At 62.8% G+C, this 113,591-nt stretch carries 106 protein-coding genes (2 of these 106 only partly in view); 39 read left to right on the top strand and 67 right to left on the bottom strand.

Translation table 11 applies throughout. From position 1 onward, the window contains the following. The 6 genes from ACH6CX_RS07755 to ACH6CX_RS07730 form a co-directional block, all read left to right on the top strand. Positions 1 to 75 carry the 3' end of a TetR/AcrR family transcriptional regulator gene (locus ACH6CX_RS07755; RefSeq protein ID WP_232940228.1) on the top strand. It extends 516 nt beyond the left edge of the window, so the window shows 75 of its 591 coding nt (coding positions 517-591); the start codon falls outside the window, past its left edge; its stop codon occupies positions 73 to 75. A gap of 112 nt (positions 76 to 187) precedes the next feature. After that, a complete protein-coding gene (locus tag ACH6CX_RS07750; protein ID WP_232940230.1) occupies positions 188 to 1,432 on the top strand; it encodes a sterol desaturase family protein in 1,245 nt (414 codons plus the stop codon). Positions 1,433 to 1,733: 301 nt separating this feature from the next. Continuing rightward, positions 1,734 to 2,354, top strand: a complete 621-nt coding sequence (gmk, locus tag ACH6CX_RS07745) for a guanylate kinase (RefSeq protein ID WP_237062157.1) — start codon at positions 1,734 to 1,736, stop codon at positions 2,352 to 2,354. Between the two features lie 167 nt (positions 2,355 to 2,521). After that, on the top strand, positions 2,522 to 2,788 hold the full coding sequence (rpoZ, locus tag ACH6CX_RS07740) for a DNA-directed RNA polymerase subunit omega (RefSeq protein WP_232940233.1): 267 nt from the start codon (positions 2,522 to 2,524) through the stop codon (positions 2,786 to 2,788). A 40-nt stretch (positions 2,789 to 2,828) separates the two neighbouring features. Then, positions 2,829 to 4,949 (top strand): bifunctional GTP diphosphokinase/guanosine-3',5'-bis pyrophosphate 3'-pyrophosphohydrolase, encoded by a 2,121-nt coding sequence (spoT, locus tag ACH6CX_RS07735; protein WP_232940234.1) that lies wholly within the window; start codon positions 2,829 to 2,831, stop codon positions 4,947 to 4,949. Between the two features lie 142 nt (positions 4,950 to 5,091). Further along, a complete protein-coding gene (locus tag ACH6CX_RS07730) occupies positions 5,092 to 5,475 on the top strand; it encodes a RidA family protein (protein WP_232940235.1) in 384 nt (127 codons plus the stop codon). A 54-nt stretch (positions 5,476 to 5,529) separates the two neighbouring features. Here the strand turns inward: ACH6CX_RS07730 and ACH6CX_RS07725 are convergent, their stop codons facing one another. Together ACH6CX_RS07725 and ACH6CX_RS07720 are read right to left on the bottom strand one after the other, a co-directional pair. After that, entirely contained in the window at positions 5,530 to 6,408 is an 879-nt protein-coding gene (locus ACH6CX_RS07725) for an NAD-dependent epimerase/dehydratase family protein (RefSeq protein WP_237062172.1), read from the bottom strand. A gap of 226 nt (positions 6,409 to 6,634) precedes the next feature. Beyond that, complete coding sequence (locus ACH6CX_RS07720; RefSeq protein WP_232940237.1) at positions 6,635 to 6,895, bottom strand: GlsB/YeaQ/YmgE family stress response membrane protein; 261 nt, start codon at positions 6,893 to 6,895, stop codon at positions 6,635 to 6,637. A 188-nt stretch (positions 6,896 to 7,083) separates the two neighbouring features. On the opposite strand from ACH6CX_RS07720, the gene ACH6CX_RS07715 reads away from it, so the two are divergent. The 4 genes from ACH6CX_RS07715 to ACH6CX_RS07700 all read left to right on the top strand — a co-directional run bounded on the left by ACH6CX_RS07715 (position 7,084) and on the right by ACH6CX_RS07700 (position 12,083). Continuing rightward, positions 7,084 to 8,010, top strand: a complete 927-nt coding sequence (locus ACH6CX_RS07715) for a hydrogen peroxide-inducible genes activator (RefSeq protein WP_232940238.1) — start codon at positions 7,084 to 7,086, stop codon at positions 8,008 to 8,010. Then, the gene (gene recG, locus ACH6CX_RS07710) at positions 8,003 to 10,087 is read left to right on the top strand and encodes an ATP-dependent DNA helicase RecG (RefSeq protein WP_232940239.1); all 2,085 of its coding nucleotides are present in this window, start codon (positions 8,003 to 8,005) and stop codon (positions 10,085 to 10,087) included. The genes ACH6CX_RS07715 and recG overlap by 8 nt, the downstream gene beginning before the upstream one ends. A 223-nt stretch (positions 10,088 to 10,310) precedes the next feature. Beyond that, positions 10,311 to 11,045: a hypothetical protein gene (locus tag ACH6CX_RS07705; protein WP_232940240.1), complete on the top strand. Its 735-nt coding sequence runs from the start codon at positions 10,311 to 10,313 to the stop codon at positions 11,043 to 11,045. Between the two features lie 351 nt (positions 11,046 to 11,396). Beyond that, positions 11,397 to 12,083, top strand: coding sequence for a hypothetical protein (locus ACH6CX_RS07700; RefSeq protein ID WP_232940241.1), 687 nt, complete (start codon positions 11,397 to 11,399; stop codon positions 12,081 to 12,083). An 87-nt stretch (positions 12,084 to 12,170) separates the two neighbouring features. Here the strand turns inward: ACH6CX_RS07700 and ACH6CX_RS07695 are convergent, their stop codons facing one another. Next, entirely contained in the window at positions 12,171 to 13,475 is a 1,305-nt protein-coding gene (locus tag ACH6CX_RS07695; RefSeq protein WP_237062176.1) for a dicarboxylate/amino acid:cation symporter, read from the bottom strand. A gap of 231 nt (positions 13,476 to 13,706) precedes the next feature. Here ACH6CX_RS07695 and ACH6CX_RS07690 point away from each other — a divergent pair, with 231 nt between their 5' ends. From ACH6CX_RS07690 to phoR, 4 genes are all read left to right on the top strand, one after another. Next, positions 13,707 to 14,306, top strand: a complete 600-nt coding sequence (locus ACH6CX_RS07690; protein ID WP_237062201.1) for a chorismate lyase — start codon at positions 13,707 to 13,709, stop codon at positions 14,304 to 14,306. After that, positions 14,303 to 15,184 carry a 4-hydroxybenzoate octaprenyltransferase gene (ubiA, locus tag ACH6CX_RS07685; RefSeq protein WP_232940244.1) on the top strand — a complete coding sequence of 294 codons (882 nt, stop codon included), beginning with the start codon at positions 14,303 to 14,305 and terminating at the stop codon, positions 15,182 to 15,184. Before ACH6CX_RS07690 ends, ubiA begins: the two co-directional genes overlap by 4 nt. Positions 15,185 to 15,274: 90 nt before the next feature. After that, entirely contained in the window at positions 15,275 to 15,979 is a 705-nt protein-coding gene (gene phoB, locus ACH6CX_RS07680; protein ID WP_232940245.1) for a phosphate regulon transcriptional regulator PhoB, read from the top strand. Between the two features lie 140 nt (positions 15,980 to 16,119). Continuing rightward, positions 16,120 to 17,421: a phosphate regulon sensor histidine kinase PhoR gene (phoR, locus tag ACH6CX_RS07675; RefSeq protein ID WP_232940246.1), complete on the top strand. Its 1,302-nt coding sequence runs from the start codon at positions 16,120 to 16,122 to the stop codon at positions 17,419 to 17,421. 21 nt (positions 17,422 to 17,442) lie between these two features. Here the strand turns inward: phoR and ACH6CX_RS07670 are convergent, their stop codons facing one another. From ACH6CX_RS07670 to ACH6CX_RS07655, 4 genes are all read right to left on the bottom strand, one after another. Continuing rightward, positions 17,443 to 17,805: a hypothetical protein gene (locus ACH6CX_RS07670; RefSeq protein WP_232940248.1), complete on the bottom strand. Its 363-nt coding sequence runs from the start codon at positions 17,803 to 17,805 to the stop codon at positions 17,443 to 17,445. 14 nt (positions 17,806 to 17,819) lie between these two features. Then, positions 17,820 to 18,464: a DUF938 domain-containing protein gene (locus ACH6CX_RS07665; protein WP_396675252.1), complete on the bottom strand. Its 645-nt coding sequence runs from the start codon at positions 18,462 to 18,464 to the stop codon at positions 17,820 to 17,822. Further along, entirely contained in the window at positions 18,461 to 19,237 is a 777-nt protein-coding gene (yaaA, locus tag ACH6CX_RS07660; protein WP_237062203.1) for a peroxide stress protein YaaA, read from the bottom strand. Before yaaA ends, ACH6CX_RS07665 begins: the two co-directional genes overlap by 4 nt. A 63-nt stretch (positions 19,238 to 19,300) precedes the next feature. After that, positions 19,301 to 19,780: a DUF4265 domain-containing protein gene (locus ACH6CX_RS07655; RefSeq protein ID WP_232940253.1), complete on the bottom strand. Its 480-nt coding sequence runs from the start codon at positions 19,778 to 19,780 to the stop codon at positions 19,301 to 19,303. A gap of 66 nt (positions 19,781 to 19,846) precedes the next feature. On the opposite strand from ACH6CX_RS07655, the gene ACH6CX_RS07650 reads away from it, so the two are divergent. Then, positions 19,847 to 21,121 (top strand): M48 family metalloprotease, encoded by a 1,275-nt coding sequence (locus tag ACH6CX_RS07650; protein ID WP_232940254.1) that lies wholly within the window; start codon positions 19,847 to 19,849, stop codon positions 21,119 to 21,121. Positions 21,122 to 21,223: 102 nt separating this feature from the next. Here the strand turns inward: ACH6CX_RS07650 and ACH6CX_RS07645 are convergent, their stop codons facing one another. The 6 genes from ACH6CX_RS07645 to ACH6CX_RS07620 all read right to left on the bottom strand — a co-directional run bounded on the left by ACH6CX_RS07645 (position 21,224) and on the right by ACH6CX_RS07620 (position 27,223). Then, positions 21,224 to 21,538 carry an antibiotic biosynthesis monooxygenase gene (locus ACH6CX_RS07645; RefSeq protein WP_232940255.1) on the bottom strand — a complete coding sequence of 105 codons (315 nt, stop codon included), beginning with the start codon at positions 21,536 to 21,538 and terminating at the stop codon, positions 21,224 to 21,226. Between the two features lie 143 nt (positions 21,539 to 21,681). Then, complete coding sequence (gene phoU / locus ACH6CX_RS07640) at positions 21,682 to 22,383, bottom strand: phosphate signaling complex protein PhoU (RefSeq protein ID WP_232940256.1); 702 nt, start codon at positions 22,381 to 22,383, stop codon at positions 21,682 to 21,684. A 41-nt stretch (positions 22,384 to 22,424) separates the two neighbouring features. Further along, a complete protein-coding gene (gene pstB, locus ACH6CX_RS07635; RefSeq protein ID WP_255701180.1) occupies positions 22,425 to 23,165 on the bottom strand; it encodes a phosphate ABC transporter ATP-binding protein PstB in 741 nt (246 codons plus the stop codon). 160 nt (positions 23,166 to 23,325) lie between these two features. Next, positions 23,326 to 24,612: a phosphate ABC transporter permease PstA gene (gene pstA, locus ACH6CX_RS07630; RefSeq protein WP_232940258.1), complete on the bottom strand. Its 1,287-nt coding sequence runs from the start codon at positions 24,610 to 24,612 to the stop codon at positions 23,326 to 23,328. After that, the gene (gene pstC, locus ACH6CX_RS07625; protein ID WP_237062218.1) at positions 24,605 to 25,984 is read right to left on the bottom strand and encodes a phosphate ABC transporter permease subunit PstC; all 1,380 of its coding nucleotides are present in this window, start codon (positions 25,982 to 25,984) and stop codon (positions 24,605 to 24,607) included. Before pstC ends, pstA begins: the two co-directional genes overlap by 8 nt. 171 nt (positions 25,985 to 26,155) lie before the next feature. Further along, complete coding sequence (locus ACH6CX_RS07620; RefSeq protein WP_232940260.1) at positions 26,156 to 27,223, bottom strand: PstS family phosphate ABC transporter substrate-binding protein; 1,068 nt, start codon at positions 27,221 to 27,223, stop codon at positions 26,156 to 26,158. Positions 27,224 to 27,458: 235 nt separating this feature from the next. On the opposite strand from ACH6CX_RS07620, the gene ACH6CX_RS07615 reads away from it, so the two are divergent. Together ACH6CX_RS07615 and ACH6CX_RS07610 are read left to right on the top strand one after the other, a co-directional pair. Beyond that, complete coding sequence (locus ACH6CX_RS07615) at positions 27,459 to 28,034, top strand: TRAP transporter small permease subunit (protein ID WP_237062220.1); 576 nt, start codon at positions 27,459 to 27,461, stop codon at positions 28,032 to 28,034. Next, the gene (locus ACH6CX_RS07610) at positions 28,031 to 29,398 is read left to right on the top strand and encodes a TRAP transporter large permease subunit (RefSeq protein ID WP_396675251.1); all 1,368 of its coding nucleotides are present in this window, start codon (positions 28,031 to 28,033) and stop codon (positions 29,396 to 29,398) included. The genes ACH6CX_RS07615 and ACH6CX_RS07610 overlap by 4 nt, the downstream gene beginning before the upstream one ends. A gap of 27 nt (positions 29,399 to 29,425) precedes the next feature. Here the strand turns inward: ACH6CX_RS07610 and ACH6CX_RS07605 are convergent, their stop codons facing one another. The 4 genes from ACH6CX_RS07605 to ACH6CX_RS07590 all read right to left on the bottom strand — a co-directional run bounded on the left by ACH6CX_RS07605 (position 29,426) and on the right by ACH6CX_RS07590 (position 35,909). Next, positions 29,426 to 32,566: an efflux RND transporter permease subunit gene (locus ACH6CX_RS07605; RefSeq protein ID WP_232940265.1), complete on the bottom strand. Its 3,141-nt coding sequence runs from the start codon at positions 32,564 to 32,566 to the stop codon at positions 29,426 to 29,428. Further along, the gene (locus tag ACH6CX_RS07600) at positions 32,563 to 34,110 is read right to left on the bottom strand and encodes an efflux RND transporter periplasmic adaptor subunit (RefSeq protein WP_232940267.1); all 1,548 of its coding nucleotides are present in this window, start codon (positions 34,108 to 34,110) and stop codon (positions 32,563 to 32,565) included. Before ACH6CX_RS07600 ends, ACH6CX_RS07605 begins: the two co-directional genes overlap by 4 nt. A 74-nt stretch (positions 34,111 to 34,184) precedes the next feature. Further along, the gene (locus ACH6CX_RS07595) at positions 34,185 to 35,492 is read right to left on the bottom strand and encodes a TolC family protein (RefSeq protein ID WP_232940269.1); all 1,308 of its coding nucleotides are present in this window, start codon (positions 35,490 to 35,492) and stop codon (positions 34,185 to 34,187) included. Between the two features lie 57 nt (positions 35,493 to 35,549). Beyond that, positions 35,550 to 35,909: a hypothetical protein gene (locus ACH6CX_RS07590; protein ID WP_232940270.1), complete on the bottom strand. Its 360-nt coding sequence runs from the start codon at positions 35,907 to 35,909 to the stop codon at positions 35,550 to 35,552. Positions 35,910 to 36,096: 187 nt separating this feature from the next. On the opposite strand from ACH6CX_RS07590, the gene ACH6CX_RS07585 reads away from it, so the two are divergent. Beyond that, complete coding sequence (locus tag ACH6CX_RS07585; protein ID WP_091513887.1) at positions 36,097 to 36,489, top strand: acyl-CoA thioesterase; 393 nt, start codon at positions 36,097 to 36,099, stop codon at positions 36,487 to 36,489. 22 nt (positions 36,490 to 36,511) lie between these two features. On the opposite strand, the gene ACH6CX_RS07580 is transcribed toward ACH6CX_RS07585, so the two are convergent. Next, positions 36,512 to 37,108, bottom strand: coding sequence for a hypothetical protein (locus ACH6CX_RS07580; protein WP_232940271.1), 597 nt, complete (start codon positions 37,106 to 37,108; stop codon positions 36,512 to 36,514). 233 nt (positions 37,109 to 37,341) lie between these two features. On the opposite strand from ACH6CX_RS07580, the gene groES reads away from it, so the two are divergent. Beyond that, positions 37,342 to 37,656 (top strand): co-chaperone GroES, encoded by a 315-nt coding sequence (gene groES, locus ACH6CX_RS07575; protein ID WP_232940272.1) that lies wholly within the window; start codon positions 37,342 to 37,344, stop codon positions 37,654 to 37,656. Further along, on the top strand, positions 37,653 to 39,281 hold the full coding sequence (groL, locus tag ACH6CX_RS07570; protein WP_237062226.1) for a chaperonin GroEL: 1,629 nt from the start codon (positions 37,653 to 37,655) through the stop codon (positions 39,279 to 39,281). Before groES ends, groL begins: the two co-directional genes overlap by 4 nt. A gap of 44 nt (positions 39,282 to 39,325) precedes the next feature. Here groL and ACH6CX_RS07565 read toward each other — a convergent pair whose 3' ends face one another. Further along, complete coding sequence (locus ACH6CX_RS07565; protein ID WP_232940274.1) at positions 39,326 to 40,459, bottom strand: TRAP transporter substrate-binding protein; 1,134 nt, start codon at positions 40,457 to 40,459, stop codon at positions 39,326 to 39,328. A 122-nt stretch (positions 40,460 to 40,581) separates the two neighbouring features. Beyond that, a complete protein-coding gene (uvrD, locus tag ACH6CX_RS07560; RefSeq protein ID WP_237062228.1) occupies positions 40,582 to 42,795 on the bottom strand; it encodes a DNA helicase II in 2,214 nt (737 codons plus the stop codon). Between the two features lie 177 nt (positions 42,796 to 42,972). On the opposite strand from uvrD, the gene hexR reads away from it, so the two are divergent. Together hexR and ACH6CX_RS07550 are read left to right on the top strand one after the other, a co-directional pair. Then, positions 42,973 to 43,827 carry a transcriptional regulator HexR gene (gene hexR / locus ACH6CX_RS07555; protein WP_232940276.1) on the top strand — a complete coding sequence of 285 codons (855 nt, stop codon included), beginning with the start codon at positions 42,973 to 42,975 and terminating at the stop codon, positions 43,825 to 43,827. Between the two features lie 138 nt (positions 43,828 to 43,965). Continuing rightward, positions 43,966 to 45,225, top strand: coding sequence for a multidrug effflux MFS transporter (locus ACH6CX_RS07550; RefSeq protein ID WP_232940277.1), 1,260 nt, complete (start codon positions 43,966 to 43,968; stop codon positions 45,223 to 45,225). A gap of 14 nt (positions 45,226 to 45,239) precedes the next feature. Here ACH6CX_RS07550 and gstA read toward each other — a convergent pair whose 3' ends face one another. Together gstA and ACH6CX_RS07540 are read right to left on the bottom strand one after the other, a co-directional pair. Continuing rightward, entirely contained in the window at positions 45,240 to 45,845 is a 606-nt protein-coding gene (gene gstA, locus ACH6CX_RS07545; protein WP_232940278.1) for a glutathione transferase GstA, read from the bottom strand. Positions 45,846 to 45,907: 62 nt separating this feature from the next. Next, positions 45,908 to 46,327: a secondary thiamine-phosphate synthase enzyme YjbQ gene (locus ACH6CX_RS07540; RefSeq protein WP_237062237.1), complete on the bottom strand. Its 420-nt coding sequence runs from the start codon at positions 46,325 to 46,327 to the stop codon at positions 45,908 to 45,910. Between the two features lie 87 nt (positions 46,328 to 46,414). Here ACH6CX_RS07540 and ACH6CX_RS07535 point away from each other — a divergent pair, with 87 nt between their 5' ends. Then, complete coding sequence (locus ACH6CX_RS07535) at positions 46,415 to 46,969, top strand: hypothetical protein (protein WP_237062239.1); 555 nt, start codon at positions 46,415 to 46,417, stop codon at positions 46,967 to 46,969. A 26-nt stretch (positions 46,970 to 46,995) separates the two neighbouring features. On the opposite strand, the gene ACH6CX_RS07530 is transcribed toward ACH6CX_RS07535, so the two are convergent. The 3 genes from ACH6CX_RS07530 to ACH6CX_RS07520 all read right to left on the bottom strand — a co-directional run bounded on the left by ACH6CX_RS07530 (position 46,996) and on the right by ACH6CX_RS07520 (position 49,500). Continuing rightward, entirely contained in the window at positions 46,996 to 47,967 is a 972-nt protein-coding gene (locus tag ACH6CX_RS07530) for a glutathione S-transferase family protein (RefSeq protein WP_232940284.1), read from the bottom strand. 114 nt (positions 47,968 to 48,081) lie between these two features. Next, positions 48,082 to 48,483 carry a DoxX family protein gene (locus ACH6CX_RS07525; RefSeq protein ID WP_232940286.1) on the bottom strand — a complete coding sequence of 134 codons (402 nt, stop codon included), beginning with the start codon at positions 48,481 to 48,483 and terminating at the stop codon, positions 48,082 to 48,084. 129 nt (positions 48,484 to 48,612) lie between these two features. After that, positions 48,613 to 49,500, bottom strand: a complete 888-nt coding sequence (locus ACH6CX_RS07520) for a LysR family transcriptional regulator (RefSeq protein WP_232940288.1) — start codon at positions 49,498 to 49,500, stop codon at positions 48,613 to 48,615. 218 nt (positions 49,501 to 49,718) lie between these two features. Here ACH6CX_RS07520 and ACH6CX_RS07515 point away from each other — a divergent pair, with 218 nt between their 5' ends. From ACH6CX_RS07515 to ACH6CX_RS07505, 3 genes are read left to right on the top strand one after another with little or no spacing between them, the layout of a single operon-like run. After that, a complete protein-coding gene (locus tag ACH6CX_RS07515) occupies positions 49,719 to 50,597 on the top strand; it encodes a pirin family protein (protein ID WP_232940289.1) in 879 nt (292 codons plus the stop codon). Positions 50,598 to 50,644: 47 nt separating this feature from the next. Further along, the gene (locus ACH6CX_RS07510; protein WP_232940290.1) at positions 50,645 to 51,988 is read left to right on the top strand and encodes a sodium:proton antiporter; all 1,344 of its coding nucleotides are present in this window, start codon (positions 50,645 to 50,647) and stop codon (positions 51,986 to 51,988) included. A gap of 36 nt (positions 51,989 to 52,024) precedes the next feature. Continuing rightward, positions 52,025 to 53,890 (top strand): monovalent cation:proton antiporter-2 (CPA2) family protein, encoded by a 1,866-nt coding sequence (locus tag ACH6CX_RS07505; protein ID WP_232940291.1) that lies wholly within the window; start codon positions 52,025 to 52,027, stop codon positions 53,888 to 53,890. 384 nt (positions 53,891 to 54,274) lie between these two features. Here the strand turns inward: ACH6CX_RS07505 and ACH6CX_RS07500 are convergent, their stop codons facing one another. From ACH6CX_RS07500 to glmU, 7 genes are all read right to left on the bottom strand, one after another. Beyond that, on the bottom strand, positions 54,275 to 55,897 hold the full coding sequence (locus tag ACH6CX_RS07500; protein WP_396675250.1) for a Na+/H+ antiporter: 1,623 nt from the start codon (positions 55,895 to 55,897) through the stop codon (positions 54,275 to 54,277). A gap of 248 nt (positions 55,898 to 56,145) precedes the next feature. Then, on the bottom strand, positions 56,146 to 57,975 hold the full coding sequence (gene glmS / locus ACH6CX_RS07495) for a glutamine--fructose-6-phosphate transaminase (isomerizing) (RefSeq protein WP_237062250.1): 1,830 nt from the start codon (positions 57,973 to 57,975) through the stop codon (positions 56,146 to 56,148). 71 nt (positions 57,976 to 58,046) lie between these two features. Then, positions 58,047 to 58,817: a DeoR/GlpR family DNA-binding transcription regulator gene (locus ACH6CX_RS07490; RefSeq protein ID WP_237062252.1), complete on the bottom strand. Its 771-nt coding sequence runs from the start codon at positions 58,815 to 58,817 to the stop codon at positions 58,047 to 58,049. 108 nt (positions 58,818 to 58,925) lie between these two features. Continuing rightward, positions 58,926 to 60,107 carry a dihydrolipoamide acetyltransferase family protein gene (locus ACH6CX_RS07485; RefSeq protein ID WP_237062254.1) on the bottom strand — a complete coding sequence of 394 codons (1,182 nt, stop codon included), beginning with the start codon at positions 60,105 to 60,107 and terminating at the stop codon, positions 58,926 to 58,928. Next, on the bottom strand, positions 60,104 to 61,087 hold the full coding sequence (locus ACH6CX_RS07480; RefSeq protein WP_237062256.1) for an alpha-ketoacid dehydrogenase subunit beta: 984 nt from the start codon (positions 61,085 to 61,087) through the stop codon (positions 60,104 to 60,106). The genes ACH6CX_RS07485 and ACH6CX_RS07480 overlap by 4 nt, the downstream gene beginning before the upstream one ends. Further along, positions 61,087 to 62,196, bottom strand: coding sequence for a pyruvate dehydrogenase (acetyl-transferring) E1 component subunit alpha (pdhA, locus tag ACH6CX_RS07475; protein ID WP_232940300.1), 1,110 nt, complete (start codon positions 62,194 to 62,196; stop codon positions 61,087 to 61,089). The genes ACH6CX_RS07480 and pdhA overlap by 1 nt, the downstream gene beginning before the upstream one ends. A 119-nt stretch (positions 62,197 to 62,315) precedes the next feature. Continuing rightward, positions 62,316 to 63,677 carry a bifunctional UDP-N-acetylglucosamine diphosphorylase/glucosamine-1-phosphate N-acetyltransferase GlmU gene (glmU, locus tag ACH6CX_RS07470; RefSeq protein WP_232940302.1) on the bottom strand — a complete coding sequence of 454 codons (1,362 nt, stop codon included), beginning with the start codon at positions 63,675 to 63,677 and terminating at the stop codon, positions 62,316 to 62,318. A gap of 136 nt (positions 63,678 to 63,813) precedes the next feature. On the opposite strand from glmU, the gene ACH6CX_RS07465 reads away from it, so the two are divergent. After that, positions 63,814 to 64,704: a cation diffusion facilitator family transporter gene (locus ACH6CX_RS07465; protein WP_334078369.1), complete on the top strand. Its 891-nt coding sequence runs from the start codon at positions 63,814 to 63,816 to the stop codon at positions 64,702 to 64,704. Here the strand turns inward: ACH6CX_RS07465 and ACH6CX_RS07460 are convergent. After that, entirely contained in the window at positions 64,695 to 65,543 is an 849-nt protein-coding gene (locus tag ACH6CX_RS07460; protein ID WP_232940306.1) for a formate/nitrite transporter family protein, read from the bottom strand. The genes ACH6CX_RS07465 and ACH6CX_RS07460 overlap by 10 nt on opposite strands. 473 nt (positions 65,544 to 66,016) lie before the next feature. Between ACH6CX_RS07460 and ACH6CX_RS07455 the strand changes: the two genes are divergently transcribed. Beyond that, entirely contained in the window at positions 66,017 to 67,321 is a 1,305-nt protein-coding gene (locus tag ACH6CX_RS07455; protein WP_334078368.1) for a glycosyltransferase family 4 protein, read from the top strand. 10 nt (positions 67,322 to 67,331) lie between these two features. On the opposite strand, the gene ACH6CX_RS07450 is transcribed toward ACH6CX_RS07455, so the two are convergent. Both ACH6CX_RS07450 and ACH6CX_RS07445 read right to left on the bottom strand, forming a co-directional pair. Continuing rightward, positions 67,332 to 67,961, bottom strand: a complete 630-nt coding sequence (locus tag ACH6CX_RS07450; protein WP_237062269.1) for a glutathione S-transferase family protein — start codon at positions 67,959 to 67,961, stop codon at positions 67,332 to 67,334. A 149-nt stretch (positions 67,962 to 68,110) separates the two neighbouring features. Then, a complete protein-coding gene (locus ACH6CX_RS07445) occupies positions 68,111 to 69,163 on the bottom strand; it encodes a hypothetical protein (protein ID WP_396675249.1) in 1,053 nt (350 codons plus the stop codon). Positions 69,164 to 69,445: 282 nt separating this feature from the next. On the opposite strand from ACH6CX_RS07445, the gene ACH6CX_RS07440 reads away from it, so the two are divergent. Beyond that, positions 69,446 to 69,583 (top strand): hypothetical protein, encoded by a 138-nt coding sequence (locus ACH6CX_RS07440; RefSeq protein ID WP_237062280.1) that lies wholly within the window; start codon positions 69,446 to 69,448, stop codon positions 69,581 to 69,583. Positions 69,584 to 69,670: 87 nt separating this feature from the next. Here the strand turns inward: ACH6CX_RS07440 and rssA are convergent, their stop codons facing one another. From rssA to rpmH, 19 genes are all read right to left on the bottom strand, one after another. Further along, positions 69,671 to 70,666: a patatin-like phospholipase RssA gene (rssA, locus tag ACH6CX_RS07435; protein ID WP_237062282.1), complete on the bottom strand. Its 996-nt coding sequence runs from the start codon at positions 70,664 to 70,666 to the stop codon at positions 69,671 to 69,673. A gap of 186 nt (positions 70,667 to 70,852) precedes the next feature. Further along, the gene (locus ACH6CX_RS07430) at positions 70,853 to 71,272 is read right to left on the bottom strand and encodes a F0F1 ATP synthase subunit epsilon (protein WP_232940318.1); all 420 of its coding nucleotides are present in this window, start codon (positions 71,270 to 71,272) and stop codon (positions 70,853 to 70,855) included. An 82-nt stretch (positions 71,273 to 71,354) separates the two neighbouring features. Beyond that, on the bottom strand, positions 71,355 to 72,767 hold the full coding sequence (gene atpD / locus ACH6CX_RS07425; RefSeq protein WP_232940320.1) for a F0F1 ATP synthase subunit beta: 1,413 nt from the start codon (positions 72,765 to 72,767) through the stop codon (positions 71,355 to 71,357). A 34-nt stretch (positions 72,768 to 72,801) separates the two neighbouring features. Next, positions 72,802 to 73,662: a F0F1 ATP synthase subunit gamma gene (gene atpG, locus ACH6CX_RS07420; protein WP_232940322.1), complete on the bottom strand. Its 861-nt coding sequence runs from the start codon at positions 73,660 to 73,662 to the stop codon at positions 72,802 to 72,804. Positions 73,663 to 73,746: 84 nt separating this feature from the next. Continuing rightward, positions 73,747 to 75,291: a F0F1 ATP synthase subunit alpha gene (atpA, locus tag ACH6CX_RS07415; protein WP_232940324.1), complete on the bottom strand. Its 1,545-nt coding sequence runs from the start codon at positions 75,289 to 75,291 to the stop codon at positions 73,747 to 73,749. Between the two features lie 52 nt (positions 75,292 to 75,343). Then, on the bottom strand, positions 75,344 to 75,880 hold the full coding sequence (locus tag ACH6CX_RS07410; protein WP_232940326.1) for a F0F1 ATP synthase subunit delta: 537 nt from the start codon (positions 75,878 to 75,880) through the stop codon (positions 75,344 to 75,346). Positions 75,881 to 75,892: 12 nt separating this feature from the next. Next, complete coding sequence (locus tag ACH6CX_RS07405) at positions 75,893 to 76,363, bottom strand: F0F1 ATP synthase subunit B (RefSeq protein ID WP_232940328.1); 471 nt, start codon at positions 76,361 to 76,363, stop codon at positions 75,893 to 75,895. Positions 76,364 to 76,432: 69 nt separating this feature from the next. Next, positions 76,433 to 76,681, bottom strand: a complete 249-nt coding sequence (atpE, locus tag ACH6CX_RS07400) for a F0F1 ATP synthase subunit C (RefSeq protein ID WP_067084854.1) — start codon at positions 76,679 to 76,681, stop codon at positions 76,433 to 76,435. Positions 76,682 to 76,752: 71 nt separating this feature from the next. Then, positions 76,753 to 77,679 (bottom strand): F0F1 ATP synthase subunit A, encoded by a 927-nt coding sequence (atpB, locus tag ACH6CX_RS07395; RefSeq protein WP_232940330.1) that lies wholly within the window; start codon positions 77,677 to 77,679, stop codon positions 76,753 to 76,755. A 43-nt stretch (positions 77,680 to 77,722) separates the two neighbouring features. Continuing rightward, positions 77,723 to 78,085, bottom strand: a complete 363-nt coding sequence (locus ACH6CX_RS07390; protein ID WP_232940332.1) for an ATP synthase subunit I — start codon at positions 78,083 to 78,085, stop codon at positions 77,723 to 77,725. 214 nt (positions 78,086 to 78,299) lie between these two features. Next, positions 78,300 to 79,199: a ParB/RepB/Spo0J family partition protein gene (locus tag ACH6CX_RS07385; protein WP_232940334.1), complete on the bottom strand. Its 900-nt coding sequence runs from the start codon at positions 79,197 to 79,199 to the stop codon at positions 78,300 to 78,302. A gap of 18 nt (positions 79,200 to 79,217) precedes the next feature. Next, the gene (locus tag ACH6CX_RS07380; protein WP_232940336.1) at positions 79,218 to 80,018 is read right to left on the bottom strand and encodes a ParA family protein; all 801 of its coding nucleotides are present in this window, start codon (positions 80,016 to 80,018) and stop codon (positions 79,218 to 79,220) included. Between the two features lie 169 nt (positions 80,019 to 80,187). Further along, positions 80,188 to 80,820, bottom strand: a complete 633-nt coding sequence (rsmG, locus tag ACH6CX_RS07375; RefSeq protein ID WP_232940338.1) for a 16S rRNA (guanine(527)-N(7))-methyltransferase RsmG — start codon at positions 80,818 to 80,820, stop codon at positions 80,188 to 80,190. 86 nt (positions 80,821 to 80,906) lie between these two features. Continuing rightward, positions 80,907 to 82,796: a tRNA uridine-5-carboxymethylaminomethyl(34) synthesis enzyme MnmG gene (gene mnmG, locus ACH6CX_RS07370; RefSeq protein WP_334078366.1), complete on the bottom strand. Its 1,890-nt coding sequence runs from the start codon at positions 82,794 to 82,796 to the stop codon at positions 80,907 to 80,909. A 757-nt stretch (positions 82,797 to 83,553) separates the two neighbouring features. After that, a complete protein-coding gene (mnmE, locus tag ACH6CX_RS07365; RefSeq protein ID WP_237062291.1) occupies positions 83,554 to 84,936 on the bottom strand; it encodes a tRNA uridine-5-carboxymethylaminomethyl(34) synthesis GTPase MnmE in 1,383 nt (460 codons plus the stop codon). A gap of 97 nt (positions 84,937 to 85,033) precedes the next feature. After that, entirely contained in the window at positions 85,034 to 86,686 is a 1,653-nt protein-coding gene (yidC, locus tag ACH6CX_RS07360; protein ID WP_237062300.1) for a membrane protein insertase YidC, read from the bottom strand. A gap of 31 nt (positions 86,687 to 86,717) precedes the next feature. Further along, positions 86,718 to 86,951 (bottom strand): membrane protein insertion efficiency factor YidD, encoded by a 234-nt coding sequence (yidD, locus tag ACH6CX_RS07355; protein WP_232940343.1) that lies wholly within the window; start codon positions 86,949 to 86,951, stop codon positions 86,718 to 86,720. Continuing rightward, positions 86,948 to 87,337 (bottom strand): ribonuclease P protein component, encoded by a 390-nt coding sequence (rnpA, locus tag ACH6CX_RS07350; protein WP_232940344.1) that lies wholly within the window; start codon positions 87,335 to 87,337, stop codon positions 86,948 to 86,950. Before rnpA ends, yidD begins: the two co-directional genes overlap by 4 nt. Before the next feature lie 35 nt (positions 87,338 to 87,372). Next, a complete protein-coding gene (rpmH, locus tag ACH6CX_RS07345) occupies positions 87,373 to 87,507 on the bottom strand; it encodes a 50S ribosomal protein L34 (RefSeq protein ID WP_091514029.1) in 135 nt (44 codons plus the stop codon). Positions 87,508 to 88,012: 505 nt separating this feature from the next. Here rpmH and dnaA point away from each other — a divergent pair. The 4 genes from dnaA to gyrB all read left to right on the top strand — a co-directional run bounded on the left by dnaA (position 88,013) and on the right by gyrB (position 94,396). Further along, positions 88,013 to 89,575, top strand: coding sequence for a chromosomal replication initiator protein DnaA (dnaA, locus tag ACH6CX_RS07340; protein ID WP_237062311.1), 1,563 nt, complete (start codon positions 88,013 to 88,015; stop codon positions 89,573 to 89,575). Between the two features lie 33 nt (positions 89,576 to 89,608). Beyond that, entirely contained in the window at positions 89,609 to 90,715 is a 1,107-nt protein-coding gene (dnaN, locus tag ACH6CX_RS07335; protein WP_237062314.1) for a DNA polymerase III subunit beta, read from the top strand. A gap of 134 nt (positions 90,716 to 90,849) precedes the next feature. Beyond that, complete coding sequence (gene recF, locus ACH6CX_RS07330) at positions 90,850 to 91,962, top strand: DNA replication/repair protein RecF (RefSeq protein ID WP_237062315.1); 1,113 nt, start codon at positions 90,850 to 90,852, stop codon at positions 91,960 to 91,962. A gap of 13 nt (positions 91,963 to 91,975) precedes the next feature. After that, positions 91,976 to 94,396 carry a DNA topoisomerase (ATP-hydrolyzing) subunit B gene (gyrB, locus tag ACH6CX_RS07325; RefSeq protein WP_232940348.1) on the top strand — a complete coding sequence of 807 codons (2,421 nt, stop codon included), beginning with the start codon at positions 91,976 to 91,978 and terminating at the stop codon, positions 94,394 to 94,396. Positions 94,397 to 94,526: 130 nt separating this feature from the next. On the opposite strand, the gene ACH6CX_RS07320 is transcribed toward gyrB, so the two are convergent. The 4 genes from ACH6CX_RS07320 to ACH6CX_RS07305 all read right to left on the bottom strand — a co-directional run bounded on the left by ACH6CX_RS07320 (position 94,527) and on the right by ACH6CX_RS07305 (position 97,058). Next, the gene (locus ACH6CX_RS07320; RefSeq protein WP_232940349.1) at positions 94,527 to 95,204 is read right to left on the bottom strand and encodes a hypothetical protein; all 678 of its coding nucleotides are present in this window, start codon (positions 95,202 to 95,204) and stop codon (positions 94,527 to 94,529) included. Beyond that, the gene (locus tag ACH6CX_RS07315) at positions 95,201 to 95,473 is read right to left on the bottom strand and encodes a hypothetical protein (protein ID WP_237062317.1); all 273 of its coding nucleotides are present in this window, start codon (positions 95,471 to 95,473) and stop codon (positions 95,201 to 95,203) included. The genes ACH6CX_RS07320 and ACH6CX_RS07315 overlap by 4 nt, the downstream gene beginning before the upstream one ends. Before the next feature lie 312 nt (positions 95,474 to 95,785). After that, positions 95,786 to 96,469 (bottom strand): phosphoadenosine phosphosulfate reductase family protein, encoded by a 684-nt coding sequence (locus ACH6CX_RS07310; RefSeq protein ID WP_237062319.1) that lies wholly within the window; start codon positions 96,467 to 96,469, stop codon positions 95,786 to 95,788. A gap of 139 nt (positions 96,470 to 96,608) precedes the next feature. Then, positions 96,609 to 97,058 (bottom strand): GNAT family N-acetyltransferase, encoded by a 450-nt coding sequence (locus ACH6CX_RS07305; protein WP_232940353.1) that lies wholly within the window; start codon positions 97,056 to 97,058, stop codon positions 96,609 to 96,611. Positions 97,059 to 97,255: 197 nt separating this feature from the next. Between ACH6CX_RS07305 and ACH6CX_RS07300 the strand changes: the two genes are divergently transcribed. Further along, entirely contained in the window at positions 97,256 to 99,424 is a 2,169-nt protein-coding gene (locus ACH6CX_RS07300) for a TonB-dependent receptor domain-containing protein (RefSeq protein ID WP_237062321.1), read from the top strand. A 173-nt stretch (positions 99,425 to 99,597) separates the two neighbouring features. Continuing rightward, the gene (locus ACH6CX_RS07295) at positions 99,598 to 99,942 is read left to right on the top strand and encodes a hypothetical protein (RefSeq protein ID WP_237062322.1); all 345 of its coding nucleotides are present in this window, start codon (positions 99,598 to 99,600) and stop codon (positions 99,940 to 99,942) included. Positions 99,943 to 100,110: 168 nt separating this feature from the next. On the opposite strand, the gene gmhB is transcribed toward ACH6CX_RS07295, so the two are convergent. From gmhB to glyQ, 3 genes are all read right to left on the bottom strand, one after another. Next, entirely contained in the window at positions 100,111 to 100,659 is a 549-nt protein-coding gene (gene gmhB, locus ACH6CX_RS07290) for a D-glycero-beta-D-manno-heptose 1,7-bisphosphate 7-phosphatase (RefSeq protein ID WP_232940356.1), read from the bottom strand. Between the two features lie 83 nt (positions 100,660 to 100,742). Then, a complete protein-coding gene (gene glyS / locus ACH6CX_RS07285; RefSeq protein ID WP_232940357.1) occupies positions 100,743 to 102,824 on the bottom strand; it encodes a glycine--tRNA ligase subunit beta in 2,082 nt (693 codons plus the stop codon). Continuing rightward, positions 102,824 to 103,792 carry a glycine--tRNA ligase subunit alpha gene (gene glyQ, locus ACH6CX_RS07280; protein ID WP_232940358.1) on the bottom strand — a complete coding sequence of 323 codons (969 nt, stop codon included), beginning with the start codon at positions 103,790 to 103,792 and terminating at the stop codon, positions 102,824 to 102,826. The genes glyS and glyQ overlap by 1 nt, the downstream gene beginning before the upstream one ends. A 225-nt stretch (positions 103,793 to 104,017) precedes the next feature. Here glyQ and ACH6CX_RS07275 point away from each other — a divergent pair, with 225 nt between their 5' ends. Next, positions 104,018 to 104,902, top strand: coding sequence for a lysophospholipid acyltransferase family protein (locus ACH6CX_RS07275; RefSeq protein WP_232940359.1), 885 nt, complete (start codon positions 104,018 to 104,020; stop codon positions 104,900 to 104,902). A gap of 71 nt (positions 104,903 to 104,973) precedes the next feature. Next, positions 104,974 to 105,435 carry a hypothetical protein gene (locus ACH6CX_RS07270; RefSeq protein WP_232940360.1) on the top strand — a complete coding sequence of 154 codons (462 nt, stop codon included), beginning with the start codon at positions 104,974 to 104,976 and terminating at the stop codon, positions 105,433 to 105,435. On the opposite strand, the gene ACH6CX_RS07265 is transcribed toward ACH6CX_RS07270, so the two are convergent. Continuing rightward, complete coding sequence (locus ACH6CX_RS07265; protein WP_237062324.1) at positions 105,421 to 106,656, bottom strand: NupC/NupG family nucleoside CNT transporter; 1,236 nt, start codon at positions 106,654 to 106,656, stop codon at positions 105,421 to 105,423. The genes ACH6CX_RS07270 and ACH6CX_RS07265 overlap by 15 nt on opposite strands. 43 nt (positions 106,657 to 106,699) lie before the next feature. On the opposite strand from ACH6CX_RS07265, the gene ACH6CX_RS07260 reads away from it, so the two are divergent. Beyond that, entirely contained in the window at positions 106,700 to 107,311 is a 612-nt protein-coding gene (locus ACH6CX_RS07260) for a CDP-alcohol phosphatidyltransferase family protein (protein WP_232940362.1), read from the top strand. A gap of 84 nt (positions 107,312 to 107,395) precedes the next feature. On the opposite strand, the gene ACH6CX_RS07255 is transcribed toward ACH6CX_RS07260, so the two are convergent. The 5 genes from ACH6CX_RS07255 to def form a co-directional block, all read right to left on the bottom strand. Beyond that, positions 107,396 to 108,847, bottom strand: a complete 1,452-nt coding sequence (locus ACH6CX_RS07255) for a TrkH family potassium uptake protein (RefSeq protein WP_232940363.1) — start codon at positions 108,845 to 108,847, stop codon at positions 107,396 to 107,398. A gap of 117 nt (positions 108,848 to 108,964) precedes the next feature. Continuing rightward, the gene (gene trkA / locus ACH6CX_RS07250; protein WP_232940364.1) at positions 108,965 to 110,350 is read right to left on the bottom strand and encodes a Trk system potassium transporter TrkA; all 1,386 of its coding nucleotides are present in this window, start codon (positions 110,348 to 110,350) and stop codon (positions 108,965 to 108,967) included. 75 nt (positions 110,351 to 110,425) lie between these two features. Further along, the gene (rsmB, locus tag ACH6CX_RS07245) at positions 110,426 to 111,736 is read right to left on the bottom strand and encodes a 16S rRNA (cytosine(967)-C(5))-methyltransferase RsmB (protein WP_232940365.1); all 1,311 of its coding nucleotides are present in this window, start codon (positions 111,734 to 111,736) and stop codon (positions 110,426 to 110,428) included. After that, positions 111,726 to 112,700: a methionyl-tRNA formyltransferase gene (fmt, locus tag ACH6CX_RS07240; protein ID WP_237062326.1), complete on the bottom strand. Its 975-nt coding sequence runs from the start codon at positions 112,698 to 112,700 to the stop codon at positions 111,726 to 111,728. The genes rsmB and fmt overlap by 11 nt, the downstream gene beginning before the upstream one ends. A gap of 126 nt (positions 112,701 to 112,826) precedes the next feature. Next, positions 112,827 to 113,333, bottom strand: a complete 507-nt coding sequence (def, locus tag ACH6CX_RS07235; RefSeq protein WP_232940367.1) for a peptide deformylase — start codon at positions 113,331 to 113,333, stop codon at positions 112,827 to 112,829. A gap of 184 nt (positions 113,334 to 113,517) precedes the next feature. Between def and ACH6CX_RS07230 the strand changes: the two genes are divergently transcribed. Beyond that, on the top strand, positions 113,518 to 113,591 hold the start of the coding sequence (locus ACH6CX_RS07230) for a LysM peptidoglycan-binding domain-containing protein (protein ID WP_232940368.1). Its footprint extends 988 nt past the window's final position; 74 of the gene's 1,062 nt are visible here — the first part of the coding sequence; it begins with the start codon at positions 113,518 to 113,520; the stop codon falls past the right edge of the window.

Here is a 113,591-nt window from a genome sequence, read left to right as displayed (position 1 = left end):
CGCGCCACCGGCAACCGGGCAGCTGTCAATGAAATCGTCGGGCACCTGTTCGACACTCCGGAGATCAGTCAATAAGCCAGCGCGAGCTAACGGATTCCGAAATCCGCCTCCCGTAGCCGTTTGCGGCCCCCGGCGACTGTGGCAAAGTCGTGGGTCCGATACGGGATAAGAACTACAAGAGGTCGCCGTGAGTCTCGTCACCCTAGCCATTCCCTTTTTCCTGCTCGCCGTGCTGGTGGAGCTGGCCTTCGACCGCTGGAAAGGCTGGGGCCTGTACCGGCTCAATGACGCCATTGGCAGCCTGGGCGCGGGGGTGCTGAGCCGCCTCTCGGGCCTGGTGCGGGCTGGCCTGTTGCTGGTCATCTATATCCCCCTGCACGAGATGCTGCAGCCCTGGTACCAGCTGGCGGGGTTCAACTGGTCGATGGACAATCCCTGGCACCTGTTCCTGGCGGTAGTGGCATACGATTTCTGTTACTACTGGAAGCACCGGTTCGGCCACGAGATCAATATTTTCTGGGCGGATCACCTGGTGCACCACCAGAGCGAGGACTACAACCTCACCACCGCCCTGCGCCAGCCCTGCGGTGGCCTGCCCATCGGCTGGATCTTCTACATGCCGCTGCTACTGATCGGGTTGCCAGCGGAGATGCTGGTGACTGCCGGTGCCATCGACCTGATCTACCAGTTCTGGGTCCACACGCAGAAATTCCCCAAGGTACGCTGGATGGAGTGGATCCTGGTTACGCCGTCCAACCACCGGGTGCACCATGCGCAGAACCGGGTCTACGTCGACCGGAATTACGGCGGTGTGTTTATCTTCTGGGACCGCCTCTTCGGCACCTACCAGGAGGAGCTGGAAGACGAGCCGTGCATTTACGGCGTGCGCAAGCCGCTGAACAGTTTTGACCCGCTGGCGGCCAACCTGCAGCACTACAAGCGCATGGCCCTGGACGCCTGGCATACCCGCAGTTGGTGGGACAAGCTGACACTCTGGTTCCGTCGCACCGGCTACCGCCCGGCGGATGCCGAAGCGGCGATGCCCGTGCCCTCGTCTGACCTGGAGCAGTTCCAGCGCTTTGACCCCCGTATCGACCCCGGGCGGCGTATCTATGCCCTGGTCCAGCACCTGGCCTACTCGGCTGCCACCCTGCTGCTACTCTGGCAGGCTGCCGACATGAGCTACGCCGAGCTGTTGACCGCCGTACTGCTGGTGGCTGCCGGCCTGGTAGTCAATGGACGGATCCTCGATGGCCACCCCCGGAGCCACTACTGGGAGATCTCGCGACTGGCGTTACTGTTACTGGCGGCCCCCCTTGCGGGGCCGGCCGCCGGCCCCTGGGTGTTCGGCTATGCGCTGGCGAGCCTGGTGGCCTGGTGGTGGTTGGCTTTTGCCGGCAAAGAGGATACAGTCGCCCACGTTAGCGATTAGCAACAGGAAGCTGACGCCTACCACAGGGGGTTTGAGGTGGTTGGCAGGTTTCCGCTGGGCGATCCCGGCCGGGCTCAGCGACGCAGGTACCACGAAGTTTGTCAGTATGGTTTTCCGGCGCCGCTGAAAAATCCCAACACTTCCCCCCCCAACCCGGCCGGGGTGCAGCCTGGTTCACGTGCTCCTTCGAGTACCGTTCCGGCACCTATCCCGTCTCTCCCCAGGCCGGCCACAGTAAGGCCCTGCTGCCCGGGTCATTCGGTTATAATCTCCGCGCATTTGCCCCGAGACAGGAACAGTTGTGCAAGCAGGAACCCTATTTACCGTATCCGCACCTTCCGGCGCCGGTAAGACCAGCCTGGTGAAGGCCCTGGTCGACGGCGACCCCCAGGTGACCGTGTCCGTATCCCATACCACACGCCCCATGCGACCGGGCGAGCAGAATGGGGTCAACTACCACTTCGTCGGGCGCGAGACGTTCCTGGAAATGCTGGATCGCGATGCCTTCCTGGAGCACGCGCAGGTGTTCGATAACTTTTACGGCACGTCGCAGGAATGGGTACAGGAGACCCTCGACAGCGGCCGCGACGTCATCCTGGAAATCGACTGGCAGGGGGCCGCCCAGGTCCGCCGGCTGCTGCCGGAAACAGTCGGCATCTTTATCCTGCCGCCTTCCCAGCAAGCACTGCGCGAGCGCCTGACCGGGCGCGGCCAGGATGACGAAAGCGTGATCGAGCGGCGAATGTCGCAGGCCATCGATGAGATGTCCCACTACGTCGAGGCCGATTACCTGGTGATCAATGATGACTTCCAGCAAGCACTGGAAGAGCTGCGGGCGGTGGTGACTTCCCAGCGCCAGCGCCTCGGCCGCCAGCAGGAGCGCCATGGCGACCTGCTGCAGGCGCTGCTCAATCGCAACTGACGCCACCGACAACACGTCACTGCTCGATTTACGTACACTGTACAGTACGGTAAACTCCCCGGTCCCGCGGATACCGGCGCCCGGCAAGGCAGCAGGAAACCGCGAGCCCTGTACCGAATTCGCTCCCGGCCGCTGGGCCGGCAGCACTGCAATGGAATACTAGATCTATGGCACGTATTACCGTTGAAGACTGCCTCGAGCACGTCGACAACCGCTTCGAACTCGTCATCGTGGGCAGCAAGCGCGCCCGCCAGATTGCCACCGGTGGCCGCGATCCGCTGGTGGAGGAAGAGAACGACAAGCCCACCGTGATCGCCCTGCGTGAAATCGAGGAAGGGCTGGTGGACGCCAGCATCCTTGACGAGCCGGAAGAGGAAGAGGCCCCGGTGGCACGGGCGCCGGCGCCCGCGTACCTGCCGGAACAGGACCTGTAAGCGATCCTCAGATCTGTAGCAACGGGAGGCGAGCGCGGCTTTGCATACCATCGATAGTCTGGCCCATCGCCTCTCTTCTTACCTGCCCCCCGACCAGATCCAGATTGTCCGCCGCGCCTACTTTTACGCGGAGCAGGCCCACGAGGGCCAGCAGCGCCGTTCCGGCGAGCCCTATGTCACCCATCCGCTGGCGGTAGCGACCATCCTGGCCGGCATGCACATGGATCACGAGAGCCTGGCCGCGGCCATGCTGCACGACGTGATCGAGGATACCGGCATTCCCAAGGCGGCACTGCAGGAGCAGTTCGGTGACGAGGTGGCCGACCTGGTGGACGGGGTCTCCAAGCTGACCCAGTTCGAGACCGACAGCCCGGCGGAAAAACAGGCGGAGAACTTCCAGAAAATGGCCCTGGCCATGGCACGGGATATCCGCGTGATCCTGGTAAAGCTGGCTGACCGGCTGCACAACATGCGCACCCTTGGCGCGCTCAAGCCGCAGAAGCGGGTACGAATCGCCCGCGAGACCCTCGAGATCTATGCCCCCATCGCCCACCGCCTGGGCATGAACGATGTGCGTATCGAGTTTGAGGACCGCGCCTTCTTTGCCATCTACCCGCTGCGGGCCAGCCGGCTGCGCGCGGCACTGGTGGCGGCACGCGGCAACCGCAAGGAACTGCTGGAGAAGATCCAGAATGCCATCGAGGTGCGCCTGCAGCGGGAGAATATCGACGCGCTGGTAATCGGACGCGAGAAGCACCTGTTCAGCATCTACCAGAAGATGCGCGCGAAGAAGAAGTCGTTCAAGGAAATCATGGATGTCTACGCCTTCCGTATCATTGTCGACAGCGTGGACACCAGCTACCGGGTGCTCGGGGTTATCCACAACCTCTACAAGCCGGTGATCAGCGAATTCAAGGACTATATCGCCATCCCCAAATCGAATGGCTACCAGTCCCTGCACACGGTTCTGCTGGGCATGCACGGCGTGCCGATCGAAGTACAGATCCGCACCAAGGAAATGGACGAGATGGCCAACAGCGGTATCGCCGCGCACTGGCTGTACAAGGCCTCCGGCGACGAGGTGATCAATACCGGCGGCACCAGCCAGGTGCGCGCGCGGCGCTGGGTACAGGGACTGCTGGAAATGCAGCAGCGTGCCGGTGACTCGCTGGAATTTATCGAGAACGTGAAGATCGACCTGTTCCCGGACGAGGTCTACGTGTTCACCCCCAAGGGCGAGATCATCGACCTGCCAGCGGGCGCCACCGCAGTGGATTTTGCCTACTCGGTGCATACCGATGTCGGCAATTCCTGTGTGGCAGTACGCATCAACCAGCGGCTGGCACCGCTGTCGCAACCGCTGGAAAGCGGGCAGAAGGTGGAAATCCTCACCCGCAAGAATGCCCAGCCGAACCCCAACTGGCTCAACTTCGTGGTTACCGCCAAGGCGCGCAGTGCCATCCGCCACTATCTCAAGCACCAGCGCCACCACGACTCCATCGCCCTGGGCCGGCGACTGCTGGAAAAGGCCCTGCTCAAGTTCAACACCAGCCTCGACCAGCTGGGCGAAGAACAGCTCCAGCGCGGCCTGAAGGAAGCCAAGTGCGCGACCCTCGACAAGCTGCTGGAGGAAATCGGGCTGGGCAACAAGGTCGCCTTTTCGGCGGCCAAGCTACTGGTACCGGCCGGCAGCGCCGAGACCGAGGCCAGCAATATCTCCTCGCCGCTGAACATCGACGCCCAGGAGGGCATGCTGATCAGCTTTGCGCGCTGTTGCCGACCGATCCCGGGCGACACCATCATCGGCCATATCAGTTCCGGCAAGGGCGTGGTGGTGCACCGCGATACCTGCCGCAACACCAATGACTTCCGCGATCACCCGGAAAACATCATGCTGGTGAACTGGTCACCGGATGTGAAGGGTGAGTTCCTGGCCGACGTGCGGGTGGAAGTGGAATCGGAGCGGGGCATCATCGCGCGCCTGGCCACGCGTATCACGGAAGAGGGCGCCAGTATCGAGCAGATCCATGTGGACGAGAAAGACGCCCATAACAGTGTCATCGCGATGACCCTGGAGGTCGGCAACCGGGTCCACCTGGCGCGCGTCATGCGGCGCCTGCGCAACCTGCCCTCGGTGATCCGCATCGCGCGCCCGGGATGATTTTGGGATAAGTGGCGGATTTTTCACCGTCCGACGCAAAACTTCTGCTTTATCCGGGGGCCAATGGCCGACGCCCTCCCCAAAACCCACCAGTCGCGCTATATTGCCCCGCTTCGTTTTTCAGCAAACACTGGAGTTACCCATGCCTAATCGCGCGGTAATAAAAACCGATAAGGCACCGGCCGCTATTGGCAGTTATTCCCAGGCCGTCAAGGTGGACAACACGGTCTACATCTCGGGCCAGATCCCGCTGGACCCGGAAACCATGGAAATCGTACCGGGCGGCTTTGAGGCCCAGGCACGGCAGGTGTTCGCCAACCTGAGCGCGGTCTGCGAGGCAGCCAATGGTTCGCTGGGACATATCGTCAAGCTGAATCTCTACCTGACCGACCTGAGTGACTTTGCCACCGTAAACGCCGTCATGGCCGACTGCTTTGACGAGCCCTTCCCGGCGCGGGCGGCCGTTGGGGTTAAGGAATTGCCCAAAGGCGCGCTGTTTGAGGCGGAAGCGGTAATGGTGATCTGAGCCGATCGCCAGGGGATCCGGCGCGGCGGCATCACCGCCCGCGCGCGCCGGGCTTCAGTCTATGTCCAGCAGGGCGCTGTAGCCCTTCCGGTAATCCGGGTACTTCAGTTCATACCCGCTTTCCAGCATGCGCCGGTTACTGAGCTTCTTCGAGCGGCGCTGGCTGGTCTGCACTTCCTCGCGCAAATGCGCTCCCGTATAGCCCATCACCCTTGCCAGCCAGTGCTGCAGCTCATGCATCGGTACCGGATGCGAGTCCGCACCGATGTAGAGGCGCTCGGGAGTCCATCCCTGGCGCTGCTTCTCCATCAGGTGAATCAGGAAACCGATACAATCGTCCACGTGGATACGATTACTGAACTGCGGCGGGTGCGGCGGTGCACACCGGCCGGCGCGCACCTGGGAGAGCAGCCGATCGCGCCCGGGACCGTATATACCGGCGAAACGCACCACGCAGGTATCCGGGACCGCCTTGCGGATGATTTCCTCCGCTGCCAGCAGCATGTCGCCCTGGAACCCTGTGGGTATCGGGGGCGTACGCTCGTCGATCCACTCGTCACCGCCCTGGCCATAGACCCGGGTGGACGATACCCAGATCAGCAGGCGCGGCGGGTTTGGCAGATTGCCAAGGGCCTCGGCCATGGCGGTCGCGGTATCGACGTAAGCCCGCTGGTAGCCCCCGGTGGTGTATTCATCGGGTGTGAAAGTGGCCATTACCACATCGGCGCCACCGGCCAACAACCGTTCGATGTCTTCCGGCTTGGTGGCATCACCGCGCCGCCAGCGCACCGCGTCGGCCCGGCGCTTGCGCGCCAGGGCCACCAACGGATTGCGGCGGACGCCGTACACCTCGTAGGCATTGCGATCGAGCTGCAGCGCCAGGCGGGCACCCAGGTCACCGCAGCCAAAAATCCAGAGCTTTTGTTTGTTCATCAGCAACTCCGCAGGCAACCGGCCATCCTGCCGTCACCATGCGGTACCCCCCAAGAAATACAGTCCGAGCCATTGTTATGCAGCGGAACCCGCGGCCCGATAAGTGTGTCACTGTTTACACCGGGGTTCCTCGACCTCCAGCACAGTTCGGGCGCCGCGTACGACACAAGCCGGGGCACTACCGGGGGCAGGCCCGCCTGCGTTGCCCCCGGGGCGCCACGGCGGGTCAGCCGCCGCGGGTCTTCAGCTTGCGATAGATAAACAGGAAAATCAGTGCACCGATGGTGGCCGTCACAATATCGCCCAGGCCAAACCCGCTAACCGGACCGCCGATGCCCACCAGCGAACCAAGCCAGCCGCCGATAAACGCACCGATGATCCCGATGACCATAGTGACGATCCAGCCGCCCGGGTCGGGGCCGGGCATAATCCACTTGGCCAGCGCGCCGGCGATCAGGCCAAGAATAATCCACGAAAAAATACCCATGGTGGCTCTCCACTCAGTGTGTCCTTACACGTATAGCAAATTTGCGCGCCTTTTTCCTCTTAAAGGGGTTTTTTATAGCAATTTTTTCTAAGAGATCAAAAAAGTATCCTCGGTCACGCCAGGGGCTGGCAGAGGGCGGTTTTATATGAATAATCCCTATTAAAGCAGACCAACTGATTGCCTTAACCATGACACTGAATGAACTCCGCTATATCGTGACCCTGGCCCAGGAGCAGCATTTCGGCCGTGCCGCCGAGCGTTGCTTTGTCAGCCAGCCGACCCTGTCCATCGCGGTGAAAAAACTGGAGACCGAGCTGGGCGTCTCGCTGTTCGAGCGCTCCAAGACACGGGTGCAGGCCACGCCACTTGGAGAGCGTATCGTGGCACAGGCGCAGCTGGTACTCGAGCAGGCAGCGGCCATCCGCGATATCGCCAGCGCCGGTAAGGACCAGCTGTCGAGCCCACTCTCGGTGGGCGCCATTTTCACCATAGGGCCCTACCTGTTCCCGCATTTCATCCCACAGCTGCAGCAGCTGGCACCGGACATGCCCCTGATCGTGGAGGAGGGCTATACCGCCACCCTGCGCCAGCGCCTGCGCAAGGGCGAACTGGATGCCATCATCATCGCGTTGCCATTCAATGAACCGGATGTGGTGACCCAGCCCCTCTACGATGAGCCCTTCGTGGTGCTGATGCCGTCGGATCACCCGCTGGCAGAGCAGGAGCAGATCTCCGCCAACCAGCTGTCCCAGGACAACGTCCTGCTGCTGGGGGAAGGACACTGCTTCCGCGACCAGGTGCTGGAAGCCTGTCCGCAGCTGCAGCAGAGTATTGAGAAAGAGTCGGGCAACGGCCGTATCCGCACTGCGGCGGACGGCAGCTCCCTGGAAACCCTGCGCCACATGGTGGCGTCCGGCCTGGGTATCACGGTGCTGCCGATGTCGGCGGTGACCGCCTCGCAGTACGCCAGCGGCCTGCTCACCACACGCCCGTTCGAGGCCCCGGCACCGCAGCGCACCGTGGCCCTGGCCTGGCGCGCCAGCTTCCCGCGCCATCGCGCGATCGATATACTGCGCGACGCCATCAACCAGTGCCAGCTATCCACCAGTGACTAACCCAGCCGACCAGCCCGTCACGACTTTGCGGGGCGTGGGCGACAAGTTCGCCCAGGTGCTGGCCCGCCTGCATATCTCCTCGGTCCAGGACCTGCTGTTCCACCTGCCGCACCGCTACCAGGACCGCACCCGGGTAACGCCGATTGCGGCATTGATGCCCGGCGTGGATGCGGTGATCGAGGGCGAGGTGCGCGCCGCCGATATCGTCTTCGGCCGCCGGCGCAGCCTCGTGGTGCGACTGCAGGACGGCAGCGGCACCATGTCGCTGCGTTTTTTTCACTTCAGTGCAGCGCAGAAACAGCGCTTCAGCCCCGGCGTGCGCCTGCGTTGTTTCGGCGAGGCGCGCCGCGGCAGTGCCGGCATTGAGCTCTATCACCCTGAAACCGAAATCATTGGCGACTCCACCCCGGACCGGCCCGACACCCTCACCCCCGTATACCCGCTGACCGAGGGCGTCACCCAGGCGCGCCTGCGCGGCCTGGTGCAGCAGGCGCTCGAGCGCCTGGAGCAGTCCGGTGTTACCGAGCTGCTGCCACCGGCGATCCTGCCCCGGGAGATGCGCTACCCGCTCGCCGACGCGTTGCGCTTCCTGCACACCCCCCCGGCAGGCGCCGATCTGGAACAACTGTTGCAAGGGATGCACCCAGCGCAGCAACGCCTGGCCCTGGAGGAATTGCTGGCCCATCACCTGAGCCTGCTGGAACTGCGACGCAAGGGAAACATCGATGCGGCACAGCCGCTGCCGGCGGACAGTGCCCTGGAGCGGGACTTCCTCGCCCGCCTGCCGTTTCGCCTGACTGGCGCACAGGAGCGTGTCTGCGGGGAAATTGCCGCAGACCTGGCACGGCCCACGCCGATGATGCGGCTGCTGCAGGGGGATGTGGGTGCCGGCAAGACACTGGTGGCCGCCCTCGCAGCCCTGAAGGCGATCGGCAACGGGGCGCAGGTGGCGGTGATGGCACCCACCGAGATTCTCGCCGAGCAGCACCGGCGCAACTTCAGCGCCTGGCTGGAGCCGCTCGGCGTCGCGGTTGCCTGCCTGACCGGCAGCCTCAAGGCCGGCGAACGCCGGTTGCAGGCTGCGGCCATTGCGTCCGGTGAAGCGCGCGTGGTGGTGGGTACCCACGCGCTATTCCAGGCGGATGTGGAGTTCCACAACCTGGCGCTGGTGATTATTGATGAACAACACCGGTTCGGGGTGCGCCAGCGGCTGGAATTAAGGCAGAAGGGGAGTGTTGCCGGGGGCGGCAAGCCAGTGCACCCGCACCAGCTGATCATGACCGCCACACCGATTCCACGCACACTGGCGATGTCGGTGTTTGCCGACCTCGACTGCTCGGTAATCGACGAGCTGCCGCCGGGCCGGCAGCCCATCAATACCGTGGCGATCTCGGGCGAGCGGCGCGATGAAGTGATGGAGCGCGTACACAAGGCCGTCGCTGAGGGCCGCCAGGCCTACTGGGTCTGCACACTGATCGAGGAATCAGAGAGCCTGCAGGCCCAGGCTGCGGAGTCAACAGCATCGGAGCTGGCGGAAGCGCTCGACGGTGTCCGCATTGCGCTGGTGCACGGGCGCCTCAAGGCCGCACAGAAAGAGCACGTGATGAACGCGTTCAAGGCCGGGGAGGTGGACCTGCTGGTGGCCACGACGGTAATTGAGGTTGGTGTGGATGTGCCCAACGCCAGCCTGATGATTATCGAGAACCCGGAGCGGCTGGGCCTGGCGCAGTTACACCAGCTGCGCGGGCGCGTGGGCCGAGGCTCGGTGGCCAGCCACTGCGTACTGCTATACGGCAGCCCCCTGTCGAAAAATGGCCGGGCCCGCCTGCAGGCACTGCGCCAGCACAGTGATGGTTTTGCCATCGCCGAGGAGGACCTGCGGCTGCGCGGCCCAGGGGAAATCCTGGGCACGCGCCAGACTGGTGAAATCGGCCACCGTATCGCCGACTTGCAACGGGATGCCCCGCTGCTGCCACTGGTGCAGAAAATTGCCGCCTCTGCCGAGTTGCCCGAGGCGGCGCGCCGCATGCTGGTACAGCGCTGGCTGCAAACCAAGCCACGCTTTGCCGAGGCCTGAGCATCGGGCCCAAGGCGCGTTACAATGGCGCCACACAAATGAATTGCAGGGTTTTGCCCGCGTCGCCGCCCGGTTGTCCTTACCAGGGAAGTCCGGGCGGGGCGGGGCCGGTTATCAACCAACGCTCTATCCCGGGACCGCACACGAGCCCTCTGCCTCACCCGATCCGAGGATCGACAGAACGAAAACAGCATCAAGAGCACTCTGGGAGAGTCCCATGCAAATGAGTCGCATAAGTCGCATTCAAAGTCCCATCAACAGGAGCCCCGTAAAGGCCAGCCCAATCAGTACCTGCAAATCACTACTGCTGTCCGCACTGCTTGCCTGCCTCGCAGTACCGGCACAGGCCCAGTGGTTTGGCGGTGGCGAAGACACACCCAACCCGAGCCTGCTGCTCCGGCCCAGTGAAATCTCGCTGGATGGCCCAACCCCGATGGATGGCCAGAGCCTGCAACTATTGCTTTCACTGCCCAACGGCCTCGGCAAACTGAAACAGGACGCCGTGGAACGGTTCAGTGCCCACCTGCAAACTGAGCTCCAGGGCAGGATCTCCGAACTGCTCGCAGACGAAGACATTCCCGTGGTAGGGCAGAACGGTGACCTGGTCCTGGACAGCTCGGTAGATGTCGCCATCCGGCAGAAAATTCGCGACGTGATGAGGTCCAGCCGCCACGACACGGAGAAAGGCTCTCTCAGGGTCTATGGCAAATTCCGCTACACGCTGAAGAACCGGCAGGGACGCCTGTTGGACGAGCAGCTGATTGATCTTGGGCAACTGGAAGTGGAACGCCGCTACATCACGCGTACCCCCAAAGATGGCGGTGCCGTCGAGGACAGCACCGGTCCGGCAGTGGAGCGGGCCCTCACCGACCTGGCCGATGAAATCGTCGAACAACTGGAGGACCGATTCGAGTCCGACAGGCTGCAGCAGCTGGCTTTGAAGAGCCAGTCTCGCTGATACAGCACTACAATCTGACCCCTCCGGCGCGGCGCGCAACCCAGCGTGCCGCGCTTTATTTTTTCCCGGACCTACCTATCCGACTGGCGCGTAACATGCCAGGGAAATTCCCCGTCTCCCGAGATAACACACTCTCTTTCACTTAGTGACTAATTTTAGAAATTTAGTCCCACAAATCACTCCAGTTGCGGACTGGCGTACTATAAAAATTTCTGTTATCTATTCCCCACATAACAACGGCGAATACAGCAGTCTCTCCCGGTAATCGCCCCTGTGGTTGCACTGCGTTGCGACCCATAAGAACGACGGTACACCGTCGCACAAATAAAAATAAATATGTCGGAGACAACAGTGATGATATTCCCCGCCCGCCGGTTTGCCATGACCGGCCTGCTGCTCGTGCTGTCTGTACCCACTTGGGCCCAGGGCAACTTCCTGGGTTTCAAGGATGATGCGGTCAATCCGCGGGTGCGGGTCGCACCGGCCGAGATTGCGCTGGATATTCCCATGCCGGTCAGCGGCGCAGGCCTTGCCGAACTCTTGGAAAAAGCCAATGCCGGCCTCAGCCTGACCGCCATCAAGGACGAAGCACTGCGTACCTACCACACCCATGTACACAATGAACTGTCGCGCCAACTGACCGAACGATTCACTGACAGCGAGGTGCCGCTGGTGGAGCGGGCAGCACACCTCACGCTGAAAAACACCCTGGACGTAAAGGTCATCAAGCGTTTCAGCGACCTGCGCACCGGCAGTGAATACAAGCTTGAGCGTGGCAAGGTGGAACTGGAGGGCGTCTATCGCTACCAGTGGCTCACCTCTGAAGGGCGCGTCATCCGCGCGGGGGAAATCGACATCGCCGGCCTGCGCATCAGCGAGTCCTACAAAACGAAAACGCCGCTCGGTGGCGGCGGCAACGGCGAGGATACCACCGAGGAATCAATCAAGCGGGCGCTCGCCGAAATGGTGGATGAGATGCTCGATGAGAGCGAAGACGACTTCGAGGCGGAGCAACTGCGCACGCTGGCCTCACTCTGAACCCCGGGCCAGCAACTTCTGTAAAGAGGGGGCGCCGGCAACAACTGGCTACCGGGCACCCCACTTCAGGCAAGATCCCGTATCCCGCTAGGTAGCCACGGCTTCCCGGTTGTTATCCGACACACTGTTGTAGTTACCATCGTAAAACACCTCCCGTGAGAGGGCGCCCTCGCTGTTGGCAACCACCGTGCTGACCACCGAATCACCGGTGATGTTAACCGCCGTGCGCACCATATCCAGCAGCCGGTCAACACCCATCACAATGGCGATGCCCTCCAGCGGCAGGCCCACCTGCTGCAGTACCATGGCCAGCATGATCAGGCCCACGCCGGGCACGCCCGCTGTGCCGATTGAGGCCAGGGTCGCGGTCAGGATCACCGTGAGGTAACCGGCGAGACCGATATCCACGCCGTACATCTGGGCAATAAAGACCGTGGCCACGCCCTGCATGATGGCAGTGCCGTCCATATTGATGGTGGCTCCCAGGGGTACGGTAAAGGCAGCCACCTTGTTATCCACACCCAGGCGCTTCTCAACCGTGGCCAGTGTGACGGGGATAGTGGCGGCCGAGGAAGCGGTACTGAAGGCAAAGGCCATCGCCGGGCGCATTTTCTTCAGCAGTTCCAGCGGGTTGAGCCCGGACAGCAGCTTGAGCACCAGGGAATAGACCCCCAGCCCGTGAAGCAGCAGCACACCCAGGACCACCAGGAAGTATTTGCCCAGGTCGAGCATGAAGCCCCAACCCAGCTCGGCGAAGGTCTTGGCGAGCAGGGCGAAGACACCGTAGGGCGCAAACACCATCAGCACGCCCACCATGCGCAGGATCACGTCGTTGAGGTCGCGGAAGAACGCCGACACGCGCCGGCCGGGCTCGCCGCAGTGCGCGATCGCGTAGCCCATCAGCAGGGCAAACACGATGATCTGCAGCATGTTCCCCTCGGCCATGGCCTGCACCGGGTTGGTGGGGAAGATATTCACCAGTACCTCGGACAGGGGCGGGGACTCCTTGGCCTCGAATGTCGCGGAGGCACTGGCCTCAACGCCGACACCGGGCTGCACCACCAGGGCCGCCAGCAGCGCCAGTGAAATGGCCACTGCGGTGGTGAGCAGGTACAGCAACAGGGTCTTGCCTGCCAGGGGGCCGATGCGGTGCCCCTCGGACAGGGCACAGGCACCACAGATCAGCGATACCAGCACCAGCGGCACCACCATCAGTTTGAGCGAGGCGATAAATACCCGGCCGATGATATCGAACAGGCCACCGGCGAGGTATGTGTCGAGGAAGTGGGCCAGGCTGCTGCCCGGCATCAGGGTGTGGCCGACGGCATAGATGACGACCCCGACCACGATGCCGGCCAGCATCCCCAGGAGTATTCTTGTAGTGAGACCCATGTCTGTTGCAGTTCTCCACGATTGTTTGGCCCCGTGCCGCAGGCCCGCACGATACTTTCCGTGCAGGAACCGGTGCGCTGGTGCGGGTCGGGGGACCGGATAGGTTCCGCTTTGCGCAAACGGCCACTATATCGGCAGCCGCGGCCTTCGGCAAAAGTCGGGTGGCGGAATTGGTTACCGGGCCGCAGGCCGGGGTACAATAGCGCCTTTGGTTTTGCTCCGGGGTTTGTGTTGTACCAGTCTCCTTACGCACCTGTGGGCCAGTGGTTCAGGCAGCCGCTGGAGTCCCTGCACTGCCGGCCGCCGGCTCCGCTGCTGGCGTGGCTGCTGCATCCCGGCTCATTGACGGCGGCGCTGCGGCAGCTGAGCGCCAACCGGTTCCGGGTACAGGTGCTGGACCAGCGCTGGGCGCAACCCAACCTCGAGGAGCGACGCGAACTCGGACTGCGCAACCGGCAACTGGCGCTGGTGCGCGAAGTGCTGCTGTACGGCAACGACACCCCCTGGGTCTATGCCCGCAGCGTTTTGCCGGAACAGACCCTGCGCGGGCCCGCGCGGCAATTGCGCCACCTGGACAGCCGCCCGCTGGGCGAGCTGTTGTTCAGTGAACCGGGCATCCGGCGAGACCCGATTGTGCTGAACCGCCAGCGGCGCAACCCGCAATGCGCCCTGCCGGAACTGGCGGGCGAGTCGGAACTGGCCTGGGGACGGCGCTCGACTTTCTGGCTGCATCACCGGCCGCTGCTGGTGGCGGAGACATTCCTGCAGGCTTTTGATCCCGACTGCCCGCCCATGGCGGGACGGCAGCCGGGAAGGGGACAGAACACGTGATCAGTCAACAACTCTCCCAGCGCTGGCCCGCAGCGCTCCCTTACTGGCAGCTGGCGCGACTGGACCGCCCGATCGGCTCACTGTTGCTGCTGTGGCCCACCTGGTGGGCACTGTGGCTGGCGGCCGGCGGCTGGCCCGGCCTGCACCTGTTTGCGGTATTCACCCTGGGCGTGATCCTGATGCGTGCCGCCGGCTGCGCAATCAATGACTTCGCCGACCGGGGTATCGACGGCCATGTAAAGCGCACTGCGGGCCGCCCGCTGGCCACCGGTAAAATCACTCCGGCCTCCGCGGTGTGGCTGTTTGTCGGCCTGAGCCTGGTGGCCCTGCTGCTGGTGCTGACCACCAACAGGCTGACGATCCTGCTGTCACTGCCGGCGGTGGCCCTGGCATTCTGCTATCCCTTCGCCAAGCGCTATACCCACCTGCCGCAGGTGGTGCTGGGCGCGGCCTTCAGCATGGGCATTCCCATGTCATTCGCAGCGGTGCGGGGCGAGGTGCCAGCCGAGGCCTGGTTGCTGTATACCGCCAACCTGCTGTGGACAGTGGCCTACGACACCTTCTATGCCATGGTGGACCGGGATGACGACCTGAAGATCGGGGTCAAGTCCACCGCGGTACTGTTCGGCGAGCTGGACCGGCCCATGACCGCCGTCCTGCAGCTGCTGGTGGTAACGTCGCTGCTGCTGGTGGGCCCGCGCTTCGGGCTGGGAGCTGTCTATTATGCCGGCGTGCTGGTCGCCGCCGGGCTGTTCGCGTACCAGCAGTGGCTGGTGCGCGACCGGGAAAGAACACCCTGCTTTCAGGCCTTCCTGAACAACAACTGGGTAGGCGGTGTCGTTTTTGCGGGTATATTTTTCTCTTTCCTGTTCGGCTGAACAAACCTGTCACGGCACAGGGTGACTGTCATATGGTTGTCACTAAAATGCCGTTAAATGACCCCACCGACAGTAGGGTGTGACAGTTACATGGACAGCAAAACGATTCTCATCGTCGACGATGAAGCTCCCGTGCGCGATATGCTACGGGTGGCACTGGAAATGGCGGATTACCGCTGTATCGAGGCTGAAAACGCGCAGGAAGCGCACGCACTGGTAATCGACGAGCGGCCGGACCTGATCCTGCTCGACTGGATGCTGCCCGATGTATCCGGGATCGAGCTGGCCCGGCGCCTGAAGCGGGACGAGCTCACCTCGACCCTGCCCATCATCATGCTGACCGCCAAGGGCGAAGAGGACCACAAGATCAAGGGCCTCGAAACCGGCGCCGACGATTACATCACCAAGCCGTTTTCCCCGCGCGAACTGGTTGCCCGCCTGAAAGCGGTGCTCCGTCGTGCCGGCCCCTCCACCCCGGAGGAACCGCTCACCGCCGGCGACCTGGTGCTGGACCCCATCAGTCACCGGGTAAGCATCAAGGGCCAGGCAGTGGATATGGGCCCCACCGAGTTCCGCCTGCTGACATTTTTCCTCTCCCACCAGGAGCGCGCCTACACCCGTACCCAGTTGCTGGACCATGTCTGGGGCGGCAATGTCTACGTCGAAGAGCGCACCGTCGATGTTCATATCCGGCGCCTGCGCAAGGCCCTCGCCGTCGACGGTCACGACCGCTTTATCCAGACGGTGCGCGGCACCGGGTATCGCTTTTCTGTGCAAACCGCCGAGAAAGTGTAAGAATTCGCCCTGCGCGACCTGCGGCACGGCCCGTCGCTGGAAGCCGTACCACCAGACAACGAGCAACCTGACCCGAGCCGGACCAGAGGCGGCGGCCACTCGCCGTACGCCCATCCGCAGACCGGAGACAGCCCACCACTATGCTGGAACGGAGTATCGGCGAGTTTTCCCGCTTCGCGGTGATCGCCCTCGGCACGGCAATATTCGGCTTTGCCACCACTGAATGGCGCTGGGCGCTTGTGTTGGGCCTGGGGGTCTACCTCTTCTGGATCCTCGCCCAGCAGCACCGCTTCAATCGCTGGCTGGCCAACGGCCGTCGCGGCCCTGCCCCCACCGTATTCGGCATCTGGGGCGAGATCTCGGACGATTTCTACCGCCTGCAGCGCCGCCACCGGCGCGAAAAGCAGAAACTCCACGCCATGCTGCGCCGGGTGCAGGAGAGCACCAGTGCCCTGCGCGAGGGTATCGTGGCGCTGGAAGACGACGGCAACCTGGCCTGGTGGAACCCCGCCGCCGGTGAGCTGTTGAAGCTGCGCCCGGAAGACGCCGGCCAGCCACTGGTCAACTTTGTCCGCGACCCCGGCTTCGTGCGCTATATCCACAATAACGAACCCGGCGCCCGCGGCCCGCTGACCATGCCCGCGCCGGGCAATGACGCCCGCATCCTGCAGCTGGAACTCACCCGCTACGGCCGCGACGAGGCGCTGGTGATCGTGCGGGACATCACCCGGCTGCACAACCTGGAGCAGATGCGCCGGGACTTTGTCGCCAATGTTTCCCATGAATTGCGCACACCGCTGACCGTGATTGCCGGCTACCTGGAGACCCTCGAGGGCAGCGGGATGGCGCCACAACCCTGGCAGCGGCCCATGGCGCAGATGCGTGAGCAGACCGCTCGCATGACGGCGCTGGTCAATGACCTGTTGCTGCTGGCGCGACTGGAAACCTCGGAGCGGGAAAGCGGGCGGGAAAAGATTACTGTCAGCGAGCTGATGGAACGGGTTGCTCAGGAGGCGCGAAGTTTCAGTGGCGGCCGCCACGAAATCACGGTGGACTGCCAGCAGGATTCAATCATCACCGGCGATGCCACCGAGCTGCACAGCGCTTTTGCCAACCTGGTGCTGAATGCGGTCAAGTACAGCCCGGAGGGCGGGCCGATCCAGCTGCGCTGGTGGGTCGATGGCCGGGGCGGCCACTTCGCCGTGCGCGACAGTGGCATCGGTATCGATCCCATCCATATCCCGCGGTTGACCGAGCGCTTTTACCGGGTGGACGCCGGGCGCTCCCGGGAGAGCGGCGGCACCGGCCTGGGGCTGGCCATCGTCAAGCATGTATTGCTGCGCCACGGGGCCGAGATGACCGTACACAGCAGTCCCGGGCGGGGCAGTACTTTCACCCTGCATTTCCCGGAACAGCGCCTGGCAACCAGCAGCGCCGCCTGATCCCGGGAACGGGCGGGGGCGTTACTGGTTCAGCTCCTCGAGCTCGACCTCTTTGCCATCCTTCGTATAGGTCACTTTCTCGCCTTCACCCACGGCATTGCACTGGCGCCGCAGGGTCAGGTGGTAGAGCTGCATATCTCCGTCGCGGACCAGCAGGTGTTCGCGGCCCTCATCGTCTATTGGCAGGCCGTTACTGCCCACCAGCGCATCGCGCAGGGCGCGCAGGGTGGTGGCATCCCGGTAGCGGGTCAGCTCGCTGGAGAGCCGCTTTTTCATCCGCTCACTCTCGTGCAGGGTGGCCGCGGTCTCGCGGTATTTCGCCAGGAAAAACACGGCGGCAATGGCAAACGCCATCACCACGGCAATCTCGAGCCACTGGGGCATATCAGCTCACCTCGTTATTGATAACTGCTTGTTGTCGACTGCCTGTAACCAGCCGGCGCCGCGCGATTGCGCCAGGCTACCAGCTGGTTATTGGCCGGCAGGAAATTCAGCTCGCGGCGCTCCAGGCCCGCGGCCGCCGCCAGGCCATCCAGCCACTCCAGGTCGCGAATCCCGCTGGCCGGATCCCGCTGGTGCAGCCACTGGTCGAAGTCGGCATTGCCCGGCCCAATATAATCGCCGGCAATTTTCATGGGACCGTACACTAGCAGCTGGCCACCGGGGCGCAATACCCGCGGCGGCTGCCGGAAAAGCGCCGCCACCGAGGATTCTGCCATGATATGCAGGCTGTTGGCGGTAAACACCGCATCTACCTGCAACTCCGGCCAGGCCCGGTCCACATCCAGCTCCAGGGGTGGTGGCAGGTTGGGTGAGGGACAGTGAGCCAGCCAGGCCCGGATACCGGGCAGGTTATCGGCCCGGTCCGACGACTGCCAGCACAGGTGCGGCAGCCGCGGGGCAAAATAGACCGCGTGCTGGCCGGTGCCGCTGCCGATTTCCAGCACCGAGCGGCTGTCGGCCAGCAGGCGGCGCAATTCACCGAGAATGGGCGCGCGGTTGCGCCCGCAGGCCGGCGCGTCGGGCAGTCCGGTTTCGCTCACTGGGCCTCGTCGCGGGTAAAGACCCAGTCGTTGCCGTTCGACAGTCCGGCGTTGTACGCGTAACCGGCCACATCGAAGTCTTTCAGCTCCGCCGCCTTCTTTACACGCTTGTCGATGGCCCAGCGGCTCATCATGCCGCGGGCCTTCTTGGCGAAGAAGCTGATCATCTTGTACTCGCCGTTTTTCAGGTCGCGGAAGTGCGGGGTAATGACCTCGGCTTCCAGTTGCTTTGGCTTCACCGCCTTGAAGTACTCGTTGGAAGCCAGGTTGACCAGTTCCCGGCTCTTGAGTCCCTGCAATTGTTCGTTCAGCGCTGCGGTAATCTTGCCATCCCAGAACTCGTACAGGTTCTTGCCCCGGGAGTTGGCAAACCTGGTGCCCATCTCCAGCCGGTAGGGCTGCATCAGGTCCAGCGGGCGCAGCAGGCCATAGAGGCCCGAGAGCATGCGCAGGTGCTTCTGCGCGTAGTTGAAATCCCGCTTGCCCATCGTCTCTGCCTCGAGGCCGGTATAGACATCGCCCTTGAAGGCGAGCAGGGCGGGGCGGGCGTTCCTGTCGGTGAAAGGCCGCTTCCACTGCTGGAAGCGGTCATAGTTGAGCACGCCCAGCTTGTCCGAGATTTTCATCAGGCTGGAGATATCCTGCGGGCCCAGCGCGCGCAGCTCCTTGACCAGTGTGGCGGAATCCCTGAGGAACTCGGGCTGGGTGGTGTCCAGCTCCGGTATTTCACTGTCGTAATCCAGGGTCTTGGCTGGGGAGATAACGATTAACATCGGTTTCCTTGGTTGGCTGGATTGTTGGTCGGTGCAAGTGGGCGGACGGTCCAAAAGCCGGGGTTACTCCGGCTTGAGAATTTCCGTCCACCAGTTGAGCGGTGTCTGGCCGTCCTGCGGGTCGTAGACGTTGCCATAGTTCCAGACACTGTTGGCACCGTCGCAGACGCTGTTGAGTATATGCTCGATATTGGCGAAGCCGCAGCTGACATGGATGCTGTAAACCAGCAGGCGCGGGGTCTCCATGTCCAGCTCGCCGCCGAGCTTTTCCAGCTGCGGGGTGAGCTGGTCGGACAGCTTCGCGCTGTCGCCGCGGCACAACACCCTGATCGCCAGGTTGCCCGAGCGCTTGACCAGCTCAAACTCCTGGGTGTCCTTCTTCACCTTGATGGTATCGCCGCTGGCGATCCCCTTGATAAACGCCGGGGAGCGCACCAGCTGGCAGCTGTCGTCCTCATTGACCCGCACCTGCAGCCGCTCCACCACCGGCTGGCCTTCGGGGTCCACGCCCGCGAACAGTTCAATAATCTGCAGTGCCGTCATAACCTCTCTCCCGGGACTGTGTAAAATAGGTCGCAACTAATCCAGGCATTATACAGGGAGGAGACAATGATCTCGCGTGCACTCACCGCGGCCGGACTGGCCGTCACCCTGCTGTCCGGCTGCGCGGTCAATCCCGTCACCGGCAAACAGGAACTATCACTGATTTCCCAGGGGCAGGAAGTGGCCCTGGGGGAGAAGCAGTACCCCATCACCCAGCAGCAACAGGGCGGTGAATATGTGGTCGACAAGTCCCTGCAGGACTATGTCAGCCGGGTGGGCCAGAAGCTGGCGCGGGTTTCCGACCAGCCGCAGCTGCCCTACGAATTCGTGGTGCTGAACAACGGTACCCCCAATGCCTGGGCGCTGCCCGGCGGCAAGATCGCGGTCAATCGCGGGCTGCTGACACTGCTGGAGGACGAGGCGGAGCTGGCGGCGGTACTCGGCCATGAGATCGTCCACGCCGCGGCGCGCCATTCAGCCGCTGCCATGTCCCAGCAGCAGGTCCTCGGCGCGGGCCTGGCGGTACTGGGCGCCGCCACCCAGAGCACCGGTTACGGCGACCTGGTCTCGCTCGGTGGCCAGCTGGGCGGCTCCGCCTATATTGCCCGCCACGGCCGTGGCGACGAACTGGAGGCGGACAAGTACGGCATGCGGTATATGGCCGCCGCCGGCTACAACCCCCAGGGCGCAGTGGAACTGCAGCGCAAGTTTGTGAAATTGTCCGAGGGCAGCCAGTCCGGTGGCCTGGCAGCCCTGTTTGCCAGCCACCCACCGTCCCAGGCGCGGGTGGATGCCAATATCGCGCACGCCAAGAAGCTGTCCAGCGGTGGCGCCACCAACCGCGCCGCCTACCAGCAGGCCATTGCCCAGCTGAAGCGCGACGCGGATGCCTACGCGACCTATGACAAGGCCCTGGCCGCAGTGAAGGAGAAGCAGTATGACCGGGCCCTCAACCTGACCCGCCAGGCCCAGCGCCAGCAGCCGCGCGAGGCCGCCTTCTTCCAGCTCGAGGGCGACCTGCTGGCGCAGAAGGAACAGTACCAGGCCGCCCACGGGGCCTATGACAAGGCGGTGCAGAAAAACCCGGGGCTCTTCTCCCACTGGCTCAAGCGTGGCCTGATGAGCGCGCAGCTGAACAACTACACCGATGCCGAGCGCGACCTGACCCGCTCCATGCGCTACCTGGAAACGCCCCATGCACATTATTTCCTGGGCCAGGTGTACGAAAAGCAGGGCAATGTACAGACCGCCTACGGCCACTACCAGACGGCAGCCAAGGCCGGTGGCGAGATAGGCACCAAGGCGCAGGCGCGGATGCAGGCGTTGGGGAATAAAGGCTGAATAGCCCCTACCGGCAGAAGCACAAAGGCCGCTTACAGCGGCCTTTTTTATTCCTGGTGCAGCAGCGGGTCGCTGCCACAACCAGCCCCCGAACTTGACGGGTCACCGGCCCGTCGGGGTTACCACCCATTCGGGCTCTTCAAATTCGCCGATGGGCGTGATTTCAACATATGGCGCGGCGCTGCGGATAATTGCATCGATCTCCGGGCTGTGGTTTCTCTCCATGGCGTCTCGCTGTTCCTTGCTGTCCCAGCTGGCAATGGCAATCAGCCGGGTCGGGTCGCCGATCTTGCGATGCAGTTCGGTGCCGCGGGCACCGGGGGCCTGCTGGATCAGCTCCGAGGCGCGCACCCAGGCATCGGCATATTCCTCGGCCGTGTGGCCCTCCCGGATTTTCACTTCGAATAAGTACTTCATCGGTTAGTCTCCGCACTAAATCCACTGGTTTCGCCAAGGTTAGCTGTTTAACCGGCGGGCATAAAAAAAGGCCGCGGGAAGCGGCCTTTTCTATGGCTGGTCTGCCGGGCAACCTGGATAGTGATGCTGCCCGCAGGGCCGGATTACACCTTCTTCAGGTTATCCTCGTGGCCGTGGCGGATATCCGCGCCCTCCACCAGGTAAACCACCTGCTCGCAGATATTCTTGGCGTGGTCACCGATGCGTTCCAGTGAACGCAGGCTCCAGAGTACATTCATTACCCGGGAGATACTGCGCGGGTCTTCCATCATGAAAGTGATCATCTCGCGCAGGGCGGTGCGGTAATCCATGTCCACCTGCTCATCTTCCGCCAGGGTGTCCAGTGCCGCTTTTACATCGAAGCGGGTGAAGGCATCCAGGGAGTCGTTGAGCATCTTGCGCACCGCGTTGGCGATATGGCGAATCTCGGTATAACCGCGGGGGGCTGTGCCTTCCTCGGTAAGGGCGATGGCCATCTTGGCAATCTTGGCCGCCTCGTCGCCGACCCGCTCCAGGTCGCGGGCAATACGGATCACCGACATCACCATGCGCAGGTCCGATGCAGCCGGCTGGCGCTTGGCAATAATCAGGGTCGCGTGTTCGTCGAGATCCATCTCCCGCCGGTCGATTTCCTTTTCCACCCGCAGGACTTTCTCGGCCAGTTCGCTGTCGGCGTTGGCCAGGGACTCCACCGCTTCAGCCACCTGGCGGGTGACCATGCCACCCATTTCCAGCATCTCGCTCTTAAGGCTTTCCAGGTCTTCGTTGAATTGACGGGAGATATGTTGGTCGAAATGCATTTCCATAGTTTTGTCGCTTCTTTACAGCGCCATTGTAGACCAGCTTCTTAACCGAAGCGGCCGGTGATGTAGGCTTCAGTCAGTTCGTGCTGCGGATTGGTGAACACCGTCTCGGTATCGTTGACTTCCACCAGGTGACCCAGGTGGAAGTAAGCGGTGCGCTGGCTTACCCGCGCCGCCTGCTGCATGGAGTGGGTGACGATGGCGATGGTGTAGTTCTCGCGCAGCTCGTCGATCAGCTCCTCGATCCGGGCGGTGGCGATCGGGTCCAGGGCGGAGCAGGGCTCGTCCATCAGGATCACTTCCGGGCTCACGGCAATGGCGCGGGCGATACACAGGCGCTGCTGCTGGCCGCCGGACAGGCCGGTACCGGGCTTGTCCAGGCGGTCTTTCACCTCGTTCCACAGGCCGGCGCGACGCAGGCTGTTCTCGACAATCTCGTCCAGCTCGGCGCGACGGCTGGCAATGCCGTGGATCTTGGGACCGTAGGCCACATTCTCGTAAATGGTCTTGGGAAAGGGATTCGGCTTCTGGAACACCATGCCCACCCGCGCGCGCAGGGGCACCACATCCACCTTGGGGCCGTAGATCGGCTCGCCATCCAGGGTCAGGTCGCCATCGACCCGGCAGCCCTCGATGGTGTCGTTCATGCGGTTGATGCAGCGCAGGAAGGTGGACTTACCGCAACCGGACGGACCGATCATGGCCACCACCTCGTTGCGGCCAATATCCAGGCTGACATCGTGGATGGCCTGGGTTTCGCCGTAGAAGACATTGACGTTGCGCATGCTCAGCTTGGCATCGTCACACAACGGCTGGCCGACGGTCTCGCTTACCTTGGTATTGGTGTCCACAGTGTCCTGTTCCAGTTGTCCGGTTGCTGCCGGCGCAGCATTGCCGGCATCGAGGGTCATGGTATTCATGCAATCAGTCCCAGTTTATCAGCCGCTACCAGCGGCGCTCGAGTTTCTTGCGCAGCCAGACGGCACTGGCGTTCATCACGATCAGGAAGCTCAGCAGAACCATGATCGCAGCGGAGGTTTTCTCCACGAAGGCGCGCTCGGGGCTGTCCGCCCACAGGAAAATCTGTACCGGCAGCACAGTGGCCGGGTCGGTGACACCACCGGGTACGTCGACGATAAAAGCCACCATACCGATCATCAGCAGCGGCGCCGTCTCACCCAGTGCCTGCGCCATGCCGATAATGGCGCCGGTGAGCATGCCGGGCATGGCCAGTGGCAGCACATGGTGCAATACCACCTGCATCCGGGAAGCGCCCATGCCCATTGCCGCCTCGCGGATCGACGGCGGTACCGCCTTGAGTGCCGCACGACTGGAAATAATGATGGTGGGCAGGGTCATCAGGGTCAGTACCAGGCCGCCCACCAGTGGCGCCGAACGCGGCAGCTCGAAGAAATTGATAAAGATCGCCAGGCCCAGCAGGCCGAACACGATGGACGGTACCGCCGCGAGGTTGTTGATATTCACCTCGATCAGGTCGGTCCAGCGATTCTTGGGCGCGAATTCCTCCAGGTAGATGGCCGCTGCCACACCGATGGGGAATGACAGCGCCAGGGTCACCATCAGGGTAAGCAGTGAGCCCACCAGCGCCGCGCGGATACCGGCCTGTTCCGGCTCGCGTGAATCGCCGTTGGTGAAGAAGGTGGTGTTGAAACGCTTCTTCAGCTCGCCACTGTCCGCCAGCTGCGCCACCCACGCGGCCATCTGGTCGGAGGTGCGGCCACGGAAACCCTCGGCCGAGTCGTCGAGGCTCTTGTAATAGGTGTCCACATCGTCGTCGGCGGCAAACCAGACCTTCTCGGTCTTCCCCAGCAGTTCCGGGTTGGCCTGCAGGCGGTTTCGCAGGGTAAAGGGCGCACCGGTGGAGACCAGCGTGTAGAGCTGGCGCTTCTCGCCGCGGCTGCTGACATCCGGGAAACGCGCGCGCAGTGCCTCGCGCACCACACCGGTGAAGTTGGCCCAGGTGAGGCTCTCGTCATCGACCGTGTCGATGCCCAGCACCGCGGGGTCGTAGGTCACTTCCAGCTGCACCGCGGTCTGTACAAAGGCGCCGCTGCCCTTGCTGATGATATCGGTGAACAGCACCAGCACCGCCAGTATACCGAAGGCAATACTGGCAATACCGAGGCCACGAAACAGCTTTTCCTTGCGGTGGCGGCCGGCGAGGCTCTGCTCGATACGCTCGCGCACCTGGTCTTGGGTTAAATCAGTCATACTGTTCCCGGTATTTTTTCACGACGTGCAGGGCGATAAAGTTCAGCACCAGCGTGGACAAAAACAGCATCAGGCCCAGTGCAAACGCGGCCAGGGTCTTGGGGCTGTCAAATTCCTGGTCGCCCACCAGCAGGGTGACGATCTGCACCGTCACAGTGGTAACCGACTCCAGCGGGTTGGCGGTGAGGTTGGCGGCCAGGCCGGCGGCCATCACCACGATCATGGTCTCGCCAATGGCGCGCGAGACTGCCAGCAGCACACCACCGACGATGCCCGGCAACGCCGCCGGGATCACCACCTTGCGCACGGTCTCCGAGTGGGTGGAACCCAGCCCCAGGGCACCGTCGCGCAGGGACTGGGGCACTGCGTTGATCACGTCGTCGGACAGCGACGACACAAACGGGATAATCATCACCCCCATTACCAGTCCCGCCGCCAGCGCACTCTCGCTGGACGCCTCGAGGCCAATGGAGGTGGCCATCTCGCGCACGAACGGCGCCACGGTCAGCGCTGCGAAAAAGCCATAAACCACGGTGGGCACGCCGGCGAGGATCTCCAGTACCGGCTTGGCCAGGGAACGCACGCGCTTGCTGGCGTACTCAGCCAGGTAGATGGCGGACATCAGGCCCACCGGGACCGCAACGAACATGGCGATGGCGGAGACCATCAGGGTGCCGGTAAACAGCGGCACCGCACCGAAGGCACCACTGGAGCCCACCTGGTCGGCGCGCAGGGCCATCTGCGGGCTCCAGTGCAGGCCAAACAGGAACTCGGTCACCGGCACCGACTGGAAGAAGCGCAGGGACTCGAACAGCACCGACAGCAGGATGCCGACGGTGGTCAGGATCGCGGCGCTGGCACAGGTCACCAGCACCCCACGCAGGACTTTTTCCACCTTTTCCCGCGCGCGCAGTTCCGGCGAGAACCGCAGCAGGGTGAACGCACCCAGCCCCGCCGACAGGATCAGCACGATCACCGTCTGCAGTACCGCCGCGGTTCCCTGCAGGCCCTGCAGCCGCTCCGCCGCAGCCTTGACCTGGGCGCTGGGCTCACCGAACAGGTTGCCCGCCGCCACATTCTGGATCTGCGCGTACAGCAGGTCGCGGCCGGCGATGGTATCCGGCTTGTCCTCGATGGTACCCATCACCAGCGAGCGGATGATCGGGTCGTCAAAGGCCAGCCACGCCCCCAGCAGCAACAGCGCCGGCAGGCCGCACCAGAGCGCGGTGTGGGTACCGTAATAGCTGGGCAGGGCTGCCAGGTTGCGCATGCCACCGCGACTGCGGGCCGCCGCCAGGGCGCGGCTGAAGCCGGTGCCGTAGGCCACCAGCACCAGCAGCAACAGCAGGGCGAATAAAGTTGGTGTCTGCATCGAATTTCCGTGCGTTCAGGTATTTGCGCCGGGCATTATCCGGACTTTTTACTGTGAATTCATTGCCCAGCAGGGCCTTTCCAATACGAGAAAGGCCAAGCCCTTGCGGGCTTGGCCGGTAAATCCGTTTACCTGCTTCTCTGATTGAGAAGTTATCCTGTTATCAAACTGTTATTGCTTCTTCGCCAGGTTGGTCAGGGCATTCAGCTTGCGTACGTTCTGGGCCACCTGCTGGCGCTTGGCCATCGGCAGCGGGATCATGCCCTTGTCGGCCAGGTAGCCGTCCTCGCCCCAGGCGCGCTCGCTGGTGAACTCGGCCAGGAACTGCTTCATGCCCGGGATCACATTGGCGTGCGCCTTCTTCACGTAAATGAACAGCGGGCGGGATACCGGATAGCTCTGCTCGGCGATACTGTCAAACGTGGGCTTTTCACCCTCGATGATGGAACCGTGCACCTTATCGGCGTTCTGGTCCAGGAAGCTGAAGCCGAAGATACCAAGGGCGTCCGGGTTGGCCACCAGCTTGTTGACGATCAGGTTGTCGTTCTCGCCGGCCTCGATATAGGCACCGTCTTCACGGATGTTATGGCAGATTGCCTTGTAGGCATTCTTGTCCTCTTTTTTCTTGGCGGCAATCCAGTCGAACTTCTTGCAGCCGCCCTCCATCGCCAGCTCGGCGAAGGCGTCGCGGGTACCGGAAGTGGGGGGCGGTCCCAGCACCTCGATATCGGTATCGGGCAGCGCCGGGTTCACTTCTTTCCAGGTCTTGTAGGGGTTGGCGACCAGGGTCTCGGAACCGTCCGGGTTGGGGACTTCCTTGGCCAGGGCCAGGAAGATGTCCTTGCGTGACAGCTCGAACTGCTCGGCACCCTTGGCGTTGGCCAGGACGATGCCGTCGTAGCCCACCTGCACTTCCACCACGTCCACGCCGTTGCTGTTACACATCTCCAGCTCGGACTGCTTGATACGGCGCGAGGCGCCGGTGATGTCGGCAGTGCCCTCACCCACGCCCTGGCAGAACAGCTTCATGCCGCCGCCGGTACCGGTGGATTCAACCACCGGGGTCTTGAACTGGGTCGCGCGGCTGAAACGCTCGGCCACAGTGGTGGTAAACGGGTATACGGTTGAGGAACCGACGATGCTGATATGATCGCGGGCCGCCAGGGCCGCCTGGGAAGCTGCAATCGTCAGGACCGCCAGTGAGGAGGCCACGATCTTGCTGACAGGGCGCTTGTTCATGTTTAACTCCGGTGTGTTCTGAATTTGTTTCACGCGGCGATGCTAGGTAGAACGGGTGACGATTCTATGAACGGAATGTGACAAACAGGTTACATGCCGCCATATTTGCCCAATCCGCCACCCGCGCGCACCACCAGTACCTGCCCGGAGCCGGCGTGGCGCGACCTCTGGCGTGAAACTGGCGCCGGGGTTACTCTCTGCAACAGAACAATAAGATGAAGAGAGAGGCTTCCCCATGTCCCCCTTATTGGGTTGCGCACGCGGACTCGACCGGCTGGCCACAGCAACCGGCCGCCTGCTGGGCTGGTTTACCCTGGCAATGGTGCTGCTGCAGAGTGCCGTGGTGATACTGCGCTACGGTTTCAATGGCGGCTCGCTGGCGCTGCAGGACACCGTTGTCTACCTGCACGGTGCGGTATTCATGCTGGGCCTGGCCTATGCGCTGCAGACCGATTCCCACGTGCGGGTCGACGTCTTCTACCGCCGCATGGGCCCGCGGGGGAAAGCCTGGGTCAATGCGGTGGGTACCCTGGTGTTCCTGCTGCCCCTGTGCGCGTTCATCCTCGCTGGCAGCTGGCATTTCGTCACCAGCAGCTGGGCGGTACGCGAGGCCGGCGCCAGCGCCGACAGCCTGGGCGGTATCTTCCTGCTCAAGAGCCTGGTCCCGCTGGCCGCCTTCACCCTGGCACTGCAGGGCGTGGCGCAGCTGGCCCGTGCCCTGGCAACCCTGGTCCAGGTGGAGTCCGCGCCCCCAAAGCCGCAAGCGGTCAGCAAGTCCTCACCCCGCGTGGCTGAGGAGATGAGCGCATGATGGAACTGGTTCCCCTGTTGATGTTTCTCGCGGTCTGCGCCGCGCTGATGTTCGGCTACCCGGTGGCTTTCACCCTGGGCGGCACCGCGCTGCTGGCAGCGGGGCTGGGTATCGTTGCCGGCGCCTTCGACCCGGAGCTGCTACGCGCTTTCCCCGACCGCCTGTTTGGCATCATGCAGAATGGCACCCTGATGGCGGTGCCGCTGTTCGTATTGATGGGCGTGATGCTGGAGCGGGCACGGATTGCCGAGGAACTGCTGGTCAACCTGGCCCGGGTCTTCTCCCGCGTGCCGGCGGGCATGGCGGTATCCGTGGTAGTGGTAGGCGCGCTGCTGGCCGCCAGCACCGGCATCGTGGGCGCCACGGTTGTGACCATGGGCCTGATGTCCCTGCCCACCATGCTGAAGCGCGGCTATTCCCCCCGCCTGGCCACCGGCACCATCTGCGCAACCGGCACCCTGGGACAGATCATCCCGCCCTCGATTGCCCTGGTGCTGCTGGGGGATACCCTCTCCAACGCCTACCAGCAGGCACAGCTGTCGGCGGGCATCTTCAATCCCAAGCCGGTGAGCGTGGGTGACCTGTTCGTGGGCGCCATTGTGCCGGGCCTGCTGTTGGTGGGCGCTTACATCGTCTACCTGCTTTTTGTGGCGCGGCGGGAGCCGGACGTCGCGGCTGGCGACAGCCGCGAAGAGCGGGTGGAGCCGGTGGAAATCCTGAAGAGCCTGCTGCCACCCATCGCGCTGATGGTGCTGGTGCTGGGTTCCATTATCAGCGGCGCCGCCACCCCCACCGAGGCAGCGGCCGTGGGTGCACTGGGGGCGGGCCTGCTGGCCTTCGGCCGCGGCGCGCTCAACTGGGATCGTGCAGGGGAAGTGGGCCGCAGCACGCTGCAGGTGACGGCCATGGTGTTTGCGATCCTGATCGGCGCGTCGCTGTTCTCGCTGGTATTCCGCGGCTACGACGGCGAGGAGATGGTAACCGGCTTCTTCAACAGCCTGCCGGGCGGGGTGGTGGGGGCCACCCTGCTGGTAATGGTGGTGATCTTCCTGCTGGGCTTTATCCTCGACTTTATCGAGATCACCTTCGTGGTGGTGCCGATTGTGGGGCCGGTTCTGCTGGCCATGGGCGTGGACCCGGTGTGGCTGGGCATCATGATTGCCATCAACCTGCAGACCTCCTTCCTCACCCCACCATTCGGCTTTGCGCTCTTCTACCTGCGCGGGGTCGCACCGGAGGCAGTGGCAACCGGGGCCATCTATCGCGGGGTGATGCCGTTTATCGCCATCCAGCTGCTGGTGCTGTGCCTGCTGGCCCTGTGGCCGTCACTGGCCACCTGGCTGCCGACCCAGCTCAGCAACTAGCCGGGGCTGCGGGGCGGCGAACAACAATCAGTCCCGCAAGCGACGCCCCTTCCACAGGCGAAAAATCGCCGGGATCACCAGCAGCGTCAGCAGCATGGCGCTGACCATACCACCCACCATCGGCGCCGCGATTCGCTGCATCACTTCCGACCCCACGCCGCTGCCAACCATCACCGGGACCAGGCCGATAAATACCGTCGCAGTGGTCATCAGCACCGGCCGCATACGCTGGCCAGCCCCCTCGCGGATCGCCTGCTCCAGGTCGGCGCGGCGCAATGCGGTACCATCGACCGTGCGTGCCTCGCGCACCCGCTGCCAGGCCTGGTTGAGGTACACCAGCATGATCACGCCGATCTCCACGGCGACGCCAGCGAGGGCGATAAAGCCCACGCCCACCGCCACCGACAGGTTGTAGCCCAGCCAGTAGAGCAGCCACAGGCCGCCGATCAGGGCCAGCGGCAGGCTGCCCATGATCACCAGCACCTCGCCCACATGGCGGAAGCTCAGGTACAGCAGCAGCACGATGATCCCCAGGGTCAGCGGCAGCAACACCGCCAGCCGCTCCCGCGCCCGCTCCATATACTCGTACTGGCCGGACCAGATCAGCGAATAACCCGGCGGCAGCTCCAGCTGCTCCGCTACCGTCTGCTGCGCCCGGTCGACCCAGGAGCCCAGGTCCACGTCGGTGATGTCCACGTAGATCCAGCCGTTGGGTCGCGCATTTTCGGTCTTGATCATCGGCGGGCCGTCGCGTACCTCGATGCGCGCCACATCCCCCAGGGCCAGGTGGCTGCCGTTGGGTGCCACCAGCGGCAGCTGGCGCATTTCCTCCGGGGAATCGCGCCACGCCTGTGGATAACGGAGGTTCACCGGGTAGCGCTCCAGGCCCTCCACGGTCTCACTGACATTGCGGCCGCCGATGGCGGTGTCCACCACTGACTGGACGTCGGCAATATTCAACCCGTAGCGGGCCGCGGCCCGGCGATCGATATCCACATCGATATAGCGGCCTCCGGCCACCCGTTCGGCATAAACCGACGCCGTACCAGGCAGGCCGCCGAGGATCTTCTCCAGCCGAGTGCCGATGCGCTCGATCTCGCCCAGGTCGGGCCCGGCCACCTTGATCCCCACCGGGGTCTTGATGCCGGTAGCGAGCATGTCGATACGGGTCTTGATCGGCATCACCCAGGCATTGGTGACCCCGGGCAGCTGCACGGCGGCGTCGAGCTCCGCGCGGATCTTGTCCGGTGTCATCCCCGGGCGCCACTGGTCCCGTGGCTTGAAGCGGATGATGGTCTCGATCATGGTCAGCGGCGCCGGGTCGGTGGCGGTATCCGCGCGGCCGATCTTGCCCCACACCTGCGCCACTTCCGGTACCGACTTGATCAGCTTGTCGGTCTGCTGCAGCAGTTCGCGCGCCTTGCCGATGGAAATGCCCGGGTAGGTGCTGGGCATATACATCAGGTCGCCCTCATCCAGCGGTGGCATAAACTCACTGCCGGTGCGCGACAGTGGGTACAGGGCACTGGCAAGCAACAGCAACGCCACTGCCAGCACAGTACGCGGATACCGGATCGCCAGCGCCAGTGCCGGCCGGTAGGCGGCCGCCAGCCCCCGGTTGATGGGGTTGTCCTGCTCTGGCCGGATGCGGCCGCGGACAAAATAGCCCATCAGCACCGGTACCAGGGTAATGGCGAGTCCGGCAGCCACCGCCATGGCGTAGGTCTTGGTGTAGGCCAGCGGCGCGAACAACCGGCCCTCCTGGCCCTCCAGGGCAAACACCGGCAGGAAGCTCAGGGTGATGATCAGCAGGCTGAAGAACAGCGGCGGCCCCACCTCACTGGCCGACTCGGCCACGACCTGCCAGCGCTTGCGCTCAGACCAGTGCTCGCGTTCTGCGAGAGGTGTGCGCTCCAGGTGCTTGTGCAGGTTCTCGATCATCACAATGGCGCCGTCCACCATGGCGCCGATGGCGATGGCGATACCCCCCAGGCTCATGATGTTGGCGTTGATGCCCTGCAGGTGCATCACCACGAACGCACCCAGGATGCCCAGGGGCAGGCTGATGGCAATCACCAGCGACGAGCGCAGGTGGAACAGGAACAGGGCGCATACCAGTGCCACCACGATAAATTCCTGCACCAGCTTGTGGGCCAGGTTGTCCACCGCATCGTCGATCAGCTTGCTGCGATCGTAGGTGGGCACGATTTCCACGCCCTCCGGCAGGCCCTGCTGCAACTCGTCCAGGCGGGTGGTAACCCGCTCGATCACGGCGCGGGCATTGTCGCCGAAGCGCATCACCACCACACCGCCGACCACTTCGCCCTCACCATCGAGCTCGGAAATGCCGCGGCGCATCTGCGGCCCGGTGCGGATTTCGGCCACATCGCCGAGCAGCAGCGGCGTGCCGCTGTCATCCACTTTCAGGGGAATCTGGCGCAGGTCGTCGACGCCCTCGATATAGCCGCTGGCCCGCACCATGTATTCGGCCTCGGCCATCTCCACCACCGAGGCGCCGGTCTCGCGGTTGCCGCGCTCGATGGCGCTGCGCACCTGTGCCAGGGTCAGGTCATAGGCACGCAGGCGCAGGGGGTCCACCACCACCTGGTATTGCCGCACCATACCCCCGACGGTGGCCACCTCTGACACCCCGGCAATGGTCTGCAGCTCGTACTTCAGGAACCAGTCCTGCAGCGAGCGCAGCTGTGCCAGGTCGTGATTGCCACTGCGATCCACCAGCGCGTAACTGAAGATCCAGCCCACGCCGGTCGCATCCGGGCCCAACTCCGGCTGGGCCCCGGCGGGCAGCCGCGGCGCCACCTGGCTCAGGTACTCCAACACCCGCGAGCGGGCCCAGTAGAGGTCGACGTCGTCCTCGAACAGGACGTACACGTAGGAATCGCCGAAAAACGAGTAACCGCGCACGGTGACCGCACCGGGCACCGACAGCATCGCCGTGGTGAGCGGGTAGGTGACCTGGTCTTCCACTACCTGCGGGGCCTGCCCGGGGAAGGACGTCTTGACGATCACCTGCACGTCGGAAAGGTCGGGCAGCGCGTCCACCGGGGTGTTGCGCATGCTGTAGAGCCCGCCCAGGCACAGCGCCGCGGCGGCCAGCAATACGGCGACCCGATTGTGCAGGGACCAGTGGATAATCCGTGCGATCATTTCGGCTCGCCCCCGTGATCGTCGTGATCCATCTCACCGTGATCCATGTCTCCATGGTCCATTTCCCCGTGCTCCATCTGGCCGTGGTCCACGCCCGCCGGTTGCCGCACCGCCAGCACCTCGTACTTGCCGTCGGCGCGCTCGCGGATCTGCACCTCGATACGCTCGTCGCTCTCCATCGCCCGGCGCAGGTCGTCGCCCGCCTCCTCGGCCACGTAGAAACCCATCACCATTGCCGGCCAGTCCCAGGCCGGCACCGGCTCGTGGTCCAGCCGCGCATAGTGGTTGTCATCGGGCATGCTCAGGACCCGGGCACCGACCCAGGGCCGGTCCGAGGTATCCATGCGACCCAGGTCGGCGCTGACGCTGGATTCAGAGTCGATCAGGAACTGGGCCGAGGTAACGACCCGGTCTCCCGCCTGCAGTCCCTCGAGTATCTGCACCCGGTCGCCGAACTCGTGGCCGGAACGGACCCGCACCGAGCGGAAGCGGCCGTCGCCTTCCGCCAGCACCACCCGCTCCATGCGACCGGTGCGGATCAATGCCTCGCGGGGAATAGTGAGGGCAGTGGCGGTGCGGCCGTCCAGTTCCAGGCGTACAAACATTCCCGGCCTCAGGGTCTGGTCCGGGTTTTTCACCTGCACCCGGAGCGTCAGGGTGCGCATGGGCTCGTCCACCTGCGGCAGTATCTTGCTGACCTGGCCCAGCCAGATGCGCCCCGGGGCAAAGTCCCCGCGCACGGTGACCTTGTCCCCGCGTTCGACGGCGTAGCCCTGGCGCGGGAAGACCTCGCCCTCGACCCAGACCGTATCCAGCGGACCGACACTCACCAGTGCCTTCTCCGGCGTGATATACATGCCGCTGCGCACGCCCAGTGTCTCCACATAACCACTGGCATCGGCATAGAGCGTGACCTTCTCGCTGGCGCGGCGGTCGCGTTCGACCCGTTGCACTTCCCGTGCGGGGATACCCAGGCTGTGCATCCGCTCGCGGGCCGCCTCGATCAGCGCCCGGTTGCCACTGCCCAGGGCGGCGAGGAACTCCCGCTGGACCTTGACCAGTTCCGGCGAATAGATCTCCACCAGCGGCTGGCCCTTTTCCACCCGGTCGCCCTCGGCCGTCACCCAGCTCTTCTGCACCCAGCCACTCAGCCGCGTGTGCTGGTGGCGGATGCGGTCCTGGTCCAGCCGCACGATCCCCACGGTGCGAAGGGGCGCGGATACCGGCCCGCGCTCGACAGTGGCGGTGCGCACACCCAGGTTGTTTTCCACGGCGGGGGAGATGGTTACGGTCCCCGGCGCATCACCGGGTTCCTCGCCCTCGTAGACCGGGATCAGGTCCATCCCCATGGGGGACTTGCCGGGTCCGTCGCGGCGGTAGTTGGGGTCCATGGGTGCGACCCAGTAGAGGATCTTGCGCTCACCGCTGGCCCCGTCATCCATACCGCTCCCATCGCCGTTGCCACTGAGCCACCAGCCCAGCATTACGCCGACGATTGCTGCGGTAGCGACCAATATCGATGCTTTTATCGGTGCTTTCTGCATTATTCAGTTTCCCATCGGGCCCACCACCGGGGTGGGCGTCATCTGCTGCCTGTATCCGCGGTGTTGCACACCGCTCACTTGCTGTCCCGTGCCGGCGTCTCCACGCCGGGCGCCGCCGCGCGGTAGTAGCGAACGCGTGCCAGGGCGCGGTAATAGTCGTAATCCAGTTGCACGGCGTCGATCTGCGCCTCGATGGCCTCCACCCGGGCATCGATCACCGCATCCAGGTCTGCGGTGTTGCTGGCGTAGCCACTCAGCAGCGCCCCGGCGGTATCTTCCGCGGTAGGCAGCAGTTCGGTGTGGTAGAGGTGGCGCCGCGCCGCGAGGCTGTCGGCGGCGGCGGCGGCGCCATTGAGGCCGCTGTGCAGGGTTTGCAGGATGTCCTGGCGCTGCAGGATACCGGCGCTCTCCCGGGCGCGGGCGGCAGCCAGGCGCCGGTCCTGCCGCTTGCCGGTAAACAGCGGCAGGTCGAAGGACACCATCGCGCTGGCGAAGTCGGCACCGTCGCTGGTGGGCGTGGGTTCACGCTGGCCGTAGCTCAGTTCGAACTGCCACTGCGGCTTGTAGGCCTCGAGGGCGATATCCACATTGCGGCCCTCGGCCTCCACGCGGGCCGCGGCCGCCGCCAGGGCCGGGTGCCCGGCAACGGTTTCCGGCGCCACCGGCACCGGCCGGGACGCCAGCCAGGCACTGGTCTCCGCCCAGCCGGGCAGGCTGGTATCGATCGGTTCCCAGGCCGCAGTGCCTATCCACTGGCTGAGCTGGCCGCGACTGCGGTTGGCCTCGCCCTCCAGCGCCTGGATGCGGTCATCGAGACGCGCCAGGGCCAGCTGGGATTGCAGCAGCTGCTGGGACTGGGCCTCGCCGGTGGCCACCCGGGCACGGTCGTACTCCACCAGTTGCACCAGCCAGTGGCGGTTTTCCCGCATCAGTTCCAGGGACTCCAGTTGCGCGGACAGCCGCAGGAAAGCCTCGCTGACCTGCAGCGCCAGGCGCAGCTCCCGGTCGGCGGCATCGGCGTAGCCGGCCTGTGCCTGCAGCGACCCCCTCTCACCCGTGAGGCGGGCGCTGTCGCCGCGCGGCAGCTTCTGGCTCACGCCCACGAGTTTCTGCGTCATGGGCTGCTCGTCGAATGCGAAGCTGTCGGTGGGCAGGTTCACCGCGCCGAGCTTGATCATCGGATCAGCCCACTGGCTGTCGGCTACCGCATCCTGCTGTACCGCATCGGCCCGCTGGCGCACTGCGGCGACCTGTGGATCCAGCTCCTGGGCAAGCTGCAGGGCGCGCTGGTAATCGACCGCTGCCGGCGCCGGCACAGATGCCAGGGCAAACGCCAGCGCAAGCAGGCCGCACATCCGGCGGGCCCGTATTGGGGAAAACATGTGTCAATCCTGTCTGGTTGATGGCTCGCTGGTGCCGGGGCACCGGTTAACGGGTCATCAGCCGGCGATGGGGGGCCGGAACAGGCTTGCAGAGGGCGTCAGCGGGCGGTCCACACATTCGGTGCGGGCCGGCGGACGGTCGGGGGAGAAGTCCAGGGGATGGTCCGAGGACACGAGTGCCAGCGGCGCGGCGCAGGCACCGGCCTCGCAGCTCAGCTGGCATTGCCAGGCATCGGCGGCGGCTTCGGAGGCATCGTCTTCACAACAGGGCATATCGTGGTGCATATCCATCGCCATGTCGGCCCCACCGGCGGGGTTGCCCATACCGTGCATCTCGCCACAGTCATGCCCCCCCGCGACGGCGAGGCTCTGGGCGCTGAACAACAGCAGCAGGAAAATCACGGCTAGACGATGCATGGGAACGGATTCTAGGTGCCCGCGGGGCGCCGGGCAAGCAGCGGCCACTGCGGCCACCGGTCAGGCAGGGCCGGCGAGGCGGGTTTTCCCGCCAGCGCGACTGGCTAAAATCTATGCACTGTGTGCTATAATGCGCCGCCGCGCCCATGCGCGGGGCCCAATAAATCTAACAATTCGCGAGTACCCGATGTCCGCACTTGATGAAGAGCCGCAACCCACCGGCACCCTGACCCTGCAGACCCTGGCCATGCCGCGGGACACCAACCCGCAGGGAGACGTTTTTGCCGGCTGGCTGATGTCACAGATGGACCTGGCCGGTGCCATCCTCGCCCAGAGTATCGCCCGCGGCCGCGTGACCACGGTGGCTACCGGCAATATGGTGTTCCTGCGCCCGGTGCCTGTCGGCTCCACCGTCAGCTGTTACGCCGAACCACTGGAAGTGGGTCGCTCCTCTATCCGCTGCATGGTGGAAGTCTGGCTGACGCGGGTGGATTCCGGGGAACAAGTGAAAGTCACCGAGGGCGAGTTCGTGTTCGTGGCGATCGATGACCGCGGTAATACCCGTCCGCTGCCCCTCTGACCTGTTTCCGGCGCGGCCGCCGTCAGTGGCGGCCCTCCGCTTCGGGCAGCACGACTCCCAGCCGGCCCAGTTCCCTGGCCAGCCGCGGGTCGCCGCTGCGCCGCCAGCGCTGATATAGCTCAAGCACATCGTGGGCGTCGTAGGGATGCTCCTTGGCGCATGCCCGCGCCACCAGTTCCAGCAAGCGGCCGAACATAGCGGCGAGTTCAGAGAACACGTGCCGGTTGTCGCGCGCATTGTCTGCCAGGTAGTCGTAAGCGCCACCGCCCATGCCGATGAAGTAGTCCTGCCGGATGCCGCGCCGGGCGTAGTTATCCGGGAAGAGCCCGCCGAGGAACAGCGCCAGGTCCCCCAACTGTCGCAGTATCTGGCAGCGCTCCCAGTCACTCGCCGCCTCGTGGGCGTCCTTGTAGAGAAGTGCCAGCGGGCGGATGCCCAGCTCCCCCCGGTCGTAGGTGAACAGCTCATCGCTGTCACCGAAACGGGCTAGCATGCTGCCCATATACCAGAGTGTGTCCTCCTGGGGCAGGGGCTCCAGTTCGCGGCCGCACTCTTCCAACCGGTTGCGGAAATAGTCCGCCAGCGTTCTCTCAAAGTCGGGCTGGTTCCGCAGCGACATGGTCCCACCTCCCGTGAATCCTATTGCCCTACTGAAAACTATAAGCCAGATTTCTGCGCTTTCAATTGTTAAAAACCGTTTTTATATAATAAAAAATTATACAAAATCCGCCGCGCGTCCCTCTTGAAAATGCCCCTCGCGCTCCTATTTTGCCGCTGTCGGGGGATGGTCAGCGTCCCAGGACTTCGAATCTTCAACCATTGAATTGCACATGCTTATTGGGAGGAAATCCGATGAGTATCAAACCGCTCTACGACCGGGTGGTTGTCAAACGCCTCGCCGCGGAAACCACGACCGCCAGCGGCATCATCATTCCAGACAAAGCCGCAGAAAAGCCCACCCAGGGCGAGGTAATTGCCATCGGCAATGGTGCGCCGCTGGATAACGGTGAATTGCGCGCGCTGGCCGTCAAGGTGGGTGACCGGGTGCTGTTCGGCCAGTACGCCGGCAGTGAAATCAAACACGACGGCGAGACCTACCTTATCGTCAAGGAGTCCGACATCCTCGCCATCGTTGAACCGACCCAACAGCAGGAGAAAGCCGCATGAGTGCGAAGGCCTTAAAGTTTTCCGATGACGCCCGCGAGCGCATGCTGACCGGCGTAAATATCCTGGCAAATGCCGTCAAAGCCACACTCGGCCCAAAAGGCCGCAACGTGGTACTGAGCAAAAGTTTTGGCGCGCCGCGAGTGACCAAAGACGGCGTTTCCGTGGCGAAGGAGATCGAACTCAAGGACAAGTTCCAGAACATGGGCGCACAGATGGTCAAAGAAGTTGCGTCCAAGACCGCAGATGTCGCCGGCGACGGCACCACCACCGCCACGGTACTGGCCCACGCGCTGCTGCGAGAGGGGCACAAGTCCATCGCCGCGGGTATGAATCCGATGGACCTGAAACGCGGCATCGATACGGCCGTGAAGGCTGCGGTAGAGGAACTCGCCAAACTCTCCAAACCCTGCGACGACACCAAGTCCATCGGCCAGGTGGGCACAGTGTCCGCCAACTGGAACGAGGACATCGGCAGGATTATTGCTGAGGCCATGGAGAAAGTGGGCCGCGACGGCGTAATCACCGTTGAGGAAGGCAAGTCGCTGCACAACGAGCTGGAAGTAGTGGAGGGCATGCAGTTTGATCGCGGCTACCTCTCCCCTTACTTCGTGACCAACCAGGAGAAGATGCAGGCGGAACTCGATAACCCCTTCATCCTGCTGTTCGACAAGAAAATCAGCAATATCCGCGACCTGCTACCGCTACTGGAATCCGTTGCCAAGGCCGGTCGACCACTGGTAGTGATCGCCGAGGATATCGAGGGCGAGGCGCTGGCCACACTGGTAGTCAACAGCCTGCGGGGCATCATCAAGGTGGCAGCGGTCAAGGCGCCCGGCTTTGGCGATCGCCGCAAAGCGATGCTGGAAGACATCGCCACCCTCACCGGCGCCAGGGTGATCTCCGAGGAGGTCGGGCTCACCCTGGAAAAAGCGCAGCTGGAACAGCTGGGAAGCGCCAAGCGCATCGTGATCAGCAAGGACAACACCGTGGTTGTGGATGGTGCCGGGGACAAAGCTGCCATCGATGGCCGGGTAAAACAGATCCGTGCTGAGATCGAGGCATCCACTTCCGATTACGACCGGGAAAAGCTGCAGGAGCGCGTAGCAAAGCTGGCCGGCGGCGTTGCCGTGATCAAGGTCGGTGCCGCTACCGAAGTGGAAATGAAAGAGAAGAAGGACCTGGTGGACGACGCCTTCCATGCAACCCGCGCGGCGGTGGAGGAGGGCATTGTACCCGGTGGTGGCCTGACGCTGGTGCGCGTTGCCGACAGCCTGCGTAAAAGCGGGATCAAAGGCGCCAACGACGACCAGCAGGTGGGGATCAATATCGCGCTGCGGGCGATGGAAGAACCTTTCCGTCAGATCGTTGCCAACGCAGGCGTGGACGGCAGCGTGGTGCTGAACAATGTGCGTGCGCACGATAACCCCAATTTCGGTTACAACGCCCAGACCGCAGACTACGGCGACATGCTGGAATTCGGCATCATCGACCCGGCCAAGGTCACCCGCTCAGCGCTGCAGAATGCGGGCTCCATCGCCGGCCTGATGTTGACTACCGAGGTAATGGTGGCCGATAGAGCAGAAGGCATAAAGCCTGAAACATCTGCAGGTGCTTATGATTACTGATTCATTACGGTAATCAAAAAACGGGGCCACAGGGCCCCGTTTTTTTAATCCGCGCTAATGGCTCTGGTCTGGTAATAAGCCTCTTCGCTGATGCGATGATAGGGGATCACATCGTCCCTGAATTCCTTGAAGGCCTCGTAGACCCGCGCGAACTGGGGGTCCTCGGCTGCGGTCTCCTCCAGGATTTGCCGGTTTACCTTCTTCAGGTGCGCCAGCACCTCGTCCGGCAGGCGCCGCAGTTGCACACCGTGCTCCTTCACCAGTTCCTGTAACGCGCGGTTGTTGCGCGCGGTGTACTCATCGAGCATATCCTGGTTGGCGTCGCGGGCGGCCACGCGCACGATTGCCTGCAGGTCTTTCGGCAGCTTCTGGAACGCGGTCTTGTTGACGATGATCTCGAGGATCGAGCCGGGCTCGTGCCAGCCGGGGTAGTAGTAGTACTCGGCGATCTGGTGGAAACCGAAGGCCAGGTCATTGTAGGGGCCGACCCATTCGGTGGCATCGATGACGCCGGTCTGCAGGGCTGTGTAAAGCTCGCCGCCGGGAATGGTGACGGCGGTACCACCGGCCCGGTTCAGTACCTCGCCCCCGAGGCCCGGGATACGCATCTTGAGGCCCTGCAGGTCCTCTACCGAGTTGATCTCCTTGTTGAACCAGCCCGCCATCTGCACGCCGGTGGAACCCCCGGCCATGGGGATCAGGTCAAACGGCGCATAGAGTTCTTCCCACAGTTCGCGGCCGCCGCCGTAGTGCAGCCAGCCGTTCATCTCCTGGGCATTGAGGCCGAAGGGCACGGCGGTAAAGAACTGTGCCGCCGGCACCTTGCCCTTCCAGTAATAGGCCGCGCCGTGGCCCACCTGGGCAGCGCCCTCGGACACCGCACCGAATACCCCCATCGCCGGCACCAGCTCCCCGGCACCGTATACCTTGATCTTCAGACGCCCGTCGGACATCGCCTCCACCGTGCGGGCAAAGCGCTCCGGCGCACTGCCGAGGCCGGGAAAGTTCTTCGGCCAGGTGGTGACAAGCTTCCACTCGAAAGTCTCGCGACTGCCGTCCTCGGTGAACTGCCGGGCCGGGCCCTGTTCCGAGCGGGAGACCACCAGCGCGCCGAAGGTAATGACCAGCAGGGCCAACAGGCCGAGGATGACGGGGGGATACCAGTTAATTTTTTTCATGTTTTTTATTGTCGGGTTTTCGATCTTCGCCAGTGGGGATACTGGCAAAGTTACGTGCAAGAGTCACCCGGTGCTGCTGTCAAATCCCGGCCCGCGCCGGGATGGCGGGCCGGCTCCCGAAACTACAACGGCTGCAGCTTGGCCATCGCTACCACCAGCCACTTGCTGCCGGCATCGTCAAAATTGACCTGCACCCGGGCCCGCGGACCGCTGCCCTCGAACTGCACCACGGTGCCCTCACCGAACTTGGGATGCTCCACCCGGCCACCCAGGGCCAGCGGCGGCAGGTCGTCGTCGAAATCCGGCGCCGGGTCGGAGAAGCGTCCCACCTTGCCATAATCCGGGTTGAACAGGGGGCGCGAGATCTCGGTCTTGAGGCGCACCTCGTGCACCAGTTCCGGCGGTATCTCGCCGATAAAGCGCGACGGGCTGTTGAAGGTCTCGCTGCCGAACAGGCGCCGGTTCTCGGCGTAGGTGATATAGAGCTTCTGCATCGCACGGGTAATGCCCACGTAACAGAGCCGCCGCTCCTCCTCCATGCGCCCCGGCTCCTGCGCCGACATCTTGTGCGGGAACAGGTTTTCCTCCACCCCGGCCATGAACACCAGCGGGAACTCCAGCCCCTTGGCCGAGTGCAGGGTCATCAGCTGCACCGCTTCCTCGAACTCGTCCGCCTGGCCCTCGCCGGCATCCAGCGCGGCGCTGTCGAGGAACTGGTCGAGCAGGGAGGGCTCCTCCACCTCGACCCCGGACTCGTCCGGCGGCACCTCGATGCCGTCGAAGCTCCGGCAGGCGCTGACCAGCTCCTTGAGGTTTTCCACCCGGGTCTGGCCCTTCTCACCCTTTTCCTTGCCATGGAATTCCAGCAGGCCACTGGTCTCGATCACGTCCTCGGCGATGGCATCCAGCTCCCGGTCCACCGCATCGCCTGCCAGCCGGTTGACCAGCTCCAGGAAGCCCTGCAGGGCATTGGACGCGCGCGCCGCCAGCACCCGCTGGGCCACCATCTGCTGCGCCGCCGCCCACAGGGAGCAACCGTGCTCGCGGGCGAAACCGCGCACGGCGTCGACACTGCGCGCGCCGATGCCGCGGGTGGGGGTATTCACCACACGCTCGAAGGCGGTGTCATCGTGGGGGTTGCTGATCATGCGCATGTAAGACAGCGCGTTCTTGATCTCCAGGCGCTCGTAGAAGCGCTGGCCGCCGTAAATGCGGTAGGGCACCCCTTCCCGCAACAGGGCCTCTTCCAGTACCCGCGACTGGGCATTGGAACGGTACAGGATGGCGACGGAGTCGCGCGGGTTGCCATCGCGCACCCACTGCTCGATGCGCTCGACAATAAAGCGCGCCTCGTCCTGCTCGTTGTAGGCAGAGTAGAGGGAGATGGGCTCGCCTTCCTCGCCCCGGGTCCACAGCTCCTTGCCCAGGCGGCCGGCGTTGTGCTCGATCACCGCGTTGGCGGCCTTGAGGATGGTGCTGGTGGAGCGGTAGTTCTGCTCCAGGCGTACGGTCTGCACATCGCGCATGTCACTGGCGAAATGCTGGATATTCTCGATCTTGGCGCCGCGCCAGCCGTAGATCGACTGGTCGTCATCCCCCACCGCGGTAATGTGGCACTGGTCGCCGGCCAGCAGGCGCAGCCAGGCGTACTGGATGGTGTTGGTGTCCTGGAATTCGTCCACCAGGATATGGGGAAAGCGCTGGCGGTAATGGGCCAGTACGCCGTCGTTGTTCAGCCACAGTTCGTGGGCCCGCAACAGCAGTTCACCGAAATCCACCAGGCCGCCGCGCTGGCAGGCTTCCTCGTAGGCGAAGTAGATGCGCACCATGGTCTGCAGCCAGGGGTCGCCGCCGGCCTGGATGTACTGCGGGCGCAATCCCTCGTCCTTCTGGCCGCCTATCCACCACTGGGTCTCCCGCGGCGGCCACTTGGCCTCGTCCAGCCCCAGGTCGTTCTGCACCCGCTTGATCAGGCGCAGCTGGTCATCGGAATCCAGGATCTGGAAGTTCTGCGGCAGGTTGGCCTCTTTGTAGTGGGCCTTGAGCAGCCGGTGGGCCAGGCCGTGGAAGGTGCCCACCCACATGCCGAAGGTGTTGACCCCCAGCAGTTCCTCGATGCGCGCGCGCATTTCGCGGGCCGCCTTGTTGGTGAAGGTCACGGCGAGGATGGAGTAGGGCGAGGCCCCCTCCACCTGCATCAGCCAGGCGATGCGGTGCACCAGCACGCGGGTTTTGCCGGAGCCAGCGCCGGCCAGTACCAGCTGGTTGCAGGGCGGTGCCGCCACCGCCTCGCGCTGGGCGTCGTTCAGGGGGTCTAGAATCTGGGATACGTCCATGGAGCGGGATTGTACCAGAGCTGGCGCCGGAACCCTGTGTAAATAAACAGGTTTTTGGTCAGTCCCGAAGCCGGGACAGGGTGCCGGCGCTGAACGAAACAGCCCGGGCCCTGCAATCGCTCGCCACAGCCGTGGGCAACCGCTAAACTGCGCGTCTGTAATAAGGAAGGAAGTCCCGTGAAGCCGGCGGAAGTCACGCAGAAAATCAGCGAACAGCTGTCCTCCATGCGCAAGTCCGAGCGCAAGGTGGCGGAGTATATCCTCGCCAACCCGGATGAGATCATCCATATGCGCATCGTGGACCTGGCTACCGAGGCCCAGGTGAGCGAGCCTACCGTGGTGCGCTTCTGCCGCGCCGTGGGTTGCTCAGGTTTCCAGGAGTTCAAGCTCAACCTGGCGCAGCAACTGGCCTCCAGCCCCAGTTTCGGCCAGATCGCGGTCACCGAGACCGACACCATCGCCGAGTACAAGCGCAAGGTGTTCGACTCCACCGTGGACACCCTGCTCAACGTGCGCGACAAGATCGACGCACGGGCGCTGGAGGCGGCCGTCTCCGCCATCGCCGCCGCCAAGCGTGTGGAGTTCTTCGGTTTCGGCGCCTCGGGCGCCGTGGCCAGTGACGCCCAGCACAAGTTCTTCCGCCTGCAGCTGGCCACCGCAGCCCACTCCGACCACCACATGCAGAACATGTCGGCCATGTCGATGGAGCCCGGTGACGTGGTGGTGGCCATCTCCCAGAGCGGCCGTACCAAGGCGCTGCTGCACTCCATGGAAATGGTGAAAGAGCAGGGCGGCACCGTCATCGGCCTGGCGCCCAGTGGCTCGCCGGTAGCCCAGCGCTCCACCATCCCGCTGGAAGTGGACGTGGAGGAGGATATCGAGATCTATACCCCGCTGTCCTCGCGCATCGCCCACCTGGTGGTGATCGATGTGCTCGCCATCGGCGTGGCCCAGCGCAAGGGACCCCAGCTGCAGGAGCACCTGCTGAAGCTGAAAAAGGGGCTGTACACCCTGCGCGAGGACCAGCGCTGAGCCGCTGGCGACCACTGCGCTGGCCGTGACGCCCCCGCGCCGCTAACATGCGCCCGGCCCTGACGGCCCGGGGCGCCGCAAACCGCGACTGCCCTTCACCTGAACCGACTTCGACGCCACCGGCGTGCCGAGAACCTTATGCATCCAACTCCCGCCGGGGAGGAGTCCGCGCCGTCCCGTTCGCTCGCCCTGTGGCTGGCGGCGCTGGTGGCGCTGACACCATTTTCCCTGGACACCTACCTGCCGGCAATCCCGGCCATGGCCGACTCCCTGGGCAGCGGGGTGGCACAGGTGCAACACTCCGTCTCCAGCTTCCTGCTGGGGTTCGCGCTGGGGCAGCTGACCGGCGGGCCCCTTTCCGACCGCTGGGGGCGGCGCACGGTCGGCACCATCGGCCTCACCATCTACCTCGGCTGCACCCTGCTGATCCTGTTCGTCACCAACGTACAGCAGCTGATCGGCCTGCGGTTGCTGCAGGCCTTTGGCGGCGGCTTTGCCACGGTGATCTGTGCCGCAATCGTGCGCGACCTGTACAGCGGCCGGGCGGCAGCCAGGGTGATCTCGATGATCAGCACCATGATGCTGGTGGCGCCACTGATGGCACCTGTGATCGGTTCCGCCCTGCTGGAGGCCGGCGGCTGGCGCGGCATCTTCGTGTTCCTGCTGGCCTATGGCGGCGCGATGATGATCCTGGTGCGCCTGCTGCTGCCGGAAACCGTGTCACGCTTTACCCGCGCCCGCCGCAGCCTGGCGCCCAAGCGCATGCTGGCGCGCAACTACCTGGAGGTGTTGCGCAATCGCCGGGCGCTGGGCTTCCTGGGCGCCCAGGCCTTCGTCAGTGGCTCCATGTTTATCTACATCACCACCGCGCCGTTTGTGTTCATGGAGTATTTCGGCGTGCCTTCCAGCCGCTTCCCGCTGTTCTTTGGCAGCTGCGTGGTGGGGTTGATCGTGATGGTGCAGGTGAATATCCGCCTGCTGAATTTCTTCGAGCCACGGCGCATCCTGCTGGCGGGGATTGGCCTGCAGATCCTCGGCTGCGGCCTGCTGTTTCTGGGCACACTGACCGGTATCCGCGAGCTGTCCCTGTGGATGGTACCGCTGGTGCTGACCATGTCCTGTATCGGCATCACCGGGCCCAACGCAGCGGCCTGCTACCTGGAGTTCTTCCCCCGTATCAGCGGCAGTGCCAACGCCTTCTATGGCGCCAGCCTGTTTATCAGTGGCGGGGTGCTGGGCGGCATCGTCAACGGGCTCCACACCGGCACCCTGGTGCCGATTGCCGGCACCATGTTCGGCTGCGCAATCAGTGCAATGCTGCTGGCCCTGTTCGTGGCCCGGGCACGGCAGCCAATCGAGGTCCGGCAACCGCCCCCCAGGCGTTTCGCCGCCGGCTGACCCGGCAACACGGCTCAGTTGCCCAGCAGGCCCTCTTCACGCAGGGCCCGACGGACACCGGGACGGTTGCGCACCCGCTCCTGGTAGGCCTGCAGGCGCGGCCAGGATTCGGTGTCGATATGCTGGCGCTCGAGCCAGCTGGCGATGGTGAACAGGTAGGCGTCGGCGGCAGTAAAGCTTTCGCCCATCAGGTAGTCCGGCCCCAGCTTGTCCTCGATAAAGTCGAAGCGCTGGTGGATTTTCTCCCGCGCCGACTCTTTTTCCGCATCAGTGCCGTTCCAGAACAGCGGCACAAAGCTCTTGTGCACTTCAGTGGAAATAAAGTTGAGCCATTCCTGCATGTGGTAGCGCTCACGGCTGCCGGCGGGGGGCGCCAGCCCGGCGTCCGGCGCCTGGTCGGCCAGGTACTGCACCACGGCCGGGACCTCGGTCAGGACCTCACCATCATCGATGCGCAGGGCGGGCACATAGCCCTTGGGGTTGATATCGCGGAAGTCATCACCGTCCTCAGTCTTCTTCTTGCGCAGGTCCACCCGGCACAGGTCCAGGTCGATACCCGCCTCGCAAGCGACGATATGCGGCGCCAGCGAACAGGCGCCGGGTGAATAGTAAAGCTTCATGATCGCTCCTGGTTTCTCCTGGTCATGGGCTGGAGTATAGGAAGCGGCGCGGCTGGCGAAGGCTACTCGCCGATGATCTTTACCAGCACCCGCTTGCGCCGGCGGCCGTCGAACTCGCCGTAGAAGATCTGTTCCCAGGGACCGAAGTCCAGCTCACCCCCGGTCACCGCCACCACCACTTCGCGGCCAAACAACTGGCGCTTGATATGGGAGTCGGCATTGTCCTCACCGGTGTCGTTGTGGCGGTACTGGTCGATGGGGCCGTAGGGCACCAGCTGATCCAGGAAGCGGGTAAAGTCCCGGTGCAGCCCGGGCTCGTCGTCGTTGATAAACACCGAGGCGCTGATGTGCATGGCATTGACCAGACACAGTCCCTCACGGATACCGCTCTCCTGCAGTGACTGCTCTACCTGCGGCGTGATGTTAATGAATTCCGTGCGTTTTTTTGTATCAAACCACAGTTCGCGGCGGTAACTGTTCAATTTATCTTCCTCCCGTTTGCAATATGCTGGCGTCTGCAGAGTCGCTGTATTTGAACCAATCAACAGTCAAAAGTCATGGAGGATGACATGTTGCCAAAGACCCTGAACCGCTGGCTCCTTGCCGCCGTTATTTCCTGCGCCACGGGAACCGCTGCCAGCCAGGCTACGGAAGAGAAATCACCACAGGAGGGCGGGGTGCCCCAGGCCCGGGTGGATGCCCAGCGGGCCCTGCTGGAAGAGCAGCGGCAACTGGAGGAAAAACTGGTCGCCGTGCTGGAGGATCCCTCGGGCGCTGCACGCGCCTTCGGGCAACTGCTGTCGGCCGGCGACCGACGGCAACTGCAGGCAGGTTGCTCATCCCTGGCCCGAGACCCGGACAACGCCCGCGCCCGCACACTGTTGCAGGACTTTATCGACCGCTACAGCGAACAGCCGCGCCGGGTGATCGCGCGCTACTGCTTCGGCCCCAGCCTCAACCAGCTGCACCAGGAAGTCCGCGCCACCCGGCGCGCCCTGCAACAGCGCCCCGCCGCCAGCCAGGTGGGTGAATTCGATTTTCGCTTCCAGCGACTGGAGGGCGAGGCGCAGGAGGCGCAGCAACGCTTCACAGCGATTCGCAGGATCATGCTCGCCGGGCAATAGGCGCCGGCCCGCCGGGGGTGCGCTGCCTAGCCGCGCCCGTGCGGCGCCGAATAATCCAGTTCCGGCCCCTTGGGCACGATACCCGTGGGGTTGATGGTGTCGTGGCTGGCGTAGTAGTGGGTCTTGATATGGTGAAAGTCCACCGTACCCGCCACCCCGGGCCACTGGTAGAGCTCGCGCACGTAACCCCAGAGATTCGGGTAATCCGCCAGGCGCTGCTTGTTGCACTTGAAATGCCCGTGGTAAACCGGGTCAAACCGCACCAGGGTGGTGAACAGGCGCCAGTCCGCCTCGGTGATGCGCTCGCCACACAGGTAGCGGTTATTGGCGAGCCGCTGCTCCAGCTGGTCGAGGGTACTGAAGAGGGGGTCGTAGGCTTTTTCGTAAGCTTCCTGCGTCGTGGCGAAGCCCGCACGATAGACGCCGTTGTTCACATTTTCGTAGACAATATCGTTGGTGGCGTCTATATCACCGCGCAGTTCCGCAGGGTAGAAATCGTCCCGGTTACCGGTGATTTCGTCGAATGCACTGTTGAACATGCGGATGATTTCCGCCGACTCATTGCTCACCACACACTCGCGCTGTTTGTCCCACAGCAGGGGCACGGTAACCCGGCCGCTGTAGTCGGCGCGGTTGCGCGTGTATAGCTGGTGCAGGTAGTCGGCACCGTAGAGCCTGTCGCCACTGCTGCCCTCGTCTTGCTTGAAGGTCCAGCCGTGCTCATGCATGTAAGGACTCACTACGGATACATCGATCAGGTCCTCGAGCCCCTTGAGTTTGCGGAAGATCAGGGTCCGGTGCGCCCAGGGGCAGGCGAGGGATACGTACAGGTGGTAGCGCCCCGGCTCCGCCTTGAAGCCCCCCTCGCCACTGGGGCCGGCACTGCCATCGACGGTGATCCAGTTGCGTAGCTGGGCCTGCTCGCGCACGAACTCGCCCTCGCTCTTGTCGGTGTCATACCAGCGGTCCTGCCACTGGCCGTTGACCAGCAATCCCATGGTCGCCTCCTGAAACGGGTCTTTATCGGTTAGCGTATGTTAAGGGCAAAGCCCTGCCGGGCCGGGCACAACAGCGCCCGGCCCGGTGGGGAAAGAACCCGGCAGCCGCCGGGCTCAGCTGCGGGTGCGGCTGAATATATGGTCCACGCTGAAGCGCCCGGCACCGGCGCAGGACAGGATGATGAAGCCGCCGGCGATGGTGATGTTCTTCATAAAGGAGATCATCTGTGCCTGGTCGCCCGGGACGTAGTGAAACAGCAGCGCACTGGCGAAACAGAACAGGGCCAGGCCCAGTGCGGCCCAGCGGGTCAGGAAGCCGAACAGGATGGCCAGGCCGCCGCCGAGCTCCGCCAGGATTACCAGGGGCAGGAGTGCTCCGGGCACACCGGCGGACTCCATATACGCCTGGGTCCCTTCATAGCCGCCGATCTTGCTCCAGCCGGCGACAATAAACATCCACGACATCAGCACCCGGCCCACCAGCTTGGCGCTGTCACAGAGAATCGGGTTGGTCATCGGTCTTCCTCTCTTTTCCTGGCAGTTATTACGGGCGTTGCAGGTTGCCCGTTACTGCCTTCAGTCTAGTTCCAAGAATCAAGAAGAAAACCGCAAAAAATCGCGGGAATCGTTCGAAATTTTAAGAAATCAGTCCAGCGGCGCCAGACCGTTACGCAGAGCCTGGATCAGGAACGCCGCCGCCGGGCCGGTTTTGTCACTGTCGGCGTAGACCAGGTAGACGGTGACCTCGCGCTCCCAGGGCTCCTCCATGGTGAGCGGCAGCATCCGGTCCGCCAGCAACGATTCACGCAGGCGGGTTTCCGGCAGCCAGGCAAAACCCAGGCCCCGCTCGATCAGCTCGATCGAGGTCTGCACGTTGCTGACGGTGATGCGCTGGTCGGAACCCAGCCAGCCGGAATCCTGCCGGTTGCGCACGGCGGAGTCGCGCAATACCACCTGGCGGGAGGCTTTCAGGTCCTTGCGCGCCACCGGCCGGCCCAGGTGGTGCAGGGGATGGTCCGGGTGGGCCACGGGAATAAACCGCACCCGTGAAACCGGCTCTCCCACGAAGCCCTGCGGCACCCGGCCCGAGAGAATAAAATCCGCCTCCTGTTGCAGCAGTAGCTCTTCGGCGCCGGACAACACCGTCTCGCGCAACTCCAGGCGGGTATGGGGAAAGCGACTGGCAGCCTGCTCGATGGCGCTGAACAGGCAGTCGTAATCAAAGATCACATCCACTGCGAGGGTCAGCACGGCTTCCTCGCCGCTGGCCAGGCTGCCGGCCACTGCCTCCAGCGCCTCGGCCTCGTTAAGGAGCCCGCCGGCGCGCGCCAGCAGGATGCGCCCGGCATCGGTGAGCTCGGCCTTGCGCCCGCGCACCTGCAGCAGGTCGACCCCGAGGCTCTCCTGCAGTTTGTGCACAGCGTGGTTGATGGATGACTGGCTCTTGTGGACGGCCTGGGCCGCCTGGGAAAAACCGCCGTGCTCCACCACGGCCTGGAACATGCGCCACTGTTCGAGGGTTACCTTGGCCATCTGCCACTTCTTCCTTGCCGGGGCGCGGCAGCCGGCGCCGCGCCCACACTTGATGATCGGGCCCGGGGCCTCGCGACCATCGGGTAGCGGCGCTGTTGGACCCGGGTTTCTGACGAATAATTCGAACACAACGCGCGATTATTTGCCATTTTTATCCGAATTCATCGGCTTATACTGCGACGATCATCACTGGCAACCAGATCCCACAGGAGGTGCCCATGAGCACATTCGAACTTCGCCCCGGAGCCCGGCCACTGGTCCGCGGCGTTGCCAGCCAGGCATCCGCAGATGGCGCGGGCGTGAAAATCCAGCGGGTGGCGGGCTTCGAGAGCCCCGATTTCAGCCCATTCCTGATGCTGGACGAAATACGCTCGGAGAACCAGGACGACTATATCGCCGGTTTCCCGCCCCACCCGCATCGTGGGATCGAGACCCTCACCTATATGCTGCACGGCGAGTTCGAGCACCAGGACCACCTGGGCAATCGCGGCGCGGTGTCCTCCGGCGGCGCCCAGTGGATGCGCGCCGGGCGCGGCATCATCCACTCGGAAATGCCCGCGCAACCGGAGGGTGGCGACACCGGCATGCACGGCTTCCAGCTGTGGATCAACATGGCCGCCGCCGACAAGATGGGTGCGCCCACCTGGCGCGATATCCAGGCGACGGAAATGCCGGAACTGGCACTGGACGACAGTGGCTCCTCCATCCGCCTGGTCGCCGGCCGCTGGACCATCAATGGCGAGGCTATGGAGGCGCCGCTGACCGAGGCCGCCGCCGACGCTGCCGTGGCGGATGCCCGCCTGGCGGCGGATGCGGAGGCCGACCTGCCGCTGCCACAGGACCACAGCGTGCTGGTTTTTGTCTACCGGGGTGCGCTGCTCACCGAGCGGGGCCGGGTCGGTCGCGGCAACTTGTTGTTGTACGGTGCCGGTGAGTCGCTACAATTGCGCGCCGATGGGCAGGGCGCCGGCCTGCTGTGCCTGCATGGCCGCCCGCTCGAGGAGCCCGTGGTGCATTACGGCCCGTTCGTGATGAACAGCCGCGAGGAAATCGAGCAGGCGCTGCGGGACTACAATAACGGCACCCTGGCTGGTTGATTCCCGGCCAGGCAACGCCCGGCCGCCGCGCGCTCTCGCGTGCGGCAATGCCCTTTTCCCGCAACCAGTACCTGCAGGCAGTGGAGAGCCCCGGCGGCATGGAAGTCTATTACACCTTTTGTTTCCTGGCCGCGGTGTCGGTATTCCTGGGGTTCCTCAACCAGTATGTGCTGCGCGCGCAGAGCACCATCGCGATCACTGCCGGTGCGCTGGCCCTGTCGCTGGCGGTGATCGGGCTGGGCAAACTGGGAGTGCTGGACCTGCGGGACTGGGCCGACCAGTTGCTGCCCCTGCTGAACCTGGAAGATCTGCTGCTCAAGGGCGTGCTGGGGTTCCTGCTGTTCGCCGGCAGCCTGCATATCGACCTGCTGGCGCTGCGCAACCAGCGCGTCGAGATCGCCATGCTGGCAATCGTGGGCACACTCATCTCCACTTTTGTGGTTGCGGGCCTCCTGTACTGGCTGTTGCCGATGCTGGGTATGCAGGTGGCCTTCGTCTACTGCCTGCTGTTCGGCGCCCTGATCTCACCCACCGATCCCATCGCGGTACTGGCGATCATCAAGAGCCTGCATGCCCCGGAGCAAGTCTCCATCCAGGTGGAAGGGGAGTCGCTGTTCAATGACGGCTTTGGCATCGTGCTGTTCACGGTGATCTTTGCCGTGGCATTCGAGGGTGGTGAGCCCACTGTTGCCGCCGTATCAGAACTGTTCGTGATGGAGGCGTTTGGCGGGATCGCCATGGGGCTCTTCATTGGCGGGCTGTTCCACTGGCTGATCTGCGCCACCAATGACCACAGCCTGGAACTGCTGCTGACCCTGTGTATCCCCACCGCCGGCTTTGCCTTCGCCAATATCGTCGGCGTCTCCGGTGCCCTGACCATGGTGGTGAGCGGTATCATCATCGGCAACTTCACCCGCGAGCGCGGGTTTTCCCGGGTGAGCCAGCACGAGCTGGACAACTTCTGGAACATCACCGAGGAGTTCCTCAACGGTATTCTGTTCCTGCTGGTGGGGCTGTTCCTGATCACCATCGACCTGGGCCCGTTCGAATTCATGCTGATGGGGGCGGCGATTGTCATCGTCCTGCTGGCCCGGGTGGCGGCGGTCACTGTACCGTTCACGGTGCTGAAACGCTTCCGCCGCTACCACCCGTACAGCGAGCGCATCCTTATCTGGGGCGGCCTGCGCGGCGGGCTGGCGCTGGCCCTGGCGATGTCCATCCCCGCCGGCCACCTGCTGGTGCAGGGAGAGGACCTGCGCCACCTGTGGGTGGTGATGACCTACGGCGTGGTAGTCTTTTCCATTGTGGTGCAGGGTTCCACCATTGCGCCGCTGATCCGGCGCAGCCGCGGTATCCGCGAACCCGAGGCGATGGCGGCCGCGGATACCTGACCCGACTCCCGATAACGACAATACAGAATCATTTCCATGGAACACGGCGGATTTCTCGTACAGGCAGTCATCTACCTGGCAGCTGCAGTGGTCGCGGTGCCGCTGGCCACGCGGCTGGGGCTGGGCTCGGTGCTCGGTTACCTGCTGGCCGGTGTCGCCATCGGTCCCCATGCCCTGGGCCTGGTGGGCGATACCACCGAGGAGCTGCATATCGCCGAGTTCGGTGTGGCGCTGATGCTATTCCTGATCGGCCTGGAACTGCAGCCGCGCAAGCTGTGGCAGATGCGCGGGGCCATCTTCGGCACCGGCAGCGCCCAGCTGGCACTGACCGCCGTGGCGGTGGCCCTGATCGCAATGCTGATGTACGAGGAGAGCTGGCGCGCGGCGCTGGCCATCGGCCTGATCCTGGGCCTGTCCTCCACCGCCATCGTGCTGCAGTCGCTGACCGAGAAAAAACTGCTGCGCACCGAGGGTGGGCGCGGCGCCTTCGCGGTACTGCTGCTGCAGGACCTGGCGGTGATCCCGATCCTGGCACTGCTGCCGCTGCTGTCGGGCAGCCCCCCGGAGCCGGACCAGGACGGCCTGTCGGGCTGGCGTTACGGCGCCGCGGTAATCGGCACCATGGTGGCCTTCGGCCTGGTGGGCCGCTATGTGCTGGGGCCGCTGCTGCGACTGGTCGCCGGCAGCCAGCTGCGGGAAATGTTTACCGTTACCTCGCTGCTGATTGTCATGGCCTCGGCGGCGGTGATGAGCTGGCTGGAACTGTCACCGGCACTGGGCACTTTCCTGGCCGGGGTGATCCTGGCGGAGAGTGAGTTCCGCCACGAACTGGAGGCGGATATCGAGCCCTTCAAGGGCCTGTTACTGGGGCTGTTCTTTATCGCCGTGGGCGCCAACCTGAATTTCAACCTGGTGGCGGAGTACCCGCTGCTGCTGCTGGGCCTGCTGGCCCTGCTGGTAGCGGTCAAGTTCGCGGTGCTGTTTCTGCTGGCCAGGGTGACCGGCATGTCCCGCGGCGAGGACTGGCTGTTTGCCCTGTCGCTGGCGCAGGCGGGGGAATTCGGCTTTGTGCTGGTGTCCTTCGCGGCCCAGAACCGTGTGCTCGACAGTGTGACCGGCAACCTGCTGATTGCCCTGATCGCCCTGTCCATGGCTATGACGCCGGTGCTGCTGCTGATTTATGAAAAGTGGATACAGCCACGCTACAGCGGGGGCAGCGACAGTGGGCGCGAGTCGGAAGAGGCGGCCCCACAGGATGAGGGCTCCCCGGTGATCATCGTCGGCTATGGCCGCTTCGGCCAGATCGCCGGGCGACTACTGAATGCCTGCGGTTTTGAAACCACGCTGCTGGAGCGCAATGCCGCGCAACTGGACATGGTGCGCCGCTATGGCATCAAGGCCTATTACGGCGATGCCTCGCGCGAGGACCTGCTGCGTGCGGCCGGCGCCAAAAACGCGCGGGTAGTGATCCTGACGCTCAGCGACCAGGCCGCGTCACTGGAGATCGTCACCCAGCTGCAGAAGCATTTCCCGCACCTGACCATCCTGGCGCGGGCGCGCAACCGCATGCATCACTATGCACTGATGGAAGCCGGGGTTAAGTATATTTTCCGCGAAACCGTGGACTCGGCCCTGTCGATTGGCGAAAAAGCCCTGGAGTTGCTGGGCCTGAGCCCGCTGCAGGCACGGCGCGCGGCACGCAAGTTCAAGCAGCACGACCAGCGTATGCTGGAGTCGCTGTTCCCCTACTGGCGCGACGAATCGCAGCATATTGCGCAGACCAAAATCTACCGCGAACAGCTGCTGCAGGCCCTGCGCGAGGACCGCCGCGACCGCGACCTGCACCTGGACCACCACTGGGACCGCGACGAAACTGCTTCCAAGCCGAAGGCCGGTATGTGATCCCTCCGTTGCCGCCACGCAGGCGGTAGTGCACAAAGATATTGCTGAATCTCTCTCTCGAGCGGCAGGGGGCGCCCCGCGGGACAGTCGCGCCCCCTCGTAGAACAGTATCTCCCCAAGTGCCAGCAGCAGGTGGTACCTGCGGCAATTGTGGTCCTCGATCAGTAGTGGCCACGGCTGGTCCACCTCCTGGTCGACATTGATGATCACACTGGCCACATGGGTCCTGCCGCGGTCCCGGTGTGGCTTGAGCACCGCACCGGGGTTGTAACGCCGGATCCCGAACACATGGGTCGACGCCAGTCGGAAGTCACAGTCGGGACCCACCGGCGACATCCTCAGCTGACTTCGCCCGGCTACACATTGCCGGGGTGGCAGGTGTTGTTACTTGCTGATGGTGAGGCTCGCCTCCAGCAGGTCCACTTCCAGTACCAGCTGGCGATGGAGATCATCGTCGATCTTTCCTTCAATGCGCAGGCGATACAGCTGTTCCCGTTCCGCCGACAGTGCTGCCAGGTGGTACTCGCGCTTGTGATTGGCCAGTGCACGGTCCCGCCTGTTTCCGGCCCAGCCTCCCCCTTGCAACCGGCGCCGGTAGTGTTCGAGCAACCTGTCCACTGCTTGCAGGGCGGTGGCTTCCCCGTCTGCACCCAGGGATGCGCGCACTGATTCCAGGCTGGCAATGGCCGCCCGGGTCGCTGCCACGCGCGCCATTCGCTCATCGCCAGTCGTCGGCTGCTCGCGCACCCGCGGTAACCGCCGTACCAGTGGGGGCAGGGCGACACTTGCCAGCAGCAGGGAAAGCAGGATCACTCCCATGGCCAGCACAATCGCCAGGTGCCTGCCCGGGAATGTAGAGCCGTCCGGCAACAGCAGTGGCAGCGACAACACCCCCGCCAGCGTCACAGCACCACGTACACCCGCAACCGCGGTAATCGCTACCAGTAACAGGCGCTCGCGCGCATTACGGATCTCGCGGTGAATGCGCGACAGGTAGATAGAGGCCCAGACCCAGGTGAAACGCAATAGCAGAAGCATGGTGGCGATTGCCGCGACATAGCCCAGTAGGACCCAGTTATCGACGATGGCACTGTGGCGTGCCCCGTCCAGGTCATCGGTCACCACTCGCACCAGCTGTTCACCCAGCAGGATAAAGATTATCCCGTTGAGTATGGCCTGCAGCGTATCCCACACCGCGCCGCGCGCCATACGCGTGGCGGCCAGCTCCGGGCCGTACAGGCTCACGTAATGGGTCGCGATACCGGCGCTCGCCGCAGCCAGGATCCCTGAACCGCCCAGTTGTTCCGATGCCAGGTAGGCGGCAAAAGGCACGAGCAGGCTCACCAGGATCTGCACGCCGGTATCCTCGCCACCCAGGCGGCCCAGCCAGCGCAGTGCATAGCCACAGGCGAATGCAATTCCGGCACCCGTGGCGACACCGGCCACCACCATGCCAATAAAGCCCACCGCGGTCCCGGTCAACGAAAAACTGCCGGTGACCACCGCCGCCACGGCAAAGCGGAAAACATCCAGTCCGGAGGCGTCATTGAGTAAAGCCTCACCTTCGAGGATATGCCTCAGGCGCGGCGGCAGGGGGGTACTTCCCCGTACCGCGACCAGCGCCACCGCGTCGGTGGGCGCGAGAATGGCGGCTACGGCAAAAGCCACCGCCAGGGGTATTGACGGAATCAACCAGTGGATAAACAGGCCTACGCCCACCACTGTGAACAGCACCAGCCCCACTGCAAGCGTCAGTATCGGCCGCAGTTCACCGAAGAAGGTACCCTTGGGGATGCGCCAGCCGTCCAGGAACAGTAGCGGGGGGATAAACAGGAGGAAGAAGATTTCCGGGTCCAGGGGAATCCGCACGCCGGCGACACCGGCAAGCAGCACACCGATGGCAATCTGTACCAGCGGCAGCGGCACGCGCACGGGGCTCAGGCGGACGATGATTCCGCTCAGCGCCACGGCAGCCAGCAACACCAGGGACAGGACAACGTAATGCATACGGTTGGTCTTGGGACCTGCAGGGGAAGTGGTGATAGCCTGTTTTCGCCGGGCCCGGACGCCGGGCAGAACGCCCCGCACGGGCACATAAGCCGGCGTCAATGCACTGCAGACCGGCGACGGCGCCACAAGTTACCGGAGAGGTGAAAGTATAGAAGGGCGGCGGGAAGGGCGGGGGCTCGACGGGATCGCCACTGCCCCCGGAACCCGCCATGCAGGTCCCGGGGACAATATTATCGGGCGGCCGGTTACTCCACCGTCACAGACTTGGCCAGGTTGCGCGGCTGGTCCACATCGGTGCCCTTGAGCAGGGCCACGTGGTAGGAGAGCAACTGCAATGGCACCGTGTACAGGATCGGCGCCAGGCTGTCCGGGGCATCGGGTACTTCCACCACAGTGACACCCGGTTCGCTGGTAAAGCCCGCATTGGGGCTGGCAAACACAAAAAGCTCGCCGCCGCGGGCGCGCACTTCCTGCAGGTTGGACTTGAGTTTTTCCAGCAGCTCGTCGTTGGGTGCCACCACCACTACCGGCATGTCGCCATCCACCAGCGCCAGCGGCCCGTGCTTCAGCTCACCGGCGGGGTAGGCCTCGGCGTGGATATAGGAAATTTCCTTGAGCTTCAGCGCGCCCTCGAGGGCGATCGGGTATTCGACCCCGCGGCCCAGGAACAGGGTGTGGTGTTTTTCCGCGAAGGCCTCGCTGGTGGCCTGCACCAGCTTGTCGAGGCCGGTGAATTCCTCCATCAGGCCCGGCAGCTGGTGCAGGGCCTGCACCAGTTCGGCCTCGCGCCCGGCAGACAGGCCGTTGACCTTGGCCAGCGCGATACAGAACAGCTGCAGGGCCACCAGCTGGGTGGTGAACGCCTTGGTAGAGGCCACGCCGATCTCCGGCCCTGCCTCGGTCATCAGCGACAGCTCCGATTCCCGTACCAGCGAACTGTTGGGCACATTGCAGATGGTCATCGAGGCCAGGTAACCCAGCTCCTTCGCCTGGCGCAGTGCTGCCAGGGTATCGGCGGTCTCGCCGGACTGGGAGATGGTGACGAACAGGGTGCCCGGGCGCACCGCCGTCTTGCGATAACGGATTTCACTGGCCACCTCTACCGAACAGGGAATACCGGCCCAGTCTTCCAGCCAGTAGCGCGCCACCAGCCCGGCGTGGTAACTGGTGCCGCAGGCGACAATCTGCACCTGCTTTACTTCCGGCAGGATTTCGTTGGCGCGGGTCCCCAGTGCCTCGGCCAGCACCGACTCGCTGCCGATGCGGCCGGCGAGGGTAGCGCGGACCACTTCCGGCTGCTCGAAGATTTCCTTCTGCATAAAGTGGCGATAGCGCCCCTTGTCCGCCACATCGTGGCCACCGTCGAGTTTCTGCACCGGGCGGCTCACTTCCTGGCCGGCGCGATCGAAAATGGCAATACCATCGAGTGTCACCTGGGCCACATCGCCTTCCTCCAGGAATACGAAGCGGTCGGTGACCTGGCGCAGGGCCATGGGATCGGAGGCAATAAAGTTTTCCTCGATGCCCACACCGATCACCAGGGGACTGCCGGCGCGCGCGCAGACCAGGGTCTGTGGTTCCCGGGCACTGATAACCCCCAGGGCATAGGCACCCTCGAGCTCACGGGTGGCGGCGGTCACAGCCTCCAGCAGGCCCAGGCCCTCGCTGGCAAGGGAGTGAACCAGGTGCACCACCACCTCGGTATCGGTATCGGAGGCAAACTCATAGCCCAGGCCCTGCAGGCGGGCCCGCAGGTCGCGGTAGTTCTCGATGATGCCGTTGTGGACCAGGGCGATATCACCGGACACGTGGGGATGGGAATTGAGGTCCGAGGGCACGCCGTGGGTGGCCCAGCGGGTGTGGGCAATGCCCAGCCGACCCGTCGCTGGCTGTGCCGCCAGCCGCGCCTCGAGTTCCGCAACCTTGCCCTCGCTCTTGCGCAGCTGCAGTTGCTGCCCGCCATCCACCAGGCAGACACCGGCGGAGTCGTAGCCCCGGTACTCCAGCCGCCGCAGTCCCTCCAGCAGGATTTCGTTCACATTGCGCTGGGCCAGCGCGCCGACAATGCCACACATAGTAAAACCTCAGTTTCGATTCTTTACCGGCCGGTTTACCCTGGGTAAACCGGCCACAAGTTCTTTTTACCTCAGGCGTGAGTGCCCACTTCGGCACACACCACCCGCACCCCGAGCCGTTCCAGCGCGGCACGCGCCCCATCACCCAGTCCGGCATCAGTCACCAGGGTATTCACCTGGTCCCAGGGCAGTTCCTGGTTGGGAATCCGTCGCCCCACCTTGCTGGACTCGGCCAGGACCACCACCTCGCGGGCCACCTCCGCCATTACCCGGGAGAGGCCGATCTGCTCATTGAATGTGCAGGTACCACGCTCCAGATCAATGCCGTCGGCGCCGATAAAGGCCTGGTCGAAGTCGTAGCCGCGCAGGACCTGTTCCGCCACGCGCCCCTGGAACGCCTCGAAATGCGGGTCCCAGGTCCCCCCGGTCATCAGCAGGGTGGGCTCGTTCTCCAGCTCCCGCAGCGCGTTGGCCACATGCAGGGAGTTGGTCATGACTACCAGGCCGCGCCGGTGGTCGAGCTCGGGAATCATCGCCGCGGTAGTGCGGCCGTAATCGATCACGATGCGGTGGTGATCCGGTATCAATCCGGCCGCGGCGCGGCCGATGGCCCGCTTGACCTCGGAGGGCGCCTCTTCCACCACCAGCTCCCGTGGCACCGGGATGGCGCCGCCATGGCGGCGCAGCAACAGGCCGTGGCCCTCCATGGTGGTGAGGTCCTTGCGAATCGTAACCTCGGAAGTTTCGAATTTCCGTGCAAGCTGTTCCACGCTGGCCTCTCCCGCTTCGTTCAGGAGGGCCATGATCTGGTGCCGGCGTTGCTGGGTGTTGCGCTTTGACATGATGTATCAAGTTTCGTTTCGAAACTTAAAGATAGCAAATCGAAAGGAAAGTTCCCAAGGAAAATTTTCACATCACTGGAAGAAGGCGGAGCAATAGAGCCTGCGAAGCTAGCTGGACAGGGCGTTCACCAGGGCCTGTAAAAAACGCGCCAGCTCGCCGCCGGTCACTGCCCGGTGATCGGCACTGACCGACAGGGGCAGGAGCGGACGGGCCGCGGGCTTTCCATCCACAGCCACTACTCCCTGGTAAGTTCGGCCGGCCCCGACAATCGCCACAGTGGGTGGCATCACTACCGGGGTGGCATAGCGCCCGCCCAGGGCACCGAAGTTCGACAGCAGGATGGTTCCCCCCTGCAGGTCCTCGCGGGCGATACCGGTTTCGCGGGCCTGGTCCTTGTACTCACCTATCTGCTGCTGCAGGTCAGCATCGCTGCAGTTCGCCACGTCCCGCAGCACCGGCACGAACAGGCCGCGGGGAGAGTCCACCGCCAGGCCGATATTGATCGCCGCTGATGGCTGCAGCTGCCCGTCCTCGTAGAGCGCATTGAGGTGCGGCTCTTCCACACACGCCTGCTGTATCGCGCGGACCAGTCGTACCGTGGCGTTCTGTTCGCCCCACCAGGTGGAGATATCCACCTCGTCGCACAGGGTCATCGGTGCCACCTGGTCCCTGGACCGGCTCATGGCCAGTGCCATTGCCCGCCGCGCCGGGGAATCCGCCGGGCCAGCCACGCCCTGTTTGCGCTCGCCTGTTTCCCGCTGTGCCGCCGTGGCGGCAGGTCCTTTCTCGCGATCCCCGGCCAGCCGGCGCACTTCGGCCTCGGTAAACCGTGCATCCCGCGGTTGGTGCCGCTCCAGGTCGACCCCCAGCCGACGCGCCAGGGCACGCACACCCGGGGTCGCCCGGCGTGCCTCCCGCTCTCCCGGCGCCTGTTCACTGCCCAGCATCTCGCTGCCGCCCTGGATACGGCCAACCACGGTGCCGGCATCGGCCGCCGCAGTCTCCTCAGCCTGCGCTGCGGTCTTCTCATCGCTTTCCCGGGTGGCACCAGCCCTGCTGTCGGCAAAGCCCACCAGCGGCTCCCCCACCTCGACCGTGTCACCCTCCGCGGCGTAGAGTTTTTCCACGATACCGCCGCGGGGGGCGGGCACCTCCACCAGGGCCTTGGCCGTCTCGACGGTGACCAGGCTGTCGTGGGCGCCGATGGAATCCCCCTCGGCCACATGCCATTCGCGGATCACCGCATCCGGCAATCCCTCCCCCAGGTCCGGCAGCTTGAACACCTTCATGCCGGGTACTCCAGGGTGCGGCGGACACCGGCCAGGATTCGGTTGACGTCGGGCAGGTAGTGATTCTCCAGCCGATAGTAGGGCATCACCGTGTCATAACCGGTAACCCGGCAAACCGGCGCGTCGAGCAGGTCGAAGGCGTACTCATTGACCTGGGCAATGATCTCCGCTCCCAGGCCTCCAAACCGTGCCGCCTCATGGATAACAACGCAACGGCGGGTCTTCTCCAGTGAGTCGATGATGGTGTGGATATCCAGGGGCTTGAGGGTGGCCGGGTCGATCACCTCTGCCTCCACACCCTCACTGGCGAGCGCCTCGGCCGCCGCGAGGGTCTCCTTCAGTGCGGCACCCCAGGCCACCAGGGTGATATCGGACCCCTCGCGCAGGCGGAAACAATGATCCAGCGGCAACGCCTCGCCATCATCCGGCACTTCCTGGCGGGCGGCGCGATAGATCCGTTTGGGCTCGAGAAATACCACCGGGTCCGGGTCGCGGATGGCGGCCAGCAGCAGGCCGTAGGCGCGTGCAGGTGAAGACGGCACCACCACCCGGAGTCCGGGAATATGGGCGAAGAGTGCCTCGGTACTCTCGGAGTGATGCTCCGGGGCGTGAATCCCGCCGCCGTAGGGGGCGCGATAGACTATGGGGCAGGACAGGCGGCCACGGGTGCGGTTGCGCAACCGGGCGGCATGGTTGAGTACCTGGTCGAACCCGGGATAGATAAAGCCCATAAACTGGAATTCCGCCACCGGCCGCAAGCCCTGGGCCGCCATGCCGATGGCGATGCCGGCAATCATATTCTCTGCCAGCGGTGTATCCAGTACCCGGTCAGTGCCAAATTCGGCCTGCAGCCCGTCGGTGGCGCGGAAGACACCGCCGTTGACGCCCACATCCTGGCCGAACACCACCACCCGCTTGTCCTGGCGCAGTTCGTGGGCCAGGGCGAGTGTCACCGCCTCGACCAGGGTGATGGCGGCCATCAGGTTTCGTCCCCCGCCGGCCGCGCGGTCCCGACCTCGGCGCACTGCTCCAGCAGCGCCTCGGGCAACCCGGCGTATAGATGGTCGAACATGGCGGTAGGAGCATCCGGTTCCCGCTGCCGGTATTCCCGCAGTTCCCGCTCGAGGATTTCCGCCAGTTCACGCTGCAGCTCCTCCTCGCGCCCGTCATCCCAGAGGCCCGCGTGCTCCAGGTAACGCCGCAGCCGCTGCAGTGGTTCGCGAGCACGCGCCTGCTCCAGCTCCTCCGCCGGGCAATAGCGCGAGGCATCATCGGCGGTGGTGTGGTCGCTGAGGCGGTAGCTTACTGCCTCGATCAGCATCGGCCCAGCCCCCTTGCGCGCGCGCTCGATCGCATCGGCCACCGCGGCGCGCACGGCAATCACGTCGTTGCCGTCCACCTGCAGGCAGTTGATGCCGGCGGCCACCGCCTTCTGGGCAATGGTGCAGGCCGCCGTCTGGGCCCGGCGGGAGACCGAGATGGCCCACTGGTTGTTGTTGATCACGAACACCACCGGCAGTTTCCATACCCCGGCCAGGTTGATTGCCTCGTAGAAATCCCCCTTGGAGGTGGCCCCGTCACCGGCGCTGGATACCGCCACCCTGGGTTTTGCCCCCATCTCGCGCTGCTGGTAGGCGAGTGCGAACGCCACCCCGGCGGCGTGCAGTAGCTGCGTGGCGATAGGCACGCACAGGGGGAAATCCTCCCGGGCATGGGCAAAATCCTGGCCGCGCTCATCGCCGCCCCAGATCGCCAGGATCTCGGCAATAGTGACGCCGCGCTCCAGCAGGGCGCCGGTTTCCCGGTAGTAGGGGCAGTAGATGTCGTCCTGGCGCAGGGCGCTGCCGGTGCCGACGCCGATGGCCTCCTGGCCCAGGCTGGAGGGGTAGGTGCCCAGCTGGCCGGTGCGCTGCAGCTTCACGGCACGATCATCCACCAGCCGTGCCAGCGCCATCTGGCGGTAAAGCGCGAGCAGCGTATCCGGGGTAGCGAAGTCGGGCAGTGCCTGGGTCGCGCGTCCCTCCTCGTCGAGATACTGCAGGTGGGCAATATCGAACGAGGCTATCAGGTGCAAGCGGGGTTTGTGCATCGGGTAATTCCCTTTATTCCCGATGCGCAAGTGTAATGGATCAGCCGGTGGATGCCGGCAGGCGGGGAGGGGATAGCCGCCGGTTTTTCAGCCGCTGCGGCCATCCCCCGCTGTTGGAATCAGGATTTCCTGGTGGGGCGCTGCCAGCCGCTGACGTTGCGCTGCTTGCCGCGGGCCACCGCCAGGTCCTCATCCGGCACCTCCCGGGTGATGGTGGAACCGGCGCCCACGGTTGCCCCCGCACCCACCCGGACTGGAGCCACCAGGGCGGTATTGGAGCCGATAAAGGCGCCGTCACCGATTTCAGTCAGTGACTTGTTAACGCCATCGTAATTACAGGTAATGGTGCCGGCGCCGATATTTACCTGCTCACCCACCCGGGCATCGCCCACATAGGACAGGTGATTGACCTTGCTGCCGCGGCCGATGTGGGCCTTCTTGGTCTCGACAAAATTGCCCACCTTGGCCCCGTCCGCCAGCTCGGTACCGGGGCGCAGGCGCGCAAACGGGCCGATGGCGCAGGCTTCGCCGACCTGTGCATCCTCGATTATGGAATTCGCCTCGACCCTTGTGCCTGCAGCCAGCCGGCAGTTTTTCAGCAGGCAGTTGGGGCCCACCTGCACGCCATCGCCCAGGACCACCTCGCCTTCGAAGACACAATTGATATCGATCGAAACATCCGTGCCGCACTCGAGCCTACCCCGCAGGTCAAAGCGGGCCGGGTCCAGTAAAGTAACCCCCGCATTCATCAGCGCCAGCGCGCGACCGTGCTGCAGGGCACGCTCCATCTGTGCCTGCTGGGCGCGGCTGTTGACGCCGGCGACTTCCAACGGGTCGCTGGCGCGCACGCCGGTTACCCCAATATTCTCGCTGACAGAGCGCGCGATAACGTCGGTGAGGTAATACTCACCCTGGGCATTGTCGCTGGAGAGCTCCGGCAGCCACTGCTTCAGCAGGTCCGCCGGTGCCGCCAGGATACCGGTGTTCACCTCGCGGATCGCCAGGGTATCGGCGTCGGCATCCTTTTCCTCGACGATGGCCTGTACCCGGCCGCTGTCGTCCCGCACGATACGGCCATAGCCGGCCGGGTTCGCCATTTCCACCGACAGCAACGCCGGCCCCCGGTCGGAGGAGGAGAGCAGCGATTGCAGGGTGCCCGCCTTGACCAGCGGCACGTCACCGTAGAGGACCAGTACGGTGGCACCGGCACGGAAGTTGGGAATCGCCTGGGCCACTGCGTGGCCGGTGCCCAGTTGTTCCGCCTGCTCGACGAACTTCACTCCGCTGCCGGCATACTGCTCCCGCACCAACTCGGCGCCGTGACCCACCACCACGGTAATTTCCACATCCCCCAGCTGCTGCGCGGTTTCGATCACCCGACCCAGCATGGGTACGCCACCGATCGGGTGCAGGACCTTGGGCAGGTCAGAGCGCATCCGGGTGCCTTTGCCCGCAGCGAGAATAACGATATCAGTGGCCATGGAACCTCTTTCTGACTCAACGGTAAGACTAGGGCGGCAATTGTGGCCAGTTCCACCAGCGATCACAAGCGCAGGGCCATCTTGCGGCACCTAGACTATTGCACACGTGCAAAAGCGCGCGGGCAGGAGAGGGGACGTGGAACGGAAGGGCTTGTGGCTATCCATACTCGGCTGCCTGGCGATGGCGGCACTGGCGTTCCTTTTTACTTCCCTTTCCGGGTCGGCTGCGATTTTCCTGGATGGTGTCTTTTCACTGGTGAACTTTGTCATGTCGCTGGTAATGCTGCGGGTATCACAGCTGCTGCACCGCGCACCGGACCGGCGTTTCCACTTCGGCTATGCCAGTTTCGAACCCGCATTCAATGTCCTGCAAAGCCTGGTGAACCTGGGCGTCATGCTGATGGCCCTGTCATCCGCGGTGTTTGCGCTGTACCGGGGCGGCCGCGCTGTGGAAAGCGGTCCGGCGGTGCTTTATGCGGCGGTGGCAATGCTCGGTTGCCTGGTAATCTACATAGTGCTTCGCCGGATTGGGCGGATCTCCGGCTCCACCCTGATCCAGGTGGACGCCTTCAGCTGGTTGATTGACTGCTTCCTCAGCGGTGTTGTGCTGGTGGCATTTTCGGTGGTATGGATCTGGGGCGCGCGGCTGGGTCCGTGGTTACCCTATGTGGATTCCTGGCTGGTGATCGCAATGGTGGTGGTGATGCTGCCGATTCCGGCCCGCATCCTGTACCGGAACCTGATGGAAGTGCTGTTGGCGGCCCCGTCGGCGGAGCTGCAACTGGATATACACCGCGCCTTTACCCGGGCCATCCGGGATATCCCGGCCCGGGACTGGTCTCTCAGTATCAACAAGGCCGGGCGCAGCATTTACCTCCACGCCCGTATCCTGGTGGAGGAAAACCAGGAGCAGTGCCCGATCTCCCAAGCCGATACCTGGCGGGAGGTTCTGGTGGAGCGAATGGCTGACCTGGTAGAAGAACAGGAATTCGACGTGATGTTTACCTCCGACGCCGATTACCTCTGAGATCGCCGGGGCCAGGGCTTTTCAGACTTTTCTTCTTGTGCTGCCTTGTCGCTGCTGACATAGCCATACTTCAGCATCCCCACGAATACGCTGCCACCGACGGTATTACCAATGGTGGCCCAGGCGATATAACCCAGCATTTCGCTGGTATCGATCGCACCGGCATTGCCCAGCCAACCGCTGAACATGGCGACGGATCCCGCCACACAGTGGGCCAGGCCGCCAACCCCGATCACAAAGGTGATCAGGATAATCAGCACCACACGGCCGATCGTATCCTGCGATGAAGTGGCGACCCAGCCCAACAGGCCCATCAGCCAGCCTGCCAGCACGGCCCCCAGGAATATCCCGGAGCCGGACTGCTCAAGGCTTTTTACGCCATAGTGTGAAAGTGCCTGCGGATCAATATAGGGGCTCACTTCCTCATACTGGGCCAGCAGCAGGCCGAACATCAGGGCACCAAGCAGGTTTCCGCTGTAGATCACCCCCCAGACACGGCCCAGAGCCCAGACACTTCTGCGACGATCGAGGACCGGAAGTATCGCCAGGGTAGTGTGCTCGGTGAACAGGTCGGTCCGGCCGATAATTACCATTACGAAACCGATGGGATAGCTGGCGGCCAGCAACAGGTGCAGCTGGCTCTTCCCCAGGTCTTCATTGAACAGGGTGTAGAGCACTGCCATAAGGAAGAAACTGAAGCCAATTTCCAGGCCCGCAGCGGTTGCGGACATAAACAGCGAGGAGGAATTGCGACGGTACTCATGCAGGCTGGCGGCCATCTGCTCCTGCAGTATTTCGCGGTCGCTTTTGGGTTTGTCAGAATCACCGTTGGTTGCCATGCACCGGCCCTGGTTTCCAGCAGCTACCACGAAGTGTGGCGCACTTGTGCAGGCTTTTAGCTTAGACCATCCGGGATTATGGGCCTGCGCAAAGCCGCTGGCTGGCACCACCAGGCGGAAGGCACGGGATATTTCGACTCGAGCTGACGCAAGTTTCCGGAACCACCATTTCAGCCTTGGCGACTATGGCAAAATTGAACACTGGTGTGACCATCTGGCCCAATAAGCAGGGAGGGCTTACCGTCGATGCACGGTGGGTGTGTTCTCAGTTTTCCTGGTTTATGATCACTTCATATGCAGGGACGCATATTCAGTTTTCAGGTGAGGACCGTCACCAAAGTGGATGGACCACATCCCAATCCCCTGCCTGTTTCCGGTTAACCGATAAACCCGGGTTCAAACCTGCGTAGCCCTGCAATTGGGTTACCGGCACTGTTTTGCCGCTGACATTCCGACAAGCCATGAAAAACACTGTGAAAAAGGTTCTCCTGATTACCCCGCAAGCTTCCGAGGCCTTTGGTGGTGAGGCAATGCTCCCTGTGCAATATTTCCGCCATTTGCCCGCTGCCGGGATAGAAGTTGCCATGATTGTGCATGAACGGGCCCGGCGTGAACTGGAAGGGCTGTTCCCCGGGCGCCAGGACCAGATCCACTTTGTGAAGGATTCATGGCTACACCGGTTGCTCTATCGCTGCGGGCGCCTGCTACCCCAGCGAATCGCCAGCTTCACCACCGTATTCGCTGTCGACCTCCTGACCGAAAGGGCACAGAAGCGGATTGCCCTTCAGCTCATCCGCAAGGAGCGTATAGACCTGGTACATGTCCCGATCCGGGTTTCACCCAGACTCCCATCCAGTATCCACAACCTGGGACGGCCTGTGGTATTTGGTCCGCTCAACGGTGGCATGACCTTTCCCGATGGCTTTGTCCACCAGCAGGCCTGGCTGGAAAAGGCATTTATGGATGCGGGACGCACATTGTCACACCTGGCCAACCGATTCATACCGGGCAAGCCTCGGGCCACCACAGTGGTCGTCGCGAATGCCCGGACGAGAAAGGCGCTTCCTGTGACGACAGGAATGAAGATCGTGGAGCTGGTGGAGAATGGGGTAGACCTCTCACTCTTCCAGGCAAGACCGGCGCGAAAGAGGCAAGCCTCCGATTCCTGCCGTTTCGTATTCCTGGGTCGGTTGGTGGACTGGAAATGTGTCGACATGTTGCTCGAGGCCATGGCCCGCCTGAATTCAGCTGGTCTTGCTCCGGAACTGGAGATCATCGGTGACGGTCCAGAAAGGCCTGCACTTGAGCGTCTTTCCAACACTCTCGGCCTCAGCCAGCAGGTACGCTTTCGTGGCTTTGTCCCGCAGCGGGACTGCCCGGCACAGCTGGCCCAATGTGATTGCCTGGTGTTACCCAGCATGTATGAATGCGGCGGTGCTGTGGTACTGGAAGCCATGGCTATGGGTCGGCCGGTGATAGCCACCAATTGGGGGGGGCCGGCGGACTACCTGGACGCCGCATGCGGCATGCTTGTCGATCCCGGTAATGGCCGCCGGGATTTTATCGTGCGGCTGGCAGAGGCGATGCGCGCAATCATTGCCGACCCCGCCGGGGCTGAAGCCATGGGGGCAGCGGGGCGCGCCAAGGTGACGCGCCAGTTTGACTGGTCGAAAAAGGCCGGGAAAATGGTCGAGGTTTACGCCGCCACACTAAAGGCAGGCCAGTCCCCGCGTTGCAAGGTGCCGCTGCCGGAAAAAGCCATAACGCGGTGTGGTTAAGCAGTGCCCCTCAGGCGTCGCTGGTTTCCGCCGCCAGGGCTTCATCCAGTTCGGTAGCCCGGCGGAAAGCCTTGCGGTCACTCACCCGGGCAAAATAATCGATAAATTCCTGTCGTTTTTCGATAGTCCCGAACTGTAGTCCCCAGCCAACCTGGGCACCGACATACACATCCGCAGCGGTGAATCGCTTGCCGGCGATATAGGGGTTGTCCGTTACCCCACGGGAGAGGGCATCCAGTGCCAGCCCATAATTGCCGTAGCCAGCCATGCGCTGCTTTTCGGGTGCGGGATCACCACCAAAAATGCTCCGGTTGGTCAGAGCCGCCTCAATGGGCCCCGCGGTAAAGAACAGCCAGCGATAGTAAGCGGCCCGTTCCTCCCGGGTAGGTGCGAGACCTGCTTCCGGATATGCCTCTGCCAGATATGCACAGATGGCAGCGGTCTCAGTCACCACCTGGCCATTGTGAACAACAACGGGCACCTTGCCCATCGGGTTGATGGCATGGAACGTGGCGGATTTCATCCCTGCGCCGTACTCGACCACCTCCACCTCATACGGCTGGCCGATTTCCTCGAGCATCCAGCGGACAATGCGTCCGCGAGACTGGGGGTTGGTATAGAAAACCAGTTGATCAGTCATTTGGCTAAGTCCTCTGTGGAAAACACTGGAGAGTCTATTCCGGTTGCTGCAGTCCAGACGAGTGATACGCGCGACAGCGCCGGGAAATCACAAATAATTCACAAACGCCCAGCAGGTACAGATGTACCGCTCCGGGATAAAGTCGGTATTCAGGATCCAGCGGTTACTGAAGGGGAGGCGGGGATTCCGCGCTGCTGTGCCCACATTACCGCCGCCTCGATGGCATCACCCCATTCATTCACGAGCTCACGGGCGAACTGTATTTCCCTGTCCAGGGAAAATTCCTGGCCCTGCGGATCCTTGGCGTGTTTGGGGGCGATGCTTTCCCATGCCTGGGCCAGCTCCAGCGTCGATAACCCGAGTTCCAGTTGCCGGTTGGCCCGGGACAGGCTTTCGACGGGATCCGCGCGCAATGATTCCAGCGTTAACGGTGCGGTCTCGGTCGCCCCCGTTCCGCCCGCCACGGACGACATGGCGGTGGCCTGGGCTGCATAGGCACAGGCAAGCAGGCAACAGATGCTGGTCATGGAACCGGGATAAGATTGTGCCTCGCTCACTAGACTGGGGGGAACTGAACCCACCTGGCGAAGCCTTTCAAGTAGTTCGAGGGTTTGCCTGATCCGGGGCTTGCCGCCACGGAATATTGCAACGATATAGGCGCGGAGATCACAGGTCATCGACAGTATCCGGTAATTTCCGTTTTTTGCACCGCCGGTCGCCAGCAGGATATTGTCCCAGTTGGACAGCTTGATCGCAGGCCTGGCATAAGGCGCCATTGAGAAGCACAGTCGCGCCACAGTGCGATCAAATAACTTCTGTGTCTCGCTAAGGTGGGCCGGATCAACCAGTCCCGGCAAGCAGGCGTTGGATAACCGGGTAATTGCCCGCGGCTCCCGCAGTACAAAGGATTTGCCCGGAACTGACAGTACGCGGCTCAACAGGGTGGAACCACAGAAACCAGAATGGATAATCAAGGTGCCGGTCACTTCCCCGGGCGCGGGGTCGCTACGCCATCCGCGCAGCCTCTCTGCCGTTATTGCAACCAGGTCATTGGTGGCAGCCAGCGGGTGCCGGCCATCATGGAAGGGCATTGTCTCGATATGATCTATCGACACCTGTGCGAAATGGAATTCATCTGTCTCTGCATCGTAGTCAACCGGTAACCAGCTGGAATCGTCAAGAATCTCAGTGGTGCTCTCCATGGATAACGCCCGTCCGGGACGGCAAATTCCAGTTGCACTCATGACTACTTACTCTCCCGAGTCCACACCAGCAGTGATGCGATTTTTTGTTCATTTTTCTTGTGCTGGCATCACGTGATCGATATACCGACGGGTATATCTGCAGGTATCCGCCGTACACACAAAGTGACGGATGGTGAGTCATGGGTCAATTCGTCTGGTCGCTGTGGGGACTGGACCCGTCGCAAACGCACTGCGTCCTGTCGCAGCAACGCACGCGGGCAAGTCCTGTGATATGGAAAGGTGCTGCTTACAGTAGCGGAAAAATTCTACTGCCTGCTACTCGAGCAGGCCGGTGAATACGACGGCAGGGGAAAAGAGGCTGGCGAGGCGCGGGAGTTTATCCGCAAACAGCAGCGACTGACGGAGCCTGCAATCTGAACCAGGTGTTGGCTCCGATAGTGATGTCACCAGATTACCGTTACCACGCCCCGATTCCCCGAACGACGGGATTTCCCGGTTTGGGCACTACGGCTCCAGGTTTGCCGGCACCACGTCCTCAATCCAGGTTTTTACCCGTTCGACCTCGGCCCTGCCTGCCGCCACCGCCTCGGCGGCCCGGGAAAATTCCATGCTTCCAATGCCACCGACCTTGGGGATGATCATGATGTCCGGGGGGGAGCCTGCGAGCCGGGAGCGCTTGTGACGTCGCTCAAGAATCTCCATGGAGGTCGACATGGTTTCCAGCATTCCGGGAGCATACGGCGTGGTCCTGGTGAATCGGTCTCCTATCTGCGCCAGCTGTTGCCGGCCCTGCGTCAGTAGCTTCTCCAGGGACACCCCCGCGGAAACTTCCTTATTCACGCGCTGCAGGGGGGCAGGCGTCTCGGGTGCTTCACTGTTGTCGCCATCGCTGGCCAGGGTTTCCACTTCCCCCTGCCGATGTTCCCACATTGAGACCCCGTCCTCGGTAACATCGACCGCAATTACGCAGGTAGCGCCCATCGCGCGACAGACATCAATCGGCACAGGGTTTACGACCGCCCCATCTACAAGCCAACGCCCCGCAACCTGCTTCGGGGACAGCAACCCGGGAATGGAGCAGGAGGCACTCACCGCGTCGCTGAGGTTGCCTTCCTGCAGCCAGATTTCCTGGCCGCTGTTCAGGTCAGTTGCCACCGCGGTAAATGGGACAGGCAACTCCTCGATATTCTCGTAGGCAAAGCCTTCAAAAAAGGCCTGGAACGGTTTCTTGCCGCCAATCAGTCCGCCACTGAATGTCCAGTTGATATCCAGCAGGGAGAACACCCGCCAGTTATCCAGCATGTTCACCCATTCTTCGAGTTTATCCAGGCAGCCGGCAGCATAGGCTGAACCAACGAATGCCCCCATGGAAGAGCCCGCGATCACCTGGGGGCGAATGCCCATTTCATCCAGCGCACTCAGCACGCCGATGTGGGCAAAGCCTTTCGCAGCGCCACTGCCAAGGGCAATACCGATACAAGGCTTCGATGAGGATGCCATGGGAATCTCCTGGAACTTTTAGCTGATCCTATTCACACCTGATGGAACATTCGGTGATTTTCCCGCGATTCATACCCGGGCCGGTATGGATCGCGACACGGCGGGCAAGCGGGCATAAAAAAAGCAGCCGAAGCTGCTTTTTTAATCGCCTGCAAACAGGTTCCTACCGGGAGTAGGAGGGGCTGCTTACTTGCCGGCGGCCTTGCGGATGGCCTGCATGGTGCGCAGGCGCGCCTCGGCCTCGGCCAGCTGGGCGGAAATGCGGGCGTAGTCGACCTCGGAAGGAGCCTGGTGCAGGGCGTGGGCCGCTTCTTCGCGGGCCTTCTGCGCAGCTTCTTCGTCGATCTCGCGCTCGGCGACATCGGCCAGGATGGTGACCATGTTGGGCTGTACCTCGGCGTAACCGCCGCTCACATACAGCACTTCCTCTTCACCACCCTGCTTGATGATACGTACCGGGCCCGGCTTGAGCGCTGTCAGCAGCTGGGCATGGCCATAGGAGATACCCAGTTCACCCTCGACACCGGTGACGATAACCATCTCCACCAGTCCGGAGAACAGGGATTCCTCAGCGCTCACGATATCGCAATGTACAGTCATAGCCATAAGGCTACCTCATTCTCTGCAGTTTGCCTTGCGAATTCCCGCCACCGTGCCCGGACGGGCAGGGCGGCGGGGAGTTCCGCGCTTACTTGGCCTTGTTGGCTTTCTCGACCGCTTCGTCGATGGTGCCGACCATGTAGAAGGCCTGTTCCGGCAGGTTGTCGTACTCGCCGTCGAGGATGCCCTGGAAGCCACGGATGGTTTCCTTCAGGGACACGTATTTGCCCGGTGCACCGGTAAATACCTCGGCCACGTGGAACGGCTGGGACAGGAAGCGCTCGATCTTACGGGCACGGGCCACGATCTGCTTGTCTTCCTCGGACAGCTCGTCCATACCCAGGATGGCGATGATGTCCTTCAGCTCCTTGTAACGCTGCAGTACGGACTGCACGCCGCGGGCCACTTCATAGTGCTCCTGGCCGATTACCAGCGGGTCCAGCTGGCGGGAGGTGGAGTCCAGCGGATCCACGGCCGGGTAGATACCCTTGGCAGCGATGTCGCGGCTCAGTACCACGGTGGAGTCCAGGTGGGCGAAGGTGGTGGCCGGGGACGGGTCGGTAAGGTCGTCCGCCGGTACGTATACCGCCTGGATGGAGGTAATGGAACCGGTCTTGGTGGAGGTAATGCGCTCCTGCAGGACGCCCATCTCTTCCGCCAGGGTCGGCTGGTAACCTACCGCGGACGGCATACGGCCGAGCAGGGCGGATACTTCGGTACCGGCCAGGGTGTAACGGTAGATGTTGTCGACGAACAGCAGTACGTCGCGACCTTCGTCACGGAACTTCTCGGCCATGGTCAGGCCGGTCAGGGCCACACGCAGGCGGTTCCCGGGCGGCTCATTCATCTGGCCGTAAACCATCGCTACCTTGGACTCGGAGAAGTTCTCGACGTTTACAACGCCGGCTTCCTGCATCTCGTAGTAGAAGTCGTTACCTTCACGGGTACGCTCACCCACACCGGCGAATACGGACAGGCCGCTGTGCTCGGTGGCGATGTTGTTGATGAGCTCCATCATGTTTACGGTCTTGCCCACGCCGGCGCCGCCGAACAGGCCAACCTTACCGCCCTTGGCGAAGGGGCATACCAGGTCGATTACCTTGATGCCGGTTTCCAGCAGCTCGGTGGAGCTGGACTGCTCTTCGTAGGTGGGGGCAGCGCGGTGGATGGAAGCGCGCTCTACTTCAGCGCCCTCGCCACCGATGGGGCCACACTCATCGATCGGGTTGCCCAGCACGTCCATGATACGGCCCAGGGTGTCTGTGCCCACCGGCACGGAAACCGGCGCACCGGTGTTCTTCACTGCCAGGCCGCGGGAGATACCCTCGGATGAACCCATGGCAATGGCGCGTACCACGCCGTCACCCAGCTGCTGCTGCACTTCCATGGTGAGGTTCTTGTCCTCAACCAGCAGTGCGTCGTATACCTTCGGCACGGAGTCACGCGGGAATTCCACGTCGATTACCGCCCCGATAACTTGCACAATTTGCCCGTTACTCATTTCCGGATCCTCAAATCAAAATTCGTTCAGCCGCTTAAACCGCTGCGGCGCCGCCCACGATCTCGGACAGCTCCTGGGTAATCGCTGCCTGGCGCGCCTTGTTGTAAACAAGCTGCAGCGCATCGATCAGCTCGCCGGCGTTGTCGGTGGCGCTCTTCATGGCAATCATGCGCGCCGCCTGTTCGCAGGCCTTGTTCTCTACCACGGCCTGGTACACCTGAGACTCGATGTAGCGGGCCAGCAGCCCGTCCAGCAGGTCCACCGGCTCCGGCTCGTACAGGTAGTCCCAGTCGTGCTTGAGCTGGTCGTTGTCTTCTTTCGGCAGCGGCAGCAACTGCTCCACACGCGGCTTCTGCGACATGGTGTTGACGAACTCGTTGGACACGAGGAACAGGCGGTCGATTTCGCCCTCCGCAAAACGGTCCATCATGACCTTCACCGAACCGATCAGCTTGTTCGCCTGCGGGTTGTCACCCACATCGCGCAGGGCCGCCACCACCTTGCCACCAATGGTGTTGAAGAAGCTGGCCGCCTTGTTGCCCACAGCGCAGATCTCGACATCGACGCCGCGCTCGGACCAGGCCTGCATATCGCGAATAGCCGCCTTGAACATATTGATGTTCAGGCCACCACAGAGACCGCGGTCAGTGGATACCAGGATAAAACCGACCCGCTTGGCTTCGCGCTCCTGCAGGTAGATATGCTGGTATTCGGCCGATGCGTTGGCGACGTGGCCGATCACTGCGCGTATGCGCTGGGCGTAGGGACGCCCCAGTGCCATGCGATCCTGAGCCTTGCGCATCTTACTCGCCGCGACCATTTCCATCGCGGAGGTAATTTTCTGCGTGCTCTTGATGCTGGCAATTTTTGTGCGTACTTCTTTTCCGCCTGCCATAGTGATTTACCTTGTTCGCTGGATTTCTCAGAACCGCAGGAGCTCGCCCGAAACCGGACAGGCCCCTGCAGGCCTCCAGGGTGCTTACCAGCTACCGGTAGCGACAAACTTCTCGATGCCGGCCTTGAAGGCGGCGTCGATCTCGTCGTCGTACTTGCCGGTGCTGTTCACTTTCTCCATCAGCTCTGCATGTTCGCTGTTCATGTAAGCGAGCAGGGCGGATTCGAAGTCCAGCACTTTGTTGACTTCAACGTCGTTCAGGTAACCCTTGTCGGCAGCGTAAACAGACACAGCCATTTCCGCGATGGACAGCGGGCTGTACTGCTTCTGCTTCATCAGCTCGGTAACACGCTCACCGTGGTCCAGCTGCGCCTTGGTGGCCTCGTCCAGGTCGGAAGCGAACTGGGAGAAGGCCGCCAGTTCACGGTACTGGGCCAGCGCGGTACGGATACCACCGGAGAGTTTCTTGATCACCTTGGTCTGCGCGGAACCACCAACGCGGGATACGGAGATACCCGGGTTGATGGCAGGGCGGATACCGGCGTTGAACAGATCGGTCTCGAGGAAGATCTGGCCGTCGGTAATGGAGATCACGTTGGTCGGTACGAACGCGGAAACGTCACCGGCCTGAGTCTCGATGATCGGCAGGGCGGTCAGGGAGCCGGTCTTGCCTTTCACTTCGCCGTTGGTGAACTTCTCCACGTAGTCGGCGTTTACACGCGCGGCGCGCTCCAGCAGGCGGGAGTGCAGGTAGAAAACGTCACCGGGGTAAGCTTCACGGCCCGGGGGACGCTTCAGCAGCAGGGAGATCTGGCGGTAGGCCCAGGCCTGCTTGGTGAGGTCATCATAAATGATCAGGGCGTCTTCACCGCGGTCGCGGAAGTACTCGCCCATGGTGCAGCCCACGTAGGGAGCCAGGAACTGCATGGAGGCCGGGTCGGCCGCGCCGGCAGCGACCACGATGGTGTGGTCCATGGCGCCATGCTCTTCCAGCTTGCGCACCACGTTGGCAATAGAGGACTGCTTCTGGCCCACGGCAACGTAGATACACTTAATGCCGGTGCCTTTCTGGTTGATGATCGTATCGATCGCAACGGCAGACTTACCGATCTGGCGGTCACCAATGATCAGCTCCCGCTGGCCGCGGCCGATCGGGATCATGGTGTCGATCGCCTTCAGGCCGGTCTGGACCGGCTGGTCTACGGACTGGCGGTCGATAACGCCGGGCGCTACCTTCTCCACGGCGTCGGTCAGGCTGGTATTCAGCGGACCCTTGCCGTCGATCGGGTTACCCAGGGCGTCAACCACGCGACCCAGGAGCTCCGGACCCACCGGGGTTTCCAGGATGCGGCCGGTGCAACGACACTTCTGGCCTTCGGCCAGGGATTTGTAGTCGCCCAGGATTACGGCACCGACGGAGTCGCGCTCCAGGTTCAGCGCCATACCGAAGATGCCGCCATCGAACTCGATCATCTCACCGAACATTACGTCGGCAAGGCCGTGGATACGGACAATACCGTCGGACACGGAAACGATGGTGCCCTCGGTGCGGGCCTGTGTGTCCACATCGAGACTCTCGATGCGGCTCTTGATAATTTCACTGATCTCAGAGGGATTCAGTTGCTGCATGCTCTGTTCCTCAAGTTCCCAAGATGCCAGAGATGACATCCGGGAAAGTTGTTTAGGAGTTCATCGCCTCGGCGAGTTTGGCCAACCGGCCGCGCACTGTGCCATCGATGACCGTATCGCCGGCGCGAATGATCGCGCCGCCCAGGAGACTCTCGTCGACGGAGCCGTGCAGGTGCACCTCGCGCTCGAACTTCTTGCTGAGTGCCTGGGTCAGTTGCTGCGCCTGCGCTTCGCTGAGCGGGCGCGCTGAGACGACTTCCACCTCCAGGGAGGCTTCGGCCTGTGCCTTGAGCTCTTCAAACAGCTCGTAGATTTCCGGCAACAGCGGCAGGCGGTGGTTCTCCGCCAGCAGCCGGATAAAGTTCTTGCCGGATTCACTGAGGTCATCTGAACAGATGGACAGGAATTTGTCTGCGCGTTCATCGCTGGTGAGCTGCGGGTTCTCCAGCATCTCACCAACTTTCTCGCTTTGGCTGACCGCGGCCGCCGTTGCCAGCGCAGTACTCCAGCCGCCGAGATCGGAGGCTTCCTGCGCGTAGGCAAACGCCGCTTTGGCGTAGGGCCGGGCCAGTGTGCTGAGTTCCGCCATGGGGTTCCTCGCTTACAGCTCGGCTGCCAGTTTGTCGATCAGATCATCGTGCGCCTTGGCATCGATATTAACCGAGAGGATCTTCTCAGCGCCGGCCACGGACAGGGCGGCAACGCGGCTGCGCAGCTGCTCCTTGGCACGGTTCACTTCCTGCTCGATCTCGGCCTTGGCCGCGGCTTTCAGGCGATCACCTTCCTCGACTGCGGCCTGCTTGGCCTCGTCGAGAATCTGGTTGGCGCGCTTGTTGGCACCATCGATGATATCCGCAGCCTGCGCTTTGGCTTCCTTCAGCTGATCAGCGGCCTTGCGCTGGGCCAGCTCCAGATCCTTACCAGCACGCTCGGCCTCTTCGAGACCAGTGGCGATCTTCTGCTCACGTTCCTGCATGACACCCAGCAGGGCGGGCCATACATACTTCCAGCAGAACCATACGAAGACCAGGAATGTAATCGACTGGCCTATTAGAGTCAGGTTGATATTCACACCGACACCTCTTGCTCTTTGCTCTTTATAAAAAGAACGGGGGGGTTAAGGGCAATTGGAACGATGGAATTAACCAGCCAGACCAGGAGCGACAGCGAAGATCAGGTACATGGCGATACCAACACCGATCATCGGTACGGCGTCGAGCAGACCTGCCATCAGGAACATTTTGCCCTGCAGAGCCGGAGCCTGTTCCGGCTGACGCGCAGAACCTTCCAGCAGCTTGCCGCCCAGGGTGCCGAAACCGATAGCAGTACCCAGTGCGCCCAGACCAATCAGCAGTGCGCTCGCGATGTAAACCAGACCAAGTGCTTCCATTGTATTCTCCATCAAAGTTGAGAGTTTAAGAGTTGTGGAAATAAGTTCTCTGGGGCCGCGCCCCAATCCAATCAGTGATCAGTTGTGTGCTCATCCTCACGGTCATGGGCCATGGACATGTAAACCGTGGTCAGGACCATGAACACGAAGGCCTGCAGGGTGATCACCAGGATGTGGAAGATCGCCCAGCCCAGCTGCAGGAACGCTGCACCGATAAAGCCCAGTACGCCGACGCCGAAGACGATGGCAATCAGGATAAAGATCATCTCGCCGGCGTACAGGTTACCGAAGAGACGCAGGCCGAGAGAGACCGGCTTCGCAATCAGGGAAACCAGTTCCAGCAGCAGGTTGAACGGAATCAGGAAAATGTCCACGTACCACTTGCCGGAGTGGAACGGGTGCAGGGTCAGCTCCTTGATAAAGCCAAGGGCACCTTTTTCGCGGATGCTGAAGAAGATCATCAGGGCAAATACTGCCAGAGCCATACCCAGGGTGACGTTCAGGTCGGTGGTGGGTACGACCTTGAAGAACAGGTGATCATTGCCCGCGGCCGTCGCCGCAGCCATGGGCAGCCAGTCCACCGGAACCAGGTCCATCAGGTTCATCAGGAAGACCCAGACGAAAATCGTCAGCGCCATCGGCGCCACCATGCTGTTGCGGTGCTGGAAGGTATCTTTCACCAGCTTGTCGACGAAATCGACGGTCAGCTCGACGAAGCTCTGGAAACCACTCGGCACACCGGCGGTAGCCTTCTTGGCGGCGCGGGCAAACAGGAAGCAGAACAGCAGGCCCAGGCCGATGGCCCAGCCGAGGCTGTCCAGGTGAATTGCCCAGAAGCCCATGTCCGCAGCTTCCCGGGAGGAGTGGGCCATGGTCCAGGTGCTCTCACTCAGAACAGTGCCGTCAGCGCGGGTGTAACCCGCCGGCAGCTTGCCGTAGGCCATGTTCTGCAGGTGGTGTTGGATATAATCCGTCGCGGTTTGAGCTTCGCCTGCCATAGTTCCTCAGCACTCGATCAATAGAATTAGTCTTCTGCGCCGGTCAGCGGACCATGCGCGCCACCATCAGCCACTGCAGGACAACGCAGCAGCCGTAGCTGATAAACAGCGCGGCCGCATCGAGCGGCCTTACCACGGCAAACACTGCCGCGAACCCCGTCAGGGTCAGGATGAACTTGCCCGTCTCCGCGCGGTAGAAAGATGCCACCACCCGGTCGGCGGACCGCGCGCCGCGATGGCGGAAAGCGCGGAAGCCAAAATAGGCATTGGGCAGCGCACACAGCGCACCACCGATAAAAACCGACAGCGCCGTCACCGGCCGGCCGTAAAAATGCAATACCGCTCCCGCCAGCGATACCAGCACCAGCTGTACCGCGGCGACCAACAACACCGGGGGTCTGTACATAGGCGGGACTTGGCCGACCAGGTTAGCGCTTTCCGCCCAAAATTTGGGCGAGCGAATTATAGGAGTAACCGCATTCCCGGTTCAACTGCAAAATCTGGCCAAGTTATTTAATTTTCAGTGTTTTTTCGTTGCAAATTGCCAGAGCGGTGAGTATTCACTAACCAGGCTCTCCGAAAGTACCGTGCGCCATTTTGGGGCGCACGATTCTACCGGGTTATTCCTCGCGGTACCCCAGGTGGGCAAGGATACCGTCCAGCTCATCGAGGCTGTTGTACTTCAGCACCAGCTTGCCGACACCGCGGTCGTTGTGATCGATATTGACCGGCACCCCGACTTTCTCCGACAACCTCTCACTGAGGCGGCGGATATTCGGGTCCTGCTTCGGCTTGGCCGGCGCCGGGTTCTGCGCCTGCTGCACAATACGGCGCACCAGCGCCTCGGTCTGGCGGACCGTCAGGCCCTTGTCCACCACCTGGCGCGCAGCGGCGCGCTGGGCTTCGCCGGCCAGGCCCAGCAGGGCCTTGGCATGCCCCAGCTCCAGGTCGCCGCGCTCGAGGAAGGTACGCACATCCTCGGTGAGGCTCAGCAGTCGCAACAGGTTGGTCACCGCGGTACGGGACTTGCCCACCGCCTCGGCCACCTGCTGCTGGGTCAGCTCGAATTCGTCCTGCAGGCGCTTCAGCGCCAGCGCTTCCTCCACCGGGTTGAGGTCTTCCCGCTGGATATTCTCGATCAGCGCCATGGCGATGGCGGCTTCATCCGGCACGTCGCGCACCAGCGCCGGTACCCGGTCCAGCTCGGCCAGCTGGGCAGCACGCCAGCGCCGCTCACCGGCGATGATCTCGAAGGACTGCTCGCCCACGGGCCGCACAACGATGGGTTGCATGATGCCCTGGGCGCGGATGGAATCCGCCAGTTCCTGCATGGACTCCTGCGGGAAATCGCGGCGCGGCTGGTAGCGCCCCCGCTGCAGAAATTCGATCGGCAGCTCGCGCAGCTCGCCGTCGACGGCGTCCTTACTGTCGCTGCCGGTCGCCATGGCGATGGCCTGGCTGGCCTCACCACTGATCAAATGGGACAGGTTCTTGCCCAGCCCCTTGCGCCTGGTGGCCATATGTTTCTTACCTCTGGATTAAACGGCTTCCGCCACCGGGCGGCTCGGGTTCTGGTGGGACGCGTGGCGGCGGGTCATCTCGCCAGCCAGCGCCAGGTAGGCAATGGCGCCCTTGGAATGCTTGTCGTAGTCCAGCGCCGGCTTGCCGTAGCTGGGGGCTTCGGCCAGGCGTACATTGCGCGGGATACAGGTGCGGTAGAGGCGCTCACCGAAGTATTCGGAAAGCTGCTCGGAAACATCGCTGGTGAGGCTGTTGCGCGGGTCGTACATGGTGCGCAGGATGCCCTCGATCTTCAGCTCCGGGTTGGCGGCACGCTGGATCTGGGTAATGGTATCGATCAGTGCCGACAGGCCCTCGAGTGCATAGTACTCGCACTGCATCGGGATCAGCACGCCGTTGGCCGCACAGAGGGCGTTGACCGTGAGCATGTTCAGCGACGGCGGGCAGTCCACCACGATGTAGTCGTAATCTTCCGCGATCGGGCGCAGCGCCCGGCGCAGGCGCGACTCGCGCCCGTCCATATCCAGCAATTCAACTTCCGCTGCCGACAGGTCACCGTTGGCGGGCAGCAGGGCGAACCCGCTCTCGGTGGACACTACCGCGTCACGCGCTGCCGCTTCCCCGGCCAGCACATCGTAGGAGGAGAGAGCCAGCTGGCTCTTGTCCACACCGCTGCCCATGGTGGCATTGCCCTGGGGATCCAGGTCGATCAGCAGGACCCGGCGGCGGCTGGCGACGAGGGAGGCGGCCAGGTTGACGCAGGTGGTGGTCTTGCCCACACCGCCTTTCTGGTTGGCTACGGCGAATATCTTGCTCAAGGTTCTTGTCCTTTGTTCTCCCGGGGACGCCCTCCCTGAAGTCGCCCGGGTCGCACGGCAGCAGCCGGCGTCAGCAGTCGCGGCCCGTTGTCCGGGCGCGCGCAGGTCTCGGAAATCTGTTATTAAAACTGGTTCTTTTCAGCGCGGGATAGTCGCCAGGCCGCCGCTTTCAAGCGCGGCGGAGGACGATGAGGTGGCGATCCGCATCGCAACCCGGTACCGACAGGGGGTGCACCTGCTCGACCTTAATCCCTTTTGCAAGTGTGCTCAACTCATCTTCCGGCCACTTGCCCTTCATAGCGTAAAACCTGCCGTCATCGGTTAGCAAGTGCTCACACCAGGCCGCCATGTCGGACACGGAGGCAAACGCCCGCGAAACCACTCCGGCAAAGCGCTGGGCGGGGCGATAGGCCTCGACCCGCTCATTGACTACCGTGACATTGGGCAATGGCAACTGGGTGGCGACCTGGAACAGGAAGCGGGTTTTCTTGCCGTTGCTGTCGAGCAGGGTGATCGGCCGGTCGGGGAACATGATCGCCAGCGGGATGCCGGGCAGCCCACCGCCACTACCCACATCGATCAATGGCTCATCCGCCCCGCCACAGAGCTTCACCACGCTCAGGCTGTCGATGACATGGCGCTCGAGCATCTGGGCCGGGTCCCGCACGGCGGACAGGTTGTATGCCGAATTCCAGCGCGCGAACAGCTCCAGGTACTGCAACAGCTTGTCCTGCTGTGCCGATGTGAGCTCGAGCCCCATGGACGCTGCGGCCTCGGTCAGGCGCGGGCGGTACTCTTCCATCTGCAGAGAAATGGTCGGATCTCCCCTGTTAACCCCGAGGGGCACAATCTCATGCGCGGGCGTCGCCCGTCGCGGCACACTGCCGGTCAACCGGCCTTTTTGCGGGTCAGCAGCCCGCGCTTTTTCAACTGGATCAGCAGCAGTGACACCGCCGCCGGCGTTACGCCGGGAATGCGCGACGCACGTGCCAGGGTGTCCGGCCGGGTCTCCTCGAGCTTCTGCTTCACCTCACTGGAGAGGCCGGACACCGAACCGTAATCAAAATCCGCCGGCAGCGGCGTGTCCTCGTAGGCCTGCAGGCGCTCGATCTCCTCCCGCTGGCGGTCGATATAGCCGGCGTACTTGGCTGAGATTTCCACCTGCTCGGCGACACGCTCGTCCCCGACTGGCTCGCCCTTGAGGTGAGCCACCTCGCCATAACCGAGCTCCGGGCGACGCAGCAGCTCGATCAGGCTGTATTCACGGGCCAGCGGCTGCGGCAGGCGCGATTCGACGGCGGCAGCCTGGGGGGTCTTCGGGTGAATCCAGGTCTCGCGCAGCCGCTGGGTTTCCCGCTCGATGGCCTCGCGCTTGTCGCTGAAGGCCTGCCAGCGCACATCGTCCACCAGTCCCAGCTCCCGGCCGGTTTCGGTCAGGCGCAGGTCGGCGTTGTCCTCGCGCAGCATCAGCCGGTACTCGGCGCGGCTGGTGAACATGCGGTAGGGCTCCTTGGTGCCGCTGGTGATCAGGTCATCCACCAGTACGCCCAGGTAGGCCTCGTCCCGGCGCGGGCACCAGGCGTCGCGGTCGCCCGCACGCAGGGCGGCATTGGCCCCGGCCAGAAGCCCCTGGGCGGCGGCTTCCTCGTAGCCGGTGGTGCCGTTGATCTGCCCGGCAAAGAACAGGCCCTGGATAAACTTGGTCTCCAGGGACGGTTTCAGGTCGCGTGGATCGAAGAAATCGTACTCGATGGCATAGCCGGGGCGGGTGATATGGGCCCGCTCGAAGCCGCGGATGGACTGCACCAGCTCCAGCTGTACATCGAATGGCAGGCTGGTGGAGATGCCATTGGGGTAGAGCTCGTTGGTGGTCAGCCCCTCGGGTTCGACAAAGATCTGGTGGCTGTCCTTGTCCGCAAAGCGGTGCACCTTGTCCTCGATCGACGGACAGTAGCGCGGCCCGACGCCCTCAATCACCCCGGAGAACATCGGTGAGCGGTCGAGACCGCCGCGGATGACATCGTGGGTACGGGTGTTGGTGTGGGTAATCCAGCAGCAGGCCTGGCGGGGATGTTGCGCGCGACTGCCCAGGTAGGACATCACTGGCGTGGGGGTATCTCCCCACTGCTCCTCCATCACCGAGAAATCCACCGAGCGTGCATCGATGCGCGGCGGGGTCCCGGTCTTGAGGCGCTCGACCCGGAAAGGGAGCTCGCGCAAACGTTCAGCCAGGGCGATGGAGGGCGGGTCACCGGCACGGCCGCCGGAGAGCGAGTCCATACCGATATGGATGCGGCCGCCCAGGAAGGTGCCGGCGGTGATGACCACATTCTGCGCCCGGAACCGCAGTCCGGCATTGGTTACCACGCCAGCGACCCGGTCCCCCTCGACGATCAGGTCATCGGCGGCCTGCTGGAATATCTCCAGGTGCGGCTGGGATTCCAGCACTTCACGGATTGCACTCCGGTACAGGACGCGGTCGGCCTGGGCGCGTGTGGCGCGCACTGCGGGTCCCTTGCGGGCATTGAGCACGCGGAACTGGATGCCTGCGTGGTCAGTGGCGTGCGCCATGGCGCCTCCCAGGGCGTCCACTTCCTTGACCAGGTGGCTCTTGCCGATACCGCCGATTGCCGGGTTACAGGACATCTGGCCCAGGGTCTCGATGTTGTGGGTCAGCAGCAGGGTGGAGGCACCCATGCGTGCGGCCGCGAGGGCTGCCTCGGTACCGGCATGTCCACCGCCGATCACAATCACGTCGAAGCGTTTGGGAAATTCCATAACCTCTGCCAGGGGGAGTTAAAAAGGGCGCACATTTTATAGCCAGTACCCGTTGACAGCAAATGCCGATTTCAAGGGAAGCGGCGTCTGCTGAAAGCATTGTAGGGTCGCCACGCCAAAGGTAATCCCCAAGTGGACGACAGGCTCTCCTGATCGGCAGGCAGAGATATTGAATTATTAAACTTATACATATGTATGTAGAAAGATTGTTTTGTATTTGTTGTAACTATTGGGGACGCCTTTTTCCGGTATAAACAAGAAAAATACATATAAATCAATGGGTTGGGAGAAGTGCAACCATGCCAACAACCCCTTGGCCGGGGCAGGGGCAAGCGCGGTACATGGTTGTGGACAGACGGGATAACTTTGGTGTCTATCGCCGGACGCTGAACTTATGCCCGGGTTCCTCCGCAGGTTGCGGCGGTTTTATCCTCCTTTTTATGCACAGGCTTGTGGTGGCGGGAGCTTCCTGTTGATAACTGGCGGCATAAGCTGTCCCGCTCCTGTGTGTGGTCCGCGTCTTCTGGATAACCCTGTGGTCAGATGTGCGCAACTGTTGTGGTCAAGGCGTTGACTTCCGCTGCATAGTCCCGGCGGCCGGGCGACAGGCATTTGTACGGGTAGTTATACAGGCACAGGTGCGGCCAATGCGCCCGGGGCGGTATTGCCCGTTTTTGCGGTGCGGCGACAACCGGGAGGAGCGGGTCAAGAGCGACGGGGGGAGGAAAGGGGCAGGGCGGGTAGCCCTGCGCGGGGGTTATTTGCCGATACAGAAGCTGCCAAAGATCTTGCCCAGCAGCTCATCGGCGGTCATGGTGCCGGTGATTTCCCCCAGTGCCTGCTGGGCCTGCCGCAGGTCCTCGGCCAGCAGCTCGCCGGCACCGCTGTCATGCAGCTGGCTGGCGCCCTGCTCGATAAAGGCCCGCGCCCGGGCGAGGGCATCCAGGTGGCGCCGCCGGGCGCTGAAGTTCCCCTCGGCAGCGCCGCTGAAGCCCATGCATTGCTTGAGGTGCTGTTTCAGGGCGTCGAGCCCGGCCCCCGTCCTGGCGCTGATGGCGATCACCGGCACACCGTCGGTGTGCGCCTGGAGGCCGGCACCATACTCGGTCAGGTCGATCTTGTTCAGTACCAGGGTGAGCCTGTCCGGGTCCGGCAGGCGGGCGGTGAACTCCGGCCACACCTGTTCCGGGTCGAGTGAGTGTGCCTGGTCCGCGTCGACCACCAGCAATACACGATCCGCCTGGTGGATTTCATCCCAGGCCCGCTGGATACCGATCTGCTCCACCTGGTCCGGTGAATCGCGCAGGCCGGCAGTGTCGGCGAACTGCAGGGGCATGCCATCGATGTCCACGTACTCGCGCAGGATGTCCCGCGTGGTGCCGGCGATATCGGTGACGATCGCCGCCTCGTGACCTGCCAGTGCGTTCAGCAGGCTGGACTTGCCTGCGTTGGGGCGGCCGGCAATCGCCACCTGCATGCCCTCGCGCATGATGCTGCCCTGGCGTGCCTGGGTCTCGACCGCCGCCAGTTGCGTCAGGAGCTGTTCCAGGTCGGCTGCCACCTTGCCGTCGGCAAGAAAATCGATTTCCTCTTCCGGAAAATCGATCGAAGCTTCGACATATATACGCAGATGGGTCAGTGAGTCGCTTAATTCTTCGATTTTTTCGGAAAATGCGCCCTGCAGGGAGCGCATGGCATTCCGGGCGGCCTGGGCGCTGCCGGCCTCAATCAGGTCCGCGATGGCCTCAGCCTGCGCCAGGTCGATCTTGTCGTTGAGGAACGCGCGCTCGGAAAACTCCCCGGGGCGGGCCTGGCGGGCGCCCTCGTGGATACAGGCCTGCAACAGCTGGTCGAGAATCACAGGTCCGCCGTGCCCCTGCAGCTCCACCACGTCCTCGCCGGTGAAGGAGTTGGGGCCGGGAAAGAATAGGGCGATGCCCTGGTCGAGTAATTCTCCCCGGTGGCTGAAGTCCCGGTAGTGGGCACGGCGCGGCTGCAGGGGGGATTCCCCGGCGATGGCAGCGGCGATTTGTGCGGCGCGGGGACCGGACAGGCGAATCACGCCGATACCGCCGCGCCCAGGTGCTGTGGCGACGGCGGCGATGGTGTCCCGCTGCCGGTTGGGATTTTGCTCTGACATGGGAAAAGTTTATCCGACTGGGAGATTTCTGCGCTATGACGAAACAGGGCCGCATAAAGCGGCCCTGTTTCGTTGGACGGTAAGCAGTGACCGGCGGTTACTTGCCCTCGGTCTCGATCTGCTTGTTGAGGTACCAGGTCTGGGCGATGGTGATCAGGTTGTTGGCAATCCAGTAGATCACCAGCCCGGCCGGGAACCAAAGGAAGAAGAAGGTCATCATCACCGGCATCAGCTGCATGATCCGCGCCTGGGTGGGGTCCGTGGGCTGCGGCTGGAGTTTCTGCATCAGCCACATGCTGGCGCCCATGATCACCGGCAGGATGAAGTAGGGATCCTTCACTGACAGGTCGTGGATCCACAGGATCCATGGCGCATGGCGCAGTTCCACGGTTTCCATCAGCATCCAGTAGAGTCCGATAAACACCGGCATCTGCAGCAGGATGGGGAAACAGCCCCCCATGGGATTGATCTTCTCCCGCCGGTAGAGCTTCATGGTCTCCTCGGCGAGTTTCTGGCGGTTGTCCTTGTATTGCTCCTGCAGTTTCTTCATTTGCGGGGCAAACTTGCGCATGCGCGCCATGGACTTGATCCCCGCCGCGCTGAGCGGGTAGAGCAGGGCCTTGATAAATACCGTCAGCAGGATAATCGCCCAGCCCCAGTTGTCGACGATATGCTCGTGGATAAAGTTCAGCACCCGGAACAGCGGCTTGGCGATCCACCACAGCCAGCCGTAGTCGACGGTCAGGTCCAGGTAGGGCGAGATCTCTTCCAGGCGGTAGACGTCCTTGGGACCAGCATAGAAGGAAGCGCGCAATTCACCCCCGGTGCCCGGTTCCACCTGCACCGGCGGCGATACGAAGCGCATTACGTAAAGGCCACCCTTGAGCTGGCGCATCTCGAAGGTGTTGCGCACGTCCTGTTCCGGGATCCAGGCACCCAGGAAGTAGTGCTGCACCATGGCGATCCAGCCGCCCTCGATGGTGGCGGTGGTGGGCTTCTCGGCCATCTCCTCGAAGTCCTGCTTGAAATAGTTTTCCTCCGGGGTGCGCATGGCACCGCCGAGGAAGGGCGACATGCCGATGCCGGCGTCGCTCGGCGGTACGTGGGCATCGCGCTTGAGCTGGCCGTAGAGGGCGGCGGACCAGGGCGCGGAGCCGCTGTTCTGCACCTGGTAGGTCACGTCCACCAGGTAGTCGCCGCGGCGGAAAGTAAAGCGCTTGGTGATTTCCGCATCGCCCTGTTTCAGTGTCAGGTCGACGGTAAGGGTGTCCTGCCCCTCGGCCAGGGCGAAGGAGGTATCTCCGGCGCGGAACAGGGGACGGCCCTTGGCGCTGTCGGTACCGTTCGGGCCGATCAACCCGCTCTGGGAAATATAAGTGCTATCCCGTGTCTGCTTGAGCAGCAGCAGGGGCTCATCCGGGGTTTCCCGCTCCTGGGCGTGCTGGCGCAGGGCCACCTTGACGATATCTCCGCCGCGGGGATTGATCAGCAGCTCGAACACGTCAGTGGTCACGCTGATCAGCTTGCCATCGGCGGCGGGAGCCGGCGCTTCAGTGCCCGGTTGTTGTAGCTGGGGAACATCTCCGGTATCGGTATCCGTCTGGGTGGGGACGGTGCCGGCCTGCCCGGTGTTGACGATCTCGCGGTCGATTTCCGGGGCGCGCCGCTCCTGGAATGCGTTCCACTGGAAAATAAGGGCCAGTAAAACTGCGGCGATTCCGCCCAGCAGCGCGTAACGTTGCCAATCCATCTTATATCCTGGGGTGTCTTCTAGAGGTTTGCTAATGGTCTTGTTCGTCGGAAGCGGGTGGAACCGGATCCAGGCCGCCGGGGTGCCAAGGGTGGCATTTTATAAGGCGACGTCCGGTTAAATAACCCCCCTTTAGGAATCCGTGTGCTTTTAATGCCTCCTCCGCATAATGGGAGCAGGTGGGATAGAAGCGGCACTGGTTGCCCACCCAGGGACTGAGCAGGTAGCGATAGACGTGAATCAGCCTGATCGCCAGCCAGGTCATCGTTTCTTCTCTTCGGATTCCTGTACCCGGCGGGCCAGCTTGCGCCACTGTTTGTCGAACAGTTTTGCCAGTGCGGGCCGGTCGAGGTCGCCGATTCCCGGGCGCGCGATTACCACGACGTCCACGGCCGGCAGGCGGTGCTGGCGCAGGCGGAAGCTCTCGCGGGCAATTCGCTTGATTCGATTGCGGTCAGTGGCGTTGCGGACGTGTTTTTTGGCCACCACGAGGCCCAGGCGCGGGTGCCCGAGATCATTGGGGACAGCGAGGATCAGGAGGTTGGGGTGCGCGGCGCGTACCTGGGTGCCGGAAAATACGGCGCGGTACTGTGCCGCGTTAAGCAGGCGCAGCGGCTTGGCAAATCCGAAGTCGCTGCGTTCCTGTTGCATATATAAGGAAGGACGTCCCGCGGGGCGGGGCGAACTTATGCAGACAGGACCTTGCGACCCTTGGCGCGGCGACGGGCCAGTACCTTGCGACCGTTTTTGGTGGCCATACGGGCACGGAAGCCGTGGTTGCGCTTGCGCTTCAAGTTGCTGGGCTGGAATGTACGTTTCATGGTCTTGCTACCTGAGACTTTGTATTCGGATATTCATGGGGCGAACCCCGGCCGCTGGCTCTGCTACCGGCCCCTTGTGGGCGGAACTGTGCGCTGCGAAGGCGGCGGATTGTATAGAAAGGCAGCAGTGAAAGCAACGCAGGGGAGGGTGAATTCATTGGAAATTGCCCTTCGCCCGTTTAATTCTAGACCCACCGCGGGGGTGACCGATCGGACGCTCCTGGCGGGGCCATGTGCCCACCGGTTGATACCAAGATATTCACAGGTTGATGTGGATAAAATTCCATCTCCTTTTGTTTGGGGTGGTTATATATTGTTCAAACCCTTGAAAGTAGGGCATTTTTTTGCCGATGTTTTTTAATAAAAAGCTTTCCTGTTGTGGATAACCAGCGCCGCGGGGGGGTATAATCTCTGCTCTTTTGCGCGGCCCCACAGGCTCTTTCCCGGGCTACCGGCTCTGCCGCGACATTCATATACAGTTTTTCTGGGGTTTTTGGGGGGTTCCTTGTCTGAGTCCGTTTGGAAGCAGTGCGCGGCCTGTTTGCAGGATGAATTGCCGTCACAGCAGTTCAACACCTGGATCCGGCCGCTGCGGGTAACTTCCGCCCATGCCGCTGAGCTCCGCCTGCAGGCCCCTAACCGGTTCGTCCTTGATTGGGTCAACGGGAAATTCCTCAACCGTATCCGGGAACTGGTGGCCCATTACAGTGGTGGGCAGGCCCCGGAGATTGTCCTGGAGTCCGCCGCCCGTGGGACTGCGCCGCGCTTTACGCGCGGTCGCCGGGGAGCCGCGGCAGCATCAACGGATCGGCCCGAGGCCCGTGCGCCAGCAACCCTGGCCGAGGAGGCTGGGGCTCCCCAGGCGGTAGCGGCTGAAGAGGCCACTGCAGACCAGGTGAGTAGCGGTGAGTTGGCGCTTACTGACCCGCGCCCACCCGTTGCCTCAGCGCCGCCATCACCTCCGCCGACGCCGGTAGGGGGCAACCCCACTGGGCGGGTGTCCAGCGATGGCGGGCGCAACGTCGAGGTGGAGGGCGCCATCAAGCACGGTAGCTCCCTCAACAGGAACTTTACCTTTACCTCCTTTGTAGAGGGTAAGTCCAACCAGCTTGGCCTGGCTGCGGCACAACAGATCGCCGATAACCCTGGTGGGGCCTATAACCCTCTGTTTATTTACGGTGGTGTGGGCCTGGGCAAGACCCACCTGATGCACGCAGTGGGCAACGCGCTTCTGGACCGCAATCCGAATGCCAAGGTGGTCTACCTGCATTCCGAGCGGTTTGTGGCGGATATGGTGAAGGCCCTGCAGCTGAACGCGATCAGCGATTTCAAGCGCTACTATCGCTCGGTGGACGCGCTGTTGATTGACGATATCCAGTTCTTTGCCGGCAAGGAGCGCTCCCAGGAAGAGTTCTTCCACACCTTCAATGCCCTGCTGGAAGGTGGGCAGCAAATCATCCTGACCTGCGATCGTTACCCGAAAGAGATCGATGGGCTGGAGGAGCGCCTCAAGTCCCGTTTTGGCTGGGGCCTGACTGTGGCGGTGGAGCCGCCAGAGCTGGAGACGCGGGTCGCGATCCTGATGAAGAAGGCGGACCAGGTGGGCGTGGACCTGCCCCACGACTCGGCTTTCTTCATCGCCCAGCGGATCCGCAGCAATGTGCGCGAGCTTGAGGGCGCGCTGCGGCGCGTTGTCGCCAACGCGCAGTTTACCGGCAGGCCGATCGATGACGTGCTCGTGCGCGAGGCACTGAAGGACCTGCTGGCACTGCAGGACCGGCTGGTGAGTATCGACAATATCCAGCGGGTGGTCGCGGAATACTACAAGATCAAGGTGGCAGACCTGCTCTCCAAGCGCCGCAGCCGCTCGGTGGCACGGCCCAGGCAGGTGGCGATGTCCCTGGCCAAGGAGCTGACCAACCACAGCCTGCCCGAGATAGGTGACGCATTTGGTGGCAGGGATCACACGACGGTGCTGCACGCCTGCCGTAAAATCCGTGAGTTACAGGAATCCGACGCAGATATTCGCGAGGATGTGAAACTGCTGACTCGCTCCCTGACGACCTGACCCAATAAACGACAACACAAGGCGATAAGACCCATGAAATTCAATGTGAGCCGGGACGCCCTGCTGAAACCGCTGCAACTGGTTGCCGGCGTGGTAGAAAAGCGCCAGACATTGCCGGTACTGGCAAATGTGCTGATGCAGTTGCGCGGGCAGGAGTTGTCCCTCACCGGTACGGACCTGGAGGTGGAGATTGTTGGCCGCCTGCCGGTAGATGCCGTTGAACTGGAGGGTGAGGTGACGGTTCCGGCGCGCAAACTGCTGGATATCTGTCGCTCCCTGCCGGATGGCGCCGAACTGAAGTTCGAGCGCGATGGCGAGCGCCTGATCCTGCGCAGTGGCCGCAGCCGCTTCCAGCTGTCCACGCTGCCGGCTACGGATTTCCCCAACCAGGAGGAAACCAGTGCGCAGACCCGCTTCTCAATTTCCCAGCGCGAAATCCGCCGCCTGATCGAGGCCACCGGTTTTGCCATGGCGCAGCAGGACGTCCGCTATTACCTCAATGGCCTGTTGCTCGAGTGTCGCCCGCAGCAGCTGCGTGCGGTGGCCACCGATGGGCACCGCCTGGCCCTGTGTGACCGCGATGCGCCGGGCCTCAATGTGGAAGGCCCGCTGCAGGCAATCCTGCCGCGCAAGGGTGTGCTGGAGCTGGGTAGGCTGCTGGAAGATACCGACGCGACTGCCGAGGTAGTGCTGGGTAACAACCATATCCGGGTGATCAGCGGCCAGTTCACTTTTACCTCCAAGCTGGTGGATGGCAAGTTCCCGGACTACGAGCGGGTGTTGCCGCGCGCAACCGGCAACGAGATTTACGCCGACCGCCAGGCACTGCGCCAGGCATTCTCCCGTGCGGCAATCCTCTCCAACGAGAAGTACCGCGGTGTACGCCTGCAGATTTCTGAGGGGATCCTGCAGATCGTAGCGAACAACCCGGAGCAGGAGGAGGCCGAAGAGCAGGTGGTGGTGGACTACGTCGGCGAGCCGCTGGAGATTGGTTTCAATGTCAGCTACCTGCTGGATGTGACCGCCGCCATCCATAGCGACCAGATTCGCATCGGCCTCGCGGATGCCAACAGCAGTGCGCTGCTGCAGCAGCCGGAAGAGGGCGATGCACTCTACGTTATTATGCCGATGCGGCTGTAAGCGACTTTAGTGACTGACAGCCGTATCCCACTCCCACTCTTCTGCGCCGGGGTCTTCCGGAGCCCGGCGTACCCCCTTCCGTCCCCTTTGCCAGCGCCTGTTGATTCCGTGTCGCTGGGCCCGGAGTCGCTGCGGTGACCCTGCGCCGCCTTGCCCTGACTAATTTCCGCAATATCCCCCATGCAGACCTTGTGCTTGGGCCGGGGGTTAACCTGTTCTGTGGCATGAACGGCTCGGGCAAGACCTCCCTGCTGGAGGCAGTGCATATGCTGGCCAGTGGGCGGTCTTTCCGCACGCGGCAGCACCAGTCCGTGATCCGTGAGGGGGCTGACCAGTTGACCGTGTTCGGGCAGCTGGAGCGGGGTGACTCGCTCGGGATCGAGCGGTTGCGTGCCGGGGGAGGGCGTATCCGTGTAAACCAGGAGAATGCAGGGTCGAGCTCGCAGCTCGCCGCATTGTTGCCCCTGCAGGTGATCAATAGTGAGAGTTTTTCGGCACTGGATGGTGGCCCGGGGGTGCGCAGGCGCCTGCTGGACTGGACGGTGTTCCACGTGGAACATTCCTTTATCGAGGTCTGGAAAAGCTACCAAATCGCGCTGAGACAGCGAAATGCACTGCTCCGTCGTGGTAAAATCGGGAGTGATGATATCGGCATCTGGGAGCAGAGGCTGGCGGTTACCGGCGATACGGTAGACCGCCTCCGGCGCGAAGCGTTTGTTGCCCTGGAGGCCGCATTCTTCCAGTTCCTGGATGATATTCCTGATTCCCCCGTGCGGCGGGTGGAGTTCTCCTATCGCCGGGGCTGGCGAAAGGATGCCGATCTACTCGAGGCGCTGGCGGCGTCCAGGGAGGCGGACCTTGCGCAGGGGTATACCCGGATTGGTCCGCAGCGAGCAGACCTGCGGTTCAGCGTAGCCGGCGAGCCGGCACACCAGATCCTATCCCGGGGCCAGCAGAAGATGCTGGTGTGCGCGCTCAGGGCCGCCATGGCAGAGGTGGTCATGCGGCGCGGAGAGCGCCCGGTCTTTCTTGTGGATGACCTGCCTTCGGAGCTGGACCCGGAAAATCAGTTGCAGTTCGCCCGCTGGGTGAGCAGGGTGGCCGGCCTGGTGCTGGTAACCGGTATTGATCCAGAGATTACGAGCCGGCCCTGGCGGAAGCTGGGCCAGCCATGGAATACCCCGACCATGTTCCACGTGGAACATGGAACAATCAGAGCTGTCCCGCTGACAGCCGATAATAGTTGAATGGAGTAATTCAATGTCAGAGCAGAACAGCTATGACTCCAGTAGTATCAAGGTGCTGAAAGGCCTGGATGCGGTGCGCAAGCGTCCGGGGATGTATATCGGCGATACGGATGATGGTACCGGTCTCCACCATATGGTTTTTGAGGTGGTGGACAACTCCATCGACGAGGCTCTGGCGGGACACTGTGATGAGATCCGGGTTGTCATTCACCCGGATGAGTCTGTATCCATTTCCGATAACGGCCGTGGTATCCCCACTGAAATGCACGAGGAGGAGGGGGTTTCTGCCGCCGAGGTCATTATGACCGTGCTGCATGCCGGCGGTAAGTTCGATGACAACACCTACAAGGTGTCCGGTGGCCTGCATGGAGTGGGTGTATCGGTGGTAAATGCGCTTTCAGCAGAGCTGAAGCTCACCATTCGCCGCGGTGGCAAGATCCACGAGCAGGTCTACCATCATGGCGTGCCCCAGGGGCCGCTGGCCGTTGTCGGTGAGACGGATACCTCCGGTACCGCAGTGCATTTCAAGCCGTCTGACGAGACCTTCAGCAATATCCAGTTCCACTTCGACCAGCTGGCCAAGCGCCTGCGGGAACTGTCTTTCCTCAACTCCGGCGTGCGCATCGTGCTGAAGGATGAGCGTTCCGGCAAGGAAGAGGTATACGAATACGAGGGCGGCCTGCGGGCTTTCGTGGAGTTCCTGAACCACGCCAAGACCCCGATCAACAAGGTCCTGCATTTCCAGAGCCAGCGGGAAGACGGCATCGGTGTGGAAGTGGCCCTGCAGTGGAACGACAGCTTCCAGGAAAACCTCTTCTGTTACACCAATAATATTCCCCAGCGGGACGGCGGCACCCACCTGGCGGGTTTCCGTGCCGCGCTGACCCGCGGGCTGAACAATTACATTGAAAAAGAAGGACTGGGCAAGAAGGACAAGGTCCACACCACCGGCGATGATGCCCGTGAGGGCCTGACCGCCATCATCTCGGTCAAGGTGCCGGACCCCAAGTTCTCGTCCCAGACCAAGGACAAGCTGGTGTCCTCTGAGGTGAAGCCGGCTGTCGAGCAGGAAATGGCCCAGTATTTCAGTGAATACCTGCTGGAGAACCCACAGGAGGCCAAGTCTGTTGTCACCAAGATGATCGACGCGGCCAAGGCCCGAGAGGCCGCCCGCAAGGCGCGGGAGATGACTCGCCGCAAGGGCGCGCTGGATATCGCCGGCCTGCCCGGCAAGCTGGCGGATTGCCAGCAGAAGGATCCGGCGCTGTCAGAGATCTACCTGGTGGAGGGTGATTCTGCCGGCGGCTCCGCCAAGCAGGGTAGGGACCGTCGCACCCAGGCGATCCTGCCGCTCAAGGGCAAGATCCTCAATGTGGAGAAGGCACGCTTCGACAAGATGCTTTCCAGTGCCGAGGTCGGCACCCTGATTACCGCCCTGGGTTGCGGTATCGGCAAGAGCGAGTTTGACCCGGACAAGCTGCGTTACCACTCCATCATCATCATGACGGATGCTGACGTGGATGGCGCGCACATCCGAACCCTGCTTCTGACCTTCTTCTTCCGCCAGATGCCGGAGCTGATCGAGCGGGGCCATATCTTTATCGCCCAGCCACCGCTGTACAAGATCGCCAAGGGCAAGCAGGAGCAGTACCTGAAGGATGAGGGTGCCCTGACCCAGTTCCTCACCAATGCCGCCCTGGACAGCGCCACCCTGTATGTAAATCCCGAGGCTCCGGGCCTATCCGGCGAGTCCCTGGAAAACCTGGTGGGCGAGTACCGAGCAGTGCTGAATACGATCGACCGGCTTTCCCGGGTTTACCCGGAAGAAGTGCTGCGCAGTATGATCTACCAGCCCAGCCTGACACCCGAGGACCTGCAGTCCCGGGAAAAGATGGAAGCCTGGTGCGAGAAGCTGCAGGAGCAGCTGCTGGAGGAAGCCAATGGCGGCGGCCGTCGCCACGAACTGACGGTCCAGGAGAACACCGAGCGGGGTCTCTTCCTGCCGCATGTACACATTGTTGCCCATGGTGTCAGCAGCGATTACCTGATCAACCACGAGTTCTTCGAATCGGCGGAATACCGCTCGATACGTACTCTCGGGGAAAAGATGGTGGGCCTGATGGAAGAGGGCGCCTTTGTACAGCGCGGTGACAAGCAGCAGCCGGTCAGCAGCTTCCCGGAAGCCCTGGAGTGGCTGATGAATGAGAGCCGCCGCGGCTATAGCATCCAGCGTTACAAGGGCCTGGGCGAGATGAACCCGGACCAGTTGTGGGACACCACCATGAACCCGGAAACCCGTCGTATGCTGCAGGTAACCGTGGAGGATGCCATTGCCGCGGACCAGATCTTCACCACCCTGATGGGCGACCAGGTGGAGCCGCGCCGGGACTTTATCGAGAGCAATGCGCTGGCGGTAGAGAACCTGGACGTCTGATGTGCGGGCGGATTGTGTGATGAAAACATGCGGCCGAAGAGTCGGCCGCAACATATCCCGTAGCTAAAACCGTAATTTGCAAATAGCTCATGAGACAATGTGAGTTGAGTTTCAGGTCAATTACGAGTTCTCAATGGAGAGCTTGTGCCAGCGCGTTTAGTTTGTCGAACTTTTCATGATCTCTCGTGATGGTGTCGAATACGTGGATGCTGAAAAGTTTTGTATCCGTATAGAACCTTACAGTAGTCGCGCCTCCACCCGCCTTTTTATATTTAACTGGCGCAAGCGTTGCAGGCTTGCCATTTACCAATATATTTCCAGAGGCCTCTCTTACTCGTAGACGAGTCACGTCTGGATCAGTAAGAAAGCTATACTCAGTTAAGAACACGATACCCAAAATCGGATGCTGAAACTGGTATGTGAGAGAATGTATGGCTCCATCAGAAGACGGGTCTCCCCCAAGTCTCACTAACTCAGCCCGATCAAACTCGCTTCCTTCGAGATTAATTGGTGAGAAGCCAAGTTGCCCAAGCTGTTGAAAATTACTCACCTTTGTACGAGCCGTTAAGCGCGCACGTAAATCACGCCCTTCAGGTCGGTCAACGGTAATGTAACCATTGGCATTGAGCTCGCTATCCCACTGCTTCGCTTGTTCCGACATAATCTTAAGTTCCTCGTCAGCAGCAGTAACTGAACGGGGGTCAGAAGATTTATCTATCAAAATGTGCATCTTGAACTGATCTTGAGATGCGCCGGCAAGTGCCAAACTAGGGATAAGAGTGAGAATAAAGAGGATTAAATATTTCATACCTCACACTCCTTTCTGGCGCTGGATCCTTCAGCTTTCTCAATAATGGCACCACCTTGCTCAGGGTCACAAAATAGGTAGGTGTGAGTGGCCTGTACATTGAATTCATTAAGGGTATAGCCAGCTACTTCGGGCTCATCATGATTGCCGGTGGCAAAGGAAGACTGATTGCTTGTCGAAAATGGCGCAGGAGCATAGTGCTGATTGGCTACATAGCCTCCAGGTAGTAACTTGGTGAAGTGCTGGGCGTGAATGATTAGTTTATGCATTGTTGCCGAGGCAACGGATGTGGAGCTTACATCCCCCCCCCGGATGAATCACATAAAACATTGCTAGAAGAGCTAGTTGTTGGAAAGGCTGAATAACTATCTGCTGAGCAAAAAAGGCCAAAAACACAAAAGAGAAATCTATTCTTCATAATCAGGTCTCCAGCTAGAAAAATCCCGATTACGCTAAGAGCTACATCCAATCAGATCCAATGGTTATTTTGAATACAAATAAGAGCCACTATCGCAAAGTGTAATTAAGTAAAGTTCTGCAGGGGCAGTGTCCGGCCAGAATCCCGCACACTAATCCCTCGCCTATTTTTCCAGTAACAGCCCACACTCCCGGTGTTCCTCGCCCTTGGTGGGATCGAAGTAGACATCATTGTCCGGGAGCCCGTTTTCGTACACGTACTCTTCCACGTCCAGTTCGGTCAGGTGGAACATGGGCGCCACCCGGATGGTGCCGTGGTTACCCTTGGTGAAGATATCCAGGTTCTTGCGATGCGCGTTCTGGTCGTGGCGGATGCCATTCAGCCACACATCCGGCTTCAACTCCTGCATCGCCCGATTGAACGGCTCGAGCTTGACCGTGCGGGAGAAGAAGTCGTGCTCCGGCGTGTCCAGTGGTGGGATACCGCCGTAGACCGCGTTGTAATGCGCCGCGGACATCTTCGGGGAATAGGTGTACAGGTTCAGGTCGAGTTCCTTGATCAGGCGCTCGATATGCCGGTAGGTCTCAGGCGTGTTGTAGCCGTGGTCGACCCAGATCACGGGAATGTCCGGCCTGGCGCGGGTGACCAGGTGCAGGAACGCGACTGCCAGCGGCCTGAAATTGGTGAAAACCACCGGGTTCTCCGCGTGCTCCATGGTAAAGCCCATGATCTCGCTGGGCTTGGCTGCCCGGAACTGTTCGTTCATGGCCTGCAGGTCGGCACCATGTTGAAAGGTACGGTGTACAGAGAGAGGCTGGGCGATGGCGCTGGTCGTTCTGCTTTCCACGTCAGGATTTCCCGGTCGGACTTCTGGATTGGAGTCCGCATGCTACTGTGTCCAGGGTTGACTGAAAAATACTAAAAAAGAGTCAATATAGACTGATCAGTTATATAGGACATCGGTGGCCGAGACCCGTCTTGCCTGCTCAGGCGCTGCGTCGCTGCTGCTGCCGACGTTCCATCAGTAGCTCCTGCTGTCCGGCCACCGGGTTGCTATTGCGGTCGACTTCAACAAAGCCGTGCCGTTGCAGGAAAAAGCGACCACCCAGGTTTTCCTCCAGGATCCTGGCCCGGCTCACGTGACCTTCCTCCAACAGGTGTTCCAACAGCAGGCTGCCGGCACCGCTGCCCTGCGCGGCGCGGGCCACAAACAAGCAGCAGAGCTCGCCATCACGATTTACCGCAATCAGCCCATCGGCCCGCTCCAGGCCCCGCATTGAGAAGACATGCACAGCATCGGCACCCAGCGAATCCCGAAATACCACCAGTCGGGCCTCCCAGAACCGCCGCGGCAAGGACGGGTGTGCCTGGCTGAACGTATCAATCCAGAGGCGCTCAAGGCGTTGTCGATCGGCAGGTACCAGAGGTCGAATCATCGATGCACCGTAAGTAAGTACTCGCCGACGAATCTTAATCCGGCATCCCCGCGCTTCCTAACAGGCAGCCGACGGATAAGTACCTCAGGGCAATCTCTCACTAATAAGTGTGGCGCACTCGTAAAACTGATAGTAAAATGGAATCATTCTCATTAACAAATTCAATTCAATAACGCGTTACCGTCCATGGAGGATGCATGACCCGCTTTGTCCTGTCGCCACTGGCATTGGCCCTGGCTACTTCTCTCTCTGTACCTGCCCTTGCTGAGGAGGGCGCACCCACCCTTGAAACCCTGTCGGTGATTGGCGACAGCGAGTCGGCCAAGACCCTGCCCGGTTCCGCCCACCTGGTGGACGCAGAAGAACTGGCGAAGTTTGAGTTTGTGGATATCAACCGCATCGTGCGCGGCGTGCCCGGTGTCTACCTGCGCGAGGAAGACGGCTACGGCCTGCGCCCCAACCTGGGTATCCGCGGTTCCGGCAGTGGCCGCTCGGGCAAGATCTCGCTGATGGAAGACGGTGTACTGGCGGCCCCGGCCCCCTACGCGGCGCCTTCCGCCTATTACTTTCCCACCGCCGGCCGACTCAACGGCATTGAGGTCCTGAAGGGCCCGGGCACCCTCAAGTACGGTCCCTTCACCGTGGGTGGCGCGGTGAACATGCTCAGCACCCCGATTCCCGAGGCCACCACCGGCGTCGTCAAAGTTGAAGCCGGTGAGAACGGCGAAAACCGCCTGCATACCTATTACGGAAGCAGCACCGACACCACCGGTTTCCTGGTGGAGACCCACCAGCAATACGCCGATGGCTTCCGCGAAATCGATCGCGCCGGTTCCGCGGATATCCAGAAAGAGGATTACCTGGTGAAGGGCCGTATCAAGTCCGACGCCAGTGCCGCCTACCAGCAGCAGCTGGATATCAAGCTGCAGTACTCGGAAGAACTGTCAGGCATGAGTTACGTGGGCCTGACCGACGCAGATTTTGCCGCGGACCCCAACCGCCGCTACGGCCTCACCGCCCTGGATGAGATGCAGAACCGCCACAGCACGGTACAGCTGAATCACAGCATCGCGCTGAACGAGAGCTTCACTGTCCACACGCAGGCTTACTACAACAAATTCAAGCGCGACTGGTTCAAGGCCGACAACGCCGGTGACCTGATCGACGCTGCCAACGGTGGTGATACCCTGGCGCAGGCCATCCTGGATGGCGACGCCGATTTCGATGGACTGGAGGTCAAGCACAACAACCGCAAGTATGACTCCCGCGGGTTGCAAGTAAGTGCTAACTGGCAGCTGACCACAGGCGCCATCGCCCACGACCTGGACTTCGGGGTGCGCCGTCACTGGGACGAGGTGGACCGTTTCCAGCCCGTGGAGCTCTACAACCAGGTGAATGGCAACCTGTCCTTTGTGGAGAAAGAACTCCCCACAGGCGGTAATAACCGGGTGGAAGAAGCCGACGCGACCTCTCTCTTTATTTATGACGACATCGCCCTGGCGGAAGACCTGACCCTCACCGCGGCCCTGCGTTACGAGGACATCAGCACCGAACAGCAGCGCTACGATGATGTCGAGCGCAACCTCGAGGGCGGCTATCGCTCCAACGAGGTGGACGAGTGGCTGCCGGGCGTGGGCCTGGTTTACGACGTCAATCAGCAGTGGAGCCTGCTGGCCGGTGTCCATCGCGGTTTCGCCCCTCCCGGTGCCGGTTCGAAGGACGGCGTGGGTGCCGAGCTGTCTACTAACTACGAGTGGGGCGCGCGTTTCGATAACGGCAACCTGAACGGTGAGCTGATTGCCTTCTACAGCGATTATGAGAACACCGTGCAGAACTGCTCCGTGGCGGTACCCTGCCCGGATGGCGCCGACAGCGGTACCTTCAGCCTGGGCGAAGCGGAGATTCAGGGCCTCGAGGCCGCCATTGGCAGTGAGTGGGCACTTGCTAACGGCTGGATTGTCCCGCTGCGCGCGACCTATACCTACACCGATGCCGAGACTACCGAGGACAGCGACGATGGCGCCATCCTCGCCGGAGACAACCTGGCCTACCTGCCGGAAAATGTCTTTGCCCTCAGTACCGGTATCGACAGTGGCGCCAACTGGCGGGTGAACCTGACCGCGGCATTCCAGGATGAAATGTGCGTGAACAGCGACTGCAACCGTGGTGGTACCAATCAATACGATTACACTGGTTCCCTCTGGGTGCTGGACGCAGCGGCACATTACGACTTCAGCCAGGACCTGAGCGGCTACCTGAAAGTCGATAACCTGCTGGACGAGCAGGAGATCATCAGCCGCAGCCCGGATGGTGCCCGCGCCAACAAACCGCGCACCGCGATCGTGGGTGTGAAGTACGTGTTCTGATCCCGGGGAGGAGAGCACGACTGAGGAAAGGCCGCGATATTCTCGCGGCCTTTTTTTGTCCCGGGAAAAGCCTGCCCACATGTTGCTTTCCGCCAGCTTGAACAATCCGCTGGCGCTACCAGATCACCCCGGGAGAACCTACATTGTAAATACCGATTCCGGAGGAACTGACCATGCGAGCCACATTCGCTATTGCCGGACTGGCTGTGCTCCTGCTGCAGGTAGCCATTGCCCGCGCCGAACAGCCCAATGAACCTGCTGACGAAGCTGGCCAGCAGGCAATCGCTATCGCTGCTGGTCACCTGGATGTCCGTGCTGACCGCCTTGCGGTTCTTTCCGTCGAGGCACGGACCTGGACCGATTCCAGCCTCGGCTGCCCCAAACCCGGGCGCCGCTACCTGCCCGGTACCTTCGATGGCTTTGTCGTTACGGTGGCCCATGGCAGTGAACGTTATAGGGTTCACCTGGGTGACGATCGCGGGCTGGTCTGTGAGGGTGTGCTGCGGGAAGGGCCCTGATAAATACTCAGATACCTGGTATCGGGTCGGCTACGCAGTATCGAAACGGCCAAAAATATCCATAACCATTTCGATACTTGCAGATAAAGGCGAGCGGGAAAGGTTTCTGATCGATGTGCCGTGTCCAGCTCGTGGGCAAGGCGCAGCAGAGTGCACGGCCAGGAAATACTACTGCAGCAAGAAATCGGCAAATTGTGCCAGGTTCTCGAACAGGATGGTTTCCACCAGTCCTTCATCGGGATTGCTCACCAGTTGCTGCAGTGTTTCCTCACCACAGCCGGTGCGCACCAAGACCGGTTTGCATCCTTTGCCCACGGCGGCCTGCAGGTCACGCAGCCGGTCCCCGACGAAGTAGCAGTCGTGCAGGCTGGTATCGAACTCCGCCTCGATCACATCCAGCAGGCCAGTGGCGGGCTTGCGACAGCGGCAGCTGTCGGCATCGTCATGGGGGCAGTAAAAGATAGCCGCCACCTCGCCGCCGGCATCCTCCACCAGTGCGCGCATTTTTGCGTGCATGGCCTCCAGGTCATCCAGGTCAAACCAGCCGCGGGCCAGGCCGGGCTGGTTGGTGGCGATGGCGAGCTGGTAACCGGCCCGGGAGAGTTCGGCCATTGCTTCGATGCTGCCGGGCAGGGGTGTCCAGTCGTGGGCACTGCGGCAGCCACCTTCCACTTCCCGGTTAATCACCCCGTCCCGGTCGAGTACGATGATGGTCATAGTCCAGATCCGGTTGCGCCACCGGGGGCGCCTGCCTACTGGCGGGCGCCCCTGGTTTGCGGGCCAGAGTTATTTGGCCTGGGTTATTTGGCCGGTGCCAGCAGGGAAATATCGGCAACTTCCAGGAACAGCGCGCGCAACTGCGCCAGCAGTGCCAGTCGGTTGTCCCGCAGCTGCTCGTCTTCCGCCATTACCATGACGTTGTCGAAGAAGCTGTCGACCGTTTCCCGCAGGCCGGACAGTCCGGCCAGGCCATCGGTAAACATGGCTGCAGCGTACAGCGGTTGCACCTGTTCCTGGGCGTCCCGGACCGCTGCGTAGAGGGCTTTTTCCGCATCTTCCTGCAGCAGCTCCTCGTTCACGGAGGCGGGCACCGGGCCATCCAGCTTGGCGAGTATATTGGATACCCGCTTGTTGGCCGCGGCGAGAGCAGCGGCTTCCGGCAACTGGCTGAAGGTGTGCACCGCGTGCACCCGGTTGTCGATATCGAGCGGACGGGACAGTTTGCGCGCGGCTACCGCCATAAAGACCTCGGCGGGAATCCCCTGGTCCTCATAGCGGGCGCGGAAGCGCTCGAGCATATAGGCGAGGGCCTGTTCCACCACCGTGTTGTATTCGCCCAGGGCAGTGCGCGGATAATTGTCGCGGGCCAGCTCCAGCAGGGTACGCAGGTCCAGGTCCAGTTTCTTCTCCACCAGCAGGCGAATCACCCCGAGGCTGGCACGGCGCAGGGCGAAGGGATCGCGGGAACCACTGGGCGGTTGGCCAATGCCGAAAATACCCACCAGGGTATCCAGGCGGTCTGCCAGGGCCAGCACAGTCCCGGTTTCACTCTTGGGCAGCTCGTCGCCGGCGAACTTGGGCATGTACTGTTCATACATGGACTTGGCCACGTCCAGTGGCTCGCCATCGTTCTCGGCATAGTAGTAGCCCGCCACACCCTGCAGGTCGGCAAACTCGAATACCATCTCGGTGACCAGGTCCGACTTGCACAACTTGGCGGCGCGCTCGGCCTGGCTCTCGTCGGCGCCGATGGCGGCGGCGATTTTCGGCGCGAGTACGGCAAGTCGCTCGGTCTTGTCATAGATGGTGCCCAGCTTCTGCTGGAAGATCACCTGCTTGAGTTTTTCGCGGCGGGCCTCGAGGCTGGTCTTCTTGTCGGTATCGAAGAAGAAGGCGGCATCGGACAGGCGCGGGCGGATCACCCGCTCGTTACCCTCGATGACCTGCTTCGGGTCCTGGCTCTCGATATTGGCCACGGTGACGAAGAACGGCAGCAACTGGCCATCACCGTCCACCACGTGGAAGTATTTCTGGTGTTCCTTCATGGAGGAAATCAGGGCTTCCGCCGGAACGTCCAGGAAGCGTTCCTCGAAGCGGCCAGTGAGCGCCACCGGCCATTCCACCAGCGCGGTGACTTCATCCAGCAGGTCGTCGTCGATCACCGCCTCACCGTTGACGTTATGGGCCTCGGCGGTGACCTGGTCGCGGATCATCTCGCGGCGCTCGGCGAAATCCACCACCACGTGCCCGGGGTCGCGCAACTGCTGGACATAATCCTGCGGGGAGTGCACTTCCAGCTCGCGATCGCAGTGGAAACGGTGGCCTCGGCTGGTATTGCCGGCCCTGAGGCCGAGCACTTCGCCTTCAACCACGGCGTTGCCGAACAGCATCAGCAGCCAGTGAACCGGGCGCACAAACTCCTCGCGGCGGGCACCCCAGCGCATCCGCTTGGGAATCGGCAGCTGGGCCAGCGATTTCTCGACGATGCCGGGCAGCAGGCTCACGGTGTCGGCCCCTTTCTGTTCGCTGACAAAGGCCAGGCGCTCGCCCTTGTCGGTGTCCTTGCGGGACAGCTGGTCCACGGTGACGCCATTGCTGCGGGCGAAGCCCTCGGCGGCCTTGCTGGGCTTGCCATCCTTGTCGAAGGCGGCTTTCACTGCCGGGCCCAGCTTCTCGATCTGCTTGTCCCGCTGGCGCCCGGCCAGGCCGGTGACGGACACGGCCAGCCGGCGCGGTGCGGCGTAGGCCTTCACTTCGCCGAACTCCAATTCGGCACCCTCAAGGCCCTGTTTAATCCCTGCGGCAAAAGCCTCCATCAGGGTGTGCAGTGCGGTCGGCGGCAGTTCCTCGGTGCCCAGCTCTACCAGAAAATCCTGCGCCATTACTGCTTCTCCTCTTGTTCGGACTGCTGTTCCGGCTGCTCCGCCAGAATCTCTTTGCGAATGGCTTCCGCGGCCAGCGGAAAGCCCAGTGCGCGGCGCGCATCGTAATACGCCTGCGCCACGGCGCGGGCCAGGGTGCGCACGCGCAGGATGTAGCGCTGGCGCTCGGTTACCGAGATGGCGTGACGCGCATCCAGCAGGTTGAAGGCGTGGGATGCCTTCATCACCTGTTCATAGGCAGGCAGCGGCAGGCCCAGCTCGATCATGCGTTGGCTCTCGCGCTCGCAGTGATCGAAGGTGTTGAACAGGAACTCCACATCCGCGTGCTCGAAGTTGTAGTGGGACATCTCCACTTCGTTCTGGTGGAACACATCGCCATAGGTCACCGGGCTGCCGTCCGGGTTGCGGGTCCACACCAGGTCGTAGATGGACTCGACGTTCTGCAGGTACATGGCGATGCGCTCGAGGCCATAGGTGATCTCGCCAGTTACCGGGTAGCACTCCAGGCCGCCCACCTGCTGGAAATAGGTGAACTGGGTCACTTCCATACCGTTCAGCCACACCTCCCAGCCCAGGCCCCAGGCACCCAGGGTGGGGGATTCCCAGTTATCCTCGACAAAGCGGATATCGTGGATGGCCGGGTCCACACCCATGGCGCGCAGGCTGTCCAGGTACAGCTCCTGGATATTGTCCGGGGACGGCTTCATCACCACCTGGTACTGGTAGTAGTGTTGCAGGCGGTTGGGGTTGTCCCCATAGCGACCGTCGGTGGGGCGGCGGCAGGGCTGCACGTAGGCGGCATTCCAGGTTTCAGGGCCGATAGCGCGCAGGAAAGTGGCCGGGTGGAAGGTGCCCGCACCCACTTCCATATCCAGAGGCTGTAGAATGACGCACCCCTGGCGCGCCCAGTAATCCTGCAGGGCAAAGATCAGCCCCTGGAAAGTGCTTAGGTCGTATTGCTTGGACACCGCTATCTCCGGATATGTGTTATGTGCGGCCCGCGTGGCGGCCCCGCACTGGGGCCCGGCCGCGAGCGCGGGCAAAGGGTCGCAATTATAGCGGTAGCGGGGAGCGCACTAAACCCGTGGGGCAGGGTGCGCGGCCCCGGCACCGCAATCAATCACCATAATGGAGGGACAGGGCCGCGGGCCCGCGGTTCCATGTTCGTGTAACTGGCAGAGGAAGTTGTTGTCTTGGATATCAAGGGCCGGTTGGCGCTATTCACCCTGAAGCTGGTTGGCCGTCTGCCGTTGCGCTGGTCGCGCCGGCTCGGCCGTGTGGTGGGCTGGCTCGCGGTTTTGACCCGCGGCGAGACACTGCGCCTGACCCGTATCAACCTGGAGCGCTGTTACCCGGCCATGGACGCCCGTGAGCGCGAGCGGCTGGCGCGGCAGAGCGTGGTACACACCGCCATGACCGGTTTCGAGGTGGCCACGGTCTGGCAGCAGCCCTGGAGCCGCAGCGAGGACCAGATTATCCGGGTGCGCAACCAGCAGCTCCTTACCGACGAGGTGGATGAGGAACGCGGCGTACTGGTGCTGATCCCGCATATCGGCAACTGGGAGATCTTCGGCATGTACCTGGCAACCCTGGGGCCGGCCACCGCCCTGTATGCCCCGCCCAAGCTGGCTGCCCTGGACCCGGTGATTCGCGGCGCCCGCGAGGCCACCGGTGCGAGGCTGATGCCGACGGATATCCGCGGCGTGCGGGCGCTGCTCAAGGCCTTGAAGGCCGGTGAAATTGTGATGGTGCTGCCGGACCAGGAGCCCGACAGTGGCGGCGACTTCGCCCCCTTCTTTGGACGCCCGGCCCTCACCATGACCCTGGCCCACAACCTGCTGCAGCGCACCGGTTGCCGCTGTGTGTTCGGTTTCGGCAAGCGGGTGGATGACGGCTTTGAGCTGGTATTGCTGCCCGCAGAGCAGGCCATTTACAGCGACGAACAGAAGGTCTCACTGGCGGCAATGAATCGTGGTGTGGAGGCCTGTATTGGCGAGGCACCCGAGCAGTACCAGTGGGAGTACAAGCGCTTTCGCCGCCAGCCCGAGGGAAAGAGCGCCATCTATCGCAAGCCCTGAGGCCCACTGCGCCCGACTGGCTGCATAACCCGCTATGCTGGTGCTCCCGACTGACAAGAGTGCCGCCAGCCATGACTGAAGACTCCTCCCGCAAACTGCTTCTGGCGCAGATGGCCCTGCTGTCGGCGCTGGGGCTGGTGGTCGCCACTGTGGCCGCCCTTGTCTGGGGCCTGCTGCCCGGTATCAACCCCCTGTTCCAGTGGATGCTCGCCGACCTGGCCGGCACTGCCTGGTTCTATCCCCTGGTCGGGTTGCAGGACCTGGTGATCAATATGCTGCTCTGGTCGCCGGTGGCACTATTGATAGTGCGTATGCCTGCGGGCAATACCCCCCTGTTGCTGGGGGCGGCGCTGGTCCCGGCACTGCTGGGGATGAGCTGGCCGCTGTGGCACCTGGCCGGGGCAACCGGGCTGGGGCTGCGCGAGGTGTTGGCACTGCTGGTGCAGCTGGCGGCCCTGCCGCTGGTGTGGTTGCTGCTTTCACGCCGGCGCGCGGGCAAGCCGGCATCCAGCGCCCCGTCAGCCGCCGTGTAGCAGTCCCACCACCGTACCCGTCATGCAGGTGGCCAGCAGGCCGGCGAACAGAGCCCGGGTGGCCAGGTAGGCCACCTCCGCGGTACGCCCGGGCACGATGGTGGAAATGGTACCCACCACCAGGCCCAGGCTGGCAAAATTGGCAAAACCGCAGATGGCGTATACCAGCACCAGGTAGCTGTGTGGCGACAGGGCGCCGGGACCCAGCTCGGCGATGCGCTGGTAGGCAACAAACTCATTGAAGATCAGTTTGATGCTCATCAGCTCCGCTGCCTGGCCCAGGTCGGCACTGTCCACACCCATCAGCCACACGATCGGGTGGAACAGGAAGGAAGCCAGGTACTCGAGCGTGACCCCCTCACCGAACAGCGCACCCAGCAGCGCATTGACCAGGTAGATCAGTGCAAACAGCACCATAATCATACCGATGATATTCAGCAGCAGCCTGACGCCGTCCTCGGTGCCGCGCACCAGCGCGTCGAGGGTGCTCTGGGCCTCGCTGCGCACCGGGGGGATATGGTGCTGCTCGCGGTCGGCGGGTGGGACCCACAGCTGCGCGAACAGTACAGCCGCGGGCATGCTGACCAGCGATGCCACCAGGATATGCCCGGCCGGGTTGGCGATGATCCCATCCAGCTGGCTGGCGTATAACACCATGACGGTCCCCGCGACCGTGGACATGGCGGCGGTAATCAGCAGGAACAGGGTGGAGCGGGACATGGATTCGAAATAGGGGCGTACCAGCAGAGGCGCCTCGACGATACCGAAGAAGACGCTGGCGGCCACGCTGAAAGTCTGCAGGCCATCCAGGCGCAGGGCCTTCTGCAGCAGGAAGCCGAGCCCGCCGATGATTTTCTGTAAAATGCCCCAGTAGAACAGGATGGCGGAGAGGGCGCTCATCAGCAGCACAATGGGCAATACCTGGAAGGCGATGATGAAAGAGGTGCCGGGGCCGTCGGCCTCGAACGGCAGCTCCGCACCACCCAGGTAACCGAACATGTAACTGCTGCCGGCCAGTGCCGCCTGCTCCAGCACCTTGACCGCACTGTTGAGGCCCAGCAGCAGCTCCTGTACCCAGGTGACCCGCAGCATCACCCAGGCGATGGCGAACTGCAGCGCCAGGCAGGCGAGAATCATGCGCGGCGAGATCGCGCGGCGATTTTCACTCAGTAAAATCGGGATCGCGGTAAAGACCAGGATCCCCAGCAAACCTTGCCACATAAACAACATTTCCCCCCGCGCAAGGCGGCGCGATTACTAAACCATGACAGAGACACCAGCAACGACTCCCTGGCGCCATGTGCCCAATCTTCTCTCCGCCCTGCGCATCCTGTTGATTCCGGTCATTATCTGGTTGTCACTGAACCAATATGCCGAGGCTGCACTGGCGGCCTTTATGGTTGGTGCCCTGACCGATTTACTGGACGGCCAGTTAGCCCGGCGCTGTGGCTGGCATTCCCATCTTGGGGCAATGCTGGACCCGGTAGCGGACAAACTTTTTGTGCTCTGCCTGATGCCACTGATCTGGCAACTGAGTTCCGTGCTGGCCCTGTTCGTGTGGCTGGTGATTATCCGTTACACCCTTCAACTCAGTGTTTTCCCGGTATTGATGGGCTGGCTAAAGCGGCCGTTCAAGGTTGCCCCCAGGCTGGTACCCAAGGTGGCAACCCTGGTTGCCTTCCTGGTACTCGGCCTGGGCTTCGCCCAGCCGGTGGCACTGGAGTGGACGCCGCACTATACCCACACCGGAAACTTCTTTGGCCGCTCTATCCAGGCTGCGAGTGCCTTCGGTTGCCTGCTGGAAGCCTGGGTGCTGGTCACCTTCCTGCCCCGTTACGCACAGATTATCGTCGGTACCCACGATACTTTCGAATAGCGACGGTAACCGAATCACGGCCACGGGCCTGGTAATTGTCGCGGCCGCAGCGGAACTATTACCCGGGCCGGGCGCAACGTTGTGTCAGTGACGCCAGAAAGCCGGGGTCAGTAATACCAGCAGGGTAAAGATTTCCAGCCGGCCCATCAGCATTGCCAGGATCAGGAACCACTTGGCCACCTCATTGACCGACCCATAGTGCGCGGCTGCATCCCCCAGTGCCGGGCCGATATTGCTGAGGCAGGAGGCCACGGTTGAAAAAGAGGTGACAAAATTCTCACCGGTGGCCATCACGATAATTGTCAGCACAAAAAACGACAGGATATAAACCGCAAAAAATCCCCACACGGCATCGGTCACCCGGTCCGGTACGATCTTGCCGTTGACCTTGATCGGCACCACCGCGTTGGCGTGTACCAGCCGGTTCAGTTCGCGCATACCCGATTTCATGATCAGCATACCGCGTACCGCCTTGATGCCCCCGCAGGTGGAGCCGGCACAGGCGCCGAGAATCCCCAGCATCAATAACACATAGGGCAGGAAGGCCGGCCAGGCGGAGAAGTTTTCCGAGGCGAAACCGGCCGTGGTACCAATGGAAACCACCTGGAAGAAACCGTGCAGGAAGCTGCTGCCGGGAGAAAAAATCCCCAGCCAATAGAGGTAAAGGCTGATCAACACCGCGGAGCAGAGGGTCAGGGTCACCCAGAAGCGAAACTCGGAATCCCGCCAGTAATGGCCCAGAGTGCGATTGCGGAAGGCGAAGAAGTGCAGGCCGAAGTTGATTGCCGCGGTGAACATGAAAAAGATACAGATCGCCATGATGGCATGGTTGTTGGCGTAGAAGCCCATGCTGGCGTCGTGGGTGGAGAAACCGCCGTTGGCCACGGTGGAAAACGCATGGCCCACCGCATCAAACACCGTCATGCCGGCCCACCAGTAGCCGAGGCCGCAGAGCACGGTGAGGATAATGTAAATCACAAACAGCGCCCGTGCCGTCTCGGCGATCCGTGGCGTCAGCTTGGTATCCTTGACCGGTCCGGGTGTCTCCGCCTTATACAGCTGCATGCCGCCGATACCCAGCATCGGCAGGATCGCCAGTGCGATCACAATCACCCCGATACCGCCAAACCACTGCAGTTGTTGCCGGTAGTAGAGGATCGCTGGCGGCAGGCTGTCCAGCCCGGTGATCACCGTGGCGCCGGTGGTGGTGAGCCCGGACAGCGACTCGAAAATTGAGTCGGTGATACCCAGGTTGGGTTGCGGGCTGATAATCAGGGGCAGGGAACCGAAGCTGCCCAGTACCAGCCAGAAAAGCGAGGTCACCACAAAGCCGTCACGGGTGCGCATCTCCTGGCGCAGGTCGTGTACCGGCAGCCACATGAACAGGCCGGTAATCAGCGTGATGGCGAAGGCGATACTGAAGGCGGTATGGGTGCCGTCTTCATACCACAGGGACACGCCGATGGGCGGCAACAGCGTCAGGCTGAATACCGTCAGCAGGATCCCGAAAACTCGCGCAATTACTGCAATTCGCATCGGCGCCTATCAGCCTGTTATTGAATATGTTTTGGTAGGAGCGGCCCATGGCCGCGAAAAGCGCAGGGCGATGGCGCCCCTGATCGCGGCCATGGGCCGCTCCTACAAAATAAAAACCTAGAAAAAACTGAATCCCACCTGGAACAACTGCTCCACATGGCGCGTGTGGCGACGGTCCACCAGGAAAACGATGACGTGGTCATCGGTCTCCACCACCACGTCGTCATGGGCAATCAGCACCTCGCTGCCGTGATCCCGCTCACGCACGATGGCGCCGATGGCGGCCCCCTCCGGCAGGTCGATGTCCTCGATCTTGCGGCCCACCACCTTGGAGGTGCGCTTGTCGCCGTGGGCGATCACCTCGATGGCCTCGGCGGCGCCACGGCGCAGAGAATGCACGTTGACCATATCGCCCCGGCGCACATGGGTCAGCAGGCTGCCGATGGTGTTCTGCTGCGGCGAGATGGCGATATCGATCTCACCGCCCTGCACCAGCTCGACATAGGCGCGGTTGTTGATCAGGGTCATTACCTTGCGCGCCCCCAGTCGCTTGGCCAGCAGCGACGACATGATATTGGCCTCGTCATCGTTGGTGAGCGCGAGGAAAACATCCGTGTCCTCGATATTTTCCTCCAGCAACAGGTCCTGGTCCGAGGCGCTGCCGTGCAGGATGATACTGTTGGAGAGCTCTTCCGACAGGTAGATGCAGCGCTCGTGGCTCTGCTCGATGATCTTGACCGTGTACCGGTTCTCCAGCTTGTGCGCCAGGCGCAGGCCGATATTGCCGCCGCCGGCAATGGTTACGCGCTTGTAACCGTGCTCGAGGCGCCGCAGCTCACTCATCACCGCGCGAATGTCGGCGCGGGCGGCAATAAAGAACACCTCGTCACCGGCCTCGATGACGGTGTCACCCTGGGGAATGATGGGGCTGTTGCGGCGGTAGATGGCCGCCACGCGGGTATCCACCTTGGGCATATGCTGGCGCAGGTAGCGCAGCTGGTGGCCCACCAGCGGCCCGCCCTGGATCGCCCGTACCGCCACCAGCTGTACGCGGCCACCGGCGAAATCCAGCACCTGCAGCGCACCGGGGTGCTCCATCAGCCGGGCAATATACTCGGATACCAGTTGCTCGGGGCTGATCAGCACGTCGATGGGAATCGACTGGGGGTCGAACAGTTGCGGGTACTGCAGGTAGGCGGCGGCGCGCACCCGGGCAATCTTGGTGGGCACGCGGAACAGCGAGTGGGCAATCTGGCACGCGGCCATATTGGTTTCGTCGTTGTTGGTGACCGCCACCAGGATGTCGGCATCCTCGATTCCGGCTTCCTGCAGGATATCGGGATGCGAGGCGTGGCCGGCGACAATGCCGATATCGATGCGGTCGCGTAACTCGCGCAGGGTTTTCTCGTCGCTGTCCACCAGCACAATATCGTTGCGTTCGGAAGCCAGGCTTTCCGCCAGTGAGCCTCCCACCTGGCCGGCGCCGAGAATGACAATTTTCATATTATTGAGTTTGGCTCGCGGCCGCGGCCGCCCTGACTGTTATTGTCCGGCCCCGCGCCGGTTATGCCGCGGGTATCACTGCGGGGCCTTGCGGAGGAGGGCATAGAAAAATCCGTCGCCACCACCGGCGTCGGGAAAGACCTGCATCCCCGCTGCCTGCGGCTCGCCCCATGGCACCCCGCCAAGCATCTGTGGTGTATTGTCGCTCGCATCCCCTGTCTCCGCAATGAAGCGGGCGACTACCGCGCTGTTTTCCTCCGGCAGGATCGAGCAGGTGGCGTACAGCAGGCTGCCACCGGGGCGCAGCAGTTGCCACTGGGCCCGCAGAATGCGCGCCTGCAGTTCCGCCAGGGCGTCAATATCCTCTTCGCGCCGCACCAGCTTGATGTCCGGGTTGCGGCGGATCACGCCGGTGGCAGAGCAGGGGGCGTCCAGCAGGATGCGGTCGTAGGGCTCGCCATCCCACCAGTCGCGGGTCTCCGCGGCGTCGGCACACAGCAGCTCGGCGCTGGCACCCATGCGCTCGAGGTTCTCCGCCACGCGGTCGAGTCGCTCTTCATCGATGTCCAGGCATGCCAGCTGGATAGTGGGCTGCAGTTCCAGCAGGTGACAGCTCTTGCCACCGGGGGCGGCGCAGGCATCCAGTACCCGCTCACCCGCGGCCGGCGCCAGCAGCAGCGCCGCCAGCTGGGCCGATTCATCCTGCACGCTGACATCCCCATCGGCGAAGCCCGGCAGGTCGCTCACCGCCTGCGCCTCCTCCAGCACCACGCCCACCGGTGAAACGGCGGTGGCGCGGGCGGCGATGCCGGCGCCGGCCAGCTGCTCCAGGTAGGCCTCGCGGGAGACCCGGGCCGTATTGACGCGCAGGATCATGGGCGGGGCGGTATTGTTGGCGCGGAAGATTTCTGCCGCACGGACGTCCCAGGCGGCCTTGATGCGCCGCTGCAACCAGGCCGGGTGCATGGAACTGAATTGCGGGTTGCCGGACAGCTTGCGCTGCAACTGCTCGCGGTTGCGCTGGGCATTGCGCAGCACGCCGTTGATCAGCCCGGTGGAGCGCTCCAGCTTGAGCGCGCGCGCCGCCTCCACGGTGGCAGAAATTGCGGCGTGATCGGGGATGCGGGTGTACTCCAGCTGGTACAGGCCAAGCAGCAGCAGTGCCTGCACGCGTGTGTCGCCCGGGACACGGCGCACCAGCTTGTCCGCCAGCAGTTGCAGTCGCGGGGCAGTGCGGGCACAGCCGTAACAGAGTTCGCGCAGCAGGCTGCGATCGCGCTCCGCCACGGATTGCTCGGCCCGTGGCAACAGGCGCGCCAGGGAGCCCTGGCCCTCGAGCAGGGTGGCGACCACCCCGGCCGCCGCGGCGCGGGTATCAGTGGTCATTGTCTGTGACTCCGCCGAGCTGCTGGCCCGGTGTAAAGAGGTCCGGGTAGCCCCGGAGGATTTCCTCCGCGGCCAGTGCCTTCTTGCCCGGCAGTTGCAGTAATTGCAGGCGCAGCGCCTCGCGGCCGCAGGCCACCAGGATGCCCTCGTCATCGGCGCCGAGGATAGTGCCCGGCGCATCACTGTGGCAGCCCCGCTCCAGCTGGGCGCGGTAGATCCGCAGCCGCTGTTCGCCGCGGGCATCGGAATAGGTGCTCCAGCACACCGGGAACGGGTTGAAGGCGCGGATCTGGCGCTCGATTTCCGCCGCCGGGCGCTGCCAGTCGATACGCGCCTCTTCCTTGCTGATCTTGGCGGCGTAGTTGGCCTGGCTGTCGTCCTGGGGCCGGGGCCGTGCCGTGCCGTCCGCCAGCTGTGCCAGCGCCTCGAGCAGGGCCGGGCCACCGATTTCGGCGAGCTTGTCGTGCAGGCTGCCGCCGGTATCCGCCGCGGTAACCGGGCAGCGGCTTTCCACCAGCACGGGGCCGGTATCCAGGCCGGCCTCCATCTGCATGATGGCGACGCCGCTTTCCGGGTCACCGGCCTCAATGGCGCGCTGGATCGGCGCCGCGCCGCGCCAGCGCGGCAGCAGTGATGCATGTACGTTGACGCAGCCCAGGCGCGGTGTATCCAGCACCACCTGCGGCAGGATCAGGCCGTAGGCCACCACCACCATTACATCGGCACCGAGCGCCGCCAGTTCCGCCTGGGCGGTTGCATCGCGCAGGCTCAGGGGCTGGTAGACGGGGATTTCGTGGCTCTGCGCCAGCTGTTTGACCGGGCTGGCGAGCAGCTTCTTGCCGCGCCCCGCGGGGCGGTCGGGCTGGGTGTAGGCGGCGACTACGCTGTGCTCGCTGTCGAGCAGCGCCTGCAGGTGCACGGCGGCAAAGTCCGGAGTGCCGGCAAAAACAATCTTCAGGCTCATAACATCAATGTTCTGGAATGGCGGGAATCGGGTTGGCCAGCGGCAATTGCCAATAGTGTAGCGAGCCGCTGGCTGGAGGCGTGCGCCGGAGCACGGGCGCCGGCACTGTGACTGTGAGGCAGCCGGTCAGGCGCGCTTGCGCTGGGCTTTTTCCAGCTTGGAGCGGATGCGGTTGCGCTTCAGGGGCGAGATGTAGTCAACGAACAGCTTGCCGTCCAGGTGGTCCAGCTCGTGCTGGATACACACCGCCAGCAGGCCCTCGGCCTCCATGGCGAAGGCCTCGCCGTCGCGGTCCAGGGCCTTCACGCGCACGCGGCGCGGCCGCTCCACCGTCTCATAGAAGCCGGGCACCGACAGGCAGCCCTCGTCGTACTGGTGGATCTCCGGGTCCAGCACTTCCACTTCGGGGTTGATAAAGACCAGCGGCTCGCTCTGGTCTTCGGATACATCCATCACCACGATGCGCTGGTGCACATTTACCTGGGTGGCGGCCAGGCCCACCCCGGGGGCCTCGTACATGGTCTCGAACATGTCGTCCAGCAGGGTGCGCAGCTCGTCGGTAACGGTTTCGACGGGCTTGGCGACCTGACGGAGGCGGGGATCGGGGAATTCTAGGATCTCGAGCTTGGCCATATCACCTGTGACAAACTTCTAGTAAACATGGAACTTGCGCTGATAACATAATGATCGCGCTCGATATTTGCCGCAAGGAGCTGCTGCAGGCCGTGCCTGCCGGATGCTGTTAACAATGCTCCCGCCACCTCGGCTGTGGCCCGGCGCTGAGAATTATAGCGATAAAGAGCATAGGAATGCTTCCATGAAAAAAATTATTCTGGCCGCCGGCCTCCTGCTGGCCGCCGCGTTCGGCATCCAGGCGGCCGACGTGCGCCT

The sequence above is a fragment of the Microbulbifer sp. JSM ZJ756 genome, assembly GCF_044383805.1.
GTDB classification, from domain to species: domain Bacteria; phylum Pseudomonadota; class Gammaproteobacteria; order Pseudomonadales; family Cellvibrionaceae; genus Microbulbifer; species Microbulbifer zhoushanensis.
Note: the sequence above shows the minus strand (reverse complement) of the source record. Positions and strands in the feature narration are given on the sequence as shown.

Coding starts and splice junctions, on each gene's coding strand:
- rpoZ (WP_232940233.1), top strand. CDS start 2,522: ATGGCACGTATTACCGTTGAAGACTGCCTCGAGCACGTCGACAACCGC.
- ACH6CX_RS07730 (WP_232940235.1), top strand. CDS start 5,092: ATGCCTAATCGCGCGGTAATAAAAACCGATAAGGCACCGGCCGCTATT.
- ACH6CX_RS07725 (WP_237062172.1), bottom strand. CDS start 6,408: ATGAACAAACAAAAGCTCTGGATTTTTGGCTGCGGTGACCTGGGTGCC.
- ACH6CX_RS07720 (WP_232940237.1), bottom strand. CDS start 6,895: ATGGGTATTTTTTCGTGGATTATTCTTGGCCTGATCGCCGGCGCGCTG.
- ACH6CX_RS07715 (WP_232940238.1), top strand. CDS start 7,084: ATGACACTGAATGAACTCCGCTATATCGTGACCCTGGCCCAGGAGCAG.
- ACH6CX_RS07705 (WP_232940240.1), top strand. CDS start 10,311: ATGAGTCGCATAAGTCGCATTCAAAGTCCCATCAACAGGAGCCCCGTA.
- ACH6CX_RS07695 (WP_237062176.1), bottom strand. CDS start 13,475: ATGGGTCTCACTACAAGAATACTCCTGGGGATGCTGGCCGGCATCGTG.
- phoB (WP_232940245.1), top strand. CDS start 15,275: ATGGACAGCAAAACGATTCTCATCGTCGACGATGAAGCTCCCGTGCGC.
- phoR (WP_232940246.1), top strand. CDS start 16,120: ATGCTGGAACGGAGTATCGGCGAGTTTTCCCGCTTCGCGGTGATCGCC.
- ACH6CX_RS07670 (WP_232940248.1), bottom strand. CDS start 17,805: ATGCCCCAGTGGCTCGAGATTGCCGTGGTGATGGCGTTTGCCATTGCC.
- yaaA (WP_237062203.1), bottom strand. CDS start 19,237: ATGTTAATCGTTATCTCCCCAGCCAAGACCCTGGATTACGACAGTGAA.
- ACH6CX_RS07655 (WP_232940253.1), bottom strand. CDS start 19,780: ATGACGGCACTGCAGATTATTGAACTGTTCGCGGGCGTGGACCCCGAA.
- ACH6CX_RS07650 (WP_232940254.1), top strand. CDS start 19,847: ATGATCTCGCGTGCACTCACCGCGGCCGGACTGGCCGTCACCCTGCTG.
- ACH6CX_RS07645 (WP_232940255.1), bottom strand. CDS start 21,538: ATGAAGTACTTATTCGAAGTGAAAATCCGGGAGGGCCACACGGCCGAG.
- phoU (WP_232940256.1), bottom strand. CDS start 22,383: ATGGAAATGCATTTCGACCAACATATCTCCCGTCAATTCAACGAAGAC.
- pstB (WP_255701180.1), bottom strand. CDS start 23,165: ATGCGCAACGTCAATGTCTTCTACGGCGAAACCCAGGCCATCCACGAT.
- pstA (WP_232940258.1), bottom strand. CDS start 24,612: ATGACTGATTTAACCCAAGACCAGGTGCGCGAGCGTATCGAGCAGAGC.
- pstC (WP_237062218.1), bottom strand. CDS start 25,984: ATGCAGACACCAACTTTATTCGCCCTGCTGTTGCTGCTGGTGCTGGTG.
- ACH6CX_RS07620 (WP_232940260.1), bottom strand. CDS start 27,223: ATGAACAAGCGCCCTGTCAGCAAGATCGTGGCCTCCTCACTGGCGGTC.
- ACH6CX_RS07615 (WP_237062220.1), top strand. CDS start 27,459: ATGTCCCCCTTATTGGGTTGCGCACGCGGACTCGACCGGCTGGCCACA.
- ACH6CX_RS07610 (WP_396675251.1), top strand. CDS start 28,031: ATGATGGAACTGGTTCCCCTGTTGATGTTTCTCGCGGTCTGCGCCGCG.
- ACH6CX_RS07605 (WP_232940265.1), bottom strand. CDS start 32,566: ATGATCGCACGGATTATCCACTGGTCCCTGCACAATCGGGTCGCCGTA.
- ACH6CX_RS07600 (WP_232940267.1), bottom strand. CDS start 34,110: ATGCAGAAAGCACCGATAAAAGCATCGATATTGGTCGCTACCGCAGCA.
- ACH6CX_RS07595 (WP_232940269.1), bottom strand. CDS start 35,492: ATGTTTTCCCCAATACGGGCCCGCCGGATGTGCGGCCTGCTTGCGCTG.
- ACH6CX_RS07590 (WP_232940270.1), bottom strand. CDS start 35,909: ATGCATCGTCTAGCCGTGATTTTCCTGCTGCTGTTGTTCAGCGCCCAG.
- ACH6CX_RS07585 (WP_091513887.1), top strand. CDS start 36,097: ATGTCCGCACTTGATGAAGAGCCGCAACCCACCGGCACCCTGACCCTG.
- ACH6CX_RS07580 (WP_232940271.1), bottom strand. CDS start 37,108: ATGTCGCTGCGGAACCAGCCCGACTTTGAGAGAACGCTGGCGGACTAT.
- groES (WP_232940272.1), top strand. CDS start 37,342: ATGAGTATCAAACCGCTCTACGACCGGGTGGTTGTCAAACGCCTCGCC.
- groL (WP_237062226.1), top strand. CDS start 37,653: ATGAGTGCGAAGGCCTTAAAGTTTTCCGATGACGCCCGCGAGCGCATG.
- ACH6CX_RS07565 (WP_232940274.1), bottom strand. CDS start 40,459: ATGAAAAAAATTAACTGGTATCCCCCCGTCATCCTCGGCCTGTTGGCC.
- uvrD (WP_237062228.1), bottom strand. CDS start 42,795: ATGGACGTATCCCAGATTCTAGACCCCCTGAACGACGCCCAGCGCGAG.
- ACH6CX_RS07550 (WP_232940277.1), top strand. CDS start 43,966: ATGCATCCAACTCCCGCCGGGGAGGAGTCCGCGCCGTCCCGTTCGCTC.
- gstA (WP_232940278.1), bottom strand. CDS start 45,845: ATGAAGCTTTACTATTCACCCGGCGCCTGTTCGCTGGCGCCGCATATC.
- ACH6CX_RS07535 (WP_237062239.1), top strand. CDS start 46,415: ATGTTGCCAAAGACCCTGAACCGCTGGCTCCTTGCCGCCGTTATTTCC.
- ACH6CX_RS07530 (WP_232940284.1), bottom strand. CDS start 47,967: ATGGGATTGCTGGTCAACGGCCAGTGGCAGGACCGCTGGTATGACACC.
- ACH6CX_RS07525 (WP_232940286.1), bottom strand. CDS start 48,483: ATGACCAACCCGATTCTCTGTGACAGCGCCAAGCTGGTGGGCCGGGTG.
- ACH6CX_RS07520 (WP_232940288.1), bottom strand. CDS start 49,500: ATGGCCAAGGTAACCCTCGAACAGTGGCGCATGTTCCAGGCCGTGGTG.
- ACH6CX_RS07515 (WP_232940289.1), top strand. CDS start 49,719: ATGAGCACATTCGAACTTCGCCCCGGAGCCCGGCCACTGGTCCGCGGC.
- ACH6CX_RS07510 (WP_232940290.1), top strand. CDS start 50,645: ATGCCCTTTTCCCGCAACCAGTACCTGCAGGCAGTGGAGAGCCCCGGC.
- ACH6CX_RS07505 (WP_232940291.1), top strand. CDS start 52,025: ATGGAACACGGCGGATTTCTCGTACAGGCAGTCATCTACCTGGCAGCT.
- ACH6CX_RS07500 (WP_396675250.1), bottom strand. CDS start 55,897: ATGCATTACGTTGTCCTGTCCCTGGTGTTGCTGGCTGCCGTGGCGCTG.
- glmS (WP_237062250.1), bottom strand. CDS start 57,975: ATGTGTGGCATTGTCGGCGCGCTGGCCCAGCGCAATGTGAACGAAATC.
- ACH6CX_RS07490 (WP_237062252.1), bottom strand. CDS start 58,817: ATGTCAAAGCGCAACACCCAGCAACGCCGGCACCAGATCATGGCCCTC.
- ACH6CX_RS07485 (WP_237062254.1), bottom strand. CDS start 60,107: ATGAAGGTGTTCAAGCTGCCGGACCTGGGGGAGGGATTGCCGGATGCG.
- ACH6CX_RS07480 (WP_237062256.1), bottom strand. CDS start 61,087: ATGGCCGCCATCACCCTGGTCGAGGCGGTGACACTCGCCCTGGCCCAC.
- pdhA (WP_232940300.1), bottom strand. CDS start 62,196: ATGCACAAACCCCGCTTGCACCTGATAGCCTCGTTCGATATTGCCCAC.
- glmU (WP_232940302.1), bottom strand. CDS start 63,677: ATGGCCACTGATATCGTTATTCTCGCTGCGGGCAAAGGCACCCGGATG.
- ACH6CX_RS07460 (WP_232940306.1), bottom strand. CDS start 65,543: ATGGCAACCAACGGTGATTCTGACAAACCCAAAAGCGACCGCGAAATA.
- ACH6CX_RS07450 (WP_237062269.1), bottom strand. CDS start 67,961: ATGACTGATCAACTGGTTTTCTATACCAACCCCCAGTCTCGCGGACGC.
- ACH6CX_RS07445 (WP_396675249.1), bottom strand. CDS start 69,163: ATGGAGAGCACCACTGAGATTCTTGACGATTCCAGCTGGTTACCGGTT.
- rssA (WP_237062282.1), bottom strand. CDS start 70,666: ATGGCATCCTCATCGAAGCCTTGTATCGGTATTGCCCTTGGCAGTGGC.
- ACH6CX_RS07430 (WP_232940318.1), bottom strand. CDS start 71,272: ATGGCTATGACTGTACATTGCGATATCGTGAGCGCTGAGGAATCCCTG.
- atpD (WP_232940320.1), bottom strand. CDS start 72,767: ATGAGTAACGGGCAAATTGTGCAAGTTATCGGGGCGGTAATCGACGTG.
- atpG (WP_232940322.1), bottom strand. CDS start 73,662: ATGGCAGGCGGAAAAGAAGTACGCACAAAAATTGCCAGCATCAAGAGC.
- atpA (WP_232940324.1), bottom strand. CDS start 75,291: ATGCAGCAACTGAATCCCTCTGAGATCAGTGAAATTATCAAGAGCCGC.
- ACH6CX_RS07410 (WP_232940326.1), bottom strand. CDS start 75,880: ATGGCGGAACTCAGCACACTGGCCCGGCCCTACGCCAAAGCGGCGTTT.
- atpE (WP_067084854.1), bottom strand. CDS start 76,681: ATGGAAGCACTTGGTCTGGTTTACATCGCGAGCGCACTGCTGATTGGT.
- atpB (WP_232940330.1), bottom strand. CDS start 77,679: ATGGCAGGCGAAGCTCAAACCGCGACGGATTATATCCAACACCACCTG.
- ACH6CX_RS07390 (WP_232940332.1), bottom strand. CDS start 78,085: ATGTACAGACCCCCGGTGTTGTTGGTCGCCGCGGTACAGCTGGTGCTG.
- ACH6CX_RS07385 (WP_232940334.1), bottom strand. CDS start 79,199: ATGGCCACCAGGCGCAAGGGGCTGGGCAAGAACCTGTCCCATTTGATC.
- rsmG (WP_232940338.1), bottom strand. CDS start 80,820: ATGGAAGAGTACCGCCCGCGCCTGACCGAGGCCGCAGCGTCCATGGGG.
- mnmG (WP_334078366.1), bottom strand. CDS start 82,796: ATGGAATTTCCCAAACGCTTCGACGTGATTGTGATCGGCGGTGGACAT.
- mnmE (WP_237062291.1), bottom strand. CDS start 84,936: ATGTCAGAGCAAAATCCCAACCGGCAGCGGGACACCATCGCCGCCGTC.
- yidC (WP_237062300.1), bottom strand. CDS start 86,686: ATGGATTGGCAACGTTACGCGCTGCTGGGCGGAATCGCCGCAGTTTTA.
- yidD (WP_232940343.1), bottom strand. CDS start 86,951: ATGACCTGGCTGGCGATCAGGCTGATTCACGTCTATCGCTACCTGCTC.
- rnpA (WP_232940344.1), bottom strand. CDS start 87,337: ATGCAACAGGAACGCAGCGACTTCGGATTTGCCAAGCCGCTGCGCCTG.
- rpmH (WP_091514029.1), bottom strand. CDS start 87,507: ATGAAACGTACATTCCAGCCCAGCAACTTGAAGCGCAAGCGCAACCAC.
- dnaN (WP_237062314.1), top strand. CDS start 89,609: ATGAAATTCAATGTGAGCCGGGACGCCCTGCTGAAACCGCTGCAACTG.
- gyrB (WP_232940348.1), top strand. CDS start 91,976: ATGTCAGAGCAGAACAGCTATGACTCCAGTAGTATCAAGGTGCTGAAA.
- ACH6CX_RS07320 (WP_232940349.1), bottom strand. CDS start 95,204: ATGAAATATTTAATCCTCTTTATTCTCACTCTTATCCCTAGTTTGGCA.
- ACH6CX_RS07315 (WP_237062317.1), bottom strand. CDS start 95,473: ATGCATAAACTAATCATTCACGCCCAGCACTTCACCAAGTTACTACCT.
- ACH6CX_RS07305 (WP_232940353.1), bottom strand. CDS start 97,058: ATGATTCGACCTCTGGTACCTGCCGATCGACAACGCCTTGAGCGCCTC.
- ACH6CX_RS07300 (WP_237062321.1), top strand. CDS start 97,256: ATGACCCGCTTTGTCCTGTCGCCACTGGCATTGGCCCTGGCTACTTCT.
- ACH6CX_RS07295 (WP_237062322.1), top strand. CDS start 99,598: ATGCGAGCCACATTCGCTATTGCCGGACTGGCTGTGCTCCTGCTGCAG.
- gmhB (WP_232940356.1), bottom strand. CDS start 100,659: ATGACCATCATCGTACTCGACCGGGACGGGGTGATTAACCGGGAAGTG.
- glyS (WP_232940357.1), bottom strand. CDS start 102,824: ATGGCGCAGGATTTTCTGGTAGAGCTGGGCACCGAGGAACTGCCGCCG.
- ACH6CX_RS07270 (WP_232940360.1), top strand. CDS start 104,974: ATGACTGAAGACTCCTCCCGCAAACTGCTTCTGGCGCAGATGGCCCTG.
- ACH6CX_RS07265 (WP_237062324.1), bottom strand. CDS start 106,656: ATGTGGCAAGGTTTGCTGGGGATCCTGGTCTTTACCGCGATCCCGATT.
- ACH6CX_RS07260 (WP_232940362.1), top strand. CDS start 106,700: ATGACAGAGACACCAGCAACGACTCCCTGGCGCCATGTGCCCAATCTT.
- ACH6CX_RS07255 (WP_232940363.1), bottom strand. CDS start 108,847: ATGCGAATTGCAGTAATTGCGCGAGTTTTCGGGATCCTGCTGACGGTA.
- trkA (WP_232940364.1), bottom strand. CDS start 110,350: ATGAAAATTGTCATTCTCGGCGCCGGCCAGGTGGGAGGCTCACTGGCG.
- rsmB (WP_232940365.1), bottom strand. CDS start 111,736: ATGACCACTGATACCCGCGCCGCGGCGGCCGGGGTGGTCGCCACCCTG.
- fmt (WP_237062326.1), bottom strand. CDS start 112,700: ATGAGCCTGAAGATTGTTTTTGCCGGCACTCCGGACTTTGCCGCCGTG.
- def (WP_232940367.1), bottom strand. CDS start 113,333: ATGGCCAAGCTCGAGATCCTAGAATTCCCCGATCCCCGCCTCCGTCAG.